This window comes from Moorena sp. SIO1G6 (assembly GCF_010672795.1).
Classification (GTDB): Bacteria; Cyanobacteriota; Cyanobacteriia; order Cyanobacteriales; family Coleofasciculaceae; genus Moorena; species Moorena producens.
In genome coordinates this window covers 57,672-173,014 of record NZ_JAAHFZ010000008.1, presented here as the reverse complement: position 1 = coordinate 173,014, position 115,343 = coordinate 57,672, and the positions used below count along the sequence as shown (strand labels likewise).

At 43.7% G+C, this 115,343-nt stretch carries 104 protein-coding genes, 2 tRNA genes and 1 pseudogene (2 of these 107 cut by a window edge); 50 read left to right on the top strand and 57 right to left on the bottom strand.

The genetic code is table 11. From position 1 onward, the window contains the following. Positions 1-231 carry the 5' end (the start) of an MFS transporter gene (locus tag F6K63_RS10065; RefSeq protein WP_044492460.1) on the bottom strand. Its footprint begins 1,470 nt before the window's first position, so only the first 231 of its 1,701 coding nucleotides appear in the window; it begins with the start codon at positions 229-231; its stop codon lies beyond the left edge, outside the window. 219 nt (positions 232-450) lie between these two features. Between F6K63_RS10065 and F6K63_RS10060 the strand changes: the two genes are divergently transcribed. From F6K63_RS10060 to F6K63_RS10045, 4 genes are all read left to right on the top strand, one after another. Beyond that, positions 451-972, top strand: coding sequence for a phosphoribosyltransferase (locus F6K63_RS10060; protein WP_008181079.1), 522 nt, complete (start codon positions 451-453; stop codon positions 970-972). 490 nt (positions 973-1,462) lie between these two features. Beyond that, positions 1,463-2,218, top strand: coding sequence for a hypothetical protein (locus F6K63_RS10055; protein ID WP_008181078.1), 756 nt, complete (start codon positions 1,463-1,465; stop codon positions 2,216-2,218). An 83-nt stretch (positions 2,219-2,301) separates the two neighbouring features. After that, positions 2,302-4,107: a hypothetical protein gene (locus F6K63_RS10050; protein ID WP_008181077.1), complete on the top strand. Its 1,806-nt coding sequence runs from the start codon at positions 2,302-2,304 to the stop codon at positions 4,105-4,107. Positions 4,108-4,349: 242 nt separating this feature from the next. Continuing rightward, positions 4,350-5,876, top strand: a complete 1,527-nt coding sequence (locus tag F6K63_RS10045) for a DUF1802 family protein (protein ID WP_287311945.1) — start codon at positions 4,350-4,352, stop codon at positions 5,874-5,876. 16 nt (positions 5,877-5,892) lie between these two features. Here the strand turns inward: F6K63_RS10045 and F6K63_RS10040 are convergent, their stop codons facing one another. Then, positions 5,893-6,168, bottom strand: coding sequence for a hypothetical protein (locus F6K63_RS10040; protein WP_008181075.1), 276 nt, complete (start codon positions 6,166-6,168; stop codon positions 5,893-5,895). Positions 6,169-6,326: 158 nt separating this feature from the next. Between F6K63_RS10040 and F6K63_RS10035 the strand changes: the two genes are divergently transcribed. The 6 genes from F6K63_RS10035 (at position 6,327) to F6K63_RS10010 (ending at position 13,343) form a co-directional block, all read left to right on the top strand. Further along, positions 6,327-6,746, top strand: a complete 420-nt coding sequence (locus F6K63_RS10035) for an element excision factor XisH family protein (RefSeq protein ID WP_008181074.1) — start codon at positions 6,327-6,329, stop codon at positions 6,744-6,746. Next, positions 6,734-7,069, top strand: a complete 336-nt coding sequence (locus F6K63_RS10030; RefSeq protein WP_008181072.1) for a XisI protein — start codon at positions 6,734-6,736, stop codon at positions 7,067-7,069. The genes F6K63_RS10035 and F6K63_RS10030 overlap by 13 nt, the downstream gene beginning before the upstream one ends. 924 nt (positions 7,070-7,993) lie before the next feature. Beyond that, positions 7,994-9,493 (top strand): AAA family ATPase, encoded by a 1,500-nt coding sequence (locus F6K63_RS10025; RefSeq protein ID WP_008181064.1) that lies wholly within the window; start codon positions 7,994-7,996, stop codon positions 9,491-9,493. Positions 9,494-9,774: 281 nt separating this feature from the next. Then, entirely contained in the window at positions 9,775-10,020 is a 246-nt protein-coding gene (psaC, locus tag F6K63_RS10020; protein WP_006616272.1) for a photosystem I iron-sulfur center protein PsaC, read from the top strand. Positions 10,021-10,160: 140 nt separating this feature from the next. Beyond that, entirely contained in the window at positions 10,161-12,083 is a 1,923-nt protein-coding gene (gene glmS / locus F6K63_RS10015; protein ID WP_287311943.1) for a glutamine--fructose-6-phosphate transaminase (isomerizing), read from the top strand. A 933-nt stretch (positions 12,084-13,016) separates the two neighbouring features. After that, positions 13,017-13,343: a hypothetical protein gene (locus F6K63_RS10010; protein WP_207554298.1), complete on the top strand. Its 327-nt coding sequence runs from the start codon at positions 13,017-13,019 to the stop codon at positions 13,341-13,343. Here the strand turns inward: F6K63_RS10010 and F6K63_RS10005 are convergent. Beyond that, entirely contained in the window at positions 13,314-13,949 is a 636-nt protein-coding gene (locus tag F6K63_RS10005; RefSeq protein ID WP_008181057.1) for a pentapeptide repeat-containing protein, read from the bottom strand. The genes F6K63_RS10010 and F6K63_RS10005 overlap by 30 nt on opposite strands. A 13-nt stretch (positions 13,950-13,962) precedes the next feature. Here F6K63_RS10005 and F6K63_RS10000 point away from each other — a divergent pair, with 13 nt between their 5' ends. Continuing rightward, a complete protein-coding gene (locus tag F6K63_RS10000) occupies positions 13,963-14,310 on the top strand; it encodes a hypothetical protein (RefSeq protein WP_287247955.1) in 348 nt (115 codons plus the stop codon). On the opposite strand, the gene F6K63_RS09995 is transcribed toward F6K63_RS10000, so the two are convergent. Genes F6K63_RS09995 through F6K63_RS09985 form a run of 3 tightly spaced genes read right to left on the bottom strand, consistent with a single transcriptional unit; the run spans position 14,238 to position 17,410 of the window. Then, on the bottom strand, positions 14,238-15,590 hold the full coding sequence (locus tag F6K63_RS09995; protein WP_287311941.1) for a DICT sensory domain-containing protein: 1,353 nt from the start codon (positions 15,588-15,590) through the stop codon (positions 14,238-14,240). The genes F6K63_RS10000 and F6K63_RS09995 overlap by 73 nt on opposite strands. A 57-nt stretch (positions 15,591-15,647) precedes the next feature. Next, complete coding sequence (locus F6K63_RS09990) at positions 15,648-17,231, bottom strand: photosystem II high light acclimation radical SAM protein (protein WP_008181051.1); 1,584 nt, start codon at positions 17,229-17,231, stop codon at positions 15,648-15,650. A 32-nt stretch (positions 17,232-17,263) separates the two neighbouring features. Beyond that, on the bottom strand, positions 17,264-17,410 hold the full coding sequence (locus F6K63_RS09985; RefSeq protein ID WP_154659707.1) for a hypothetical protein: 147 nt from the start codon (positions 17,408-17,410) through the stop codon (positions 17,264-17,266). 459 nt (positions 17,411-17,869) lie between these two features. On the opposite strand from F6K63_RS09985, the gene F6K63_RS09980 reads away from it, so the two are divergent. Then, positions 17,870-18,256, top strand: a complete 387-nt coding sequence (locus F6K63_RS09980) for a DUF1830 domain-containing protein (RefSeq protein ID WP_044492458.1) — start codon at positions 17,870-17,872, stop codon at positions 18,254-18,256. A gap of 339 nt (positions 18,257-18,595) precedes the next feature. Beyond that, positions 18,596-19,036 carry a DUF4079 domain-containing protein gene (locus F6K63_RS09975; RefSeq protein ID WP_008181048.1) on the top strand — a complete coding sequence of 147 codons (441 nt, stop codon included), beginning with the start codon at positions 18,596-18,598 and terminating at the stop codon, positions 19,034-19,036. Positions 19,037-19,136: 100 nt separating this feature from the next. On the opposite strand, the gene gcvT is transcribed toward F6K63_RS09975, so the two are convergent. Further along, on the bottom strand, positions 19,137-20,294 hold the full coding sequence (gcvT, locus tag F6K63_RS09970) for a glycine cleavage system aminomethyltransferase GcvT (RefSeq protein WP_008181046.1): 1,158 nt from the start codon (positions 20,292-20,294) through the stop codon (positions 19,137-19,139). A 288-nt stretch (positions 20,295-20,582) separates the two neighbouring features. Here gcvT and F6K63_RS09965 point away from each other — a divergent pair, with 288 nt between their 5' ends. Further along, entirely contained in the window at positions 20,583-20,813 is a 231-nt protein-coding gene (locus F6K63_RS09965) for a hypothetical protein (RefSeq protein ID WP_008181043.1), read from the top strand. A gap of 301 nt (positions 20,814-21,114) precedes the next feature. On the opposite strand, the gene F6K63_RS09960 is transcribed toward F6K63_RS09965, so the two are convergent. Both F6K63_RS09960 and F6K63_RS09955 read right to left on the bottom strand, forming a co-directional pair. Next, positions 21,115-21,882: an SDR family NAD(P)-dependent oxidoreductase gene (locus F6K63_RS09960; protein ID WP_287311939.1), complete on the bottom strand. Its 768-nt coding sequence runs from the start codon at positions 21,880-21,882 to the stop codon at positions 21,115-21,117. Between the two features lie 131 nt (positions 21,883-22,013). After that, positions 22,014-22,589 carry a Uma2 family endonuclease gene (locus F6K63_RS09955; RefSeq protein ID WP_008181039.1) on the bottom strand — a complete coding sequence of 192 codons (576 nt, stop codon included), beginning with the start codon at positions 22,587-22,589 and terminating at the stop codon, positions 22,014-22,016. On the opposite strand from F6K63_RS09955, the gene F6K63_RS09950 reads away from it, so the two are divergent. Beyond that, on the top strand, positions 22,570-22,755 hold the full coding sequence (locus tag F6K63_RS09950) for a hypothetical protein (RefSeq protein WP_287293689.1): 186 nt from the start codon (positions 22,570-22,572) through the stop codon (positions 22,753-22,755). The genes F6K63_RS09955 and F6K63_RS09950 overlap by 20 nt on opposite strands. A 117-nt stretch (positions 22,756-22,872) precedes the next feature. Here the strand turns inward: F6K63_RS09950 and F6K63_RS09945 are convergent, their stop codons facing one another. Next, positions 22,873-23,139 carry a hypothetical protein gene (locus F6K63_RS09945; RefSeq protein WP_287311937.1) on the bottom strand — a complete coding sequence of 89 codons (267 nt, stop codon included), beginning with the start codon at positions 23,137-23,139 and terminating at the stop codon, positions 22,873-22,875. A gap of 177 nt (positions 23,140-23,316) precedes the next feature. Next, on the bottom strand, positions 23,317-23,487 hold the full coding sequence (locus F6K63_RS09940) for a hypothetical protein (protein WP_287311934.1): 171 nt from the start codon (positions 23,485-23,487) through the stop codon (positions 23,317-23,319). On the opposite strand from F6K63_RS09940, the gene F6K63_RS09935 reads away from it, so the two are divergent. Then, positions 23,486-23,626 (top strand): hypothetical protein, encoded by a 141-nt coding sequence (locus F6K63_RS09935; protein WP_154659706.1) that lies wholly within the window; start codon positions 23,486-23,488, stop codon positions 23,624-23,626. The genes F6K63_RS09940 and F6K63_RS09935 overlap by 2 nt on opposite strands. Before the next feature lie 5 nt (positions 23,627-23,631). Here F6K63_RS09935 and F6K63_RS09930 read toward each other — a convergent pair whose 3' ends face one another. The 5 genes from F6K63_RS09930 to F6K63_RS09910 form a co-directional block, all read right to left on the bottom strand. Further along, complete coding sequence (locus F6K63_RS09930) at positions 23,632-24,390, bottom strand: nucleotidyltransferase domain-containing protein (RefSeq protein WP_008181036.1); 759 nt, start codon at positions 24,388-24,390, stop codon at positions 23,632-23,634. Positions 24,391-24,396: 6 nt separating this feature from the next. Then, positions 24,397-25,314, bottom strand: a complete 918-nt coding sequence (locus tag F6K63_RS09925) for a nucleotidyltransferase domain-containing protein (protein ID WP_287311931.1) — start codon at positions 25,312-25,314, stop codon at positions 24,397-24,399. 67 nt (positions 25,315-25,381) lie between these two features. After that, positions 25,382-25,849, bottom strand: coding sequence for a helix-turn-helix domain-containing protein (locus F6K63_RS09920; protein WP_287311928.1), 468 nt, complete (start codon positions 25,847-25,849; stop codon positions 25,382-25,384). A 66-nt stretch (positions 25,850-25,915) separates the two neighbouring features. Further along, positions 25,916-26,062: a hypothetical protein gene (locus F6K63_RS09915; RefSeq protein WP_287311926.1), complete on the bottom strand. Its 147-nt coding sequence runs from the start codon at positions 26,060-26,062 to the stop codon at positions 25,916-25,918. Positions 26,063-26,261: 199 nt separating this feature from the next. Beyond that, a complete protein-coding gene (locus F6K63_RS09910; protein WP_287311923.1) occupies positions 26,262-26,795 on the bottom strand; it encodes a helix-turn-helix transcriptional regulator in 534 nt (177 codons plus the stop codon). Between the two features lie 248 nt (positions 26,796-27,043). Here F6K63_RS09910 and F6K63_RS09905 point away from each other — a divergent pair, with 248 nt between their 5' ends. Both F6K63_RS09905 and F6K63_RS09900 read left to right on the top strand, forming a co-directional pair. After that, the gene (locus F6K63_RS09905) at positions 27,044-27,217 is read left to right on the top strand and encodes a hypothetical protein (protein WP_287251348.1); all 174 of its coding nucleotides are present in this window, start codon (positions 27,044-27,046) and stop codon (positions 27,215-27,217) included. A 401-nt stretch (positions 27,218-27,618) separates the two neighbouring features. Continuing rightward, complete coding sequence (locus F6K63_RS09900; protein ID WP_287311921.1) at positions 27,619-31,254, top strand: WD40 domain-containing protein; 3,636 nt, start codon at positions 27,619-27,621, stop codon at positions 31,252-31,254. Here the strand turns inward: F6K63_RS09900 and F6K63_RS09895 are convergent. The 3 genes from F6K63_RS09895 to F6K63_RS09885 form a co-directional block, all read right to left on the bottom strand. Continuing rightward, entirely contained in the window at positions 31,220-31,381 is a 162-nt protein-coding gene (locus F6K63_RS09895; protein WP_287311918.1) for a hypothetical protein, read from the bottom strand. The two genes, F6K63_RS09900 and F6K63_RS09895, sit on opposite strands and share 35 nt — an antisense overlap. Positions 31,382-31,621: 240 nt before the next feature. Then, on the bottom strand, positions 31,622-33,052 hold the full coding sequence (locus F6K63_RS09890; RefSeq protein WP_287311915.1) for a hypothetical protein: 1,431 nt from the start codon (positions 33,050-33,052) through the stop codon (positions 31,622-31,624). Positions 33,053-33,303: 251 nt separating this feature from the next. Then, the gene (locus F6K63_RS09885) at positions 33,304-33,759 is read right to left on the bottom strand and encodes a hypothetical protein (RefSeq protein ID WP_008181028.1); all 456 of its coding nucleotides are present in this window, start codon (positions 33,757-33,759) and stop codon (positions 33,304-33,306) included. A 115-nt stretch (positions 33,760-33,874) separates the two neighbouring features. Between F6K63_RS09885 and F6K63_RS09880 the strand changes: the two genes are divergently transcribed. After that, the gene (locus F6K63_RS09880) at positions 33,875-38,236 is read left to right on the top strand and encodes an nSTAND1 domain-containing NTPase (RefSeq protein ID WP_287311913.1); all 4,362 of its coding nucleotides are present in this window, start codon (positions 33,875-33,877) and stop codon (positions 38,234-38,236) included. On the opposite strand, the gene F6K63_RS09875 is transcribed toward F6K63_RS09880, so the two are convergent. The 3 genes from F6K63_RS09875 to F6K63_RS09865 all read right to left on the bottom strand — a co-directional run bounded on the left by F6K63_RS09875 (position 38,190) and on the right by F6K63_RS09865 (position 38,967). Then, positions 38,190-38,393 carry a hypothetical protein gene (locus tag F6K63_RS09875; RefSeq protein ID WP_154659704.1) on the bottom strand — a complete coding sequence of 68 codons (204 nt, stop codon included), beginning with the start codon at positions 38,391-38,393 and terminating at the stop codon, positions 38,190-38,192. The genes F6K63_RS09880 and F6K63_RS09875 overlap by 47 nt on opposite strands. A 74-nt stretch (positions 38,394-38,467) precedes the next feature. Continuing rightward, positions 38,468-38,731: a hypothetical protein gene (locus F6K63_RS09870; protein ID WP_008181023.1), complete on the bottom strand. Its 264-nt coding sequence runs from the start codon at positions 38,729-38,731 to the stop codon at positions 38,468-38,470. Beyond that, positions 38,728-38,967 (bottom strand): hypothetical protein, encoded by a 240-nt coding sequence (locus F6K63_RS09865; RefSeq protein WP_008181022.1) that lies wholly within the window; start codon positions 38,965-38,967, stop codon positions 38,728-38,730. Before F6K63_RS09865 ends, F6K63_RS09870 begins: the two co-directional genes overlap by 4 nt. An 824-nt stretch (positions 38,968-39,791) precedes the next feature. Here F6K63_RS09865 and F6K63_RS09860 point away from each other — a divergent pair. Beyond that, positions 39,792-40,100 carry a hypothetical protein gene (locus F6K63_RS09860; RefSeq protein ID WP_008181021.1) on the top strand — a complete coding sequence of 103 codons (309 nt, stop codon included), beginning with the start codon at positions 39,792-39,794 and terminating at the stop codon, positions 40,098-40,100. Further along, entirely contained in the window at positions 40,097-40,333 is a 237-nt protein-coding gene (locus F6K63_RS09855; RefSeq protein ID WP_131826953.1) for a hypothetical protein, read from the top strand. The genes F6K63_RS09860 and F6K63_RS09855 overlap by 4 nt, the downstream gene beginning before the upstream one ends. Positions 40,334-40,373: 40 nt before the next feature. On the opposite strand, the gene F6K63_RS09850 is transcribed toward F6K63_RS09855, so the two are convergent. The 3 genes from F6K63_RS09850 to ggt form a co-directional block, all read right to left on the bottom strand. Continuing rightward, the gene (locus F6K63_RS09850) at positions 40,374-41,423 is read right to left on the bottom strand and encodes a pentapeptide repeat-containing protein (RefSeq protein WP_008181020.1); all 1,050 of its coding nucleotides are present in this window, start codon (positions 41,421-41,423) and stop codon (positions 40,374-40,376) included. Then, entirely contained in the window at positions 41,416-42,159 is a 744-nt protein-coding gene (locus F6K63_RS09845) for a hypothetical protein (RefSeq protein WP_131826952.1), read from the bottom strand. Before F6K63_RS09845 ends, F6K63_RS09850 begins: the two co-directional genes overlap by 8 nt. 211 nt (positions 42,160-42,370) lie before the next feature. Further along, positions 42,371-44,113: a gamma-glutamyltransferase gene (ggt, locus tag F6K63_RS09840; protein WP_008181017.1), complete on the bottom strand. Its 1,743-nt coding sequence runs from the start codon at positions 44,111-44,113 to the stop codon at positions 42,371-42,373. Positions 44,114-44,145: 32 nt separating this feature from the next. Here ggt and F6K63_RS09835 point away from each other — a divergent pair, with 32 nt between their 5' ends. From F6K63_RS09835 to ctpB, 4 genes are all read left to right on the top strand, one after another. Continuing rightward, positions 44,146-44,388: a hypothetical protein gene (locus F6K63_RS09835; RefSeq protein WP_287311911.1), complete on the top strand. Its 243-nt coding sequence runs from the start codon at positions 44,146-44,148 to the stop codon at positions 44,386-44,388. A 152-nt stretch (positions 44,389-44,540) separates the two neighbouring features. After that, entirely contained in the window at positions 44,541-45,845 is a 1,305-nt protein-coding gene (gene thrC / locus F6K63_RS09830) for a threonine synthase (RefSeq protein WP_008181015.1), read from the top strand. Positions 45,846-46,105: 260 nt separating this feature from the next. Further along, a complete protein-coding gene (locus F6K63_RS09825) occupies positions 46,106-46,381 on the top strand; it encodes a MoaD/ThiS family protein (protein ID WP_008181013.1) in 276 nt (91 codons plus the stop codon). Positions 46,382-47,151: 770 nt separating this feature from the next. After that, positions 47,152-48,474 carry a carboxyl-terminal processing protease CtpB gene (ctpB, locus tag F6K63_RS09820; protein ID WP_008181011.1) on the top strand — a complete coding sequence of 441 codons (1,323 nt, stop codon included), beginning with the start codon at positions 47,152-47,154 and terminating at the stop codon, positions 48,472-48,474. A 93-nt stretch (positions 48,475-48,567) separates the two neighbouring features. Here the strand turns inward: ctpB and F6K63_RS09815 are convergent, their stop codons facing one another. Next, positions 48,568-49,059 carry a hypothetical protein gene (locus tag F6K63_RS09815; protein ID WP_287311909.1) on the bottom strand — a complete coding sequence of 164 codons (492 nt, stop codon included), beginning with the start codon at positions 49,057-49,059 and terminating at the stop codon, positions 48,568-48,570. A 485-nt stretch (positions 49,060-49,544) separates the two neighbouring features. Beyond that, positions 49,545-49,799 carry a hypothetical protein gene (locus F6K63_RS09810; RefSeq protein ID WP_008181007.1) on the bottom strand — a complete coding sequence of 85 codons (255 nt, stop codon included), beginning with the start codon at positions 49,797-49,799 and terminating at the stop codon, positions 49,545-49,547. A gap of 555 nt (positions 49,800-50,354) precedes the next feature. Between F6K63_RS09810 and F6K63_RS09805 the strand changes: the two genes are divergently transcribed. The 3 genes from F6K63_RS09805 (at position 50,355) to F6K63_RS09795 (ending at position 54,134) form a co-directional block, all read left to right on the top strand. Next, positions 50,355-51,068 carry an esterase/lipase family protein gene (locus F6K63_RS09805; RefSeq protein WP_229414359.1) on the top strand — a complete coding sequence of 238 codons (714 nt, stop codon included), beginning with the start codon at positions 50,355-50,357 and terminating at the stop codon, positions 51,066-51,068. 146 nt (positions 51,069-51,214) lie between these two features. Next, positions 51,215-53,656, top strand: coding sequence for a tetratricopeptide repeat protein (locus tag F6K63_RS09800; RefSeq protein ID WP_287311908.1), 2,442 nt, complete (start codon positions 51,215-51,217; stop codon positions 53,654-53,656). A 235-nt stretch (positions 53,657-53,891) separates the two neighbouring features. Beyond that, positions 53,892-54,134: a DUF4351 domain-containing protein gene (locus F6K63_RS09795; RefSeq protein WP_229414357.1), complete on the top strand. Its 243-nt coding sequence runs from the start codon at positions 53,892-53,894 to the stop codon at positions 54,132-54,134. Positions 54,135-54,386: 252 nt separating this feature from the next. Here F6K63_RS09795 and F6K63_RS09790 read toward each other — a convergent pair whose 3' ends face one another. Together F6K63_RS09790 and F6K63_RS09785 are read right to left on the bottom strand one after the other, a co-directional pair. Next, entirely contained in the window at positions 54,387-55,337 is a 951-nt protein-coding gene (locus F6K63_RS09790) for a LamG-like jellyroll fold domain-containing protein (RefSeq protein ID WP_008180999.1), read from the bottom strand. A 316-nt stretch (positions 55,338-55,653) separates the two neighbouring features. Continuing rightward, the gene (locus F6K63_RS09785) at positions 55,654-56,070 is read right to left on the bottom strand and encodes a hypothetical protein (protein ID WP_008180997.1); all 417 of its coding nucleotides are present in this window, start codon (positions 56,068-56,070) and stop codon (positions 55,654-55,656) included. Positions 56,071-56,200: 130 nt separating this feature from the next. Here F6K63_RS09785 and F6K63_RS09780 point away from each other — a divergent pair, with 130 nt between their 5' ends. From F6K63_RS09780 to F6K63_RS09760, 5 genes are all read left to right on the top strand, one after another. Beyond that, positions 56,201-57,118 (top strand): histone deacetylase family protein, encoded by a 918-nt coding sequence (locus F6K63_RS09780; RefSeq protein WP_044492412.1) that lies wholly within the window; start codon positions 56,201-56,203, stop codon positions 57,116-57,118. A gap of 135 nt (positions 57,119-57,253) precedes the next feature. Beyond that, positions 57,254-58,405 (top strand): glutamate--cysteine ligase, encoded by a 1,152-nt coding sequence (gene gshA / locus F6K63_RS09775; RefSeq protein WP_008180992.1) that lies wholly within the window; start codon positions 57,254-57,256, stop codon positions 58,403-58,405. Between the two features lie 711 nt (positions 58,406-59,116). Beyond that, complete coding sequence (gene trmL, locus F6K63_RS09770; protein WP_008180990.1) at positions 59,117-59,578, top strand: tRNA (uridine(34)/cytosine(34)/5-carboxymethylaminomethyluridine(34)-2'-O)-methyltransferase TrmL; 462 nt, start codon at positions 59,117-59,119, stop codon at positions 59,576-59,578. Positions 59,579-61,045: 1,467 nt separating this feature from the next. After that, on the top strand, positions 61,046-63,463 hold the full coding sequence (locus F6K63_RS09765) for a peptidoglycan DD-metalloendopeptidase family protein (RefSeq protein ID WP_287250411.1): 2,418 nt from the start codon (positions 61,046-61,048) through the stop codon (positions 63,461-63,463). An 857-nt stretch (positions 63,464-64,320) separates the two neighbouring features. Next, a tRNA-Met gene (locus F6K63_RS09760) sits at positions 64,321-64,393 on the top strand. A 15-nt stretch (positions 64,394-64,408) separates the two neighbouring features. Here F6K63_RS09760 and pyrE read toward each other — a convergent pair. Beyond that, on the bottom strand, positions 64,409-65,020 hold the full coding sequence (gene pyrE, locus F6K63_RS09755; RefSeq protein ID WP_008180983.1) for an orotate phosphoribosyltransferase: 612 nt from the start codon (positions 65,018-65,020) through the stop codon (positions 64,409-64,411). 410 nt (positions 65,021-65,430) lie between these two features. Here pyrE and F6K63_RS09750 point away from each other — a divergent pair, with 410 nt between their 5' ends. Next, complete coding sequence (locus F6K63_RS09750; protein ID WP_131826948.1) at positions 65,431-65,898, top strand: hypothetical protein; 468 nt, start codon at positions 65,431-65,433, stop codon at positions 65,896-65,898. A gap of 53 nt (positions 65,899-65,951) precedes the next feature. On the opposite strand, the gene F6K63_RS09745 is transcribed toward F6K63_RS09750, so the two are convergent. Beyond that, positions 65,952-66,024 (bottom strand) — tRNA-Ile (locus F6K63_RS09745). Between the two features lie 166 nt (positions 66,025-66,190). On the opposite strand from F6K63_RS09745, the gene F6K63_RS09740 reads away from it, so the two are divergent. The 5 genes from F6K63_RS09740 (at position 66,191) to F6K63_RS09720 (ending at position 70,115) form a co-directional block, all read left to right on the top strand. After that, the gene (locus F6K63_RS09740) at positions 66,191-66,913 is read left to right on the top strand and encodes a hypothetical protein (protein WP_044492411.1); all 723 of its coding nucleotides are present in this window, start codon (positions 66,191-66,193) and stop codon (positions 66,911-66,913) included. 46 nt (positions 66,914-66,959) lie between these two features. Further along, positions 66,960-67,106: a hypothetical protein gene (locus F6K63_RS09735; protein WP_008180976.1), complete on the top strand. Its 147-nt coding sequence runs from the start codon at positions 66,960-66,962 to the stop codon at positions 67,104-67,106. 126 nt (positions 67,107-67,232) lie between these two features. Beyond that, entirely contained in the window at positions 67,233-68,684 is a 1,452-nt protein-coding gene (locus F6K63_RS09730) for a hemolysin family protein (protein WP_202799164.1), read from the top strand. A gap of 52 nt (positions 68,685-68,736) precedes the next feature. Continuing rightward, on the top strand, positions 68,737-69,423 hold the full coding sequence (locus F6K63_RS09725) for a lecithin retinol acyltransferase family protein (RefSeq protein WP_008180972.1): 687 nt from the start codon (positions 68,737-68,739) through the stop codon (positions 69,421-69,423). Between the two features lie 272 nt (positions 69,424-69,695). Then, complete coding sequence (locus tag F6K63_RS09720; RefSeq protein WP_008180968.1) at positions 69,696-70,115, top strand: hypothetical protein; 420 nt, start codon at positions 69,696-69,698, stop codon at positions 70,113-70,115. 103 nt (positions 70,116-70,218) lie between these two features. Here the strand turns inward: F6K63_RS09720 and trpD are convergent, their stop codons facing one another. Further along, positions 70,219-71,259, bottom strand: coding sequence for an anthranilate phosphoribosyltransferase (gene trpD / locus F6K63_RS09715; RefSeq protein ID WP_287311905.1), 1,041 nt, complete (start codon positions 71,257-71,259; stop codon positions 70,219-70,221). Between the two features lie 67 nt (positions 71,260-71,326). After that, a complete protein-coding gene (ispF, locus tag F6K63_RS09710; protein ID WP_287311904.1) occupies positions 71,327-71,806 on the bottom strand; it encodes a 2-C-methyl-D-erythritol 2,4-cyclodiphosphate synthase in 480 nt (159 codons plus the stop codon). Between the two features lie 237 nt (positions 71,807-72,043). Between ispF and F6K63_RS09705 the strand changes: the two genes are divergently transcribed. Next, on the top strand, positions 72,044-72,547 hold the full coding sequence (locus F6K63_RS09705) for a hypothetical protein (protein ID WP_287251604.1): 504 nt from the start codon (positions 72,044-72,046) through the stop codon (positions 72,545-72,547). 258 nt (positions 72,548-72,805) lie between these two features. Here the strand turns inward: F6K63_RS09705 and F6K63_RS09700 are convergent, their stop codons facing one another. The 18 genes from F6K63_RS09700 to F6K63_RS09615 form a co-directional block, all read right to left on the bottom strand. Further along, on the bottom strand, positions 72,806-74,320 hold the full coding sequence (locus F6K63_RS09700; protein WP_287311902.1) for a glycosyltransferase family 39 protein: 1,515 nt from the start codon (positions 74,318-74,320) through the stop codon (positions 72,806-72,808). A gap of 27 nt (positions 74,321-74,347) precedes the next feature. Further along, entirely contained in the window at positions 74,348-75,919 is a 1,572-nt protein-coding gene (locus tag F6K63_RS09695) for a glycosyltransferase family 39 protein (protein WP_287311901.1), read from the bottom strand. A gap of 236 nt (positions 75,920-76,155) precedes the next feature. Further along, the gene (locus F6K63_RS09690) at positions 76,156-76,725 is read right to left on the bottom strand and encodes a metal-dependent hydrolase (RefSeq protein ID WP_287311899.1); all 570 of its coding nucleotides are present in this window, start codon (positions 76,723-76,725) and stop codon (positions 76,156-76,158) included. A gap of 250 nt (positions 76,726-76,975) precedes the next feature. Then, positions 76,976-77,941, bottom strand: a complete 966-nt coding sequence (locus tag F6K63_RS09685) for a lysylphosphatidylglycerol synthase transmembrane domain-containing protein (protein ID WP_287311896.1) — start codon at positions 77,939-77,941, stop codon at positions 76,976-76,978. An 11-nt stretch (positions 77,942-77,952) separates the two neighbouring features. Beyond that, on the bottom strand, positions 77,953-79,383 hold the full coding sequence (locus F6K63_RS09680) for a rhamnogalacturonan lyase family protein (RefSeq protein ID WP_287311895.1): 1,431 nt from the start codon (positions 79,381-79,383) through the stop codon (positions 77,953-77,955). An 82-nt stretch (positions 79,384-79,465) separates the two neighbouring features. Then, the gene (locus F6K63_RS09675; RefSeq protein WP_287254263.1) at positions 79,466-80,494 is read right to left on the bottom strand and encodes a lysylphosphatidylglycerol synthase transmembrane domain-containing protein; all 1,029 of its coding nucleotides are present in this window, start codon (positions 80,492-80,494) and stop codon (positions 79,466-79,468) included. 73 nt (positions 80,495-80,567) lie between these two features. Continuing rightward, positions 80,568-82,253 (bottom strand): glycerol-3-phosphate dehydrogenase/oxidase, encoded by a 1,686-nt coding sequence (locus F6K63_RS09670; RefSeq protein ID WP_287311892.1) that lies wholly within the window; start codon positions 82,251-82,253, stop codon positions 80,568-80,570. A gap of 99 nt (positions 82,254-82,352) precedes the next feature. Continuing rightward, on the bottom strand, positions 82,353-83,090 hold the full coding sequence (locus F6K63_RS09665) for an acyltransferase (protein WP_071103491.1): 738 nt from the start codon (positions 83,088-83,090) through the stop codon (positions 82,353-82,355). Between the two features lie 50 nt (positions 83,091-83,140). After that, a complete protein-coding gene (locus F6K63_RS09660; protein ID WP_071103490.1) occupies positions 83,141-83,797 on the bottom strand; it encodes a class I SAM-dependent methyltransferase in 657 nt (218 codons plus the stop codon). Between the two features lie 65 nt (positions 83,798-83,862). Then, a complete protein-coding gene (locus F6K63_RS09655) occupies positions 83,863-84,849 on the bottom strand; it encodes an NAD-dependent epimerase/dehydratase family protein (protein WP_287311889.1) in 987 nt (328 codons plus the stop codon). 89 nt (positions 84,850-84,938) lie between these two features. Further along, positions 84,939-85,667, bottom strand: a complete 729-nt coding sequence (locus tag F6K63_RS09650) for a class I SAM-dependent methyltransferase (protein WP_287311887.1) — start codon at positions 85,665-85,667, stop codon at positions 84,939-84,941. Between the two features lie 30 nt (positions 85,668-85,697). Next, the gene (locus F6K63_RS09645; RefSeq protein ID WP_287311885.1) at positions 85,698-86,543 is read right to left on the bottom strand and encodes a hypothetical protein; all 846 of its coding nucleotides are present in this window, start codon (positions 86,541-86,543) and stop codon (positions 85,698-85,700) included. Between the two features lie 80 nt (positions 86,544-86,623). Beyond that, complete coding sequence (locus tag F6K63_RS09640) at positions 86,624-88,405, bottom strand: glycerol-3-phosphate dehydrogenase/oxidase (protein ID WP_071103486.1); 1,782 nt, start codon at positions 88,403-88,405, stop codon at positions 86,624-86,626. Positions 88,406-88,416: 11 nt separating this feature from the next. After that, complete coding sequence (locus tag F6K63_RS09635; protein WP_202970533.1) at positions 88,417-89,028, bottom strand: glycosyltransferase family 4 protein; 612 nt, start codon at positions 89,026-89,028, stop codon at positions 88,417-88,419. Positions 89,029-89,287: 259 nt separating this feature from the next. Further along, a complete protein-coding gene (locus F6K63_RS09630; RefSeq protein WP_229419857.1) occupies positions 89,288-89,911 on the bottom strand; it encodes a glycosyltransferase family 4 protein in 624 nt (207 codons plus the stop codon). Positions 89,912-90,747: 836 nt separating this feature from the next. After that, positions 90,748-91,770: a glycosyltransferase family 2 protein gene (locus tag F6K63_RS09625; protein ID WP_287311881.1), complete on the bottom strand. Its 1,023-nt coding sequence runs from the start codon at positions 91,768-91,770 to the stop codon at positions 90,748-90,750. Between the two features lie 354 nt (positions 91,771-92,124). Further along, positions 92,125-93,207 carry a hypothetical protein gene (locus F6K63_RS09620; RefSeq protein WP_287311879.1) on the bottom strand — a complete coding sequence of 361 codons (1,083 nt, stop codon included), beginning with the start codon at positions 93,205-93,207 and terminating at the stop codon, positions 92,125-92,127. A 904-nt stretch (positions 93,208-94,111) separates the two neighbouring features. After that, positions 94,112-95,827 (bottom strand): hypothetical protein, encoded by a 1,716-nt coding sequence (locus F6K63_RS09615; protein WP_008189495.1) that lies wholly within the window; start codon positions 95,825-95,827, stop codon positions 94,112-94,114. 222 nt (positions 95,828-96,049) lie between these two features. Between F6K63_RS09615 and F6K63_RS09610 the strand changes: the two genes are divergently transcribed. After that, the gene (locus F6K63_RS09610; RefSeq protein ID WP_287311876.1) at positions 96,050-97,705 is read left to right on the top strand and encodes a glycosyltransferase family 39 protein; all 1,656 of its coding nucleotides are present in this window, start codon (positions 96,050-96,052) and stop codon (positions 97,703-97,705) included. Positions 97,706-97,773: 68 nt separating this feature from the next. On the opposite strand, the gene F6K63_RS09605 is transcribed toward F6K63_RS09610, so the two are convergent. Then, complete coding sequence (locus tag F6K63_RS09605) at positions 97,774-99,378, bottom strand: glycosyltransferase family 39 protein (protein ID WP_071106466.1); 1,605 nt, start codon at positions 99,376-99,378, stop codon at positions 97,774-97,776. 434 nt (positions 99,379-99,812) lie between these two features. Between F6K63_RS09605 and F6K63_RS09600 the strand changes: the two genes are divergently transcribed. Then, positions 99,813-100,148 (top strand): DUF4870 domain-containing protein, encoded by a 336-nt coding sequence (locus F6K63_RS09600; RefSeq protein WP_071106467.1) that lies wholly within the window; start codon positions 99,813-99,815, stop codon positions 100,146-100,148. Positions 100,149-100,243: 95 nt separating this feature from the next. Next, a complete protein-coding gene (locus tag F6K63_RS09595; RefSeq protein WP_287311872.1) occupies positions 100,244-102,244 on the top strand; it encodes an FAD-dependent oxidoreductase in 2,001 nt (666 codons plus the stop codon). Positions 102,245-102,691: 447 nt separating this feature from the next. Here F6K63_RS09595 and tatC read toward each other — a convergent pair whose 3' ends face one another. Continuing rightward, a complete protein-coding gene (gene tatC / locus F6K63_RS09590) occupies positions 102,692-103,474 on the bottom strand; it encodes a twin-arginine translocase subunit TatC (RefSeq protein ID WP_287312104.1) in 783 nt (260 codons plus the stop codon). A 72-nt stretch (positions 103,475-103,546) separates the two neighbouring features. Beyond that, positions 103,547-105,136: a glycoside hydrolase family 57 protein gene (locus F6K63_RS09585; RefSeq protein ID WP_287311870.1), complete on the bottom strand. Its 1,590-nt coding sequence runs from the start codon at positions 105,134-105,136 to the stop codon at positions 103,547-103,549. Between the two features lie 227 nt (positions 105,137-105,363). On the opposite strand from F6K63_RS09585, the gene F6K63_RS09580 reads away from it, so the two are divergent. Further along, positions 105,364-106,581 (top strand): histidine kinase, encoded by a 1,218-nt coding sequence (locus F6K63_RS09580; protein ID WP_438941762.1) that lies wholly within the window; start codon positions 105,364-105,366, stop codon positions 106,579-106,581. Positions 106,582-106,722: 141 nt separating this feature from the next. Here F6K63_RS09580 and mutT read toward each other — a convergent pair. The 3 genes and pseudogenes from mutT to F6K63_RS09565 form a co-directional block, all read right to left on the bottom strand. Further along, positions 106,723-107,247 (bottom strand): annotated as a pseudogene (gene mutT, locus F6K63_RS09575) (8-oxo-dGTP diphosphatase MutT); the annotation flags it as partial. Positions 107,248-107,352: 105 nt separating this feature from the next. Further along, complete coding sequence (locus tag F6K63_RS09570; protein WP_287311867.1) at positions 107,353-107,700, bottom strand: DUF760 domain-containing protein; 348 nt, start codon at positions 107,698-107,700, stop codon at positions 107,353-107,355. A 253-nt stretch (positions 107,701-107,953) separates the two neighbouring features. Then, on the bottom strand, positions 107,954-108,913 hold the full coding sequence (locus F6K63_RS09565; RefSeq protein WP_008189520.1) for an RNA polymerase sigma factor, RpoD/SigA family: 960 nt from the start codon (positions 108,911-108,913) through the stop codon (positions 107,954-107,956). A gap of 159 nt (positions 108,914-109,072) precedes the next feature. Between F6K63_RS09565 and F6K63_RS09560 the strand changes: the two genes are divergently transcribed. From F6K63_RS09560 to F6K63_RS09535, 6 genes are all read left to right on the top strand, one after another. Then, positions 109,073-109,711 carry a histidine phosphatase family protein gene (locus F6K63_RS09560; RefSeq protein WP_008189522.1) on the top strand — a complete coding sequence of 213 codons (639 nt, stop codon included), beginning with the start codon at positions 109,073-109,075 and terminating at the stop codon, positions 109,709-109,711. 623 nt (positions 109,712-110,334) lie between these two features. Then, positions 110,335-112,578, top strand: coding sequence for a sensor histidine kinase (locus F6K63_RS09555; RefSeq protein WP_287311865.1), 2,244 nt, complete (start codon positions 110,335-110,337; stop codon positions 112,576-112,578). Next, positions 112,578-114,317 carry an EAL domain-containing response regulator gene (locus F6K63_RS09550; protein WP_353736731.1) on the top strand — a complete coding sequence of 580 codons (1,740 nt, stop codon included), beginning with the start codon at positions 112,578-112,580 and terminating at the stop codon, positions 114,315-114,317. Before F6K63_RS09555 ends, F6K63_RS09550 begins: the two co-directional genes overlap by 1 nt. Before the next feature lie 24 nt (positions 114,318-114,341). Then, the gene (locus F6K63_RS09545; RefSeq protein WP_229419073.1) at positions 114,342-114,485 is read left to right on the top strand and encodes a response regulator; all 144 of its coding nucleotides are present in this window, start codon (positions 114,342-114,344) and stop codon (positions 114,483-114,485) included. A gap of 22 nt (positions 114,486-114,507) precedes the next feature. Further along, positions 114,508-114,705: a response regulator gene (locus F6K63_RS09540; RefSeq protein WP_008189532.1), complete on the top strand. Its 198-nt coding sequence runs from the start codon at positions 114,508-114,510 to the stop codon at positions 114,703-114,705. Between the two features lie 324 nt (positions 114,706-115,029). Further along, a protein-coding gene (locus tag F6K63_RS09535) for a sensor histidine kinase (RefSeq protein WP_287311862.1) crosses the window boundary here: on the top strand, positions 115,030-115,343 show its 5' portion. It continues 112 nt past the right edge of the window; only the first 314 of its 426 coding nucleotides appear in the window; the start codon lies at positions 115,030-115,032; the stop codon falls past the right edge of the window.

Genomic DNA, 115,343 nt, shown 5'->3' with positions numbered 1-115,343 from the left:
ATTGATGGCATCGGAAACTTTGCCAATCATCAGAATACTCCCTGCCAAACCGGCTGGTAAACCAGCCACATTGGTTAAAAATGGCAGGAGGTAAAAGACTAAGAGATTGGCGGTCATGGCTGGACCCATATCTCCAGCACCATAAGCTAGTTTGGTGGTAAAGTTAAGCTTTTCGAGTCCACCGGAGACTTGGGGACGATTACTGGCATCAGAACTAGAAACATCAGTCATAACCGATAAGATAATTGAGCTAGGCAATGTGGTGATAGGAATTTTTTTAGCAAAACGAATCACTCATAAGCCATTTCTAACATTAGACTTCTTGTAGAAGTAGGGAAATTCCGAACTTGGGAAATTCGGAACAACCGCTGGTAATGGTCGAATAGTTTTCGACTTTTGCTAATGGTCGATTCCCTCACCAATACCTAACCAATATCAATTGCGCGAACTATGTCAGAACTTTACGTCTCCTGGTCAGAGTACTATGAAAAAATCGAACGGCTAGCTGTCAAAGTCTATCAAGCCGATTGGGATTTCAACCAGATTGTCTGTATTGCTAAGGGAGGATTACGGGTTGGTGATATCCTCTGCCGCATTTACAATCAGCCCTTAGGGATTATGTCTGCTGCTTCCTATACCGGACCAGACAATCGGATCCGAAGACCGATTACGTTTTCGAGCCACCTGGCGATGACGACGGCAAAATTAGGTACTCGGATCCTGTTGGTGGATGATTTAGTGGATTCTGGTATTAGTCTACGAGAGGGGATTAAATGGCTTTATAGTCATTATGGTACAGAAATTGAGGAGATTCGTACTGCTGTGATCTGGTATAAAGGCTGTTCTGGGATTGCTCCTGATTACTATGTGGATTATTTGCCAGATAATCCTTGGATTCATCAGCCTTTTGAACCGTATGAGTCCATGAGTCCAGCTGATTTGGCTCAAACCTATTTAATTAGAGAAGTGTGATCCTATCAGCACAGAGGGAGCAGAGGAACCAGAGGGGGCACAGAAATAATAGTTGAAAGTAACCTAGGACTGAACAGAAGTGATATAATATCGAGACTCGACTACCTTGCTCTACTCAAGCTAGCAGAATTGGAGATTTTCCCAGTAAATGCGATCGCTTTCTGGGGGGAAAGACTGGATAGTTTGGAAATTATGATCCTAGAGGCAAGAGAGTACGATTTCGCTTTTCGCAGCACCCCAAGGGGCAATCCCATGGGGAATTGTGATTGACTTAGCTATGACTCATAGCCCTCAAAATGCAATTTTAGGGCTATACAAAGGCAGACGCTTAATTTGGCTGGCCTGAGGCTAGGCTAGCCATAAAAATTTATGGCTTCTGACTCAATCGTGCCGAATTGGCATCATACTATTGGTTAGGCTATCACTGGATAGAGAGGTGACAAGCCATAATCTGATCTACGTAAATACTAGAACAAAATACCTAGAACAAATGGAAATGTCAACAGTAGAACAAACAGAACAAACGGAAATGTCAACAAACCCTGAACCCGAAAATAAGAAAGAAAATAAGAAAGGGTTACGAGGGACCCCAGCCCAAGCTACAACTCGCCTCCTGTTACACTTGTGGAATCTAGGAGGATCAAAGCAAGAAGTCAAAAGAAAAGACTTAAGTGATACAGTGAAACTGAATAATGAGAGGTCTGGTGATTATACTGACATCTTTAAAACATTGGAAACAGATGGGACGATCAAGAAAACAAAAAAAGCCCGAATCGAGTATGTGTTTTTGACAGAGCAAGGCTTGCACGTGCTAGACGCTGGCATCAAAAGCGCTGATTTTGAGTTTGACGGTAGTCTGGTCAGAGCCAAGGATGTCAAGGCTGTTCTAAATTGGATTCGAGAAAGAAGCTCAGTGGCTAAGGTCGTTGACCCAGGCGCTGATGCTGAGAAAACTGGGGAAAATGCGATCGCTTCTTATGAAACCTTTGAGTCGGTGGTCTTGGAGGTTTACGACAAGCTAAATCAGGACTATAACCTTGATGATCTCGTACCGATTTATCGGATTAGACGGGAAATTGGGGATAGTGTCAGTCGTTCCCAGTTTAATGAGTGGTTGTTGGAAATGCAGGCTAAGGATATTTTGCAACTCCAAGGCGGTAGCTTACCGGATAGCGATCCATCCCAAATCGAAGATTCCATCACCACAGAACTGAGTGGATTACGCTGCTATGCTAAGCGGCTATAATCCTAGGCTGGCCTGGTTATTGTAATAAATCTCTGTTGACTGTTTGTAGCGTTTCCTCACACTAACATGACTAACAGTTTATCATGACTAATAGTTCATCTCCCCTTGAACAACTCCAGAATGCCATCAAAAAACAAAACCCTTTTAACAGAGAGTTGGTTGTCAAGAAGCAAAATGTATGGAAAAAAGAATTCCCTCACGTTCCTTCTATAAATGCTCATGCCTCCGACGCGGTTTTTAAGGCAATTGAAGAAGTTCGTGGCGGGGAGCGTCACGTTATTGGCATTACCATCAAGGCTGAACCAGGGTTAGGCAAAACTCATTTGCTCAGTAGGGTTCGCCATCAACTTCAATCTGATGGCGGTGCTTGGTTTGTCTATATGACTGATTACAATGACCTTAACCGGATCAAGCCGGAATTTTTTAAGACCCTGGCATTAAGTCTCAAGGAGGTTGGTAGCCAGGGGGTGAGTCAGTGGCAAGATTTAGGGACTGCTTTAGCCAATGAGGCGATGAAAAGAAGTTACACATCTCAGCAGTTAGTCAATGTATTTCCCAATGCCTTGGCTAAAAATCCCAAGCTAATTGATCAACTGACTGATAAAGTTCTTGAAATCAAGACAGACATCGACAATCCGGATCTGATCAGAGCGATTTTATGGACATTATCAAAGCAGCATGCCCCTTATGCTATTAAATGGCTGTCTGGCCAAAGTTTAGCCCAGAAAAAAGCTGACGAGATGGAGTTACCCAACAATTCGGAAGATGACAAAGACGCTTTCGATATAACTTGTCAGATTTTAGACCTAATTAGTGATTACAATCCCTTGGTGGTGTGTTTTGATCAATTAGATAGTACAGAATGTGATGATGGAGGGTTTACCAGAGCACAAGTTATTGCCAGCTTAGCAACAGATTTATACAATAGCATTAAACGGGGTGTGCTGCTGACCGCTATGTATCCTGACACTTGGACACATCAAATCAGAGCATTAGATTTAAATGAGGCAGTTGTTGACAGAATAGGCGAGCGAGAAGTTGAGTTAAATCCTCTAAATTCTGAGCAGATAATTGATCTAGTGTCCCTACGGTTAAAAGCGTTTTATAATCAGAATAAACTAACTCCTCCTCAGCGGGTTTATCCCTTTACCGAAGAAAAACTGAAAGAATTTGGGAAACAACGACCAACAGCAAGAGATGTTCTTAAATGGTGTCAAACTAACTGGGGATTACCTAATGGTCAGCAAGTTTCATCCCATAGACCTGCTATAAATCCGGTTAGTTCTGCTTATAATAACGAGATCAAAAATATTGACAATGAAGAGTATATGGAGGATGACCCTCAGCTCACTAACGCTATCAAGTTTGGCCTCAACCAACTCATAGGACAGATAGTGTCAGGAGTCACAATCGAAAAAATTGAAGCTCCAGTTAAACCTAAAAATAAATACTTAGGGCTCAAGATAGTTGGTAAAGAAGACGGGAATACGGTCAAAATCGGACTAGCGGTGATCCAAGCCTCTGTTGGAAATACTGTAACGGCTGGGTTATCTCATCTTGGGAATTATAAAAAATATGATCTGACCCGTGGTTGTTTAGTCCGCTCTAAACCCATAAGTCAAAGTGCTAAGAAGGCTCAAGAGTGTTTGAATAACCTGAAGGCTCAAGAAGGAAAATGGGTAGTGTTGAAAACAGAGGAGGTTAAACCCTTAATTGCGATTCGCTCTGTTTATGAGAGTCGTGAAGACTATGAGTTGAGTGAAGAGCAGATTAAGGATTTTATCTCTAACACAAAGCTAGCCATAGATAACCGATTACTGCGAAAAATTTTGAGTGCTCCATCGGGACAAATTCCTGAAGAGGCAGTGGATGAAGAGTCGGAAAGTTAAAGGATGAGTAAGTCAATGAATCTATAGCATTTTCCTTTGATTTGTGAACATACTCCCTTAAGGAAAGGCAAGAGGCAAGAGGCAAGAGGCAAGAGTTAAGAAAATATATAGGGATTTTTGGTAATATCAAAAAAGTAACTTTCTTTGGTATAATTGATTTATAAATGCTAGAGTTGACAGGAGTTACATAGTTGACGCTAGGGATGAGATTGATTGATAGTAAGTGATCTAGATATCTACTAATGAGTCAGCAAGATTTAATTTCAATAGCCCTACTTTTACCGGCACCAGATATCGAAGCCTTAATTCAAGGGCGAATGATTGCTGCTATACCTCAGCTATTTATCAATCCAGGGCGAAAATTTGTCCTATATCCGTCTAAGATATTAACTAATAAGATATCAAGGAATAATCCATCAAGTCATTGCCTGTATCCTGAGCAATATTATCGCTCTAGTTTTCTAGAAATAGCCAAAAAAAGTCTAACAGCAGTGAATTCTGAGGAAACTGTTTTGATTAAGGCTTGGGCTAGGTGTGAACTTTGCCAACACCTGAAGAAAACTGAATCCTTGGAAAGCTTATCACCGTTAACGGTATGGACAGCAGCCGGATTACAAGCAAGACTTGAGAAACAGCAGGGTATTTTCCTGGCTTACTTGCGGGTTTATCAGTTGCCTAAAGTTCTTGAAGTACCTAGACATGATAGTATTAGTAATATTAGAAATACTACTAGTCAGCCCCTTGGAAAGTTTGTTAGTTTAGGTGATAATATTAGGGTTACTGACGATTGGCCAGTATTAAGCGATCGCATTTTCAGCCAACGGCGACACCAGCTAGAAAATCGACTCCCGCCACTGTATCCGGAATTGGAAGAATTACAGAGTCAAATCGCTAACCTGGCAATTACTAACCCAGCTGCTAAAGCCCTTGACGAAGAGATCAAAAAATTTATAGGCTGGAGTAGCAACAAGCAGTTAACCTCATCTAATCCAGATTTAGCTTGGATAAATACCATCGCAGCATTGGGAAATCGCAGCAAAGAGTTGGATCAAGGTAAAACTAATTATCAAGCTGGTACAGATTTTGAAAATATTGTTCGTGATAGCCTTAAGTTTCTAGGATTTACCATCGACCATGCTCACAAAGGTGGTGCTGGTGGCTTAGATTTATTCTGCTCAAAACCTTATCCCTTGGTGGGTGAGTGCAAGGCTGGGAAAAAAATTCCTAACGATACGGCAGTACAACTGTTGAATTTAGGAACATTACGTTTAAACAATCAAGAACTACTTAATAAAACGGCTAAGTTAATCATTGGCCCTGGTGAGCCGACTAAACAACTTATGGATGCAGCTATTGTACATGGTATGGCAATTATTAATCCTGAAACTCTTCAGAAGCTGGTGAAACTTCAAAGCCAGTATCCCAATTCCGTTGATTTAATTATACTAAAGGATTACTTGATACCTGGTCAAGCTGATCAGGAAGTTGAGAAATATATTAATCATGTTTCTGAAAAACTGAAATTGCGATCGCATATTGTCCAGCTGGTGAAAAAGCTGATTGACGATAGAGATAATCACACCGTGGGAGTAGAGATGATCTATGGAGCCTATAACTTCTCCAATCCACCCCAGTCCTTGACTCAGGCAGAACTACACGAAATATTGATTGAGCTTTCTTCTCCCTTAACTGGCTACTTGGGGAGAATCAAGGAAACGGATAGTAAAAGTGATTGCTTTTACTTCCTGCGGGACTTGCCCATGGATTAATTAGCACTTGTTCAGTCTAGTATTTTTCAATTTGGTGAGGTACTTTTTTTGAGGGAGCAGGGAGCAGGGAGCAGGGAGCAGGGAACAGGGAGCAGGGAGCAGGGAGCAGGGAGCAGGGAATAGGCAAGAGGCAAGAGGAACCCACCCCTAACCCCTCCCAGGAGGGGAAGGCAAGAGGCAAGAGGCAAGAGGCAAGAGGCAAGAGGAACCCACCCCTAACCCCTCCCAGGAGGGGAAGGCAAGAGGCAAGAGGCAAGAGGCAAGAGGCAAGAGGCAAGAGGTAAACAATCATGTGTACCTCATTAGGATATAAAGCGCTATAGTCAAAATCTGCCGGTTTGTGTAACGTTTTATTTCAAGATTCCAAATTTATGCTTGTGACCAATACCTAAAGCGTGATCAAGCTACCATGGAGATAGCCTTGAGCATCCCAAGAATGAGCTACTTTTAATGGCAAAGGATATCTACCACGAAACCGTGAAAACGGCTCTGATCAAAGACGGATGGATGATTACTAACGATCCCCTAGCATTAGCTGTTGGAGAGCGAACCGTTTACGTAGATATGGGCTCCGAGAAACTTTTTGCAGCAGAAAAAGATTGGCGACGTATTGCAGTTGAGGTAAAAAGTTTTATTCGTCCTTCTCCTGTACAAGACCTAGAAAATGCCCTTGGTCAATATGTGCTTTATAGAAGTTTGTTAAAAGAATCGATTATCCATCGAGAACGAACATTATATCTAGCGATTCGCAATGCAGTTTACTTAGATTTTTTTCAAGATAAAATTGCTCGAATTGCTATTGAGAGCAATCAGTTAAATTTGCTAATTTTTGAGGCCAACGGCGAGGAAATAGTGCAATGGATAGATTAGATGAGTATTCCAGATTAATTCGAGAAATTCTAGAGCGTTACGCTCGGATTAGTTACAGTCACGGAGATATCCAAAGTTATGCGATTGCCGATACTCTAAACAATCATTTTATGCTCATGGTTGTTGGCTGGGATGGCAAACGTCGAGTCCACGGCTGCATTACCCATGTTCAAATTATTGATGGAAAAATCTGGATTCAACGGGATGGTATCGAAGATGGCATCACCGAAGAACTAGTAGCTGCAGGGGTTCCCAAATCAGATATTGTGCTAGGGTTTCACCCACCAGAAGTTCGTCCCCATACTGGTTATGCGATCGCGTAGCGTGACCAAAGGTCAATCCCTTAACTCGCAACAGCTATATTGCTTTTTAAGCCAAGGCGTTCGCTTAGCGTGGCCATAGGCCAATCGCTTTTTTCACTGGTTATCAGCCAGGGGGTATTTCCAACTCTCATATCAATCCCGCTTCGTCTTATTTCAAGCCAAACTTTGCCCTCCCTGTAACCCATTGCCCTATCCTTAAAACAGATGAAGGGATTGAAATTTTACGTAAGGATTCAGCGGTCAGCCGTCAGCTGACGTAACAGAAATTAAACCAATGCTTACCTGTTTTATTCAAAAGCACCTCAAGTAGCACCATCTGTAGCGCATGAGCTGAGAGCTGAGAGCTGAGAGCACCTCAAGTAGCACCATCTGTAGCGCATAAGCTGAGAGCTGATAGCTGAGAGCTGATAGCTGAATGCTTACAATTTTACTAGTTGACAATTTAATAAAAAAAATGGTATAATCAAGGAAAATTAAATACATTTAATATCTATATAATTGCCAAATAGCTAATGAAAAATACTGCTAATTTTTCATAGCTAAACGCTATATAGTAATCAGATTTATGAAAAACTGAAATGGCGATTGGTCTACGGCCACGCTACGGTAACGCATTAGCTCATTGCTCAATGATAGTACATTTGTATTAAAATGTTGCTCCCTAGCTCCTGTTTTCTAATCACCATCCATTTTTGGTCTCAAAATTTTTAGCCAGTCAATTTTTAGGCATTACTCTTGGGTTAGTAAGTTGTAAGGTAATGTCAACCATCTGCGCCCAAACTTAAGTCAATACCAAGCCATCGGCAATTTCGAGAGTCTGCATCTTGACCCAAAGTTGCCCCTCAAGACTAAAATCATCTTGAGCGATTGACTTTTTGGCTCCTTGCCCCAATGGTGAAATTGTGAACCCCTTGATGAAGAGCAATGAGTGAATCTGAAAACCCCAATAACCTTCCCCTTCCTGAGTCTACTACCGAAATGGATAACCAGGATACTAAGAAGCAAGATCAGCAGCAGACCGACCATAACCCAAAAATGCTCAGCTTCGCACCAGTACCTGATGATTTCACGATAGTATCTGATGATATAGATAATCTTATTGAACAGTCAATACTAGAACAGACTATAGAATCACTCCTTACCACCATGGCATCATCAGTTACAGAAACGGATACTGATGGCACTGATGATACTGATACCACTGATATTGACACTGAGATAGCTGATGTTTCTGAGGAACAGTTAGCCAAGGATGGTGAATGGTTTGCCTTAGCCCAAAAACTGAGCTTGGACAATCATCGCTTAAAGCAGCAAGTGACTCAGCTGCAGCAAGCACTCCAGGAAAAACAGCAGGAGTTAAACGGACAAGCTAAGCAATTGCGAGAGTACGACAAACTCCTGTCCACAAAAGATCTGGAACTCAATACAGTTCAAGACCAATTAACCCGTTTGTTCCACACTCTAGAATCATCCCATCAATCCGGTCAACGCCAGCAAATTTTGGTCGAAACCTTATCAGAACAGTTACAAAGCTCTCAGGATCAAGTTGCCAGACTCGAACAGGACTATTCCCAAACCCAGCAGCGCTACAACGAACAATCTCATCAGCTGGTGCAATTGAAAGATACCTGTCGAGAACTTAGAACCCGTCTATACCGACAACAACAGCAAACCTTGCAATTTAAGGTAGCCTTAGAAAAGTGTCTGGAAATGCCTGCCTCTGAGAGTTCTGTGGTACAACAGCAAGAGAGTCGGAGCATCATTGCTCAGCAATCTCTGCTACAAAAAGCCCAGCCCATTAGACCCTGGTCTGCTGACCCAGAGTTATTTGCAGAAGAATTTATTTTCAGCAGTACTGGTAATTCTCCTGCCCAGTCTGAATCTACCACAGAAGCATTATCGGTTGACAGCAGCCAACCTAACCAAACTGATCCTATATCCCCAGCAGATGCCTTAGGTCCAGGGCAAACTCAGGTAATCTCCCCTGAAAATGTGACAGCCAAAGAGTTAGAAGTAGCACAACAGTTAATTGAACAAATGTCTGCCCTGGCAGAGGAATTTGGGTTGTCCGAGTTGCCATCAGAGTGGGCTGATACCAAAGTCGATGGCACATCAGAACTAGAAACCACACTAGAAACCGCTAACTTAGATGAATCTGACCAAACCGTTGAATTGACTAGTGACCTTGAGGAAACCAGTAGGTCAGAGCATACTCAGACCTTGGAGCCTGAAGCCAATCCACCGAGTGAGGAATTGCCAGAAGATATCATAGAGGCTGAGTCAAAGTCAAATCAAACCAATGACGTATTTCCGTCTCACGGTAAGTCGCCATCACCAGTACTCTATCCCCTACGTCCCTCCAAAGGGCGCAAATCCTTAGCGTCTATTGAATTACCAAGGTTTCCCCGTTATCGTTCTTCCTGAGGTTGACCCATAGATTAGGTTCGATGACACAATAGTTTCACATACTGATATATTAAAGAATTTAAAGTTCTGTAACCTCTGGCGCAAGACTATCAAAACCCTGCGGTAAACTAGCCCTTGATCCTTAAAATTCCCTGTCGTTTGCCTCAAACGCCGACAATACGAACCTAGGCAAAGATAATCCTGGTGGAATCATCGGGAATATCCCCAATTTTCCCAAGGAGACAGGTAAGCGGTTTTTCCGCAATGTCCGATAAAAAAATGTAGGAGTTCTTAAATCAATGTCTCATAGCGTTAAAATTTACGATACCTGTATTGGTTGCACCCAATGTGTTCGGGCTTGCCCTCTAGATGTATTGGAGATGGTTCCCTGGGATGGCTGTAAAGCTGGTCAGATTGCCTCTTCTCCTCGTACAGAAGACTGTATTGGTTGCAAGCGGTGCGAAACTGCTTGTCCTACTGACTTCTTGAGCGTCCGGGTTTACCTGGGAGCTGAAACAACTCGCAGCATGGGCTTGGCTTACTAAGCATTAACAAGCGCAATCTATCCGATGTTGACGGTTGACTGTTGATGGTCAACCGTTGACGGTCAACCGTCAACATAGGACACTCCACTGTTAGCATGGCTATAGTTTGAGTATTATGCTTACTTACTAAACTCAACACTATGTGTGGAATTGTCGGCTATATCGGTCCGCAAATCGCTACAGAAATTTTAATGGCAGGATTAGAGAAACTCGAGTATCGGGGCTATGATTCTGCTGGGATTGCTACAGTGTGGGAAGGGGAGGTTCATTGTGTACGTGCTAAGGGAAAATTGCACAATTTGCGCGAAAAACTGGTACAAATCGAAAACCAGGCGCGGATTGGCATTGGACACACGCGCTGGGCAACCCATGGTAAACCGGAAGAGTATAATGCTCACCCCCACATGGACATGGCAATGCGGGTGGCAGTGGTACAAAATGGCATTGTTGAAAACTACCGGGAATTGCGGGAGGAATTGATCCAGCGGGGACATGAATTCCGCTCCGATACCGATACAGAAGTTATTCCCCATCTAATTGCTGAGTGTTTACAGCAAAATTCTGCTTCTTCCTCTTCGTTCTTTTCTCCTTTCCTAGAAGCAGTGCGGCAAACAGTGAATCGATTAGAGGGAGCTTTTGCCCTAGCTATCCTTTGTGCTGACTATCCTGATGAATTGATTGGAGTGCGGCAACAGGCTCCTTTGATTATTGGGTTTGGTCAAGGGGAATTTTTCTTTGGCTCAGATACCCCAGCATTGTTACCCCATACCAGGGCAGTATTGAACTTAGACAATGGGGAAATCGCACGGTTAACTCCCCTAGGGGCAGAAGTTTACGACTTTGAGGGTCGTCGCTTGAATAAGTTCCCCCGTACCCTCAGTTGGAATCCCTTTCAAGTGGAAAAGCAAGGATTCCGACACTTTATGCTTAAGGAAATTTATGAGCAACCAGGGGTAGTGCGCAACTGTTTCGAGCGGTATCTCAATAGTCATTGGCATGCTAATCCTACAGAGGCAGAGGCAGAGGCAGACCTGGCTAATTCCCCAGTTCAGTTAGGCATACCAGAGTCACTGTACGGGGATGTAGAACAGATTCAGATTCTGGCGTGTGGGACCAGTTGGCACGCTAGTTTGGTGGGTAAATATTTGTTGGAGCAGTTGGCAGGAATTCCCACCATGGTGCAGTATGCATCTGAGTTTCGTTATGCACCAGGTCCGTTAACTAAGAATACCCTAACCATTGGGGTAACTCAGTCTGGGGAAACTGCTGATACCTTAGCAGCACTGGAGATGGAAAAACACCGTCGCAGTGGATTAGACCCTCTCTATCAGCCCCGACTCCTGGGAATTACGAATCGACCAGAAAGTTCTTTGGCTCAGTTGGTGCCTGATGTGATTGATACCCAGGCAGGTATTGAAATTGGGGTGGCGGCCACTAAAACCTTTGTGACCCAGTTAGTGGCCTTTTATTGTCTAGCGCTAGAGTTAGCTTACCGACGTAATACTCTCGCCCCTGAAAAAATTCAAGCAATTATGGCAGACTTACGGCAATTGCCTACTCAGATTGAGCAAGTGCTGGAAAGTCAAGAAAAGTATATTGAAGAATTAGCCCATGAGTTTGCGGAAACCCAAGACTTTATCTTTGTAGGACGCGGGATTAATTTTCCGATTGCTTTAGAAGGGGCGCTGAAACTTAAGGAAATTAGCTATATTCATGCTGAAGGCTACCCAGCTGGGGAAATGAAGCATGGTCCGATTGCTCTGCTGGATGCTAAGGTGCCTGTGGTTGCGATCGCAATGCCTGGTGCTGTCTATGAGAAGGTAATTTCTAATGCTCAGGAAGCTAAGGCTCGGGATGCTCGGTTGATTGGGGTGACACCGAGCAATGGCAAAGAGGCGATGGATATCTTTGATGATTTGTTACCTGTACCAGAAGTCGAGGAGTTGCTTTCACCAATTCTGGCAGTGATTCCGTTGCAGTTGTTAGCCTATCACATTGCGGCAAGGCGAGGGTTGGATGTGGATCAGCCCAGGAATTTGGCGAAGTCGGTGACTGTGGAATAGATTTTTTGTTGACTGCTGAAGGGTGTTCGCCTAGCCTGGCCTTTTGGCCAAGGTTATTTAGGGCTGGCTGCATGAATGCAGAAGGCATACCCGACAAGGCTTTCAAGCCTTTTTTCCCAAAACAAGTGCAAGGAATAGGCATCTTGTCGCTCAAAAACCTGGTACTTTTGTCGGAAATCCCTGGGTTTTCTTGGGAAACCAAGGGGTGAAACTCAGATTTCTCAAGCTGTGTAGCCTCTAAAGTCGCTTTGTAGACTTATTCAGCAAGCCCTATTTAGTTGAAGGTTATTTGGTTGAAGATTGAAGGTTGAATGTGAACGCGTGGCCAAAGGCCAAGGTTATAGGGTTGAACGCGCACCCGTGGCCTTTTGGCTAAGGTTACAGGACTTACGCAGTAACACTACCTTTAGGGTGCATTACCTCTAGTGGCGTGGCACAGCTAAAATAGTGCAATAGTTTTTTCTGCTAAACCCTTGTTAAAAGTAGATTATGGTATTTTTCTAAAGCAACATTTAAGGTATGCCACGCCACTAGGGTGAATTAATAACGTACCCTACTAAACTAATTTGTTCTAGGATTAAACTTACCGACTGGTTAGCATTGGTAAAGTTGAGCAAAAACCATGACCGTTACCAAAATTATTGGGTTTAAAGCCCCGTCCTTATAGGACGGCTTTTCTTTTAGACTTCGTATTGAAAGTTTACACTAGATGTGCTATTCTAAAATTATAAGCAATAGACTTTTGTACCAGCTAGATACTATCTAAACATAAGTAGGCAACGTAAAAAATATGTAGAGCGTACATATTGCGTAATTGGGTCTAACGACTTAAATGTCTATGAAGAATTTAGATAAAAAAGTATCTAGTTAAATAGATAAACATAAAGGTACGGTGGGGCACACCGAAACCTAGGTCAAAGACCAAATACGCTTGTGGAGAGGAGACCTCTATTTTTCCTGGCTCCGGCCTGGTTAAACAAGTCACCCCGTGGAAGCAAGAATCCCCGTCCTTCCAGGGCGGTGAGTGTCAATATACCCATCAAAGCTATCCAACTCACACCCGGTAGTGTCATTACTATAGATAACCTTAAATGGCAAGACTTTGAAACAATTCTTGAGGAAATTGGGGAAAAGCGACAAGTGCGGCTGACCTACTATCAAGGAAATTTAGAAATCATGTCCCCCCTTGCCATTCACGAAAGACCCCAATCGATTACCCACTATTGCCAATTATTTCTCAGGCACACAGGTTCCCACTAAACAAGCTCGATCCAAATTAACACCACTCAAAGAAGCCCCATCCATCTCAGCACAAAGCAAATTCGCCCCACTGAGATTACTACCAGATAGATTAGCTCCACGGAGATCGGCCTCTTCCAGATTTGCTTCACTTAAGGTTGCCCCTTGTAAATCTGCCTGAGACAAATCGGCTCCCTTCAAATTGGCACTATTAAGATTAGCTCCTCGCAAATCTGCCCCTCGCAAATCTACCCCTTGCAAATTCACCCCCATCAAATTGGCACCACTTAAAAAAGCACCGGTAAAGGAAGCCTGACTCAACTTAGCCCCCATCAAATTAGCGCCTCGGAGATTACCACCCCGCAAGTCCGCACCACTCAAATCCGCCTGCATCAAATTAGCTCCTAGCAAATTCCCCCGCAAGTCAGCAGATTCGAGTTTGGCACCAATTAAGTTAGCACCATCGAGACGAGCACCATTCAAATTAGAGCCAGAGAAATTTACCCCCACAAGTGTTGCACCAGCAAGATTAATTTTTTCCAATTGGCTACCGGAAAGATCCTCATCTTCCAAATCTGCTCCTGGCAGTTGCTTTACTTTCCCCGCCCGAATTGCTTCAATTTCCATCAACCAGATAACCTTGGCCAAAAGGCCACGCTACGCGTTCAACTGTTCATCCTTCACCCTACCCTACACCGGACCCCTGGGCAAGAACAACCTTGGCCAAAAGGCCACGCTACGCGAACAACCCAATAACCTTCAACCCAATAACCTTCAACCCTCAACCTTGGCCAAAAGGCCACGCTACGCGAACAACCTTCAACCTTCAACCTTCAACCTTCAACCTTGGCCAAAAGGCCACGCTACGCGAACAACCTTCAACCTTCAACCATATAACCTTCAACTTTTCTTCCTTCATCCTTCAACCGTTACTCTTTCCTCAGATAAGGAATCAAGCAACCACATTCCTGAAGCAATTTTAGGCTGATTAGCCTGCAAACTCATACCCTGCTGCATTCCCATCACTATCAGTCCCAGGGTTTCCACCAGTTTAGGGTCAAACGCTTCCCCTGACAATGCCTGACAGCTTCTTAGGGCAATAGACAGAGCATCCTCCTCAGATTCATGGGTATTGAGTTGCTGCTGAAAATAGGCCATCAGCCTCAAAATCCTCGATTCCAAGGGAATATTATCGTAAGCTAAGCCATCCGGTTGTCCTGAACCATCCCAGGATTCGGTTTGATGGGTAATAATGTTAGCGACAGCCTGTAATCGAGGCATAATCCGTAACACCGATCCCCTCGGAAGAGATTCCTGCTTCTCGATTACGTCTTTCTGAGCAGCTGACTTAGGGGGTAGTTCTATGTTAACCCCCTGCAAGGGGGATAGACGGTGCAAGAGTGCTGCCAGACTTAAACGTTTCAGTTGCCATGCTGGTAAATCCAGCAACTGCCCGATAGTCTCACACAAGGTTTTTACCTCAGCGCCAGCATTGGGATTGACAGCATCCGCTTGGTCAATTAGCTGGGCCATACGCAAGAAAGCCTGCATTTCATTAGAAACCAGGTTATCGTCTAACACCTGAACATGGCTAGGGGAGGTATGGGAAGGTAACTCTTGTTGACCCTTCTGAAGATAGTTCACGACCCGATTCACCACTGCCCCAATATAGTCTCGTGGCTTGGTGCTTTCGATAATCTGTTGAAGTTGTGCAGTTAAGCTGGCTTGCAAGTCTGGGTTATAGTTACCAATGTGAGCGATCGCAAACTCCACTGTCTCCCTGACCAAGTCTGGCTCAAATGTCCAGAATCCGTAGAATTTGCGCTCTCGGTCTTGCTCTGGCAGTCCTTGAGTGCCATAATCCGACTCAGATAATTCTTGACATAACACCATTGCTGTGTATGTCTCGGAAATAATAATCAAGTGCCACTCTTGAGCTACAGGATCGGAGGAATCTAAACTAACTAGGGCAACATTCGACCGCTGGCTGGTGGGATGTTCAGCAAAGCCAGTATCTGGTGCTGCTAGGATTACCACCTGAGATGATTTTACCGCTATATCGCCGTAGCGTTCAGCTTCCTCAAGATACCATTGGCCCCGCTGGAAGGCCGTAATCATTAGTGGAGCACTGTCGGACTCTAGGATAAAGTCTTCTAGGGCATGGCACAGCGATACTAAGGTATTTTTGTAATAAACTCCAAAGCTTAAAGGTTTTTTGGTGCCGCGATGGGCTTGTTCTAGTTTTTGTAATATCGAACCTGAGCGCATGGTTACTAAAAAATTGTTAATTAAATTTTGTTAATTAAATTTTGCCATTTCACCTTTCTATTTACTTAAACTGACCAGTTGTTTTTCTTGGCGTTTATTTGCTACTATTGGGGCAGTGAGGGCTGCTTCTAATGGAGCGACTCCTAGTCTTTCTTCAAGGATTTTCATCACTTCACGGCCAAAATCATTGGAATTTTGCCGCCAAGCTTCCAGACAAACTTCACCAAAGAAAGACCCTAGGGGTTCGGGATTCCATAGGAGTTTCTTAGCTGTCCAGGGCATCAGACTCATGGGATCATAGTCCCGATTGAGCATAGTTTTGTCAAAGGCGTACTGTTCTAAATGGGTATGGGGTTGTAGACCAATGAAGAAAATGGCTGGTTCGACTTTATCCCTACCAAATATTTGCTCTAGTTCCCGGTGATAGGCAATAGTCTGGCGAATGGTGTCAAAGGTTTCATCGATTACATTGAAAGAATAGTTGACGGAAACTAGGTCATTGAAGCCCGCTGCTTTTAAATCACGACAGTTTTGCAGTACGGTGCGTAGGTTATAGCCCATGCGCATTTTCCGCACCAGTTCCTGAGAACCACTGGTAATCCCGATTTCAAAGTAATTCATCCCGGTTTTTACCATCAGGTCGCATAATTCTGGGGTGAGATTGTCTGCCCGAATGTATGCTGCCCAGTTAATGTCGCTCATTCCAGCATCAAGGATTTTCTGCAACAGTTCAACGGCATCACCAATGAATTTTTTGGCAGGAATGAACTGGGCATCAGTGAACCAGAACTTGCGGATGCCTCGGTCATAGAGTTGGCGCATTTCTGCGACCACTTCATCTGCCGGGTTAATCCTTACCTGTTTGCCTTCTACAACGGTATAGATACAGTAGCAGCAGTTATGGGGACACCCACGCTTGGTTTGAACTCCAATGTAAAAGTCGTTCTGTTGGAAGTAATAATCAAAGCTGGGCCAGATGCTTTGAATATAGTCGTAGTTGCAAGCAATTTTTTCAATGGGAGTGGGAGACTCATGGATCATGCGATCGCGTGGTTTAGCTTCCCCTACCACATAACAGCGCTGATCATCGAAGTTCTGACCCAGGAGAATTTTCGTGAGTAAGGTTTCCCCTTCTCCAACGGAAACGATGGTTCCAGTTGGCAGTTTATTTTCCAACTGCTCATAGAATACACTAACTGCTCCACCCCCCACAATCAAGCGAGCGTCTGGGTTATATCGTTTAGCCCGTTTGAGTCCTTGTTTGATTAACCCCAAGTTCCCCCACAGTTCGCCATAGTAAGACGCCGCTAAACGCAGACCCCCCAACGCTCCCCGTAATTTCACCAAGGGATTGCGAGCATAGTAAAACTCAAAGGCATTTTGGAGCGGGTTACCACCCCTACCACCCACTGGAGCATAAATTTGAATGTCGCGCCAGGAAAATACCAACAGGGTTGGTTTAAATTGGTCTATCTCAGTATCCAAGGCGCTGGCAAAGTCTAGAGGAGGTACAGTTCCCAAGTCAAAAATGCGCTGTTCTACACCCGGGAACTGTTTATGAACATGGTCAGCTAAATAAACCACCCCGATCGGAAAGATTGGATTACACGGAAGGCGAACATATAGTATTTTCTGTTCCATTGGTAACTGTTTATAGTAATGTTTTTTTGTTATTATAAGTTTTTTTTATCAGTAAGGTTAGTTTGGGTTATTCTTGACCAATTCCGATCGCCTTTGGCGCGGGCAAAGCCCATCGCGTAGCGTGGCCGTTCGCGTAGCGTGGCCGTTCGCGTAGCGTGGCCGAAAGGCCAAAAGGCCAATTAAGCTCAAGATTTCAAGCCAGATCTATACCCAGAGTTATAGACAGATTTATCTACCGCCATTTTCTCTACTTTGAGACTACGGCGGGCAGAAGCTACCAAGGGTGGGCAACAATTATGAAATTGGTTTTTACATATCTTAACTTTACCAAAATTAGGGATTTACCTCAACCTTATGGTAGTTTTGTCTATAGGGATCAAAAATCAGCATCAAGTCATCTAATAGAGTAAAGTACTATAATAGGCTTTATAGAATGAGCATTAGACCTGATTTATACTGAATATCGCTAAAAAAAGCAAATAATCCTAAATAATACCAATAATTAGCATACTGACGCGGTTTTGTCGGTGATAGGCTGAGGTAGACTTCAATAATTAGTAGCCATGTTTACAGCTCGCCGGGATCATAAATGCTACCTTGGTGTTTGTAATAAATTAACCTTTAGAGAATTAATAGATATGACACAAATTTTTGATCCTATTCCTTCAGATAGCCAAGATTCCGTTCTGTGCTGCTATGTGAACGCCACTAGCCAGATCCAGATTGCTAGAATAACGAATATACCTAACTGGTACTTTGAAAGAGTTGTTTTCCCAGGGCAGCGCTTAGTTTTTGAAGCACCGCCACAGGCTCTTCTAGAAATACATACAGGGATGATGGCAAGTGCCATTCTCTCAGATACTATCCCTTGTGACCGCTTATTGGTTAGCCAAAGTGGTAATGCTTATGGCTATCCTGTTTCCGCCGAATCAGCCCAACCTGCCGATATCAAGCCACATCCAGAAACAGTTGATAGTCAAAGAGTGTTCACTGAAAAATTGCCTACCCTGGTTAGCGCGGTCTAGTTACTATCTCTATACGTTGGGGTTGCTTACAACAGGAGCAACCCCTTTTTCATTGGTTGAAGGTTGTTTGGTTGAAGGTTGTTTGGTTGAAGGTTGAAGGTTGTTTGGTTGAAGGTTGAAGGTTGTTTGGTTGAAGGTTGAAGGTTGAAGGTTGTTCTTGCCCAGGCGTCCCTTGTCAGGTAGGTTGAGAGTTCAAGCTAAATAGGCTATAGTGCTAGACTTGTAACTTGTCACTTGGTCTGTAACCATAGCAAGGGTAATTCAAAAGTGAACAAGAACAGATCTTGAGATTCTGTTCCATCACCCCATCACCCCATCACCCCATCACTCCATCACCCTGTGAATCTGCCTTCTTTTCTCTGGCTCTGGAAAATTGCTGCTTGGTCTATGGGTTTATCCCTCTTTGCCTATGTACTCCTGGCAATCACCGGCAGCATTGTGTTTTCTCAACGTCACTCTGGACGTCCACGACCGACTTGGTTACGCCCTCTGCACTACATCATTGGTTGGATCATGGTCGCTCTAGTCTTGGTTCTGCTGGGGATTGGTTTAGTAGGTACCATCGGCCATTACGGTCATCTAGGCCATTCAGCCCACTTAATAGCTGGATGGTCTGTGGTAGCACTGGTATTACTCTCAGCCTTTAGTGCTACCCAAATTAGCCCTCAAGAACCCTTAGCAAGGGCTGTTCACGTTGCTACTAACATTGCTTTGCTAGTGGGATTTACCTGGGTTTCCCTTACTGGTTGGGAAGTTGTGCAGAAATATATTAGGCATTAGTCATTTGTTAATTGTTAGTTTCGATTTTAAATTTATCGAAAGTTTAAAGTTTAAAGTTAAAAGTTTAAACTTTAAAGTTATCTGTCAGGGATGGATAGCTTTACTTTGCCGATGGACGATTTTGAGAGCGATAAAAAGGCTTTTTGACCACAACGGCGGGATAGGATTTACCCCGGATTTCTACTTCCAGCTGCTGTCCAACTTTGCCCAACTTTCTGGGAACATAGGCTAGTGCGATCGCATTTCCTAAGGTTGGTGCTAATGTACCACTAGTAACAACTCCTACCACCTCACCATCAGCTAGGACTGGGTAACCATGGCGAGCAATCTGCCTTCCTTGCATCTGGATCCCAACTAGCTTGCGCTCGATCCCCGTTGCTTTTTGTTGCTCTAGCACCGAGCGTCCGATGAAGTCTCCTTTGCTATCAAGATGCACTAGCCAACCTAACCCAGCTTCTAAGGGTGTCGTGGTATCATCAATATCTTGTCCGTAGAGTGCCATAGCCGCTTCTAGGCGCAAGGTATCTCTGGCACCTAAACCACAGGGAGTGACACCAGACTCTAAAAGTTTGTGCCACAGCTCTATGCCGACATCTGGGTCTAGCATCAGCTCAAATCCGTCTTCCCCTGTGTAACCGGTTCTAGCAATAAATGCCGGTTTCCCCAACACCGTTGCCTCTAGATGTCCAAATGCTTTGACTGGTGCTAAGGCTTCTTTGACAAATGGCTGAAGATGTGATATTGCCAATGGTCCCTGTACTGCAATCAAGACTTTTGATGTTGAGAGGTCTTGTAAGGTAACTGAGTCAGCATCCAGGTGAGCTAACAACCAGTCTTTGTCTTTGGTGCAGGTTGCTCCATTAACAATCATCATCCCCCGCTGCTCCCCAGACTCCTCCTCACCTTGGTAGTAGAAGATAATGTCATCAATGATTCCACCATTCGGATTTAACAACACCGTGTATTGAGCTTGACCCGGTTGCAAGCGGGTTAAATCCGAAGGCACTAGAGACTGCAATTGCTCCCGTAGTTGCTTACCATTAAAAGCAAACTTACCCATATGGGAGATGTCGAAAATTCCGACAGCAGTTCGTACTGCAGCATGTTCTTTTTTCAATCCGCTAAATTGTACTGGCATTTCCCAACCCGCAAAAGCTGTCAAGCGGGCATTTTGTGCTACCACCTGGTCAAAGAGGGGAGTGCGAGCCAGTTTAGGGGTTTCGGATTGGGACTCTGGAGATCCTGGGGAATTGGCCACGGGTTTTAATAATGGTGTTCAGTTATCAGGTTAGTGTACCATCTATCTGCTATTATCAGATGCGTTCCCGTAGCCTGTGCGTAGCACAATGTGGAATGGGCATCTTGCCCGTTTAGCACAATGTAGAATGGGCATCTTGGCCGTGTAGCACAATGTGGAATGGGCATCTTGCCCGTTACAATTTCGCGTTTTTTTAACAACAGTTGCTAAACAGTTAGTAAATACGCCCCTTTTAAATTTATCACTGTTAAGGTACTATATTATCTTGGTAAAGACTATCCCACTAATATGAACAAGAAAGTAATTTGGTATATCAAATCTCAAGTTGGAGTTCTGCTTTTTCCCTTAGGTTTATGCTTATTTGGAGAAGCCGTTTCTAAAAGAATTGAAGGAGAGCCTTGGTTTTGGTTAGGAACCTTAAGCTTAGTTGTGATTAATGCCGGGATTGGTTTGATGATTGAAAGCGGATTGATATCCGGTTTTCCCAGAGATAAGGTGGCCAAAGACGACTCAAACTAGTCAGTTATCAAGACTGAATTAAGTTTTTATGTAAGCATATGCGCTACTTGAGGTGCGGTCAGCGGTCAGCGGTCAGCGGTCAGTGGTCAGTGGTCAGCTTAAAATCAACCTTTTTCCTCAGATTAAACTAATCCTTACCTGTTTTATTCAAAAGACTTTCGTGACTATTAAACTAATCCTTACCTGTTTTATTCAAAAGCTGATAACTGATAGCTCATAGCTGATAGCTCATAGCTGATAACTGATAGCTCATAGCTGATAGCTCATAGCTGATAGCTCATAGCTGATAGCTTACAGTAGTTTACCAAGGTAACTCGCTTCCATCCCAGGAGAAAAACTGTCCACTATCCCCTTTATCCAGCTTTTCGATTACCCCCAGTAGTTGAGTAACAGTACGCTCTACTGGGAATAACTTATCAGCAGGTACATTTTTTTGAAAGGGTTTAGAAAGGCGCGTATTGGTTGTACCAGGATGCAAGGTAACAACGATAGTTTGAGGACTTTTTCTACTGTATTCAATTGCCACTGTTCGCATAAACATATTTAAGGCTGCTTTCGATGCTCGATAGCCATACCATCCTCCCAGTTGGTTATCACCAATACTGCCAATTTTGGCAGAAATGCTAGCAAAAATACTGCGATCGCTATGACGGAATAATGGTAATAAATGTTTAGCCAGCAGCACTGCTCCAATACTGTTCACCTGGAAGTAACGGATCAAGTGTTCTGAATTAATCTGTTTCAGGCTTTTTTCTGGTTGTAAGCTGCCGTCATGAAGCAATCCAACACAATTAATCACTAAGTGGAGTTTGTCTATCTCTACACTAATTTGTTTGACAGCTTCAGATACTTGCAACTCGTCGGTAATATCCATCGATATACAAACTAATCGATTAGGATAGTTGCTTTTAAGCCCAATTAATTCCGAACTAGAATCACGGTTACGATAACTGCCATAAATCTTGGTAAACGTTTCATCTTGCAGCAATTGTTTGACAAAAGCCAGACCAATACCTCCACTGGAACCGATAATTAAGGCATTAGCGTTGTTAATTCCATCTATAGACATTTATTAGGGCTCCGCGCAGGGAGTAGACAGTAGGGAGTAGGAGAAGTTTGGGAAGTTTAGGGACATAGGAGAGATTTTTATTAAGAGTAATTATCCGGAGATAATTTTAAGGTTTATCTTAACAAACAACATTAGCTCAAAATTTGTGATAAATCTAGCACGAATCCAGACAACACATCCTCTCCTGACAAGCTGCTCGGGGATTCCAAAACCTCCCTATCCTGCCCAGGGCGATAAATTGCTACCTGTTGATTTTGAGGGTCAATTAACCAACCTAGACGTACACCACAGTCCATGTACTCTTGCATCTTTTCCCGCAACGTCTTCAGGTTGTCATTAACAGAGCGGAGTTCCGCCACAAAATCAGGAGCCATTGGTAATAATTTATCAGGATCCCGATTAAGTGCTTCTAATCTTTCTACCCTTACCCAGGAGGCATCAGGAGAACGATTGGCACCATTAGAAAGCGTAAAGCCCGTTGAAGAATCAAACACTAATCCGGTTCCATCACTATCAGCCCAATTACCCAAACGTTGCGTCAGTCGGCTATTCCGGTTTCCGCTTTTCCATCCCGTTGGTGCCATGATAATTAGTTCTCCCTTGCTGGTACTCTCAAGACGTAAATCTTTATTGTCCTGACAGAGTTGGAAGAACTGTTCATCTGTTAGTTTAATCGTGGGAGCTAAGTTGAGAATAAGAGCAGTCATAATTGATAATTATAGCAATTTCGGGGAGATAGGGAATCGGGAATCGGGAATCGGGAATCGGGAATCGGGAATCGGGAATCGGGAATCGGGAATCGGGAATCGGGAATCGGGAATCGGGAATCGTAGTAAAGAGCTGGGAGTATTTTTTGATATTATACTAAATTAGCGTAAGCTATCAGCTATCAGCTATCAGCTATCAGCTATCAGCTATCAGCTATCAGCTATCAGCCAAAGGCCAACGGCTGACCACTGACCACTGAACACTGACCGCTGAATGCTTACCTTAGGGTTTAAAAGTACCCACTGAAATATCAACACTAACTGGGTCTTCATTATCCACTAAACCATCGCCATTATCATCCCAAACAGAGGTCGCGAAAAAACCGCATATAATATCGATTTCCTGCTCAGAAACTCTCAAAAATAGAGACCCCTGTTTAGTCGCGCATTTAAATTCTGCTTTCTGGACTAGCTCTGGAGCCTTTGTTCGTAATTGAGGCAATACTTTCTGGCACTGTTGGTCAGAAGTAGAGCAAACTAATGGCTTCACAAACGTAGAATCATTGGCTACTAAGGGCAAAACCCCTAACCATGTACCAGTGCGACTGCCATTTCCTATAGGTTTATCCCAACAAAAAAAACTGACTCGCTGGGGTTGTCCTTGATTCTGAAAAACCTTTAAATTTAAATATTTGCTATCACTACACTCCCTTTCCCATTCAGCTATTTATTCAGGAAAACTATCCCCAAGGTCAGCAAAAACCTCCTGACATTGACGTTCGCTACAATCCCCTGCTACCTTCCGAGGCTGGGTTTTATCTGCTGGAGTTTCACTAGCACAACTAAGCACAAGCAGAGCAACCATAACACTAGGAATTGCTAATCCTTTTAATCTCATGTCACAATTGCGAATAGTTATTATAGAGTTTCCTATAAATTTTATTCCCTGCTCCCTACTCCCTACTCCCTACTCCCTGTTCCCTGTTCCCTGTTCCCTGTTTCCTGTTCCCAGATCCGATGTTCCCTTTGCTATATAGCAATTTCAATTTAAATTTGCCATCCTCAATCTACAGAGCAAATCATTCAAAGCATCCTTAGCTGATGGTGCTTTTGGTAACCAACTAGACTCAGAAGCTTCCTCTAATTGACTCTGTAGACGACTATATTCTCCCTCATGAAATTCAATATTTGTATCTTCCAATACAGACTTTTCTGCTCCTGCTAGCTTTCGAGCAATTAAATCTGGAATATAAGGTAACTGGAACACCTGATTGAGCTTAACCAAGTTAGCTTCTATTTCGCCAGTTTTCATTAAATGGATACCAGTCAACAGCGCCCGATAGACATAAAGCAAAGGTTTGACCCGACATGGACTCATCTTTTGAAACAGTTTCCATTGAGTTCGGGAAAATCCTAGATAGTGATGGGCATGGTAGCAAGTAATGCATTGTTTTGCGATCGCTTTTAATTCCTCATGCTCCGGTGTAGTATGAATCACTAGGGGTGAGTACAGCTGCTCTAAGACATAACCATTCTTTTTCAGCAGCATCTCAAAGAACTTTTTGATATCGTGAGTGACTAGATCCAGTTCTATGGAATCCCGAATTTCCGAAACTTCAATCGTTTCCGGTCCCGGCTCTAGTCCTATAACTTTCTGTACTGGCAGAATGTGACTACCACGCAAATCATAATCAGAATCTGGTGAAGGGAAACCATACAAATGCGCTCCACTGAGGGTAGCGAATAACAGTGGATGGGGTTGAGTATAAATTACAGATAGTAGTTTTTGGTTTAAATTCATATATAACTAAACCATACTTTGACGTGCTTTAATCAAAAACCCATTAGCTGCTTCATAATCCGGACGTTCTGGCAAATTGGTGTTAGCAAAAGCAGCATCAAACTCTTGATGTAAACTCAATCGCCAAGCCGTAACCTCCTCCCATGGCATTTCATCCCGACGGATGGCTAGGAGTTGTTGCCGATACTCCTCAACTTTCACTGGTACAAACCCCTCTTTCAAGACTGTGATCCCTGAGAGCAATAAACGGATTAAGTGCATAGCATGTTTTAATCGAACTGCTCCTTTAGTCCGAAAATCTTGCTCCATTTTTTTAAATTGGGACATCACATACCCATTATAGGTTTGGTAAACCAACTTAGACAGAAAAATATCTCGAATAGCTAGCAATTCCTCTGCTATAGGAGTGGCTGTTTCCACTAGTGGTGTGTAGAGACATTCCAACACATTTGGATTAGCCTTCAGTGCCAAAATGATAAACTTTTGAAGCTCCCAGTAGCACTCCTGAGTCTCGTGCTTTTCTAACTGTTCCGGAATCCCATACAGTGACCAGTGAACCACAGCTGGTGGCAGGTAAATACCTCGTCTGTCTATATCAGAGTTTTCATCATCGAGACCAAATGCTCTCGACCCTACTACACAGCGGTAGATAACATGATCATATAAATTTAACTCTGTGAGTAAGTCTTCCGAGAGCTGTAACCCTTCTTTTTGGAAGTGTTTACGAATACTAAATTCATGGCGACGTAGGGTAACCTCCCTATCATTAGGCAAACGCACCCGATACCCATGGGAATTATCTGTTGGTGCCTTGACTATTACACCGACTGCTCCTTGTACACATAATGTTTCACCCGCAGAGTTTTTAGCAGCCACACGAGTTACAACTTGGGTACCGACTGGCAAGATTAGGTGAGGATTCATTTGTTATAAGTTTTTTGTATAAACCCTAATATTAAAATATTATAGCATTCTTAAGTAAGATGTAAAACTAGGCTTGATTGTAAATACGATTCAGTATTTTATCCAATAAATCTGGATCTTTATAAGGATTATTTTTTTTTGATTCTTCCCAACTCATCCTGGCTTCAGAAAGTAATTTATAATAGCTAGTTGGGGATTTAAAAACTACATTATATTCTTCAAGTAAATAACCCTCTAATTGCTCAAAGTTACATCTATATCGTTTTTTTATCCAAGTGATAACTTCTTTTTTTTCTTGTTTATTTAAATAGCCTTTACCCCCTTTGTAAGATAATTTTAATCCTTCTACACCCGCTGAATTAAATTTTTTTTTCCACTTACTAATGAAGCTCTTTGATACATTTAATGATTCGGATATTGCTTGATAGTTCCAGCCTTGTATGGCAAATTTTACAGCTAGCGCTCTTTTTAATTCTCTTGAATCTGGATTACTATTAATCCACTTATCCAACTTTCGGTTTTCTTGATTTGACATAGAGTTTTTATCCCATATTTTTTAAATTATTAATTTTTTTAAGTAAACTTATAGCAATTATCATAGCTATGAGGTACAAAATTTCGGGATTTTAGGGAACAGGGAACAGGGAACAGGGAACAGGGAACAGGGAACAGGGAACAGGGAACAGGGAACAGGGAACAGGGAACAGGGAAGAGAGAACAGGGAATAGGGAATAGGAATGCGCTGCATCAAAACAGGGAATCAACGTCAAAAAAGACTGTACCTCATCACTGCAATCAACGCTATATAGTCATAACTTTATTCGTTGAATTATAAATTAAAAACCTGAACAAATTTAAATTTATTTTCTACCAATACCTACTCCATAAAACCAATTAATAAAGTACATCAAAAAAGTCTTGCTATATAATAATGGTGATGCCTATCATTATTTTTGTTTAGCGTAAATGTTTTTTAGGTGCTTCTTAACCGTATTGATGCTGATAAATAGCTGCTGGGCAATTTCTCGGTAAGTAAAGTTGGCTTTTTTAAGTGACCATATTTGCTCTTCCCGGGGCGTTAAGCCATATTTTAGAGCATCAGTGCTAGCGGAAATTTGATAAGATTGATTTTGATCTTCTAGGGTTACTAAGAGGTAAGGTTCTGGAGATAACTCTAACGTTAACCATCTAACCCTAACCCGAAAGTTAACTGACTTATCCACTTGAATTTCAGCTTCGATAATTAGTTTGCGATCGCAAAACCAGTCACGACTATCAATTAATGATTCGCAAACTCGCCAAATTGGGTCAGGGATAGAATTTATCTGTGACCTACCTTGAGTGATTTTAGAACACATTCGACGTCCACACTCATTGGCATGAAACCAATCTTGGTTAGTAGTTAGAATCAGCACCCCATCCACAAACCCCTCAAGGATTGCTTGGATCAGTAATGGGGGTTCTGACCTTGTTTGTGCCATGACTACTTAAACCTGAATTACACATTATCCAGAATTCCGGATTTGCCCAGGCTGTGCTAGACACAGTTTTGGATCAGGTTTGGATCACCTCGTGATCACAACAGATGATCCAAAATTGGCACTTGACAATTTGTATAATAAAGTATAATAATTTTGAGCTCTCAGCTGGCTCTAATTTGAATTATTAAAACATCAAGTAGCAAAGCATTGTGAACAGGATTGTGAAGAGGTTTCCTGAGGTGCTACCAGTGGCGAATTTAATTCTTAATGGGTCTTGCGCACCTAAGTGTTGGTGGGATATTGTGACTGACTTTGGCAGTATGTCTACTGACAGAGGCTCCGATTGCACAAGCGCGGAAGCTGAGGCCGTAGGCCACGCGGAAGCGAACGCTTCATCGCCTAGGGTGCCCGTAGCGCATTAAGATTCTCTGGGTCGCGAGGATGTTTGAGAAGTACCAAATGTTGGGAATAAGCCATCATAATCCCAAATCTTAGGGACTTTGTACTAACTTACCCCCTTGCTTTGGGGGGTTAGGGGGGCCTTTCGAGTCGGATCCAACATCTTTAAAATACCCTCTTAGACCTGGAATATGCCTAAGGGTGTTTGCCAGAGTTGACCTGCGATTCCCTTGAGCTTAGGTTTTGCTTCGATTTGAATATAGCATTTTTATTTGAGATGTAAACAGCGGACCCGTCGAAACAGGTAACTTCGGCTCAGGGAACAGGGAACAGTAGGAAAGAGCTCCAAAGAGTTTTTGATGTTATGAGAAATCATCAAGATTGTTCATGACCTATTTGTAAATCCTATAGCTGAGGTGAGATTTTGCCATCTTTACAAGCGTCTCGACAGGGAAGACTAACAATTAAACAGTATCGAAACCGAAAGGGATGGACGATAGAGGATCACAGATGGCTGGTCGAGGCGAGTAAGATCTTAAATCCAGATATCGACTGGGCATCCTCCGAGTATGGGTTGCAAGAAATCTATGCTCCTGGTGTCTCCCTAGCTACTTGGAAACGCTTCTTGCAAGGAAAGCCGATTAATGCCCAAGTTTTCCAGGTATTTTGCCAAGTTTTAGGACTTAACTGGGAATATGTGATTGAGAACAGCCTCCCTAAGTCCTCAATCCAGAAGACAACCACTAAAATCCCCTCAAATCGAGTAGATTGGTCAGCAGCGCCGGATGTGCCAGTTTTCTTTGGACGTACCGAAGAATTGGCTACCTTAGTGCAATGGATTCTCCAGGATCGTTGCCGAGTGGTGGCAATTTTAGGAATGGGTGGAATTGGCAAAACTGGACTCTCTTTGAAGCTAGGTAAGGGTGGAATTGGCAAAACTGATCAGTCCCTCAAGCTAGATCATGGCATTCAGGATGAGTTTGAGTACGTCATTTGGCGTACGCTACTTAATGCTCCTCCCATTATAAAAATTCTCGAAGAGCTGATCAAATTTCTCTCCAACCAGGTAGAAAGCAATTTACCAGACACCATAGATGCTCAACTATCACGACTACTTCACTATTTGCGTGAGCATCGCTGTTTGCTAATCCTGGATAATGTAGAGTCAATTATACAAGGTGGTGACAAGGCTGGGCAATATCGAGAAGGATATGAGGAGTATGAGCAACTGTTCCGAAAAATTGGAGAAGTCTCCCATCAAAGCTGCTTGTTGATCACCAGCCGAGAGAAGCCCCACGCCATTGCCAGACTTGAAGGCAAAACACGACCGGTTCGTTGCCTGGAATTAAGCGGTTTTGATGTGGTAAATGGCAAGAAAATCTTTAATTCCATTGCCTCGTTCTCTGGTTCAGATCAGCAATGGCAAGAACTGATTGAATTTTACAACGGTAATCCTTTATCCCTAGAAATTGTTGCCAAGCATATTGATGAAGTATTTTTGGGTAATATTGGCGACTTTTTAACAGAAGGAAAACCAGTCTTCGATGACTTTCGTGAAGTGTTAACCTGGCACTTTGAGCACTTGTCAGACCACGAACAGGAAATTCTGTACTGGTTGGCAATTAATCGGGAAGCTGTTTCCCTTGCCCAACTCCGAGAGGATATCCTCTCACCAGTGGCTAAACAACATTTACCAGTAACACTGCAATCCCTGCAAAGACGTTTACCTTTGGAAAAAAGTTCAGCAGGCTTTACCCTGCAACCTGTGCTGATCGAGTACATGACTGAGAAAGTCATTGACAAGGTTAGTCAGGAAATACTCACCGATAAAATAGCTCTGTTTAATTCTCATTGTTTGCTGAAGGCTTTGGCAAAACAGTACATTCGGGAAAGTCAATACCGTCTGCTCCTCAAACCATTAATCGCTCAGCTAATCGATAGTTTGAGTAGTCAAAGTTGTCTTGAGGAAACTCTAAATAATAGTCTTTCGAAAATAAGAGAAAACTTGGTGCCAAGGGTAGGCTATGCAGCCGGTAATATCCTTAATCTGCTCTGCCAACTTAAAACTGATTTAAGGGGTTATGATTTTTCTAATCTCACTATTTTGCAAGCTTACCTTCAGGGGGTAGAGTTGCTAGATGTAAACTTCGCTAATGCTACCATCGCTAAATCAGTTTTTACTCAACCTTTTGGTAGTATTTTGTCAGTATCATTTAGCCCCGATGGCCAGCTTTTGGCTGCAGGTGATAGCATGGGCAAGATTCATCTGTGGCAAATTGCTGATAGTCAATACCGTTTAACCTTGAAGGGACACACCAGTTGGGTATGGTCTTTGGCCTTTACTAGGCTAGATGATGGTAACAGTGAAGAGACTCAGATTTTGGCTAGTAGCTCTGAAGATCAAACCGTCAGGCTCTGGGATATTACTACCAGTCAATGCCTCCACACCTTGCGAGGACATAGGAGTAGAATATGGTCAGTTGCTGTCAGTGGAGATGGCACAATTGTTGCTAGTGGCAGTGGCGATAAAACCGTTAGAATCTGGGATGTTAGTACCGGTGAATGCTTGAACATCTTGCCAGAGCACTCCCAAACCGTAAGAGCCGTAGCTTGTAGTCCCGATGGTGCCATTCTCGCCAGTGGCTGTGAAGATAAAACTATCAAACTCTGGGACTCTGATACAGGTGAATGCCTCAGCACCTTACAAGGACACTCTCATCAGATCAGGTCAGTGGCTTTCAGCCCCGATGGAACTACCCTCGCTAGTAGTAGTGATGACAAAACCGTAAGGCTATGGAATCTTAGCACCGGTAAATGCGTTAAGATGCTGCGGGGACATACAAAAAGCATACGGTCAATTGGCTTTAGTAAAGATGGAACCACTCTCGCCAGTAGTAGTGATGATAAAACCGTAAGGCTATGGAATTTTAGCACTGGTGAATGCCTCAATAAGTTGTACGGACATACTAATGGTGTATGGTCTATTGCTTTGAGTCCAGATGGCGTAACTTTAGCAAGTGGTAGTGATGACCAAACCGTAAGGCTATGGAATATTAACACTGGTCAATGCCTCAACACGTTTCGAGGATATACCAATGGCGTATGGTCTATTGCTTTCAGTCCAGATGGGACAACCCTCGCCAGTGGCAGTGAAGACCAAACCGTAAGACTTTGGGATGTTGGTACCGGTGAATGCCTCGATACCTTACGAGGACATACCAATTTGATATTTTCTGTTGCCTTCAGTCGAGATGGTGCAATCTTAGTTAGTGGCTCTAAAGACCAAACCCTCAGACTCTGGGATATTAGCACTGGTGAATGTCTCAACACCTTCCACGGACCCAAGTGGGTACTTTCAGTCGCCTTTAGTCCCAATGGAGAAATCTTAGCCAGTGGTCATAATGACGATAGGGTAAGACTCTGGGATATTAGCACCGGTGAGTGTTTCCAGACCTTATTAGGACACACGAGTTTGGTCTGGTCAGTGGCTTTCAGTCCAGATGGCACAACCCTCGCTAGTGGCTGTGAAGACCAAACCGTTAAACTCTGGGATGTTGGCACCGGTGACTGTTTAAGTACTTTGCAGGGACACCGGAATATCATCAAGTCCGTTGTCTTTAGTGGAGATGGCAGAATTCTCGCTAGTGGCTGTGAAGACCACACTGTTAGGGTCTGGGATGTTGGCACTGGTGAGTGTCTCAACACTTTGCGTGGACACACCCATCGATTACGCTCAGTGGCGTTCAACCCTAATGGTAAACTGATCGCTAGTGGTAGTTATGATAAAACCTGTAAGCTCTGGGATGTTCAGACAGGTGAATGTTTAAAAACTCTCCATGGACATACTAATGTGGTATGGTCTGTTGCTTTTAGTCGAGATGGTTTAATGCTAGCCAGTAGCAGCAACGATGGCACAATTAAGTTTTGGGATATCGAGAAGGGTCAATGTATCAAAACCCTGAGAGTGCCTAGACCCTATGAGGGGATGAATATCGCCGGTGTTACTGGTTTAACAAAAGCAACTATTACCTCCCTGAAAGCCTTGGGAGCAGTTGATTAGACTTGTTGCAGAAGTCGGGAGTTGGGAGTCGGGAGTCGGGAATCGGGAGTCGGGGGCGTTGCTTAATAATGGAGTCGGGAACAGTAGGGAACAGATGTAGGGTGGGCAGTGCATCCGTTAGATTCACTGACTAGCCATAGCATTGCTAAGCACTGCCCACCAAAAGTCGGGAATTCATGTAGGGTGGGCAGTGCATCCGTTAGATTCACTGACTAGCCATAGCATTGGGTTTGCACTGCCCACCAAAAGTCGGGAACTGCCATCTGGCTTCTGGCTTCTGCCATCTGGCTTCTGCCTTCTGCCATCTGGCTTCTGGCTTCTGCCATCTGGCTTCTGCCTTCTGCCTTCTGCCTTCCAAGAGCTCAGTTCAACCCAACCTACTACCTGATAAGATTTTTTTGAAGCACAAGGCAATTACTCCAAATATCAGGATTAGCCCAACTGGTACTATCACACTATTGATCCAAGGGTTGTCACAGCTCTTTTTGAAGGGTGGGATCAGCGTGGATAAAGTATCACACTGCTTAGCGTCAAAATCCATTAAAGCCGTGACAGCTGTCCCCGCACCAACTACCGTTACTAGAGTCTGAAAAGTGCGATCGCGTTCTGCTTTTTCCAGCTCAATTTGACTACGGATGGCATTGAGCCTGGTCTCTAGCAGCCGTAATGCCATCTCCATTATATCATAGTCTTTAGTAACCTGCAATAGGTAATTTTCCTTTACCTCTTTACTAAACGTTTCTAAAAACTCTAGGTTATTATCGGCACCTAATTTTTGGCATTTTTGGTTGATGATTTCTAAACGGGTTTGATAATTGAATAAATTAATCTCGATAATTTGGTTTTGAAAATTTAGTTTAGGCAAATCCAGGGTATAATTCCCTAAATAATTTTGAATGTCATCGAGTTTTGCGGCGATGGTTTGGTCTCTAAAACTAGAAGCGTTTTCGTCACTGATAAGTCTCTGATTGGCTTCAACCTGCTTATAGTAAGCTACCAAGGTTTTTTTGATTAAGCGACTTTGGCTGTAAGCCCATAAAATTTTGTTTCTATAACTAAACAGACCCATCCAATCCGTATACAATTCCGCTGCTTTTTCCATACTTTCTTGGTCAGAAAAGAGCATAATGATTACATGGCAGTTGACCTGATTCAGGGGTTGATATCGCCACAGCTCAAAAACTTCACCACCAAATAAGCTGCCTTTTCCATGTAAATCTTGTGACCAATTCGCCCCTTTATCGAAAAGCTTAGCACCTTGTGTAATTTCTTTTTCCTGTTTTTTAGAACTTTCGGGGGGTGATAATAATTGTAAATCTTGTGACCAATTCGCCGCTGTCTGGAAAACATGATAACAGGATTTAGCAATATATTCGTAGCTTTTGCTCGACGTTTTCGGTAACCATCCAGAAAGCATCCAAGTTTGCCCTAGGGTCGCCCTTTCCCCTTGTAATCTCCATTCAATTTCTGCTCGCAGTCTGGCAAAACAGTCAGGGGTTTGGGGGTCGGTTTGATTGTTAATGGAACAATCAATTTGCAAGCCATAGGTATCATTTAAGCGGACAGGATAGTAGTACCCTTCTAGGGTATCGTTTGCTGTGGTAAAGTCATAATACTTTTGTTTAGGGAGTAGTTCTAAATATTTGGTTTCTAGATCAGGATCGAAGAATTTACTATCTGCTGGGAGTTTAGCTTGAAACTTAGCTTGCTTTTCTTGCTTCTCAGCTTCAGTGAGGTTGAGAGCATCTCGTAAGTCATATAAAAATAAATCGAGAGTTGGAAAGATTATATCGCTCACTATAGCATTTTTATTTTAGTTGTGAACATACTACCTTATGGAAAGGCAACAGGCAACAGGCAACAGGCAACAGGCAAGAGTTAATCAACTCTATAAGGATTTAAGGATTTTTGGTAGCGACTTCATCGCTTTTGCAATTAGGCAAAAATTATCATAAAATTCCCACAGTTATCTTTTTTTTTACAAATATCAAATGCACCCTTCAATTTTATTACCCCGACTCCCGACTCCCGACTCCCGAATTGGGTAATTTACTTTTTAGAAGCCCCTAAAAACCCTTTAAGTTTTTCCAAGGGTAATTTTTGGACAACTTCTTGTGGCTGTTCTGAACGACTGACGACAATCACAATATTATTAATTTGTTGGTCATAGCCTGTAGGTGATGACTTAGGTTTATGTCCTCTCATGATCGAGGTACGGCTAGGTGTATTGACTGGCTGGATTTCGGCTTCTGTGGGGAGATAGTCTGGAGGAATATCGACCGTAGTGTCAAGTTGGTTGTAATAGGTTTGGTAACGTTGATTTAACTCAGGATTGGCGGCAATCATCTCTAGCAGCTTGGGTTTGGTATACTTCTCCCAGGCCAGAGGTTGGGCATCAAGTTGATCGCCAATTTCTTTGATGCTCTTATTCTCAGGTTGACTCAAGGGTGTGTCTAAATCGGTCAGAGCAAGTAAAAAAGCTAATAGGGTTTTGTTGGTATTCATCAGCCACTGTCACTACTTCGATCACTATCTACTATCTTTATACATGAAGGATCAGCCGAGTGCTCGAAATTGCGATATTATGTTATGCTAATAAAAATTTCACAACCTCGCTCCAATGACACCGGAATGGGAAGCCCTAATCGTTGGGATTAACCGTTATCCAGAATACACCAACTTTAACGACCTGACCGTTGCTGTTAAAGACGGGGAAAATGTCGCTCAACGATTACAACAGTATGGCTATGAACCGTTCCGGATTCAGGACTTACCCCTTGGGTTGACCCAAAAAGGACCAGGGGGACTATCGAGCACAGGACTAGTAAAATTAGAGGAATTAAGGGAAGCAGTTGCTAATCTGTTTAATCCTCCTGCTCCTAACCAAGCTCCAGAAACCGCCCTATTCTTCTTTTCAGGCCATGGCTGTAGACAAGAGGTGGATGGCATTGAAGAGGTTTTCTTAGTGACTAGTGATGCCTTTCCGGATGTGGGAATTTATGGCTATCCTCTGCAGGAATTGGGTCAGCAAATCGCAACTAGCCCAGTGAAACAGGTAGTGATTTGGTTAGATTGTTGCTACAGTGGCGAGTTACTGAAATTTATCCCAACTGATAAAGCTTACTGCTTGATTACTGCTACTCGTTCCTACGAGCCGGGAGTAGAGATTAGCCATGAACAAGGAGTATTTACCAAGGAGTTACTGGCAGGATTGAATCCGGAAAATTACCCGGATGGTATTGTTAATAGTCATAATTTGGCCTTGTTTATTGAGCAGCGGATGTCAATGACTCAGCAACGTCCTTTAATCGCTAACTCACAACAAGCCATTATACTGACTACTCAGTTTCCGAAACTGAGCTTTCAGGATAAGTGCCCCTACCGGTCTCTGTCTTATTTTACCGCATTACCAGAAGATGCTCTGGTGTTTCACGGTCGTTCTCAGTTGACCGAGCAGTTAATTGAGCGAGTTAAAACTAAACACCGTCTGCTGGTAGTGTTAGGGGCTTCCGGCAGTGGCAAGTCTTCCTTACTCAGAGCAGGATTATTGTATCAGCTGAAGTTAGGTCAGGCAATTGTTGGAAGCGATCGCTGGCATTATCTAGAACCTTTCACTCCAGGTGTTGCACCAAAGCAAAGGTTACAGGAGGTCCTGGAAAAGGGGGAGCTTTTAGAGAAGCAGGGAGAGGGTGTGGCTGATTCTGGGGAACAAAACTTTCAAAGTCCCCCAAAGTTGGGGGATTTAGGGGGCATTCCCATCAGCAACGCCCAGCCAGAGAATTTTAGTAAAACTCCGATGGTCATGATTATTGACCAGTTTGAAGAGTGCTTCACTATGATTCAACCTGACCAACGCCAGGAATTCTTTAACGGTTTAATTGAATTAATCGAGAATACAGACAATTTAATTGTTTTAATTGCCATGCGCTCTGACTTTCGGGGGCGGTTGCGAGAGTATCCTAAATTAGTAGAGAAGATTAATAGACCATTAATTAATGTTGACCACTTGAACCATGAGGAAATTGAAGAAGCGATCGCTAAACCAGCTGAATTAGTAGGATTAGGGATTGAGGGGAGATTAAAACAGCAACTGATTAACGATGTCGAAGATTATCCAGGTAGCCTTCCCCTGCTCCAATATACTCTGACGGAATTATGGAAACAGTCAAGACAGCAGCAGGAAACGTTTTTACGGTTAGAAACCTATCAACAGTTAGGGGGAATTGAGGGAACTCTGGAAAAGAAGGCAAATCAGGTATTTGATAGTCTCTCCCAGGTAGAACAAACTGTGGCTAGGCGTTTGTTGTTGGAATTAACTCAAGTGGGAGAGACTCTCGATACCCGTAGACGAGTACGCCTGGGGGAGTTAGTCAATTCTCATCACAGTTTAGAACTGCTCGATGCTGTTAGCCAGACCTTAGCCAGTTCAGACAACCGCTTGATTACTAGAAGTCATCAAGAAAATTCCCAGGATGTGGTTTTGGATGTAGTTCATGAAGCCTTAATTCGCCACTGGGGAAGGTTGGTGGAGTGGAAGCAGACTTACACAGAAGCGATGGTGATCGAAAGCAAGCTGGAAGCGGCGGCGCTTGAATGGCAAGAGAAGGGAAAGAAGCGTGATGATGCCGGTTTACTGTTGCTTGGGGGGAGGTTAATAGAAGCCCAGGAGTATTTAAGAAAGTATGGTGAATTGGGGATGTTGAATGGGCTGGCGGAGGAGTATATTGAGGTCAGCCGTCACAAGCACAAGCAAATGACCCGTAACCGCTGGTTAGGGGTGGCAGGGTTTATTGCTGTGTTGGTATTGGGGACAGTTGTTTCAACGGTTTTTGGATTGGAGTCTAGTAAACAGGCGAGAAAGGCAGAAGAAAGTGAAATTAAAGCCCTGAGTCAATCTTCAGAACTCTTGTTTAGCTCAAAGCAACCCTTTGATGCTCTAAAAGAGAGTTTAAGGCCAGTAGGAAAACTCCAAAAGACAAAAAGGGTAAAAGGTGATACTAGAATACAAGTGATCGCTAAGTTGCAGCAATCTCTCTATGGCGTCAACCAGTATAATAGCCTGGATAAACATACTGATACTGTCACTAGCGTGGCCTTTAGCCGAGATGGCATGACTATCGCTTCTGCTAGTTGGGACAACACCGTGAAACTATGGAATCTACAAGGCAAACACCTGCACACCCTCACTGGACATAGCGAACCTGTCAATAGCCTCGTCTTTAGCCCAGATGGCATGACTATCGCTTCTGCTAGTTTGGACAAGACGGTGAAACTATGGAATCTACAAGGCAAACACCTGCATACCCTCACTGGACATAGCGAACCTGTCACTAGCCTCGTCTTTAGCCCAGATGGCATGACTATCGCTTCTGCTAGTTTTGACAACACCGTGAAACTGTGGAATCTCAAAGGCAAACCCCTGCACACCCTGACTGGACATAGCGAACCTGTCACTAGCGTGGCCTTTAGCCCAGATGGCATGACTATCGCTACTGCTAGTTGGGACAAGACTGTGAAACTGTGGAATCTCAAAGGCAAACCCCTGCACACCCTGACTGGACATAGCGAACCTGTCACTAGCGTGGCCTTTAGCCCAGACGGCCAAACTATCGCTTCTGCTAGTTGGGACAACACCGTGAAACTGTGGAATCGAGAAGGCAAAGACCTGCATACCCTCACTGGACATAGCGCAGATGTCACTAGTCTCGCCTTTAGCCCAGATGGCATGACTATCGCTACTGCTAGTTTGGACAACACCGTGAAACTGTGGAATCTGCAAGGCAAAGTACTGCAAACCCTCACCGGACATAGCCAATATCTCATAACCGTCGCCTTTAGCCCAGACGGCCAAACTATCGCTTCTGCTAGTTGGGACAACACCGTGAAACTGTGGAATCTCAAAGGCAAACCCCTGCACACCCTGACTGGACATAGCGAACCTGTCACTAGCGTGGCCTTTAGCCGAGATGGCATGACTATCGCTTCTGCTAGTTTGGACAACACCGTGAAACTGTGGAATCTCAAAGGCAAAGACCTGCACATCCTCACTGGACATAGCGCAGATGTCACTAGCGTGGCCTTTAGCCGAGATGACCAGACTATTGCTACTGCTAGTTGGGACAAGACGGTGAAACTATGGAATCACCAAGGCAAACACCTGCACACCCTCACCGGACATAGCGATTGGGTGAATAGCGTCGTCTTTAGCCCAGATGGCATGACTATCGCTACTGCTAGTGATGACAACACGGTGAAACTGTGGAATCTCAAAGGCAAACCCCTGCACACCCTCACTGGACATAGCGATTGGGTGAATAGCGTCGTCTTTAGCCCAGATGGCATGACTATCGCTACTGCTAGTGATGACAACACGGTGAAACTGTGGAATCTCAAAGGCAAACACCTGCACACCCTCACTGGACATAGCGAACCTGTCAATAGCGTCGCCTTTAGCCGAGATGGCATGACTATCGCTTCTGCTAGTTGGGACAAGACTGTGAAACTGTGGAATCACCAAGGCAAACCCCTCCACACCCTCACCGAACACAACGCAAATGTCACTAGCGTGGCCTTTAGCCCAGATGGCATGACTATCGCTACTGCTAGTTGGGACAAGACGGTGAAACTATGGAATCACCAAGGCAAACACCTGCACACCCTCACCGGACATAGCGATTGGGTCAATAACGTGGCCTTTAGCCCAGATGGCATGACTCTTGCTTCTGCTAGTTGGGACAAGACGGTGAAACTATGGAATCACCAAGGCAAAGACCTGCACACCCTCACCGGACATAGCGATTGGGTCAATAGCGTGGTCTTTAGCCGAGATGGCAAGACTCTTGCTTCTGCTAGTGCAGACAATACTGTAATTTTATGGAATTTAGATCTAGAGGATTTAGTGGAACAGAGTTGTGATTGGCTCCATGATTACCTTGTCACTCATCAAGACGAAGAAGAATTAAGGGAAATTTGTGGTATGTAGGGGAGTCGGGAGTCGGGAGTCGGGAGTCGGGAATCGGGAAATAGGGAGCAGGGAGCAGGAAGTAGGGAGATAGGGAGATAGGGAAATGGGTATAATTATTTAGATAAATATTATATTGTAGCTTATTTTTATAGCTTATTTTAATAAATCTTTTCAAGAGTTTTTAAGTCTCCCCACACTTCCCACACTTCCCACACTTCCCACACTTCCCCCTCTCCCCACACTCCCCCTCTAGTCGTGATTCAACACTTCGGGTAATTTCCAAGACCGCCCTTGACAGTAAACATAACCATTATTAATGTATATCCCGGAAAGTGCCCTAGCTAATACCAAGAATTCCTGCTGTTCTTCCGCAGTCATATAATTTTCATTGTGTAGACTCCCTGAGGCTCGGTTTGGATCTCCTCCGGAGTCCAGATATCGCTGACGGGCCAGAGTGGAGAGTTCTACCATTCGTTGATATTGCTGTTGTTGTAATTCACTTAAGGGCTTCATAATTCGGCTAGAGGTGTAATCGGGGTAATTTCACCATTTGGTAAAAGCATAGCAAAGGGCAGAAGAAGGCTGGCAGTGCTGATGTACCAAATGCCATTGTCTTGGTCATAAACAGTATTTTCTAGTAATCCTAAGGTATCCAAAGCATTGAGAATTAGATATTGTGCTTCTGTTGGTTCCATCGCACCCGACCGAACTAATAGGGATGTTGGTGATTTTACTCCCAAAGTAAGCATTCAGCAGTCAGCTGTCAGCCATCAGCCATCAGCTATAGCGCTACGCTTAGCGTCAGAAGTTAGAAGTCAGAAGTCAAAGGTGCGCTTTCCGTAGGCGAATTAAATTCGCCACGGGTCGCACCTAAAAGTAAGCGATTACTTACGTTTCGGAGTTTAGGAATGTCCTAATCTAAATGCGTAGTGCTATATAAGTGATTAGTGATTAGTGATTAGTGATCAGCTTTTGAATAAAAGAGGTAAGCATTAGTTTAATCTGAGTCAAGTGAGAGCGTCGTTCGCACAGCGTGGCCATTCGCGTAGCGTGGCCGAAAGGCCAAGGCCAAAGCCTGTGCTAGGAACGAGGTTTATTTTAAACTGACTGCTGACTGCTGACTGCTGACTGCTGACTGCTTACCTTTCAGGTTTTGAATAAAACAAGTAAGCATTCGTTTAATAGGGAGATGGGAACTGTGGGAAGTATGGGAAGTGTGGGAAGTGTGGGAAGTGTGGGAAGTGTGGGTAGATCGGGAAATTTTTATTAGAGTAATTATACAGACATCCTATAATCCCTGCTTAGTAAGCTAGGAAAAAGTAGTTTTCCATGGTTAAGAGTATATTTAACTACATTTTTGCTCATTTTCATACTATGTCCTGATCTGTTGACAATAACCATAGCTGGTAGAATTTTATGGCTGGATTAAACACATTTTGGTAAAATAGTCAACAGTTAAGATGATCAGTGGGAATGAAATGTTAATAAACATAAACTCCCGTTACCACAGCGGTAAATTGGGGCTACTATAGTAACTTAAGTAATCATATAAACATAATCCCGGAAGGTAAACATGATACAAGCTGCTGTCAAAATGCTAATTCCTTTCGAGTCTATTATCGAAGCAATCACTACTCTGGAAATAGAAGACAAAATTAAGCTGAATCAAATCCTCGAAGAAGATATTGCTGAAGTCAAACCGCAAATTGTATTAGAAAAATTGTTACAGGAACCAGTGTCCGAAATGCACTTTGAGCAATTTGAGGAACCTTTCCAAGCACCCGAGCCTGCCAAGACTGAAACCTCAAACGTGTCTCTGATTCCCCTGTGTCCCCTGCTGCCTCTAATTCCCTTAGGTACCTCAGGGGATAACGTTGCTTGAAAAAATGCGATCGCTATCATCTCGGTGCGTTAGCTTTGCCTAACGCACCCTACTCGCTACTGCATCAAGACGAATTGCTAAAACCTTTATATAAAAAGTTTTTTCATAACTTTTTACCGATTCCCGATTCCCGATTCCTGATTCCCGTTCCCCTCCTGGGAGGGGTTAGGGGTGGGTTCCGATTCCCGATTCCCGATTCCCGATTCCCTGCCCCCAGCGCTAGAATCTCCTGAAAGATACTCCCTAACTTAACGAGGAATAATCACCCTAGAGCTATTCATCTTCAAAAATTGCCCCTAACCGCATCAAAACCCCTCTCATCTGATTAGAAATACCTCTATTTTTAGCGAACCTAGCCCCTTTCACTCTTGCCCCCCTAATGTCAGCATGACTAAAATCAGCTCCTCTGAGATTGGCACCATCTAACTCAGTAAGATTCATCTTCGCACTTCTGAGATTAGCACTCCTAAGGTCAGCATTTTCAAGGATAGCCAAACTCAAGTCAGCTCCCTGAAGATCAACTCTCCTGAGATCACTATTACTTAAGTCGCTACGAATCAGCTCGGCTTTGCGTAGGTTGGCACGAATCAGATGGACATAATTCAAATTAGCACGAATCAGGCAGACTTGGGTCATGTCTGCTAAACTTAAATCAGCACCTTTAAGATTACTTCTCCTCAGTTTCGCACCTTTGAGATTAGCTTCACTAAGCTGAGCACGGCTCAAGTTAGCATCAGATAAATCAACACACCTCAAGTCAGCCCCCCCCAGGTGGGCACGGATGAGGTTAGTGCCCTGAAGGTTAGCTCTGCTCAAAATCGCACTACCCAGATTAGCCCCCCTGAGTTTAGCCCCCTGGAGGTAAGCACCTCCCAATTTAGCCTCGCTAAGATTAACACCAGTGAGGTCAGTTTTCCTGACGTCAGCTCCCCTCAAGTCAGCACCACTGAGGTCACCATCCCTGACATTAGCACCATCTAATCGTATCCCCCTCAAGTCAGCACCACCAAGGCTTACCCCCTGGAGATTAGCATTCCTGAAGTGGCTCATGCTTAGATTCGCACGACTGAAATCAGCCCCCCTCAAGTCAGCATTACATAAGTTGGCACCTTGGAGGTTAGCCCCCCGGAAATCCGTTCCTCTGAAATCCGCTTCCATCAACCTAGCTTGGCTGAGGTCAGTGTAACTTAAGTCAGCTGCAGTGAAGTCCTCAGCCAGATTCAGCCCAACCATTGCGGTCAACTGCTCAAGATTGTCTGTTTCTGCCACTAAAACCCGCTTGATCAGGCTTAGCAGAATCGGTTGAGATTTTTCCTCACCCATATTGCAATTCCATGAGAGACAGATAGGGCTTAAGTCTAGTTACCAACAAATGTTCCACAATCAGTCTGTTTAGCACAACGGTTTTATTGCGGGTAAGGTTTGAGGACCACAACCCCTCAACTTCAGTTAGACAAATATCTCGCTGGGATACTTCAAAGATTGCTTGGATACGACAGGGTAAAGCAGTGACATTGACAGTTGCTAGCTTTACCCGATTCAGGGAACCAAATAAAACACCATTCCCCTTCTGTTCTTCAAAAATCCAGGCAGGATTTTCTGCCGAAACTTGATTGGTAATGTGGCACCAGGAAACTTGGTCAGTCTCGTGGGATGTCTTGCAGGATTCTGGTTGATATTCTAGTTGGGATGTCTCGTGGGATTGCGATTGGGTAGCTTCTGGAGTAACATTACCTCCCCCTCTTTCCCTGTTGCCATTAGGGTCTGTTGGACGGTGGTTTAGATCACAACTAGGCCCTTGTTGCTGTTGATTACCTACTGTTGCCAGTTGAATATAACCACCAAGCTCACGGAATTCATAGGGGATATTACCATGTTGGAGATGAAGACGCAGTACTCCACCTTTGAGTCCAAATTTAACACGACCTTCGAGCAACTCTTCCCACTGCTGGTTAAATTGGATGGTTAGGTATAAATTAATCTGCGGCATTTTAGAGGGTTTTTGCCAAAACTTACGTTTTTGTTTGTTTGGCGGAATCAGCATTCCTTCCAATTTCATCCCTAAGCAATCTAGGCATTTATTCTTAGGCTCAGGTGGAGGCATGTAATAGCAAAGGGAGTAGGGAGTAGGGAGTAGGGAGTAGGGAGTAGGGAGTAGGGAGCGGTGCGACCCCGCGCTTTTTAAAAGCTAAGGGTGAACGCGCACCGTAGGGAACTTACGATCAAAAACTCCCACAATTCCTACACGGATTGCTAAAGTAAATGCTATGTTAATAACCTAAGGTTAAGGCACCAGGTTTGCGAGGATCAGATGCACCTTCAAATGAATTGTTAATGTACATGATACTCTGGGTACTCCCCATAGCATTACGCACCGAAATCTTATATCCTTTATACTTCAATAACTGGATTGTATCACCATTTAAATCCTGTTCTACAAAAAGTTGATCCGGTAACCATTGATGATGTACCCGAATGGCATTAGTAGCTGTAGCAATATTGAGCTGGTGATCAATTACATTCATAATCAATTGCAAAACGGTGGTAATAATCCTACTCCCCCCTGGACTGCCAGTGACCAGATACGACTTACCATCTTTGAGCACAATTGTTGGAGTCATAGAACTCAGCATCCTTTTTTCCGGTGCTATTGCATTGAATTCTGCTCCAGTTAATCCATAAGCATTGGGTACCCCTGGCTTAGCTGAAAAATCATCCATTTCATTGTTGAGGAGAATACCCGTTCCCGGTACTGTAATTTTACTGCCATAGCTAAAGTTTAAAGTATAGGTATTAGCAACAGCATTGCCATACTTATCCATCACTGAATAATGGGTGGTATCATTGCTTTCTACCCGTTGAGTAGGATTACCAGGGGCAATTTCTGAACTGGGAGTTGCTCGATAGGGATTAATCCGTTGACGGATTCGTTCAGCATAGGTTTTAGAGGTTAATTCAGCAACAGGAACGGGAACAAAGTCAGGATCTCCTAGAAATTTAGAACGGTCAGCATAGGCTAACTTCATACTTTCCGCCATTAAATGAATGGTTTGGGCAGTATTATGTCCCAGTTTCCGAATCGGAAAGGCTTCTAAAGTATTCAACATCTGCACCAGATGGATACCCCCAGAGCTTGGAGGTGGCATAGAATAAATCTCATAGCCCCGATAAGTGCCTCGAATCGGCTCTCGAATCACGGGCTTGTAGGTAGCTAAATCCTCTTTGGTAATCAGACCACCATTGGCTTCCATGTCTGCTACGATAGCCGATGCGATCGCACCTTCATAAAAGGCTTTAGCCCCATGTTTAGCAATTAGCTTTAAACTACGGGCTAAATCGTTTTGTACTAAGATTTCCCCTACCTGATAAAGGACACCTCCTGGCTTATAAAAAATAGCCATACTCGCCTCATAAGACTGCATTCGTTTCTTAACGTCTCTCAGAGAGCGGAACAAATCTTCAGAAACTGGGAACCCTTTTTCTGCTAATTCTATAGCTGGTTGTAATGCCCGTTCTAAGGAAATAGTGCCGTATTTTTCCAGTGCCATGGTTAACCCAGCTACGGTACCAGGAACACCAACAGATAAATAACTGTATCGAGACTTTTCTGGGTCAACCTCACCATTATTGTCCAGAAACATATCACGAGTAGCAGCTAGTGGTGCTTTCTCCCGATAATCAATAGCAATGGTTTGGTTATCCTTGGCCAGATGTAAGAGCATAAAGCCACCGCCACCGAGATTCCCAGCTCGCGGTAAGGTTACCGCTAGGGTAAACCCAATGGTTACCGCAGCATCAACAGCATTGCCACCTTCTTTTAAAACCGCTAAACCAGCTTGTGAGGCATAGCGTTCTTGAGAGGAAACCATACCGTTGTTAGCAATAACGGGATGAAAGATATCTTTTCTGCTAAAGATAACTGTGTCTTGAGCAGAGGCACTGCCAGCACTAATGAAAATTAGAGTAGTGAGGCAAATGATGATGAATTTATATTTTCTGGCGATCTTGCCCATAGGATAGTTGATCGAATAGTGAGAGATTGGAAATGATTTTCCGCTTTCGGAAAGATACTATAACGGTTTCCACCAGCGCTACTAGGGAGTCGGGAGCGGTGCGACCCGTGGCGAATTTAATTCGCCTACGGAAAGCGCACCGAGGGAATCGGGGGGATTACTTTTGCCTCTTGCCTCTTGCCTCTTGCCTCTTGCCTCTTGCCTCTTGCCTATTTCCTGTTCCCTACACACAGCCGTGTATCACTAATCGAACCAAACGTTTGTATCTCAATTGACAGTAATTTTGACTGGTTAATGGTTAATCTTTAACCCCTGCAATTAATCCCGACTAAAAAAGTCGGGTATGTTTGACGGACATTTTGAGGTATGTTACTTTTGATCAAGTCTTGACTGAACGTAATTAGAGAGCGTAATTAGAGATATACCCATGAGCCAAGCCACAATTACTCCCAAAACCCAGACATCTACCGCATTTACCAAGTTGAAGTGTAAAGAGTGTGGTGCGGAGTATGAGCCCAAGGCAATGCACGTTTGTGAGGAATGCTTTGGTCCGTTGGAAGTAAAATATGACTACGATATCCTTAGACGCCATGTAACCCGGCAGAGCATTGAGGCAGGTCCGAAATCCATCTGGCGCTATCGTTCTTTCTTACCCCTTGCCACTGATAACTATATTGATGTTGGTACGGGAATGACTCCGTTAGTGAAATCGACTCGCTTGGCTAGACGCTTAGGGTTAAAAAATCTCTACATTAAAAATGATGCGGTCAACATGCCCACCCTGAGCTTCAAAGACCGGGTGGTATCAGTAGCTCTAAGTAGAGCACGGGAGTTAGGCTTCTCAACGGTATCCTGTGCTAGTACTGGAAACTTAGCGAATTCTACTGCTGCGATCGCAGCCCATGCGGGACTCGACTGCTGCGTGTTTATCCCTGCTGACCTGGAAGCGGGTAAAGTGATGGGCACTCTGATTTACAACCCCACATTAATGGCAGTCAAAGGCAACTACGACCAAGTCAACCGCCTCTGTTGTGAAGTAGCTAACAGCCACGGTTGGGGATTTGTGAACATTAACCTACGTCCCTACTATTCAGAAGGTTCTAAAACTCTGGGCTTTGAAGTGGCTGAACAACTAGGTTGGCAACTACCGGACCATGTTGTTGCTCCCTTGGCATCAGGTTCCCTATACACCAAAATCTACAAAGGCTTCCAAGAATTCGTCAAAGTCGGTCTAGTGGATGATAAATCAGTGCGCTTCAGTGGTGCTCAAGCAGAAGGTTGCTCCCCAATCGCTCAAGCTTTCAAAGAAGGACGGGACTTTATTACTCCAGTCAAGCCCAACACCATTGCTAAATCCATTGCGATTGGAAACCCAGCCGACGGCATCTATGCTCTAGAAATAGCTCATAAAACTAACGGAAACATTGAATCCGTCACTGATGCAGAAGTTATCGAAGGGATGAAGTTGCTGGCAGAAACTGAAGGAATTTTCACCGAAACCGCAGGAGGTACTACAATTGCTGTACTCAAGAAGCTGGTAGAAGCTGGTAAAATTGACCCCGATGAAACTACAGTAGCCTACATCACTGGTAATGGCTTGAAGACCCAAGAAGCAGTTCAAGGCTATGTGGGTGAACCTTTGGTAATTGAACCAAAACTAGACAATTTTGAGCAAGCATTAGAGCGGGCTAACACCCTAGACCGTCTGGAATGGCAACAAGTTTTAGTTTAAGCAGTCAGCAGTCAGCAGTCAGCAGTCAGCGGTCAGTGGTCAGCCTATTTTACTCAAAAGCACCGATCTAGTAGCGTGGTGGCACAGGCTTCTAGCCTGTGATAACCCATAAGCTGATAACTGATAGCTGATAGCTGAATGCTGATAGCTGAATGCTGATAACTGATAGCTGAATGCTGATAACTGATACGCGACACGCTGATAGCTGATGGTTTACCATTAAACCTTGAAAATTGAGAATTCAAAGCAAGATATTGATTATGGCTGTAAAAGTTTTAATTCCTACTCCTCTGCAAAAATATACCCAAGAGCAAGCAACAGTAGAATGTCAGGGAACGAATGTTTCTGAACTGATCGAATCTCTGGAAAGTAATTGTCCTGGAATTAAACAACGGCTGTGCGATGAGCAGGGTAAACCCCGTCGATTCTTGAATCTCTACGTGAACGGGGAAGATATCCGGTTGTTGGAAAATACAGAAACAAAACTCAACGATGGGGATGAAGTGAGTATTGTCACAGCTGTTGCTGGTGGTTAGACAGATACTCAGCAGTCAGCAGTCAGCGATCAGTAGTTGACCATTCGCCTTGGCCTTTTGGTTACGCTACGGGAATGGCTGATAGCTGACTGCTTACAAGATAGAGCAATTCTCAGCAACCTTTGAGCAATATTGCTTATCCTTTTAAGGCAATAGGCATGCTAGCAATAGGCAATAGCGATGCAGTCGCTCATGGGAGTAACCCCCTTAGGTTTGCGCTGCATCCCGATTCCCGATTCCCGATTCCCGACTCCCGACTCCCGACTCCCGACTCGTGATCGGGTAACCTGAGCTGGCAGATAAGTTAGTGATTATTTTGCGATCGCTAGGTCAGTCTGTGTACCCAGAACAGTTCAGTTTTGGAACTGGCACAACGGCAGTATGCCATAGTTGCTGAATTTCAGTATATTATAATTAGACTATTCAATCGTATATTAAAAACTTTAGCCTCTCTTGTAACTTAGTGACTAAAACTTAGTGACTAAAACTTGGTGACTAAAACTTAGTGACTAAAACTTAGTGACTGGAACTTGGTGACTAAGTTTGCGGCATCAGCCGACATTAGGAATATCTTTTTAGTATATCAGATCAGAAACTAAAACTAGAAAATAATTTTTTTTCGTTATTATCATCAGTAGGATTGGTAGTCACACCTAAGTAGTATCAGTAGCTCATAGCCATGGGCAATCCTAGAGTTGGCCAACAAAAACATCAATAATTATAAAAAACTAAATAAATTAAGTAATTAAGTAATTTGCCGCCTTATATCCATGAGACAATCCCTGACAAACTTCCCCCGACTCAAACGTGTTCTCTTCACTGGAGCGATCGCAACCACAGCAGTTTGGTCTTGGGCGACACCGATTAATGGTAGCTCTGTGGTTGTAGCATTTCAGGATAGCCCTAAAACGATTGTTGATGAAGTTTGGCAAACTGTCAATCGGGAATATGTCGATAACACCTTTAACCAAGTTGACTGGCAAGCGACTAGACATGAACTCCTGAGCAGAAACTACGCTTCAAAAGAAGAAGCCTACAAAGCGATTAGGAAAGCCCTAGAAACCTTAGAAGACCCCTACACCCGCTTTTTAGTGCCAGAACAGTTCCAAGCCTTGACAAACCAAACTGTTGGTGAACTGTCTGGTGTGGGTATTCGCATGGAAATAGAAAAGCAGACGGAGACCCCGTTAATCATTGAACCGATTGAAAATTCCCCAGCCTTTAAGGGAGGTCTTCAAGCTGGGGATAGGATTTTAGCGGTAGATAGCAAACCTACCAAAGGGTTAAGTCTCGAAGATGCCTCGAATCTAATCCGGGGTAAAGTGGGGTCATCAGTGACTCTGCGGATTGCCCGACCAGGACAGGGCATCTTTGAAATAGAACTAACTCGAGCTCAGATAGAAATCCCCTCTGTTCGTTACAGCGTCAAGCAGGAAGGGAATCTGCGAGTGGGTTATATCAGTTTAAATGAATTTAGTTCCCATGCAGCTGAACAAATGCAACGGGCAATTAGGAACCTCAATCAGCAGAAGGTGAATGCTTATGTCCTAGATCTGCGGGGGAATCCAGGCGGATTGCTTTTTTCCAGTATTGAAATTGCCCGGATGTGGATGCAAGAGGGGGAAATTGTTAGCACTATAGACCGGATCGGTGGCAAACAGGCATACACGGCTAATCGAACGGCCTTGACCAATCTGCCCTTAGCAATTCTAGTGGATGGTAACTCCGCTAGTGCTAGTGAGATTCTAACTGGTGCTCTGAAAGATAACAAACGCGCTACTGTTATCGGTTCTCGCACCTTTGGTAAAGCCGCTGTCCAGTCTGTCCATGCCTTATCCGATGGTTCGGGTTTAACGGTGACCGTCTCTCGTTACTACCTACCCAGTGGTGAAGATATTAGTTTGAAAGGAATTGTGCCCGATATTCGCCAAGAGTTGACCCTTGAGCAACGGCAACTGCTATCTAGTCAACCGGGATGGCGTGGCACTAGTAAGGATCCTCAATACGGAAGAGCGATCGCAGTTTTAAAATCCACTACTGCCTCTGGGCCTGGAACCCTCAGTCAACCTATAAACTCAGGTAGGGTTTGGTAAGCTGCGCTGGGAATCGGGAATCGGGAATCGGGAATCGGGAATCGGGAATCGGGAATCGGAAGGAGATGTAGGGTGGGCAGTGCCACAGAAAGATTAATTTGCTTGGGTACACCTAGGTATGCACTGCCCACCAACGGATGAATCACAATAGAACAGATGTAGGGTGGGCAGTGCCACAGAAAGATTAATTTGCTTGGGTACACCTAGGTATGCACTGCCCACCAACGGATGAATCACAATAGAACAGATGTAGGGTGGGCAGTGAAGATGTAGGGTGGGCAGTGCCACAGAAAGATTAATTTGCTTGGGTACACCTAGGTATGCACTGCCCACCAACGGATGAATCACAATAGAACAGATGTAGGGTGGGCAGTGCCACAGAAAGATTAATTTGTTTGGGTACACCCAGGTATGCACTGCCCACCAAGGATCAATCACGAATCCTGGGCAAATCGTGAAATGGGAAAATCGGGAAATAGCGCAGATTTTTATTAACGCTAATCTTCGGATAATAACCTTAAACCTTCTAACCTTAAACCTTCTAACCTTAAACCTTCTAACCTTAAACCTTGGCCAATAGGCCACGCTACGCGAACAACCTTCAACCTTTTAACCTTAAACCTGATAACCTTCTAACCTTAGGGTGCATCTCCTAAAAGCTGTTTGACACGGTGGTGCGTTACGGGGCGGGCTATCCAAAGCCTGGCTACGAGGCGGAAAATGAGGCCCCCCCTAACGCACCCTACGCAACTAACCTTCTAACCTTCAACCTTCTAACCTTCAACTTTCTAACCTTAAACCTTCTAACCTTCTAACTTTCTAACCTTCTAACCTTAAACCTTCTAACCTTCAACCTTTTAACCTTCTAACCTTGGCCTTTGGCCACGCTACGCGAACAACCTCAAAAAAAAATAGCCGCAGAAATACCTTCCACGGCTAGGAATTTTTAGCTATGCCTCAACTTTCGAAACCAATCCAGAAATGATCCCATAGGATTGACCAAAGGTCACGCTACGCGAACAAACCTGATACTTTGGCCAGGGGGGTTCCCCCCCCTATAACTTAATAGTTTAACCCAAATTTAAATACTTGGTCATCATCGTGATGAATTCGCCAGGAATTCCAGTCGGCTGAAGGGGGCTCCACTCCGATATTTCGGCGTAACCCCGTGCATAAAGGGTATGCATAGTGTTGTTTATTGCCCGGCGGGACCCCTTCAGAATGTGCTTAATGGGGTATTTTTTTTGGGAACGTTCCTGAGGAGTATTACTAGGAGTGATATCCTCAGGATTGTTTTGTGGATCTGGGCGAAAGTTGTCAGACATAGTTCAAAATTACTTTTGAATTTAACATTTATAATCATAACGATTATAAATGTATTTGTCAAGGGTTTTTAGATTTTTTTTTGGAGGGGTAATGGAAGAAAATTAATAATTAAGAATGTAGAATTTAGAATTAAGAATGTAGAATTAATAATTTAGTGCGTAGGGTGCGTTAGGGGCGGGCTCGCCCTAATTTTATACTTCGTAGCCAGTATTGGGATAGCCCGCCCCGTAACGCACCACCAAGTATAAGTTAGAAGTTAGAAGTTAGAAGTTAGAAGTTAGAATCGCAAACAGGGCACATAGTAAAAATGTTAGCGTTTGTTTTTTTTTGATTTAATTTACTGATAGCCTTGGAAACAGAAAAAAAAATAAACTATATCCGATAAGTTATTATAGGTATATAAAATAAATTGTGATAACTTTTTCCATTACTACCTAATCCCTGCTCCCTACTCCCTGCTCCCTACTCCCTGGATTTTTTTGTATTAGAATAAATAAAAATAGGATTTTCTGCATCTACTGGTTAAAGCTATAGAGTTAACTGGAGGCTAATTGGTGAGCGATTCGAGTAGATTGATAAAAATCTCAGGGTGGGAGGGCTCAGAAGCCAGTATGGATGTGGTGTTTGTTCACGGACTTGGAGGTGATCCCAGAGGCACGTGGCATCACCAGCATGGAATAAATGATGATAATTTTTGGCCAGTTTGGTTAGGAAAAGAGCAGCTAGGTCTTAACATCTGGTCTTTTGGATATGACGCGAAAGCAACAAAGTGGCAAAGCAATGGCAGTATGCCCCTTTTCGATCAAGCCAGTAATTTATTAGATTGGTTAAACAGCTGCGATCTCGGCAAGCGTCCATTAGTATTTATTACTCATAGTATGGGCGGGCTTTTAGTCAAAAAGATGCTTAGTAGTGCTAATAATTTTGATAACTATAAAGGGATTATTGAGCAGACTAAAGGCATAGTATTTCTGGCTACTCCCCACACTGGTGCTCATCTAGCTAATTTAATTGATAATATTGGTGTTTTCGCACGAACCACCGTAAGTGTCGAGGAACTAAAAGCTCATGACTCTCAGTTACGGGAATTAAATGAGTGGTATAGAGAAAACGTTCGGAGTCTAGAAATTGCCACCAAAGTCTATTATGAAACCCAGCCTGTAAAAGGGATTTTAGTTGTAGACGAAGATAGTGCCAACCCAGGCATTGAAGGAGTGAAGCCGGTTGCCATACCAAAGCACCATATTGACCTATGTAAACCAGGGTAAGCGCAAGAAAAAATTGCCCATAATGTGCATTGGCTGGATATCGGTTGATCGTGGCTCGAAACCCCTATAATCTCGTAGAACTTGATTCTCAATAGAGTTTAATAGTTGATAATGAACCCAGTTTTTTCTCAATAAGCTACAGCTTATTGATTCTTGCGCTTACCCTGCTATGTAAACCAGATTCTCAAAACAGTTTGGTCTATCTTGGTGTCAAGAAATTTATTGAGGAATGCCTCAAAAAAAAACAAATAACCTTAAATTCCCCGACTAACATTAGTATCAATAGTGGCACTCCCTACTTTGTCGGTAGAGACACTCAACTTGAGCAGCTCCATGAGGAACTTCAAAAGACCGATAGATTAGCCATTTGCGCCATTGCCGGAATGGGCGGTATTGGCAAAACCGAGTTAGCTTTACAATATGCTCTGAGATATCAGGATAACTACCCTGGTGGTAGGTGCTGGTTTCCAGTGCGCGGGCTAGATCTGGGGATTCAAGTTGTTAGTTTTGGGCGTACGGAATTAGGATTAACCATTCCAGATGAACTAGATTTCAACGAGCAGGTAAGATACTGCTGGAGAAATTGGCCAGAGGGAACAGCATTGATCGTGCTGGATGATGTGGCTTCTTTCAGCAATGACTACAAACAAAGAATTAAACCCTATTTACCTCCAGCTGAATCCCGCTTCAAAGTACTGGTCACCAGTCGTCAGCGTCCAGGGGCTTCTTACCGACGAATTGACTTGGATGTACTATCCCCAGAGGCAGCATTAGAATTATTGCGTTCGCGTAGCGTGGCCTACGGCCAATCGCTTGTTGGAAAAGAGCGCATTGATAAAGAACTAACCGAAGCAGAAGCCTTATGTGAATGGTTGGGTTATTTGCCTTTGGGTTTAGAGTTAGTGGGACGATATTTAGATCTACATCCGACCTTAACTATTGCTAAAGTTCAGAAACGTTTAGAGAAAAAGAAATTAGCAGCTAAGGCATTACTTGACCCCACAGAAGAAGGGGAAATGACAGCCCAGTTGGGAGTAGCAGCAGCCTTTGAGTTATCCTGGGAAGATTTGAAAGATTGTCCAGAAGTCCAGCAGTTGGGATGTCGTCTGAGTCTGTTTGCTCCTGCTCCTTTTGAGTGGTCCCTGGTAGAGAAGTGTGTTATCGAAACTGAAGATGACCGGGAAGAAGAACAAGAAGAGTTGGAGGAATTACGCGATCGCGTAGCGTGGCCTACGGCCAATCGCAGTTTACTGAAACTGAACCTGTTGCAACTGACTGAACAGCAAACCTATCAACTCCATCCACTAATTCGAGAATTTTTCCTGACCAAGCTGGCTCAATTACCAGAGGCCGATAGCTACAAGCAAAGCTTTTGTAAGACAATGGTGGCTGTTGCCAAAACAATTCCCCAGACACCAACTCGCGATCAGATTGCAGTAGTTACCCCCGCCATCCCTCATTTAGACGAAGTTGCCACAGTCCTAACTGACTGGCTCAGGGATGAAGATTTAATATTGCCTTTTGTTGGCTTAGGAATATTCTATCAAGGTCGAGGTACCTATGACCAGGCTGAACCTTGGTATGAGAAATGTTTAGACATCACCAAAAGCCGCATGGGAGAAGACCATCCCGATGTAGCAACTAGTCGAGGCTACCTGGCATTACTCTACCAAGTTCAGGGGCGTTACCATGAAGCGGAACCCCTGTTTGTCCAGGCTTTGGACATGACAAAGCAGCTGCTGGGTGAGAAGCATCCCCATGTAGCCAGTAGTCTTAACAACCTGGCATTACTCTACCAAGTTCAGGGGCGTTACCATCAAGCAGAACCCCTGTTTGTCCAGGCTTTGGACATGACAAAGCAGCTGCTGGGTCATGACCATCCCGATGTCGTCAGTAGTCTCAACAACCTGGCAGATCTCTACAAAGCTCAGGGGCGTTACCATGAAGCAGAACCCCTGTTTGTCCAGGCTTTGGACATGACAAAGCAGCTGCTGGGTCATGACCATCCCCATGTAGCCAGTATTCTCAACAATCTGGCAGATCTCTACAAAGCTCAGGGGCGTTACCATGAAGCAGAACCCCTGTTTGTCCAGGCTTTGGACATGACAAAGCAGCTGCTGGGTCATGACCATCCCCATGTAGCCAGTATTCTCAACAATCTGGCAGATCTCTACCAAGCTCAGGGGCGTTACCATGAAGCAGAACCCCTGTATGTCCAGGCTTTGGACATGAGAAAGCAGCTGCTGGGTCAAGAACATCCCGATGTAGCCAGTAGTCTCAACAACCTGGCATTACTCTACCAAGTTCAGGGGCGTTACGATGAAGCGGAACCCCTGTATGTCCAGGCTTTGGACATGAGAAAGCAGCTGCTGGGTCAAGAACATCCCGATGTAGCCAGTAGTCTCAACAACCTGGGATTACTCTACTATGCTCAGGGGCGTTACCATGAAGCGGAACCCCTGTATGTCCAGGCTTTGGATATTGCAGAACGGAAGTTAGGATCAAATCATCCTAATACTGTTACCTACCGTAATAATCTAGAAAGATTGCGGGATGATTTGTCACAGCGATCAGTATATAGAATGTAGAATTAAGAATTAAGAATTAAGAATTAAGAATTAAGAATGAACAAGGTACAATGCAAAATTTCTAAGATAGAAGGTAAAACATCTAAGATAGAAGGTATATCAGTATAAGTAAAGCTTAACACATAATATTTCTGCTCCCTTTCAAGGAAAATACTTTGTCTTAAACTATACTTCAGTTGCTATAAACTCTTCATTCTAAATTCTTCATTTAATTCAAGCTTATTTTCGGGAGGATATGATGCAAGAGTCAGTAGTTTATCAACGAATTATTCGCCAAGGATTAGAACAAGGAAAGCGCAATGAGGTTAAGTTAATTATCCGTCTACTAAACCGTCGATTAGGTCAGATAAATCCCCAATTACAAAATCAAATTGAGGAATTATCCTTTGACCAGTTGGAGGATTTAGGAGAAGCGTTGTTAGATTTTGAAACTGAGGTGGATTTGACCAATTGGTTGCACCAGTTTAGGGATAAGTAAAATTCCGTTAGGGGTGGCACTCAAAAGCAATGCCATGGGGAGCTGCTAGAGTGTGTAATGCAAAATTTAGAATGTAGAATTTAGAATGTAGAATTTAGAATTGGGAATTGGGAATTGGGAATTCAAAATAATTTAGAATGGGCAAAGGTATAATTTTTAATTCTTAATTCTTCATTCTTCATTCTTCATTCCTCATTCTTAATTCTTCATTCTTCATTCTTCATTCTAAATTCTACATTCTTCTGACCCCAATTAAGTAGACTTCAACAGCCATAGACTAAGTAAGCCCAGTCTGAAGATTTCTTTCCCTAATGGTGCTTGATCTGAACAGATGTCATGCCTGTAGTCAGCTTGAATCTGTTCCTGAGTCAAAGCCCGACTGTAAATTCGTACACCAGCCAAAAGTCCGGAGTACTGATAGTCAAGATTGCCTTGAATATCACGGAATTGCCCCAGCCGTAGGGGTCTACCAGGGGAAGGCGCTATCGGGTTGTCAGTCTGATTGGGAATCCGACGGATGTTGCCGTTAAAGTCTTGAACTTCTTCGATGTGGCTTTGGATGCCATTGATGTAGGTCTGCATGATAAACCTACCGGGAGCAACTTCACCAAAGGTTGCAGCCATATGGGTCCATTGACCACCATGGACGATATCCTCACTGACTACACCACCACTGCCGCTAGTTTCGTCTGCTTCCTTCGGTAATCCTTGGGTGACATTGTTAGGGATGATAGTCAGAATCAGATTGCGATCGGTTTGTAGAGTACTCAGAAAAAGATACCAGGAAAATGCTTTGCATATGGGCTGTGGGCAGGCTCCAAAACCAACTTCTCCATCAGGGTAAGTACCCTGGGGAGGATCGGTAAAGGCTGGGTTTGCTTTGATGTAATCAACCTTAACCCAAGTTTCCACGGTCAGGTTAGCCAGATCTGGGAAATTGGGAACCTCAACGTATTGTGCAAAGGACATTTGCGGTGATTCGCCGCTATCTGATAAGCGTCTGAGAACGTTATAGTTCAGGGATGCTGAACCAACAAACCCTGGCGGGACATCCGCTGAGGGAGCCAGAGGATGGGCATCGGGATCGTGCTGGATCATACCGTCAAAGGTTCCAGGATTAGCTGTGTTCCTGATCACTCCGTTTTCAGTTGGAGTTTCAAATAAATACTCAGCTACCAAATCTGTGGGATCGGGGGTAAACATTTCTGTTTTTCTTCTGCTTAGACTTTGGAGAAAATTTGATGTTTTCCCTTTTGTTTCTACTCAAAACAATGGGCTAACAAATCTATTGTCTCGGCTCCCTTAGATAGTGACAGTACCCTTTGAGGGTACTATTTTGTCAAAAGTCCAATATTAGTAGCAGAATTAGCGATTGTTTCTAAAAAAACCTGAGACTATAGTGCAGGCAAGATTTCCCCACTGCAATAATTTTCGGAATTATAGTGGATTGCTATAGTATTCGTTGATGCTTTTGATGCTTTACCGTAGCAGCTCTTTGGTTAGCATCGCGTTTTTAATCCTAATAACGCCAGTAAGGACGACCTTTCCAAAATACCCCTAGGATTACTCCAATCAAAGAATTCATGGAAAACCCAACTAGCCCAGGAGGGATTGGAAGTTGGGACTTGAGCAATAGACCGACGATAAGGCACAACACTAAAGCCCAGAGACTAGAGGTATTCAGGAGTAGCTGGGACTGCCAACGTTCACAAATATAAACTCCTAACACCCCAACTCCTATAGTCGCAGCGAAAAACCAGATTATTACTAGGGGTCGAGAAAATAGTAGCACCGAGACGGGACGGAAAATTTCTGATTGAGTCAAGACCCATATCAACAGGTTCTCTAGAGCAACTACCAGCACAGTGGTGAAGGCAGCTACTTTCGACAGAGCTAGCCAAGGCTGTTGCTTAAAATTATGCCAAGGGTTATTCATGTTATGCTTCCTTTGACTTGGTTGAGGATTTTAAAAAAAGCGATGCAGCGCGGTCTTGGGGGTTTCCCCCATGAGCGACTGCATCAAGAAGTGTAGCGAGCTGGAAAACCTTGTCTGGGATTGTCTGATCATGAACTTGCCAATCGTCTATCACCAGGACTATGTCGCACCTCTGCCAGACGGGCATCGCTTTCCCATGCCTAAATTTGGGAAACTCTACCAACTACTGCTACAAGAAGACATTGCCACTCCTAAACAATTCCACACTCCAGACCTTCCCCCACTAGAGTGGCTCCACCTGGTTCACACCCCCGCCTATGTTCAAGCTTACTATGAAGGTACTCTTGACCCGAAAGCTGTGCGACGCATTGGCTTACCTTGGAGTCCAGCATTAGTAAAGCGTACCTGTACTGCCGTAGGTGGCACCATTCTTACGGCTAAACTCGCCCTAAGCCAAGGGTTAGCCTGCAATACTGCTGGTGGTACCCATCATGCTTTTCCCAATTATGGTTCAGGGTTTTGTATCTTTAATGATTTAGCGATCGCATCCCGTGTTCTCCAACAACTGGGACTAGTTCAGAAAATTTTAATTGTTGACCTAGATGTCCACCAAGGAGACGGTACCGCCTTTATCTTCCAAAACGAGCACAGTGTCTTCACCTTTTCCATGCACTGTGAAGTCAATTTCCCTAGCAAGAAACAAAAAAGCGACTTAGACATTCCCCTACCAGAGGGGATGGATGATGATGCCTATCTACAAACCCTAGCCAAGTATCTTCCGGACTTACTCTCAGGATTCAAACCCAATTTAGTGCTCTACGATGCTGGAGTTGACCCCCATGTAGAAGACCACTTGGGGAAATTAGCCCTGACCGACACAGGAATCTACCGTCGGGATATGCAAGTGTTGAGTACCTGTGTAGCAGCTGGCATCCCAGTGGCTAGTGTGATTGGTGGTGGCTACGGTAATGATTTCGATGCCCTGATCTATCGCCACTCTTTACTCCACCGTGCTGCTCTTCAGGTCTATCGCCAGTGTAAGCTTTGATGGCAAACTAAAGAAGGAGGAATTATTTGGTCGTTATTGATAGGATTGATAGCTAGATAAGGTAGATACATTCCCTAGAGCTACGACCAACGCTACACCCCACTCCCAATTTACCATTCCCCATTAGAAAAAACTGTGCTGCTATCCAAAGGCTTTGAAGTAGAAATGTATACCGGCACTCCCAAAGGGGATATTGTCGGTTTTTCCGATCAGATTGTTGCATCCCTCGACGGATTTGTCCGAGAGCCAGATCAGCGCAATGTAGAATACACCACTGCTCCTTTATGTTGCTATGACCGTCTCTTATGTGCTTTAGTGCGTCCCCGACAACAGCTGCGACAGTATTTAAAAAGCTTGGGTAACTATACACTAATTCCCGGCAGTACCCTGTCCTTAGGTAAAAGCGATCGCTTTTACCGTTCTGACCCCAATAATCCTTACCATTCCTACATTGAGACCACCTACGGCACTAAGGTTGTTACTGCCAGCATCCATATCAATGTGGGCATCTCTGACCCAGAAATCCTGATGCGAGCTTGTCGTCTGGTGCGAATGGAAGCTCCACTATACCTAGCCCTGAGTGCATCTTCCCCCTTTCTGGACGGTAAAACCACTGGCTATCACTCCACCCGCTGGGGAATGTTTCCCAAAACTCCCTCTGATGTTCCTTTATTTGAAAGCCATCGTCACTTTATCCAGTGGAATGAAGAGCAACTCGTTGCTGGTACCATGTTTAATGTCCGTCATCTGTGGACCTCTGTGCGCCCCAATGGCAACCGACGGCCCTATGATCTCAACCGCCTAGAGCTGAGAATCTGTGATTTAATGGTCGATCCCATTGCCCTGTTAGCGGTTATGGCACTATTGGAAGCACGCCTGATACAACTGATTCATGATCCCAGTCTTGACCCCCTGGAGATAAGTAAAATACCTGCCAACAACCGTTCAGCTGACTTGATTGGCCTCACCGATGCCAATGAAATCGCTGCGGCTGAATCCAGTTTGGATGCGCAACTGAGGCATTGGGAGGATGGCAGACTAATTCTGGCCAGAGATTGGATTGAGGAACTTTATCAAGAGGTGTGGCCGGTAGCGAAAAAACACGGTTTTAGTTGCTTCCTCTCACCGATTAAGAAAATTCTACGGGAAGGAAACACCGCTGGCCAGTGGTTACAACTTCATTCAGTGGGTGTTGATCCTCGCCAAGTGATGATTCAAGCCATTCAATCCATGGCTGAGCAAGAGTCGCAACTAGAAGATCAATTGTGTCAGTCCCTGGTAGCCTAACTGACTAACAGCTTTGTTATTCAACTACAATTAAATAGCTAAAGTTGTCATCGCAATTTTAGGTTAGGGGGAATCCGGATTCCCCCTAACCTCGCGATGGCATTTTTTATGAATTTTTTTTAATTTTTTAGAGTTTTTGTAAAGACAACCGCCTCAATTGAATAATTTTTTTGCCAAGTGAAATGCTGTGAAATATAAGAATATCTAATATATGCTTCAACGAAAACTAATATAAGAAAAACATATATGATCTATATCACTAGGTAGAGGTTATCTGAAATACAGACAAAAATATTGACCTTAGGTATGCCTATAGTACTATGACCTAAGATATATATCCAATGCTCCTCGAACCTGAATCCCTTGAACTCATTCAAATAAATCTTTTAGGTGCCCTTGACACCCGTTCGCCCACACCCGTTCGCCCACACCCCACACCCAGTATAGCTTTAAAGCTACTTGTTACCACTTCAAATACCAATAGGCGATCGCCCATTTGTTTTCTAATCAGGGGTTTTAGACCCAGATTTGGTATGAATATAGATTAGGGTCAGACGTGTTATATCATGTCAGGATAATTACCCTTAATAAAAATCTCCCTATCTCCCGTTTATCCCTATCTCCCCATCTCCCCACACCGACCTTTCTCCCCACCCTCCCCACCCTCTCTTTAATTATGGGTATTAAACCAGACTTGATATTAAGGGTTTCATGGTAAAAGTTGTCTTAATCAACCCGCAAATTCCACCGAATACCGGCAATATTGCCCGAACTTGCGCCGCCACCACTACTCAATTGCACTTAGTGGGTCCGTTGGGTTTTGAAATTAGCGATCGCTACTTGAAACGAGCAGGACTAGATTATTGGCCCTATGTAGATCTTAAATATCATGATTCCTTTGATGCATTTGTCAGCTATCACCAGAAGCAAGAGGGGCGATGGATTGGCTTTACCAAGAGAGGAACATACAACTATATTAAGTTTCAGTTTCAGCCCAAGGACTGGTTATTGTTTGGCTGCGAAACCACAGGTTTGCCTCCCCATGTGTTAGAGGCTTGTCAGGCTAAAGTCTTTATCCCCATGACCCAGCCAGGAGTGCGCAGCTTAAATCTCTCCGTCAGTGCTGCCCTTGGCTTATTTGAGGCCAGGCGTCAGTTGGGTTACTTGGAATAGGTGTTTTCTGTGTTAATAATTAGGACTTACTAAGTTGACTTGGTTTCGGTATTGTATAATTTGTATAAATTTTTGATATAGATTTCTTTTGTATAGATTTACTTGTATAGATTTTTCTTATAGATTTAGTTGTATCGATTTAGTTGTATCGATTTAGGTTTAAGCCTTAACCGTTTGAGTTTTAATTTGACCTTAAACCTAGATTATATCACTAATAAAATCAGCTGTCAATAGAAATATCGAAAGCGACTTTAGTCGCTGTTTGCCTTCTCCTACTCTTGCCGGACTACGATAGAAAAATTACATGGGGAGCAGCTGATCACCCCACTCAAAAAATACTTATCCCCCTTCAGGGGTTTAAACACTATAGCTAGAGTTCAAATACCTAATTTACCCTCTACTGATGGTGTAAATAGGAAATGTCTGTAGAAATGTGTAATTTTTGTGAAAAACAATCCCTCTGCTGGGAATTCCCTAGGTGATCAATCAATAGACATCTCCAAAAATTAACCTCAAACCCTTGCACTGCCTGGGTCAAAACCGAGTTTCTGGAGATGTCTAATAACTAGATTTTTAGATTTGGTTAAACTGTGTAAAAACGTTTTGTCGCACAAGTCGGTTTTAATCAGGGAAAGACGTCAAAACAAGCATCTTTGGGTAGAATCAAGGACTGTCAGCCTACAGCTGACCGGACGCACCTTGGTTGAATGAGTTAGTGTGTGTAGAATTACTCACCAAAAATTCAGCTATCTAGAAGACTGAAATTACTTAAGACATATAAGAAATTTCTATCATAAACAGTAGGATTACCGAGAAATCACCGATAGATTTTGCTGATATCAAATGGGGAGTGATCAGTATACCAAACCAACTATCAGTAGAGAAAAGGAGGATTTGAAGGATTTTGTGAGCACACCATCAACTAGCAACCCACCAGGATTAAGATCCGGGTTGATACAGGATTATACGGTTGTTGTCTTACCCAAAATTCGCGTAGAGTTCAGCTGTAACCAGTCAGTTGCTTCGAGATTACCATCGCTGTTTTTATGGCGCTCAAACAGAATAATCAGCAAATATGCTCGATTTTATTGGGTTACTGAGGGTGGTTTCCCGGAGAAGGCCTGATTAGCCAGTTACTTTATATGCATATATATGCAGCATATGCAGCAATCCTTAACGGCAGCCGTGGTCAATCCCGACAAGATCTCTGCTATGGGATGTTGTCCACCTAGTTGTCTAAGGATAATTACTTATCAATGGCTTCAAGGTGTATCTAGCTATTGCCGTCAAGGAATAAATTTTTTAGTAGTCATGTGAGCTTGTCTAAATCAAAGAAGCACGGTAATCTTTGCTAAGTCTGCCAAATAGATGTGATTTGGATCACACTTTAGAAGTGAGTCACATCATTGACTGGTAAAAAATAAATCAGGAACTGTTAAGCGCTCGTCAAACACCAGGAGGACGTTTTTGAAAGGAACACTTACTGATAAGGTCAATCATGTTCCGACCTGTGCAGCAGAGTCATCGGATTCGTCATCGAAACTACCTGCAAGTAATCATGCGGTCGGTGCAGTAATTCCCCTTGAGGTGAACCGTAAGGCTCGTACCTCAGCAGCCATGATTGGATTGGCGATTTCCATGGGGGCATCTGGGTTACTATTACCTCAACAGGGTGATGAAGCAATGGCATTCGAGCCAGTTGCTCCTGAGCCAAGTGGGACGAATCTACCAGCAGCCGAATTTAAGGTTACCGCTGTTTCAAGCCCCTCATTGCTAAACCAGGCTAAGGAGGGACAAGGGGGTGTGGCATCAAAGCCAGCCTCACCCCCAGAACTTGCGATTCGGCAAAGCCGTTCGCGTTCGCGCAGCGTCGCCTACGGCGAAAGCGTGGCCTACGGCCTCCGCTACGGGAACGGGAATTTTAACAAGCTCAAAACCGATGACACTCTCCCAGTAGCCAGGAAGTCTACCATTGGTGAGGTTAAGGGTACTGATGTCAAAGCCTCATCTAAGTCTGAGGGTGTAGAGCCAAAACAGTTGCTAGCATCTGCACCAGTATCAAAATCGGGTAACCTGTCAACGGATGCATCACAAGCTGTTTCCGACAAGACCAATAATCTTTTAAAAGCTAGACAAGACCTAGCCCTCAAGCGCCTCCAAAAACATCGAAACCGTCTGAGCAAAAGTCTGGTTCAGTTGAGGTCCGAGGAGTTTAACAAGTCTTATGAACTGGCATCAGCGACCCTTGGTTCTAGCCCACACACTTTACCCCCTGCAGTGCTAAAACCTGAGGGTTCAGTAACACAAACATCGCAGCCCATTGTTACGGTACCTACAGCTCCGGCGACGCTCCCACAGCCAAGGCCGAAAGTTGCTGTATCACCAGCCTTAACCCAATCAACTAGATCTGAGCCACTACCGGTGGTCATTCCAGTACCGACTCCAGAAACAACTGTCATATCGGCAGTCAAACCATCAGTTTTCAAGGTCAGTACTCCAAGAATTGCATCGGCTACAACCAAGGTAACTACAGAGCAACTAAATGTACCACAGCCAGTGGTGGTGGGAACTAGGCTGTCATCTACTGGTAACTCTTTTCACCAGGTCAAAGCTGGTGAAACCCTCGATTCTATTGCCCGTAGTTATGGTTTATCCCGCTCAGAGCTAGTCTTAGCCAATCAGCTAGATAATCCTCACCTAATTGAAATTAATCAACAGCTGAAAATTCCTCAAGTTGGGACATTCGATCAGCAACAGTCGTCAGTAACTTTGCTATCTAGCAACAGCCCGAAATCTGAACCTTGGAAGCCAGCAATAGGGCGACCATTGGATTTAGAAACAACTATCTCTGTTAAGACTTCTACTAGTCGAGATCAAGTCACATCCGTATCTATAGAGGAAAAACCTAAAGTAAAACCGGTAACTGAGACCATTCTGGCTCAATCGACCTCAGACAGTGGTCTGCTAGCTCAAGCTACTTCCTCGATTGAAAATCAGCCTCTAGAGTCTATTAACTCTCAGCGCAACTCCTATGTTGAAAAATTAAGGGCTGATATTCTCAAGATGCGAGAAGAAATCCGGGACAATAAAACCAGCCCAGAGGAAAGCAAACCAATCAACCTAGGAACTCCTACTAACGAGCCAGTTGCTGATCCCTCAGACAAGGAGTCTAAATCTGTCGAGATCACTCCCCAGTGGAATCCTGAGAATAATCAAGCAACCGGTGCGAAAGAGTCGGAATTATTATTACCGCAGCCACCGAAAGCTCCACAGGTTCCTATTGCTATTCCAAGACCTCAGCCACCCCGGAAAACTCGACGCAGTTCTATTGCCATTCCTGTGCCTCCACCTGAGGTATCACAACCCCGAAGAATAGCTGTAGCTCCTGCCCCACCGCAACGATTTAACCCAATGATCCGCATACCGGTAGGAAAACCTGTTTCGCCAGGAGTGCCACCTCTGTCTACACCAGATATGTACTTGCCAGATAGCCCTAACCGCTTTAACGGATATATCTGGCCAAGTAATGGTGTGATTACCTCAGGTTATGGTCGGCGTTGGGGACGGATGCACAAGGGCATTGATATTGCAGCTCCGATTGGGACACCAATTATGGCAGCAGCCCCTGGTGTTGTAGTCAGTGCTGGTTGGAATTCAGGTGGCTACGGTAAATTGGTGGAAATCAAGCATCCTGATGGTAGTCTGACCCTTTATGCCCACAACAGCCGAATTTTTGTGCGTCGTGGACAACAGGTTGGCCAAGGTCAACGAATTGCCGCTATGGGTAGCACAGGTTATAGCACTGGTCCTCACTTACACTTTGAGGTACATCCCAGAGGTCGGGGAGCTGCAAATCCGATCGCCTATTTGCCTAGAAGACGGTAATAGAGTGATTTCAAGGGAAGTATCCCAATCAGGCAAAATTACTAGGTTGAAGGAGGAGACAGAGGAAAAGGGTAAGGTAAGCAACAGGGAAGTTTCCTACTCTTCCTCAACTTCTCTGACAATATTTATGAGAAATCCCAACACTGAAAACTCCGCCACAAAGCGAGCCCAGATCAAAGTGACTAGCGCGCTTTTAGCCTAAAAAAACACAAGAGCAAAAAGTTGACACTTATCTAGCGCTATAGTATAGTTTAAGTATAGGGTACAGGCTGAAAAACTGAACGCGCCCCGCGTGGCCTTTGGCCTTGGCGCAACCGGAAGAGAGATCCGCCACTGCATGACCTAAAAGTAGTAATGCCCAGAGGGCTTGAAGTTACCGTAAGTAGAGGGTCGCCTTTATAGTCGGTAGGTTATGCAGCATAGGGAAAAGGTTTTGTAGTAAGGCGACCCTCTACTAAGGTTTCGTCTCTGGGAAAGTCCTCTTTAAAAACCCAATCGTCAATTAGACGTTGGCGTGTGAACCCAGGAAAATCACAACTTGAGAAAAAATACGGTACGGTGGGGCACACCGAAACCAGGTGAAAAGGAAGGAAACGGACTTTTATCGGCACTTCCTGACAAGTAGCCAAACGCGATCGCGAGAATTGCCCGCTGGGTCTACTGTGAACTAAACTAAATTCTTGGTCTTGACGGGTTTTTGGTTTAGGTACTGCCTACTTTTTGGCGGCGTCAAAGATTAGGACACAGTGGTTTAAGGCAGCTCATTGATCTGGGAATCGCCGTTCTTTCAAGACGGCGAGTGTCAATAAAGAAATTATTGGCATTGATATGTTATAGTAGATAAGGATTGAAGAAAAGGCTCAGTAGCTCAGTGGTTAGAGCAAGGGACTCATAAGCCCGAGGTCGCAGGTTCAAATCCCGCCTGAGCCATAACTAATTAATTAGTCAACTGGATTGATCAAGAGAACCCTGGTAGTGTTCTCGGATTTCATTAATCGAAAACAAAGCTTGAAACATTAGGCCAGCGGACTTATAAAGCTCGGCTCCGCCTTGGAGCCGGTCAACCAGGGCTATTACCAGCTCTACCTGGTAACCGGCTTCCTTAAGGCGATCCACGGCTTTCATGGCTGATTGCCCAGTAGTCACCACATCTTCTAATACCACTACTTTGGCTCCTGTGGGCAAACTAGGACCTTCAATGTATGCCCTGGTTCCATGACCTTTTGGCTGTTTGCGGATAATTAGACCAGGGATAGGGCAGTTTTCTAAGGCAGAAACAATGCTAACCGCACTCACGATGGGATCTGCACCCAGAGTTAAGCCAGCAACAGCTTGAGTATCAGCAGGTAGCATTGAGAATAGCAAACGTCCTATTGCCAATGCTCCTTGAGGATGAAGGGTGACCTGTTTACCATTGATGTAATAAGAGCTACGCTGCCCCGACGAAAGCACAAAATCACCCTCTTGGTAAGCCAGTTTACAAAACAAATCCAGCAGAAAAGGTCGCAGGAGAGGTAAATCCTTTGGGGTAGACAGGGCTTGGAATTGGTTGTTCATGAAACTTACTACTACTAGTGGCGGTTGATTTGGATTATGCGGTATTCTTTCACAGTCAGCCGTCAGCCGTCAGCCGTCAGCTAAAAGCTCACGCTACTTGAGGTGCCGTCAGCTTATTTTATTCAAAAGCTGTTCGGTGTAGCGTGGGCTATGGGCATAAACTGTTCGGTGTACAGTGGCACAGGCTTCGAGGCTGGGACCCATAAGCTGATAGCTGATAGCTCATAGCTGATAGCTGATAGCTGATAGCTGATAGCTGATAGCTGATAGCTGATAGCTCATAGCTGATAGCTGATAGCTCATAGCTGATAGCTGATAGCTCATAGCTCATAGCTGACAGCTAAATGCTTACTTTTCACCGACTGGGGTACTTTACCCTTAATATCGGATACTATTGAGGAAAACTACGGGTGATTGCGATGCAAATGCGTTGGGAAAAGCTGTTTAGCGTTTTAGTTATAGCAGCCACTGCTAGTCTAGGAGCAGGTGGTGCCATAGCAGAAACTAATTCGGAGGACTTGGAGCTAATTCCTCTATTAACATTACCTGAGGCTTTTGAAAACGCTTTTTTTGATGACTCTGGGAACTTTTTTGAAAACAGGAGCATCAAGAGTCAAATCGATACAATTTTCGGCTCTGGATGGCCACCTGCGTTTCCAGAACTGGCACTTGAGCGCGATGCTCAGCGTGTGAGTAATCTTTATCGGGATTTACTAAAGCAGCAGGTAGAGAGTGGCCCTGTTATTCGTACTCTGGATTTACCAAACCCCTACAATACTTCCCTACGGTTGCTAGAGCAATCGAGTGATATACCAATCCAAGTGGAAAACCAAGAATTTTTCTTGGCACCGCAGCCCATACTACAGCTGCGCAGATGAGTATGGGGCAGATCAGTATGGGGTGATAGTAGTAGCTGACCGCAAGTGTTAAATCCAGGGTGCAGGAGTTGAACCTGCCTAGGGCAAATTATGAGTTTGCTGCCTCAACCGCTCGGCCAACCCTGGGTTATCCTTTTCTATTATGGTAGCCTGAATCGGGTTATTGCAACACCACTAACTAGAAATTCCCGATTTATCCGATAATTCACAGAACATAAGATAATCTAGCTGTATAGCAGGACTATAATACAGCACGGAACCAGCGGTAATTCGGAATAACGTTAATCACGCTATGAAATTCAACACAACTGTAGCGCTAACCATAGTTCTACTGACAATGATGTTAGGTGCAGGTGTCGTGAGTGCCTTTTGGGGATTCTCTATCGGTCACGAAGCCCTCAAAGGAGTTACTCAACCGGATACTAACCCTAAGAAAAAGTTGACAGGGAATAAGGGGTCTTCTTCTGGGAAAGAAGGGGTCTTGATTGTGAGCGAGAAGGATATCTTGGTTAACGTTCACGCCCACATACACAATAAGGGTAAAAATCCTCCGGCTAAGAAAAACAGCCAGAAAACTAAGCAAATTAGTTGGTCTAAGCCAGCTCAGAAGGAGTCATCGTCTGGTGTATTGACTAAAGAGGCATCCTTCACTCGGAAAAACCCTAAGCTAAATTTGCCGGTTAAAAGTCAGGATAAGGGAGTCACCCTAGCGGTAAATTCTGCCAGTGTGCAGGAGGGTTCTTTAATGTTGGATGTCAGCTTGAAGAATCAGAGTTCTAATCCAGTCAGGTTTCTGTACAGCTTTTTGAATGTTACCGATGATCGCGGTCGTGCCTTAAGCGCAATTACGGAAGGCTTACCAGGAGAATTACCGGCTAATGGCAAGGAATTTTCTGGAACAGTGAGCATACCGACAGCTTTACTAGAGAACTCCGAAAAGCTTTCCCTGACACTGACCGATTATCCCGATCAAAAACTACAGTTGAAAATGTCTCAGATTCCTGTAGTTAGATAACGAAGCAAGTCGAGGGAATGGTTGTTAAGGATAAAACGTTGACGCTATGCTAAAAGCCTATGTTGAGAGCAAGCAACTAAGCCAGTTTCGCCAGCCAGTATCAGAAATTCCCTTGACTGGCACTCTTGAACTAGCTCAAGGAAATGCTAGTCATACAACTGAAAACCCCATAATACAACTGATAAGTTTTTGATGGTAAGCGATAAATCGATACCAAGCTGCCCTAGGTCTAGGAAGATACATCAGAAGGCAACCGTAACCAGCAAAAAATGAAAATTATTTGCTTTTACCTTTCACCTTTTCTATGGTTGCCAACCTAATGGTTTTTCTAACAGTGGATGCTTCTATTAGCCTCTCTGAGGGAGAGGTTTTGCTGGGATTGTTATCAGTGCTACTACTGATAGCGATCAATGCTTTTTTTGTTACGGCTGAGTTTTCCATGGTGGCCGTGCGGCGATCGCGGATTAGCCAATTAGTAGATGCGGGTGACGTGCAAGCAAAGACCGTTCAGGCTTTGCAACAGAGCATTGACCGATTACTATCTACAACTCAGTTAGGGATTACCCTCTCGAGCCTTGCTCTGGGATGGATTGGGGAGACTACCATGGCAACCTTGGTAGCAGCTGGGATAGCCAAGCTACCAATAACGCCAGCTCTAACTCCAGTTATTACCCATTCCCTAGCAATCCTGGTGGCATTTTTCCTGATTGCGTATCTACAAATTGTTTTGGGGGAACTTTGCCCCAAATCCCTGGCTTTACTTTACTCAGAACAACTAGCACGGTTTCTTGGACCACCCAGTCTGGTAATTGCCAGGTTTTTTAATCCTTTTATCCAGATTTTGAACCAATCTACCCGCTGGCTCCTGAGGCTGGTGGGTGTTCAATATTCTGGTCAAGGTTGGTATAGCCGTGTAACACCGGAAGAGTTGCAGCTGATTATTACCACTGAACGGGAGTCTATCGGACTGGAAGCAGAAGAGAGAAAACTACTGAAAAATGTGTTTGAGTTTGGGGAGGTAACAGCCGCAGAGGTAATGGTTCCCCGCACCAGTCTTGTGGCTATTTCCCATGCAGCAACCTTCGATATTTTGTTAGAGGAAGTTGCTAAGACTAGTCACTCTCGCTATCCTGTGATTGGGGCATCCCTAGATGACATTCGTGGCATTATCGACTTCAAAAAAATGGCTAAACCTTTATCTAAAGGGAAGCTAGGACTTCAGACACCGATTAAATCCTGGATTTGTCCAGCTAAGTTTGTCCCAGAAACTACCCCATTGAGTGAATTACTGCCGATGATGCAGCGATCGCATTTGGCAATGGTGATGGTGGTGGATGAGTTTGGAGGTACGGCTGGATTAGTCACCCTCAAGGATTTAATTGCTGAAATTATTGGTGATGGACCTGAATCTGACATAAGCGAGGACTTGACTGTACAAATTCTCGACGAGTATACCTTCCTGGTGCAAGCTCAGATGAATATGGAAGAAGTCAACGAACTTTTGGATTTAAACCTACCAGTAATTGATGACTATCATACTTTGGGAGGTTTTTTGCTGGACAAGTTTCAGAAAATTCCTGTACCCGGTGAAACCTTAAATTATGACAATCTAGAATTGACCGTTGTGTCTGCTTCTGGACCGCGCCTAAACCAAATTCGCATAAGCCGCCAGCAGCCACAAGGTAAGAATTCAGTAGATGTTTCCGATTCTGAACAAATGCCGATAATTCCCAGAAAGGATGATGTTTCCTTTGACAATGGAGGGCTTTGATAGTTTTGGTGAATTTTATTTGATTAGCTCTGGATAAAACCAATAGAAAAGAATGGCGCGAGGAGATCAAATTTACGTATTCCAAAAGTTTCTTAACCTTGAGGGGGTTTACCAACATCATGGTATTGACTGTGGAGATGGTAGTGTTATCCACTACCGCAAAAATACTGAAACAATTGAGCGTACTTCTCTGGCTACCTTTGCTCTAGGTGAAACAAAAATTTATGTCAGGCAGTACTCAGTTTGTTTAATTCCAGATGTTGTGATTCGTCGAGCAGAAAGTCGATTAGGGGAAAGACAATATAATCTAATTTTTAATAACTGTGAACACTTTGCTAATTGGTGCAAGACTGGCAAAAGTGAGAGCCAGCAAGTCAAGGATTTTATTCCGGTAATTAGTAATATGAAAATCGAGGGTTTGTACGAAGCTATAAAACAAGCACTTCAGGGAGCAAAGCAAGACGATACAACCCAGTTACTTAACCAAGCATTATCTGATCTCAGGGTGGTTTGGGATGAGATTCAACCTAAGTATAAACAGGAACTTAAAGAAATCAATGTCTGGCAGCAAGTGGCAATTCAAGCTCTTAAAAACAATAGAGAAGACTTAGCCCGTGCGGCTTTGATGCGGAAGCGGAACTATGAGAAAAGCGCGACGGACAAGAAAGCTAAATTAGACCAGTTAGCGAAGATGACAGAAACATTGATTCGCAACCGTATGAACTGGCAACAAACCTAGTGGGTTGGTTAAGTAATCAGAAAGCTACTTTGAGCGGTCAGCTATCAGCTATCAGCTATCAGCTAATAGCTATCAGCTATCAGCTCTCAGTAATCAGCTTTTGAATAAAATAAACTCACGGCTGACGGCTGACGGCTGACCACTGACGGCTGACGGCTGACGGCTGACGGCTGACGGCTGAATGCTTACGTATAGATGATGGGAGGATAGGCAGATATAACTATATATTTGCTTATATACTTACTTTTAGTTGTAAAGATCCAAAAAACTGAATGGAACGTGGTTTACTATGGTTACCTCTGCTAGCAGCATTTTGCTGGCTTGCCTGGTCAGGCTGGAATGAATACCAAAAGATTGAAGCTTATCGCCGCTGGGCTGAACAGTTTGAACGGGCAAAGTATGATATATATGCGGTGCTTGGTCAAAACGGCAGTGACCTGACTTGGGGTAAACCCACTAGAAATAAACCAGTAAATCTAGAAACCTTTTCCCTCAAAGACGTTAAATCAATCAACTTGCTAGTTGATAATCAAGTGGTTGACTTAGAGCAACCACCGGATAAAGGTCGTGCGATCGCATTAGAATTTCAATTCCTCAAACCCATAGATCCAGTCAAAATTCCCTTTACAGAAATTCCTTTGGCAGTGGAGTGGGGAAAATATCTCCAGTCATTCACGCTTAGCGCTGGGTGAAGGCAATAGAGAATAGGCAACTTCGGCTGCTGGACATTGGGTAGCACCCTCCGCCATTGATCCCAGGTTACCCTTACAGGTTAGACCTGGGGATTCTCGTCAGTCAAGCTAAAAACTGCACCAACTGCTCTAACTTCAACCAAGGGGCACCGCTAGCCATAACATCCTTTGCCAGAGCAATCCCTGCTGTGTAGTCTTCGAGAGGTATAACACCAGCGACTTGAAGGGCTAATGAGGCATTTAACGCCACCACATCCTGCTGGGCTGGTGTTCCTTTACCTTGCAAAACATTCCGTAAAATTGCCCCATTTTCCGCTACATCACCGCCTCGTAGGGACTCAGTAGGGGCAGGAGTTAGACCGAGATGTTCCGGATTCAGACTCAAAAGTCGCACCTCACCCCCCGATAGCAGTGCCAAGTCAGTTTGATCGGCTAATCCCGCCTCATCTAATTTTTCCCTACCATGGAGAACTATTGCGTTGGGAGTACCCATCAAACACAACGATCGCGCTAGAGTCTCTACAAACTTGGGAGCATAAACACCGATTACCTGACCGGTGGGACGCAGGGGATTGACCAATGGTCCTAACAAGTTAAACACTGTCCGTACTTTTAGGGTTTGCCGTAACGGTGCCACTGCTTTCATGGCTGGATGCCAACCCCGAGCAAACAGAAAGGTTACCCCTACCTCATCCAGGGCTGCCTGAATCTTGTCTGGTGCTGCTGATAAATTTACTCCTAGGGCTTCGAGTACATCAGCCGAACCCACCTTACTGGAGGTCGAACGATTACCATGCTTAGCCACCAGCACTCCAGCCGCCGCCACCACAAAGGCTACTGCGGTAGAGATATTAAAGGTAGACGCGCCATCCCCACCGGTACCACAGGTATCAATGACGGGTTGGTTGTGTTCAATGGTTGTCTTCTGCAAAGACTGGGATTGTAGCACCTGAGCCATCCCTGCCAATTCGGTAGCCGACACCCCTTTAGCCTGGATAGCTGCCAAAAGTGCGCCAGATAACACAGTGGGAATTTCTTCATTCAACCATCCCTGCATCAGTTGTGATGCCTGGTCACTGGATAACGATTGCCCATCCAACAACTGTTGCAACAAACTGGGCCAGTTAGAAGAGGTTTTAACCATTATTTATAGAAGCAGAGTATTTTATCTAGAAATGCGATCGCAATCACTATTCAATCACTATTTCCGATCAATCTCTAACTAACAACGCTACAGCATAAGCGGCAATTCCCTCTTCACGTCCCACCGGACCCAACTTTTCATTAGTGGTTGCCTTAATGCCAATTTGGTCAGGCTTCAGGTCTAGGACTACACTTAAGCGATCGCGCATGGTCTTAATATGAGGCTTAAGCTTAGGACGCTCCGCCACCACCACCGAATCAATATTGCCAATCCGCCAGCCATGGGATTGGATCAACTGATTCACCTGACTCAACAATACCAAACTATCCGCACCCGCCCATTTTTCGTCAGTTGGGGGGAAATAATGACCAATATCGCCCAAACTCAAGGCTCCCAGCATGGCGTCCATGATGGCGTGAGTCAGGACATCGGCATCACTATGACCGACTAATCCCAATTCATGAGGAATGTCTACACCTCCGATAATCAGACGGCGACCTTTGCCCAATTGATGGATATCGTAACCGTTGCCAATCCGAATAGTCATTTTTTCCACTGAATCCCACGTTAACAGAGCAAGCGATCGAATTTTACCTGCTATCTAAGGCTGCTGCCAAATTCTCTAAATTAGTGAGAATATACCGAGGTTTTTGGTCTGGTTTACCTATATCTTTTCGTCCTCTTAATATTAAGTTTTATTTCGAGATTGGAAATTTATGGAACCTACAGTGTATTTACGGATATCTAGAGAACAAATATCCCAAATATATTACGAGGTTCAACAATGAAAAAAATCGGTTCTACTACTCTACTCATGTTCGCTACACTCTCGGGACTTCTGTTGTTTCCTTCTGAAGTGAAAGCGGATGAGATCAGATACTGTTACAGTGTCCCTCGTTACTACGTTGAGCAGGATGCAGCTAACCATCGTGAAGCTTACGATGATGGTTATCAGGAGGGGCGACGTGATGCCAGCAGGGGTATAGCTTATGAAGAGCGCACCGCAGGGGGCGAGTTTAGTCGTGGCTATCGTCATGGATATTACGGTCGCCGCTACAGAGGTCAACGGCGTCGGGTTCCAGACCGCCGTAAGTACTACAACACCAGGGAGTGTCGTACCTACAACTATAACGATAAGGAGAATATGAAAGATGTTTTGGGCAGGATTTTGCAGCAATTTGAAAGGGATATACGTGCGGATATGAACTGGGACAACAACTCTCAAAGGTACGAGCAAAGGTACGAAGAGAGAAGCCAGGACAGATACTATCAAAGATATCAAAGATAGTTGTTCATGCAACTATTTCCATAACCCAGTCACTATGGTGCTACTACTACCTTATGAAAGCTTTGGGGAGTTGGTTGTGGTACACAATACGTGATTTTCGCTCCCGTTAGCTTTACCAGACCGTAGCCAAACCACTACATCTTTACCACTACCCATTCTTGATTTAATTGCGCTTTGAGTTATTTCAGGAAATTGCGATCGCTAAAAACCGGCAATAACTAGTTCTAGGCTTAGTTCAATAGACAACTGCGGCGAAGTCTACTCCTGAGACGTTTTATCAGCAGAACGTGGTTTAAGCAGAAATATTTCTATCCCATCAATGGGTTTCTCTCGGGTTTTAATCTGAAATTGCTCTTTAACAACAGACCGAAATAGCTTCGACGACTTGACATAAACTAGCCATAAACGAGATTGGGTTGAAGGTAAACTGCTAATCCAACCTTCTATCGCTTGCTGATCGTTTTTTCTAACCGATGGCGGGAGTACATCCTTAATCTCAATACTTGCAGAGCCATGATAGTAATGATTCAATGCCACAGGTATTCTCTGACCAATGGACCAAACAATCACATCACCCGGTTGTTCTTTGGTCGCAATGGTTTCTACTAAACCACGCCAATTTTCTCGATCGAGCACGGTATAGTAACGCTTTAGCCCACCACCAACAGCAATGGCATAGATCAGCGCTATCACCAAGGCACCAATACGCCATCGATGCCAAATGCCGATCCCAGCGGCTGCTAAAAGAATAAATAGGTATGGAGCTGCTAAGAGTAGGTAACGATTGACCCAAAGAGAACGAGAGACTTGGGACACTGAAAAGAACAGAACTAAGGGTAAAAACGCCCAAGCCGCAATCCAACCCAGCTTAGCTGAGCGTGGTTTGTTGAATAGCACAACACCCAGCAAGCAGGTCAACATGACAGAGTAGGCATTGTAAAACCAGTAGATGGCATTGGAATTGGCTCGACCAAAGGGCCAAGCTGTCAAGCGACCTGGCTGCATGATCACATCCAGTACACCAGGACTAGTGCGTCCACCGAGATCACGAACTGATGTACCGGGTACTTTTACACCTCCCATAAATTTGGCGCTCTTAGTTACTAGTGGAAACACCCATGGCAGCCATAAAATACCAATCAGTAACAGTCCGACCCCGAAACGGAACAAAACACGAGGTTGATTGCGATACTTCCAGCCAAACACAACGATGTCTGGGAGCAGCAGCGCTACGTTAAGGGGTGTGCTGATAATTGCCAAGAATCGCAGAGCAGCCCATCCTAATAGTAAGGGAGTAGTTGGACGTTCTAGGGCGTGGGTTAAGATCAGTGTGCCAGCAACACCAAAGAATGTACTCGGTGCGTACATCCGGACTTCTTGGGCATGATGGATAAACAGGGGTGAGAGGGCAACGATTAGGGCAGCAATTAAGCCAGTGGACTCTCCCATTAAGCGCCGACCAAGCCGATAGGTAACAAAAACAGTACCAATACTAAACACAACGCACAATACCCGCAGCCAAGTATCACTACTGCTAACTATCATCCAGACTTGTAGGAGGATGTGATAGAGGGGGCGTGTATCACTAAAGACTCGGTCTAGGTGCTTGGCACGATGAATACTAATGAGTTCATCAACCCATAGGCTTTCTGTACCAAGTTGATAGAGGTACAATCCAGTCGCTAATAGTAAGATTAAGGTAATGGGCATCCATTGTCGGAACCAATTTCCTCCCTCTAGGAGCGCTGCTGTTTTGTGGTTGTTGGCGTTCATGCTCTCTAATAATCAAAGCCCTAGAGCTTAGACTGATGTTGATTCGTTTTTGATATCAGTAGGATTTGAAGAATCAGTAGAATTGAGAGAATTGGGTATGACCAGAAATAGATGCATTAAATCATTCTGTCTATAAAAGTTCTCGTTAGTAAATTCTTGGTGTGTTTCCAGCTGGAAATGTTCTTTGAAAACAGTGCGAAACTTTTGTTCGTCAAAACCTGTGCCGCATAGTAGCCAGAGCCGCGAGGGAATAGGTGGCAAGTTATTAAGTGCTTCCTCTACGACTGGCTTTTTGACTCGATCAGAAGGACAAAGTTTCCTGAGGGAATAGATCGGGGCATCTCCACTATAGTAATGACCCAGCGCTGAGGTCATTTTTCGCGAACCTATGGATAACACGATGGTATCACCAGGTTTTTCACCAATGCTAATCGTTTGCGCTACATTTCGCCAATCTTGGCGATCCTGCACGGTGTAATAGCGTATTAGCCCACTGCTAACGGTAATGGTATAGATAATTGCTACTGCGATCGCAAAAATCCGTTTCCAACGCCACAATCCCATCAAGCCAGCGGCCAGAATAATCAAAATGTATGGGGATAAAAACAGTATGTAACGGTCTATCCATAATCGCTTAGAAACTAAAAAAATCATCCCTGATGGTATAAACGCCCAAGCAGCAATCAAACACAGGCGTGGTTTGTGGTTTTTGTGGATTAAGGCAATACCGACCAAGCCAGCTAATAGTATACTGTAGGCTTGATAAAACAAGCTACTCAGCTTCGATGTGGAAGGAAACGGAAAGGCAGTAAAGTTCTTTAACTTACGTAAAACATCCACAAAACTGGGAAATGAGTGTCGAGTAGCCGATGGATCAATTTTGGCGATCAGATTAAGGGCATTGCTTAGGAAGGGAAGGGTTGCAGAAACTAGGGTGAACAAAGACGGTAACCACAACAGGATCACCAGCAACAGCCATTTGCCGAAAGCTAATAATGTAGCCCGTTGCTTGCGAAACCGAAACCATACCAACCAGATGTCAGCGAAGAGCAGGGTGGCATTGAGTGGCGCAGTTAGGGTTACCAACAGTCGTAGGCTAGCCCACCAAGCCATTGAGGTGGTAGTAGGATTCTCAAGAGCATTCACTAGCGCTATGGTACCACCTAGACCGAGACAAGTGCCTAGGGTGTACATACGAACCATTTGGGCAAAATTGATGAACAGGGGCGATAGAGCCAAGAGGAGGGCAGCAATCAAGCCCGTTGGCTTTCCCCCTACACGACGACCAAGCTGGTAAGTTAGAAATACACTGCCCAATCCAAACAAGACAGACAACCCCCGCAACCAAGCATCGCTGGTGCCAAACTGCATCCACAGCCACAGGAGGATGTAATACACTGGGCGCATTAGACCCAGATGGCCTGGTAAGCCTTTGGCATCATTAACACTGTAGAGTTCATCCACCCACAGGCTCTCTGTGCCGAGTTGATAGAAATACAACCCAGCCGCCAATAGCAAAATTAAGGCGATGGGAATCGATTGCCAAAGCCAATCTGCTTGGATTGAGGTTTCTGTCGAATTAAGTTTTTCTGCTTTCATGCACCTGACCAACCTTATCTAGAATCAGTAATTAAGAACCACCGTGATCAGACCAGGGTTCATCATGGCTGGGGAAAGATGGTTTATCGCCATCAACAAAGAACAATTAACCTCTTGCCAAACTAAATTGGAACACACGGCCATGTTACTTATCAGCCTTTTTTGAGACATTTATGAAAAAGATCTATTATTGTCTCCATCACCTGATCACCTGATCACCCCATCACCCTTGGCCTCTATCTTGCCAATGGTTTTCTGCCGTCAGTTTTCCCAAACCCATACCATGCAAGTCCTAGCAAGGGTGTAAGTACTACGATTTCCCAAAGTATTCCCAAGACGTTGGTAATACTCAGGATGGTGCGCACCATACCCAATTCTGGATTAAAATAATCAAATCGGGCAAAGATGGTAATGGGTGAAATAAAATACTCTAGGGAAAAAGGCCAGAGTGCCTGGACTCCGAAAGGTGCTGTTGGGTCAGCTACTAGCATATCCAAGATGATATGGCTGCCATAAACTAGAGCTGCCCAAATTCCCCACCGGAGCCGATTTAACCTCCAACGCCCCACTAGCCAAGCAACGAAGATGCCAATTACGGCGGCTACTATCAAGCTGTGGGTGGCCTGACGGTGAAAAGCTCCTGGATTTCCCAGCAGCAGCAATCCAGGCAGAATGTCTATGTCTGGCAAATTCGTTAGCAATACTGAACCTAACAACAGCCGAGTTTCCTGATGCCAAGCTATATGAGGGCGTGCCAGAACAAATCCACAAATACCGGCAAATGTGTGTCCTACTGGTGATGGCATTTGATTAATTGGTAATTGGTAATTGGTAATTGGTAATTGGTAATTTATATTTGGTAATTGGTAATTTATATTTGGTAATTGGTAATTGGTAATTTATATTTGGTAATTGGTAATTTATATTTGGTAATTGGTAATTTATATTTGGTAATTGGTAATTACTATGACTATTGTTTATTGATCACCATTACAGCTGATTACCTGATCATCCGATTACCTGATCACGACCTTACCTGAGCTGAGTTAATCGCCTTTACTTGCGCAAAGCATACACAATTCCCCCCAGCAGCCCCTGAATGATCACGATTCCGTAAGCCAGCCAAGCAAAGGCAATGGCTTCGGGTCTGGCAAGATTATAGTCGTAAGCCCCAAAAAAGAAGACAAACGCATTTTCACGGATACCAATGGCGTTGATCGATACAGGCAACACCATGATCAAGGAGACTAGGGGAATGATGACAAAGAAACTAAGAAGGGGAACCGGTAAATCCAGGGCCTTTGCAATTAGGTAATAATGACCGATGACACTGATTTGCACCATCAGTGATAACCCCATAGACATAGCCAAGGCATGTTTGCGGTTACCAAAGGCAAGGAAAGCTTTAATAATATTCAATACCTTGTTTTTTATGGGGTGCCAAAAGGGTAGTTTTATCTTGCTAATAAAGCTTGAAATCTTCTGAGAGGGTATGAAAATCATCGAGAGTATCAGCATAATTACTGCCGTACCTAGCATCACCCACAGGTTAAGTAATGGTAACTGGGCGATCAATGTCTGAGAGAAAAACAGCGCCCCGAGGCCAAACAGCATCAAACCCAGTAAACCGAGGAAACGATCCAAAAACACAGTGGCTAGTGCGACTGACTTGCTCGTTCCCAACCGCCAGGCATCATAAGCCCTAACAGCATCCCCACCAATGGTGGAGGGCAAAAAATTACTGAAGAATATGCTGACCATGTAGGACTTATACAAGTAAGGGATGGTAGCTTTCACATTCTGAGCTAAAAGCAGTACTCGCCACCGATGAGCTCTGATGTAGTAACTGGCTAAGTAGACCACAAACGCTGCCATTAACAGAGGAATGTTGGCAGAACTCACAGCTAGGAAAATGTCGGGCAGATTGGTCTTGCGCAACGCCCAAGACAGTAGCGCTATGGAAACGCCGCATTTAATGATCGTAAGAATCAATTTTTTCCTAGCAGCTAACTTTTTTTCCATGGTTTTTAAGTTTATGGACTGTAGTAGTTCCAAGTCATCTTACTGCGGCGGTAGTGGTTTTGAATCCATAGCCGTGGGCGATCAAGATTGGGATTTGGTTCGGGGTTGCTGTAGATGTCCAGCTGATTCCCATTGAGAACCATCAATTCTTCCCGCCAATCCCCAGACACATCAGCAACGTAAAGTCGATCTGCCTGTTCTTTGAACCGATGGAGAAATTTCCCACTCAGGCCATCAAAAATCCCGACGTCTCCTGATTTATGGCGCTCTTTGACAGCCACTAATTGCCTCGACTCTCCTGTCCAATCAATCGGGAAGATCACCTCTACACCTTTGTCTGTCCATCCCTTGGGAGCAACATCATCCATTTGATAGTCAGCAATCAGTTGACCTTGGGCATCAAAGACAAAGGGTTTCTGGTGTTTCGGGTAACGGCTGCGGCACCACACTTCTAATCCCGGTCGTTGGGGGTCAAAATCACCAATGGCAGCATTTTGTGGTTCTTGATGCTTGTAGTGGGTTTTCCAAATGACGCGATCGCGGTTATAAAGGAAAACCCGATTGCCACCGTTCTCTTCCAGAGCTACTACCTCTAATCCTGGGATGTCTGGACGCACATCAGCCACAAACAGGGAGTCAATATGACCTTTTACTGGAATTCGCACCAGTAGCTCTCCTAATGGTGATATTATTGTCCCACCCAAAACCTCATCTTTGCCATCTCCGTCGAGATCTGCCACCCGTGCCCCATTGTGAGCATTGGCAAGGAAATCATCTCGAGTCCACAAAGGTTCAAGGTTTTCACCTTTGAGTAGGTTGTCTAGGGGATAGGCTGCTAGATAACGACCCCTACGGTATCCTTCAGCATTAGTGGCCTGAAGTAGTAAATCGCGATCGCCTTTACCCCGGAAATTGGCTACTACTAAGTGCTCCCAACGTTCTGTACCTGGTGGAGATTCTATTGTTATACTTCCCTTGCTCTGTCCGTTGTCACCTTGGATAATATGAATAGTATTGTCTTTGGTTAAAAACAAGACCTCCGTCTTCTGATCCCCATCCACGTCAGCTGCTTGGACACCCGACCCATGCAATCCAGGTAGTCCCTGGTACTCAGATTTTCCAGTTACCTGGAGGTTGATCTCCCTACCCCAGAGCTTTTGCCCAGAATGACTGTAAACTGCGATCTGACCGGGCTTGGTAATAATAAAGTCTTTCTTGCCATCATCATCTACATCCGCCGTAATCAAACCACCTGATCTATCGTCTTCAGCAGGTAAATCTAATTGGATAGTCTGAGGATTGATGGTGGAATAGGGTAAATCAACGCCCTTGCTATTCCATTTTGCTGCACATCCCCAGTTGAATGCACTACAAACGCTCAAAAACAAGGCTATTTTAGAGGTAACATGCTGGAAACCCATTTTGGGCGATTGCTTTGACATTTCCCTATTTTATCAAACTATTCTCTCTCAAACTATTCTCAAAGTAGCCATCAAACGTAGCCATCAAAAAGACTATTTATAACTAATCTTTAGACTGTTTACTGTAACTCCTCTCAATCTCCTTAGATAATTCTCTTGCTGTTGAATTTTCGAACCTGACTAAGGGATAAAGCAAACCACCAATCCCAGCATCAATAAATGTCTTTAATCGCATCAACAAGGTTGTCGAAATTGCTACAGCAGGGTTGACACCAAAAAGACCGAGAGTAAAAGTATAGGCAAATTCCGTTAAGCCAATACCACCAATAGAAAATGGTAGATTCATGATGAACATGATCACAGGAACCGCCACTAGGGTGCTTATAAAGTTAATTTCAGCATTAAATGTCAAGGCGCTAACCCAGACATTGATTACAGACAAAAAATAAAAAATTAACGAGTTGACTAACGCCCATACAAGCGCTCCTGAATCATCCTTGTAAAGCAGTACAGCATTGCGAAATTTTTCAATCTTACTAAATATTTTTTTGAAAATAGGCAGTCGTTCTCCAAAAATTTTCTGGGAGAGATTGAAGGGACGATCATCAACAATTAACCAGCATATAAAGCCTAATCCAAGGATACCAATACTAAGGGAAATTGTGAGCCAAGGGATATTAAAGACCTGCAAGTTAACGATTACTGCAATTAGTGCCAGCATCACTAGGGTCGCTAAACCGCTGAAACGTTCTACAAATACGACAGCTGCAGCATCAGCATAACGTCCTGTGTAACGCCCTAGCTCATGTATTCTAATCACATCTCCGCCGATGCTGCTGGGTAGGATTAGACTAAAGAACTTACCAATTACGTAGTAAGCATAGAGCCGCCATAGACCGACTGAAAGTCCACAAGAGCGAGAGAGAAAGTACCACTTGACTGAGCTGGCAAAATCAAGTATCGGTAAGATCACAATTGATGCCAACAGAAAATTCAGTTTGGTATGGGCAAAGGTATCAAATAAGTTCCGCCATCCTTGAAGCGTTAACAATCCTGCTTTGTGAAAAACATAAACTAGCAGAGCGGTTGTTACCGCAATTCTCAAGAAGCGAAGTATCGAGCTTTTTCCCATTTAACCCTCATTTGTTCTATCAATCTTTCTACCCTCTGACCAGCATCTAGTTAAGACTTAACTAAGACTATAATTAAGGTTGGCATACCACTTCTGTCTTGGGACGGATAATGTAGGAATCTACCACGTTGCGCAGCTCAGCTTCTGTGTAGGCTTCATTCCAGCCAAGTTCACGAGCCATCAGTTGAGCACATAGGCGAAGGGGCTCGTCACCTAGATAGCCTGCAGAGCCGAGATCAGTCCGCCGAAAAACAACATCGACCAATTTCTCAGCCATCTCTTCACGAACCCCGTGTATAACTTCCGCTTGGATGACATCGCTGTTTGGTAGTACTTGTGCCCATGCCGGATTTTCGTCTAAGTAACGTAATATGTGCTGATAAGCTGAACCGTACTTTCGCACAAGATTGCGCACTACCTCAGGACTCAACTGATCTGACTCTTGCTCAATGGCCTGATTCATGAACAAATCAAGATATTCAATATCTCCACCCCACAAAGGAGTATTCTTTGTACGTGGTAATGGTGATACTTGTCCGAGCTTCCGAAAGACCAGATCTATTGTTTTTTGAGCCACATCACGGGAGGTTGTGTATTTGACACCAACCACACTAACAAGACCTTCAAGACCATCTTCCGTGGCATGATCCAAAATGCGGTAATGCTTCATAGGTGCCGCTGAACCTTCTCGATCCGCTGGTATGATACCCCACAACACATGATGTACATCTTCACGGCGCAGCTTTCCTTCGGGATAACCCTCGTTAATCAGCTCAATATAGGTTTGAATTTCTTCCTCAGAGATTGAAACACGTTCGGGATCATCCTCGCAGGGCAAGTGCAAAGACCCCACCAATGAATAACCACGCCACGGAATTGCAAAGGCAAGACTTGACTTTTTATTGACTATAGCCTGGGGATCGCGGTACATCGGTTTGATGGGGAATACTACCGCATGATCTTTAGTAAGCGGACGTGTAATGAAACTAAAGGCTTTGGAAGCATGAAGATCGTAGTCCTTGAATTGTTCTCTAGAAAGATTCAAGGTTTTTACAATCCACGGACCGCAAGCGTTTAATACTGTTTTTGCACGAACTTTAATTGTTTGTCCACTAATTAAATCTTTAGCTTCGACACCGACAACAACATTGTCAGATTGAATAAATTCCACAACTTCGACATAATTAGCTATTTCTGCACCGCGCTCAGAGGCAGATAAAAGATACGACAGCAATAATCGCTCAGTATTGTGGATTTGTCCTTCATACCAAATCGCACCACCGGTAAGCTGATCGGGATCTAAGCTGGACCACATCTTCAAGACTTCTTGCTTGGAAAGAATTTGGCAGTTGGGTATGCATCGAGCTGAATCCTTAACCCGCCTTTGATCCCTACTCAATAGATCATAGATGGCAAAATACAGGGTCATGGTTTCTAATCCTTTGATGCCGTGCCCGTAAATTGGCAAGAGGTAAGGCTGCACATCTATCAAGTGGGGGGCGATCTGCATGAGTGTAGCACGTTCGCTAATGGATTCTCTCATCCGCTTAAAGTCAGCGTGCTGTAAATATCTAACCCCACTGTGAGCAATTTTGGCACTATTAGAAGAAGTAGCTCCTCCAAAATCCGCCCGTTCCAGGAGGGCAACTTTAAGACCACGAAGCGTAGCGTCCCAGGCAGATGCAGCGCCGTTGATTCCACCACCAACAATCAGGAGGTCGTATTCTTGTTGTGCTAATTTTTGAATGTTTCGCTTCATGTTAAACCTTAAAATATAGTGATTTTAATAAAAAATAGTTACTTCAAGTTCTGTTGGTTAATGGATCAGGTCTGAAGCTATCTAAAAGACAACAAACTTTTATGAGCAAACTTGTTCTCTTACTTTGGCAGGAACACCCATGGCCACTACACCAGCGGGAAGATCCTTAGTCACTACTGCTCCTGCCCCTACTACAGTGCGATCGCCAATGGATAGACCATCCAAAACCACAGCTTTAGTACCCAACCAACAGCCCTCCCCAATTAAGGTTGGTCCGTTCGTATAGCTACTTTGCTCTGCTAAGGGGACTTCGGACTTGTAATCATATCTACCGCCGCTCAAGATACAGTTGTATGCTGCTATCATTGTCCCTTTGCCAATTTTCACTAGACATTTGGAGTAGATTTGGCAATTGGCTCCAATATTGACCTGAGGTTGGATTTCAATATCCCCATCTTTGCAATAGATAATGGAATTGCGACCAACAAACACCCCATCCCCAAGGGAAATGCCTGAATTCGACTGCCCTTTGGCATCCAATACGCAGTTGTCGTCAATAATCACATTCTCACCAATCCGAATTTTGTGGGGATGACGGAGGGTTACCCCCCGTCCAAAGACCACCTTCGACCCCACCTCTCCCAAAATCAGGGGATAAAACTTGCTCCGCAGATAGAGCCCTAATGCTCCAGGCAAGTTCATCAAAAAGAAGGTAATTATTTCATACTTTAGGAAGCTCAGCAGTTCGGTCTTCCCCACGACCAATGCTGCATACTGTTGCCAGCGGGGAATTTTACCCTTACTGACTTCCTTAACCTTGAAATTACCCTGTTCCATCTCAATGAAATCCTGATTTTTAGCAACAACTGATTACAGCAAAATACTCTTTATTTACTACATTCGAGTAGCATCAAACCAGTAAACACTTTGTTATGATCCATAAATTTATTAACGGTCGTGATTTCACCAACAAGTTGTAATTCAGCTTCTGCTACCAGAGCCTTCATTTCTTTAGTGGTATAGTATTTAACGTGGCTTTTTTCAAAGTATCGCCGCCCCCGGTCTTGCAGCCAGATGGGAAAGGAGACATCTCTGGCTGAATCTAAAATTACAATCGAACCATCGTCTTTCAGAACTCGCTTCATCTCTGATAAAGCACGGACGGGGTTTTGATAATGATGAATAGAAAAGGTACAGATAATCGAGCTAAAGGATTGATCTTGATAGGGTATTTCCTCAGAATTAGCAACCTGGAACTCTATAGTTTGATTTTGCCCATTCCGAGTTTGAGCTAGGGCATTCTCGATCATCTTTGGAGAGATGTCGATGCCACAGGCTTTACCTGATTTGAGCTGTTTGGCAGCTTCCCTAACAGCCCAACCAGTACCGCAACCTACGTCCAAAAAGCTATCTCTTTCTGGAAGTTTTAGCTTGGACATGGCCATGGATTGGTAAAATGTGAACCAAGAGGAAATCCGGTCTTCACTGTATGAATTCGCCCACTCATCAAAACGGGCTGCTGCCTGCTGGCTATGACTGTTCATGTTTAATTTCTCTTTAATTTGTCCAAATTTGGTAAGTTACGCACACTGAAAGGTTTCTGCTACTTTCAAATGATGCCCTTTTCCCGATACCATTTAGCTGTTCGTACTAATCCGGTTGGAAGATCTACTTTAGGTTGGTAACCGAGATCCTGCTTAGCCTTTTCAATACTGAAGGCACGATTCTGCCGGAACCAATCGACCCGTCGCCGAAACAGAGGGGGATCGACTCCTGGGAAAGGCTTGTACACCATCTCGGTGGCAAAGGCAACTGTCCAAAGGGGCCAGAAGGGCAGATGGATCAGGTTTAGTTTAAGGTCAAGGGCTTTTGCGATCGCAGTAACCAAGTCATTGAGACTATGGTAGTTTTCATCAGCGATCAGGTATACCTCCCCGTTGCCTTTATCTGAATCCGCAGCCAGTTCAAAAGCATCGACTAGATTATCGATATACAAGGGGTGGTAATGAGACAGACCATCGCCAAACATTAAGAAGCGTCCCTTATTCACCCGCTTGAACAGGATTGAAAACCGTTCCGGATCCCCGGGTCCGTAGATAGCGGCAGGTCTAAGGCTTACCACCTTTAACCCCTTCTCTACGAATTCAGGAATGATTTTTTCCCCTTCATATTTGGTGTATTGATAGTAATCCGCAGGGGCAATGGGCGCATCTTCACCAGCCGGTGTTTGCTTCACATCTCCGTGAACCCCACAGGTGCTACAGTATACAAACTTCTGCACCCCATACTTTAGAGCAGCCTCCAATAGGTAGCGTGTTCCCTCCACATTCACATTCCAGTACACTGACTGGGGAAGGTTTACCTGGCGAAATGCTGCTGCTAAGTGGTGAACCACATCACAACCTTGGGTCACCTTGTCTACAATATCGCGGTCAGCAACGCTACCCAGGTGAATTTCTGCTCCTAGTTCCTTGAGTTGATCAAAAAACAGACCTGGTTTATTGTCAAGGACAACAAGATCATGACCTTTTTGTATTAGGCGGCGTGTCAGATGGCTACCTGTAAAACCTGTGCCCCCTGTTACTAATATTCTCACGGTGTTCCTCCAATCAATCTACTTTAAAATGGTCAATTGTTAGTTTGGTGTGGGTATTTCCTTTTTATCGCTCATTTTGCGAATGCTCATCAGGTTTTATTGAGCTTCAAAATCACTGGTGATCCAAATACATAGGTTAGTCCTGATAGTTTTAATAATTGTTCCATAACTGATGACAGTAATGGAGATTTTAAAGCCCGATGAAGTACCATAGGCACAAAGAATTGGGGATAGCGCTCAGCTTTGCTCAGACCAATAGATTTTAAAAATTCTAGAAGTTCATGTTCCTTATAACAGACAAACTCTCGTGTATTTCCTTCCAACCCTTTCTTGAACTTAAATAGATAGGGGGCAATAGCATTTACGCTCCTCACTGTAGGATAGTCTAGGATGACGGCTTGCTTTGCTACTCGATTTAGTTCTGTTAAAAAAGACTGCCATTGAGTGACATGAGCCAGGAATCGATAGCTGATCACAACATCAAAAGCTCCGTCTGGGTAAGGCAGATCCAAAACATTGCCCACCTTGAAGGAACAAAGATTAGCATCAAGAAAATTCTGAATCCTCCCTTTACAGACATCTGCACTACCAAGCACAGTGAGTTGATAACCATTTTGAATCAGAGCCCCGGTGAGTTGACCATGTCCTCCTCCCACATCAAGGATGGTGGCTTTAGGATAAGGAGTCAGCATTTTCAAGGTTGCGTCTTCCTGGACTTTCAGTAGCCAAGCCCCAATTTCTCCGGCAAAACGGGAGGCATAATCATCAGAAGATGTTTCGATATCGGCTGTTTCGGTAAAATCACCTGTAGAAACCACTGTTAAATTCCTTTAGTCATTTGTTTATTTTTAATTGCTATTTTTTCTAGACCGAATTGCTAATTGGTTACGAATAAATCGCCAGGGGTTTTCTAGAGAACCATACCCCTGAATAGGTGTCAGGGGATTGAGTAGCATTTCCTTGATATCTTTTCCTGGTTCTTCATTACTCAAGGAACCCTGGATAGTAAATCCAAAACTTCCAGGACGACAAGATTCAGAAGCCAAAGGAAGTGGATCGCTTCCTGGTAATATCCGCCATCCTTTTTTCTCTGCTTGTTTGAACAAAACTGGTCGTGACCAGAATACAGGACGTCCACCATTGTCTCCTAGAAAAAGCTTGGGAAAATTATTGTCTTCCAAGAGCTTATTTAATAGTTTTCCCCGATTTCCGAGCCATTTACCAACTCCCCAGGGAAGTATAGGGATTCCCCCAGCGGCAAGGATTGCTTTAATGGTTACGTCTAAGGGTAAACCATCTTCAAGGTTTTGGTCAGTGATCAACGCTAATACTTCCAGGTTTTCCGCTGTCACAATTTGGCGACCAGCAATTAAGAACATTCCTTGCCCTAAGGCGTTACAGGTATATAAGGATAAATCTTCCTGGGTACGGTGGAACATCCAAGGTTTTCCCTGGCTTACCCTAGACTGATTATTGTTTTGAGCTAAATCAGCTAACTTTTTATACCATTTTTGATGCTCTATTTCTGTCAACAATAATACAGCCTGAAAATTTTCTCTATCACCTGCTTGACCAGAAAATCGCTGAAAATTTACCCAAGCTGAGGTCAGCAGTTGATCGATATCAAAACAGTCATGAAGGTGAACGTGACCATCAATCAGGATTAATTGATGCTTTTGAGCGGTAGCTACCATGGATTTCTCTTAGAACTTCCCTGATTTCCATAAACTGGTGCTGTTTCAAGCGGATTCAGCTAAAATCTTGCACTAAAACCTCAAAGGATCTTCTGGGCTAAACTCACTGGACCGTTAAGGGTGTCAATTCCAATACTTTTCTCCTGACTTAATACACCTCCAACATTAAAAATGTGATTAACCTTGTCTAACTCTAGCTCTATTTGTGACTGACTCCATCCTAATTCTGCCCCCATCACCTCAGCACAGGTTCTGAGCGCCTCGTTTCCGGGATGACCAGCACTACCCAGTTCTGTCCGCCGGAACACCACATCACCTAATGTTTGAGCCATTTCCTCAACAACCCCATACAAGACTTCAGCTTTGAATACAGCTAAATCATCAGTAGGTGTACAGGAGTGATCTGATCCTCGCTCCAAATATAGCAGTACATCTTGATAGGCACTACCGTAGTTATACACGAGGCGGCGCATTACCTCCTGCCCCAGTCCATAGGGTTGCTTAAGGATTTCCGTCTGCAAAAACACTTCAAATTGTTCGATGTGTCCACCGTAAATTGGTGTAACTGATGACAGGGAGTTGGGAGGCTTTTGGCCCCATGACCGAAATACCTGGTCAACGACTTTCTCAGCCACATCTCTGGCAGTGGTATATTTCACCCCAACCACTGAGATCAATCCTGGCAATTCTTCTTTGACATGATCGAAGAGTTGATAGTGTTTAGCCAGTTGTGGCTCTCCGGTCTCAGTAATGCCAGTTCTAGGAAGCAAGCCACCATGGACGAAAGCTACATCTGCTTGGTTGAGTTTAACCGATGGCCATGCTTGGTTGATGTCATCGAGTAGCTGTTGAATATCCTGTTCAGTAATATTGAGGTTATCCGGGTCTTGATCCCAAACAGCATATGATGTTCCTACCAGGGATTTACCACGCCAGGGCGCAATAAATAGTAAGCGAGACCCCTTGTTAACTATGGCATCGGAGTCACGATAGGGGTTATGAGTGGAAATACCCACAGCATAGGTTTGGCAGAGGGGACGGCGAATCACCAGGTTCATGGCTTTGGCCAGGGGAACTCTGGGTTGCGGCTGGGGTTGCGGCTGGGGTTGCGGCTGGGGTTGCGGCTGGGGTTGGTTTAGTAAACTTAACACCCGATTTATCCATGGTCCGCTGGTGTTGACCACAGTCTTGGCGCAGATGTCGAATTGATTCCCACTTAACACATCTTGCCCCTGAATACCCGTGACCCGATTTCCAGCTTGAAGAAATCCAGTCACTTCGACGTAGTTAGCCACCACTGCGCCAGCTTGCTCAGCTGAGCGTAGAAAAGAGAGGGTCAACCGTTCAGAGTTGTAGACCTGAGCATCATAAAAGACTGCTGCTCCAGTTAGCCCCTGGTGGGGAATTCCTGGAAGCAGCTGCTGACACTCTTGCTTAGAGATGACCCGACCATTGGATATGTGTTTTTGGGGATCGAGTTGGCGATTGCGATCGCAACTGATCAGGTCATTGATAGCAAGTGCCACAGATAGCACTTCTTTTCCCTTCATCCCATGGCCGTAGGTGGGAATCAACACTGGTAATGGATGAACTAAGTGAGGCGCAATCCGCATTAAACTGGTGCGTTCATGAATGGATTCACGCATCCGTTTAAGGTCAGCATGCTGGAGATACCGTAATCCCCCGTGGATGGTCTTCAAACTGTTAGCAGAGGTAGCCCCACCGAAATCAGCTTTTTCCACCAACGCCACTGACAATCCCCTGAGGCTTGCTTCCCAAGCTACGCAAGCTCCATAGATCCCACCACCGATCACTACTAGGTCGTAAGAGTTTCTGGCTAACTCTACTAGGTTCCTTCTCATCAGTTGTCTGGTTACGCTATATGCTCTACTAACTCGTGATGTAGCCAATCATAAAGACTGTTTAATTTTTCCCGAAAAGCCGCATAAGTATGCCTTTTCTCAATCAATTTATTGCCAGCACTGCCAAGCCTCAGTCGTAGCTTTTCATCAGTGATCAGATCAAGCATTCCCTCTGCGAAAGCTTTGGCATCTGGGCTTCTCAGCAGAGCAACGTGATTGTCTAGCAACTGGGTATGGGTTGCTAAATCTGTGGCTAACAAGACTTTGCCACTATCGAGATAGGAGTAGAGTTTCATCGGGGTATTTTTACCCTTAATTCTCGGAGAGACTAAAATATCAGCTTGCTCCAGATAGATAGCCAGATGCTCAACTGGTTTCGGTCCTAAAAAATGGACATGTTGTTGCATCCCAAGACAGTGAGCCTTATTCGTGTATTTCCGAATGTCGTCCGCTTCTCCACCGATAATGACTAAGTTAGCCTGATCAGTCTGCTCAAGGGTCAACGCGAAGCTGTCTAGAAGTAGGTCAATCCCCTGATAAGTCTCCAGATTGCCCACATACATCAGGAGGACATTATGGATTCCTAGCTCACGTCTGAGATTACTATACATAGTACTATACATAGTTACACCAATGTTGAATCTTGAAGTTGAATCTTGAAGTTGAATCTTGAAACTGTTGAATATTTCAGCAAAATTTTACACAAACCTGCACATTTTTACTCTAATTATCTTTCCTTACAAAATAAAACGTATTATTAGGGCATCACAACAATATGTTCTGTTCATTATTAACAATAATTCTTAAATCTATTTAACTAAAATTATAAAGTCTGTAGGTTTTAAATAGTTATTCTAACTTTAAAGACTTTTTAGGAATTTGTTAAAGATTAGAGTTAAGCAACGATATATCTGGAATAACTACAGTTTTTCTGGGCTTGTACTTTTGAATATCTGCTGCCAAAGCATCGCAAACTGAAACCACAACTTTGGCATTCTTCACAGCCAGTCCTTCAAAAAAGTTGAATAGTGACGAAAAAATCTGTAGCAAAGGATACTTTTCAATCATTTGTTGGGCTAGAGATGAATCCATGTCATAGATATAGGGAATCTTACACAGGATTTTGAGCCCTAAACCGATAAAGACTGATTCCTCTCCAGCATGAACCAAATCGTAGCGTTTCTTAGTCACTAGGCGAATTACAGCAAGCAACATGAAAAAATCACAGACGATTTTCTTCCAGGAGAAGCCTGGTCGTATATTGCGAACCCAAGGAAGCTTAGGGGTTCGGTATACCGTGATATTTTCATACTTGATGTCACGCCCTTCAGGATAAGTCACGACATCAACTTGGTCTCCCCGTTCAGAAAGCACCTTCAAAACCAGGTTGACTGCGATGGGTGTGCCACGATTCTGATAAAACGGATGAGGAGCGAGTAATAGAATGTTCATCCTACTGACATTTCGTTCATCATAGGAGACTGGTTGATTCTCCCAGACAGTCAATTCATCCCTCCTGCTTTTGACCTCAAGCCGATCAGTTTTGCTCTTTAAATACACGTTGATCTCCCCCTATCTTCAAAGCACCCTGAGCCAGAGCGCACCATTTATAAGCCACATTGATTGAAACTTCACTATTGCTCAGTAATTTTCCGGTAGAGCTTAAAAGAATTTTACAATAACCAGTGGTTAATTTCAGCTATGACTAACAGCCTTCACTGAGCTAGAATGTATGACTCAATGGTAAACACCGATACAAATGGATTAAATAATGCTTTAACTAGAAACTAAAACTGCTCCTAATTTATTCCCTGAGTATGAACCCTACTGCCCAACTAAGTGTTATGCAGAACTGGTTTAAAGGGATAAAAATCTATTTTAATTAGAACCTAAATAAATTCTCCAAATCAACTAGTAATCTGGAGCTTAATGAAATCTTGATGAGAAACTTCATATAATCTTTACAAATTTCAAATCTTCAAGAAATCGCCTTGGTTGGTGGCTAAGCTAATATGCATTTAAATTTGAGTAGGAGCCACTTGTGCAAAAGCTGGTCTAGCATCTGAGCATCTGAGCATCTCCCCAGGGTGCATCTCAATGCATGCAATTAGGCAAAAATTCGGGCGAAAATTCCCACACTTCCCACACTTCCCGCGCCCGAGCCCCACACTCCCGACACTCCCCACACTTTCCTTGTTTTTTACAAATATGAGATGCACCCTCTCCCCATCTCCCCATCTCCCTATCTCCCCAAAGCACCCCCATTCACAATTTAAATGGGTGAATGGGGGCTGATGATACTTTGGTTAGCCACTAACCAACTTGATTTCCAATTGATATCACTAAGGTTGTTCAACATTAGAGGACACCACTTCTCTGACCCGATAAATCGGTCTTCCCTGAGATTCGTGGTAAGTACGCATCAGTAGTTCTCCGAGTAGACCAAGACTAAACAGTTGTACACCAGTCGAGATCAAGAGTACTGCCAAGATTAGTAAAGGCCGATCCCCGATATCTTCATTCAGACCTAGCTTGAGAATGGTCAGATAAGCCCCAATGATTATGCCCGTGCCTAGGGAACTCAGACCTAGTAATCCAAATACATGCATGGGTCGGGTGAGGAATTTCTTCATAAAGAAGATGGTCAACAAATCCATTAGCACCCGGAAAGTTCGCCCCAGACCATACTTGCTACTACCATAGCGACGAGCATGGTGACGCACGGGTAACTCGGTAATTCTTGCCCCCTCAATAAATGCCAAGGCTGGTAAAAACCGATGTAACTCACCGTACAGGTTCATGTCTGCTACCAATTCCGAGCGATAAGCTTTCAGAGAACAGCCATAGTCATGGAGTTTAACCCCAGTGGTGCGTCCAATCAGCCAGTTGGCAATTTTGGATGGCAGTAAACGAGTCACAGCCGCATCCTGCCGTTTTTTACGCCAGCCACTAACCAAGTCATATCCTTCCTCAAGTTTGGCAAGCAGCATGGGAATGTCGGCTGGATCATTTTGTAGGTCACCATCTAAGGTAACAATGGCACGACCCCGAGCATAATTAAACCCAGCTGCCATCGCAGCAGTTTGACCATAGTTGCGACGCAAAATTACCCCTCGCAAATCAGGGCGGGAGAGGACTTGTTCCTTGAGCAGTTGGGTTGAACCATCTGTGGACCCATCATCGACACAAATAAGCTCATAGGTGAGCTTAGTATCGGTTAAGGTGGATGCGATCGCATGAATCAGGTGGGGCAAACTCTCCACCTCATTGTAGATTGGTACCACCACTGACACGTCTGGTGTTATATCAGTGCCAGACCAGTTCTGGGCATTTAATTGCCCTTGTTTAATTAAGGAAATTTCCATAGGATGCCCCAGGTTGAGTAATATCCAATCCGGTTTAAACTATAAGCACATATTATTGATGGTCTAATCTAACTTGTGGCGATATGTCAAGGCATTGGGCACATTTATAGACCAAATTGATCAATCTTTTAAGGTTTAAGGTTGAACGCGATGGAAGAAGTCCCGCTTTCAGCGATCGCGTGGCCTTTAGGCCAAGGTTGAAGGTAAGCATTCAGCTATCAGCTATCAGTAATCAGTAATCAGCTATTAGCCATTGGCCGTAGGCCACCCTAAGGGAACGCTTTTGAATAAAATAAGCTGACCCCTGACCCCTGACCCCTGACCCCTGACAGCTTACTGTTGACTGCTGACCGCTTACGATTCAACTGACTTTAAAATCCCATCTTCTAACTGATAAATTGCTGTCATAATCCCAGTTTCAGGATTGTTCAACAAAGATTTTTTAACCTGTTTTAAGTATCCTAATATATTGCTGCGTAAAATAGGTTTCTCGACTTTAAGGGTGTGGCGGTAATCCCAAACATCCCAAATTAATAAACCGATACCAGCCAGGGGATCAATTATACTTGCTCCTAACTCCGTTGCCACTAAACCACCAGTTTTTGCTGCCATTTTACTGGCGGCTTTTCCAGCTAGTTTGCTGCTAACTTTACTGGCTACTTTTCCTCCCATGGAAACCAGGATAGGTTTAGCGACCAAGTAACCACTACCACCAATTAACAATTTCAGGGAAATATTGGATAGGTTACCTTCTGTATCATTAATTGTCGTCGAAATTTCGTTAATATATCTATCCCACTGACCTTGAGGAATTTGATATTGGCTTTGGATGTCACTAAGATTGTTGCCCAACTCAGCCATATATAATTCAATCGTATCATTCGTGATTAGTTCCATCCTCATTTGAGCATTTTGAGGAACCAGTACTCGTTTAGAAAATTCTTTTTGGAACGTCTCGGTAAGTTTGGCGTCAATCGCTTCCTTGCCAGAGGGTAGGTTGGGATTGATTTGATGCATGATAGCAGACTTTCCCCACATAAAAGGAACTGAAAGCTCCATCTTTTTCTGATTGAAATAATCAAAATACCAATCCAAAAAACTATCCACACGGGGGATTAACTCTGCTTCCCAAACATCTAACTCCTGGGCCGCAAACCCTTCAGCACTGGCGTGAGATGCTTTAACGGCATCAGCAACCGCTTGATTAACTTTACTAAAGTCGGGACGAGGTTCAATAACAACTGTTGATTCAGTCGAGGGTGGAATCTGAGCAGGATTGGTCGAATGGGGGATTATAAGTTTGCTGACTAAGGGAATGAATACAATAATAATTACTACAGTCCAAATCAGTGGAGCCACTGACTTAATCAGTTGGGTAAAGGCTTGGATGCGCTCTGTCTTTTGGGTATAAGTTACTTCCTCTTCCTGTTGAATCATAGTGATTTCTCCACTGATTTAGGACTAGTATATTTTATACTATTTTAATCAATTTTTTGGTAAGCTATCAGCTATCAGCTATCAGCTATCAGCTATCAGCTATCAGCTATCAGCTATCAGCTATCAGCTATCAGCTATCAGCTATCAGCTATCAGCTATCAGCTATCAGCTATCAGCTATCAGCTATCANGGATTTGCGACTTGTTAGATTTGGGTTCGTGGGTGTATCAAAGCTTTTAACCATTGGATTGGATACCTTGATGGTGACATCGGTTCCTTTAGCATATTATGAGTTCATTTTTCTTGCGCTTACCCTGGGGGGTAGAGGGGGAGGAAGATGATTTTGTTTGGTTATTTTGTCTTTCTTCCAAGTCCACCTTGTCTTCCTTGTCTTCCTTTTCCTGTATTAGATACAGAGCAATGGTTTAGCCCTGGGATAGGTAGGGTTTTGATGGCTGAATTTGGTAATGCCTGCTACAATAGAAGAATTGACTTTAACAACAATTTAGGGCATCTAATTAAAATCTTGAACCCAGTCGTTTCAGATAAGTTGAGGGGTTTGACCCCCTAATTGATTGAGTTTTGTTATTTGGGTTAGCTTGATTGGGTGAAAAAGGGGATGCGATCGCGTAGCGGCTCTGTAAGAGCATCGCTTTTTAAAGTGATGATGAAAATCAAGAGTTAGTGTCATACCAAGTAGCGTTCAGGGCTGGGATCACATGAATTACTAGGGTTTCCCAAATTACCCATTTAGTAGGTAGGCATGATTAAACCGACTAATGGAACTAAATGATGTCAAGTTTTGTAAAACATCTAGAAATTCAATCTATGCCCTTGAGCCAGCATGTTTAGATAGATTTGTTTATATATAGTTACATAGCTGTATTGATTTGGGCTTACCTATTTAACTGTTACTAGTTATCGCTATACATTCGGTATCCAAAACCACAACCTTCTCTGTCTCGAAAACAGAACAGGAATCGATTACGTTAACAATTGCCGGAACAATGGCTTGTTTGAGTCGAGCTTGAGCTTCTGCTGCTACTGGTTGATACTGCATAATCCAGCGATTTTCAGCTATATATTGGGGATTAAATGCTTTCTTATCTAACAACCAAAAATCAATTTTGTACTGCCTAATAAACTGTTTAACTTCAGCTAAGTTTGGACTGTACTGGGCTTGAATTAAATCAATCGCTCTGTTGCGAAATTGGTTGTAATAGTTAGTATGATAGGGAATACCGTATTCTCTACTGACTAAGATTGACCGTCCAGAAAAGGTTGGCAAGAAATCGGCTTCCTTTGATAGTGAGGCAATTAGGATATCCTTTGATTGTTTAGCAAAGAATTCATAGAGGCCATGTTGCCTCCCAAGCTCATAGTTGGTTTTGGGGAAATTATGGAAACCAAGAGGAGACAAGATTAGAGCCATTCCCACGAGTGTAACGATCGCTCGTCCCAACACTGGTTTCCCTGGAATTAGAGGGAAGGCTACCGTCTGGCAAGCTTGAATAATAGCATCAAGTAATAGAGTTATAGCGATCGCAGCAGCTAAGACTAGCACAATTCGCAGACTATGCTTACTGTAACGGCTGGGTAGATGCAGTCGGAAAAGGACACCATGAGCCATAACGAACATGCCAACGGATACTAGAGCCAGTTGAGTCAGGAGTACCGTTTCCCCTTTGACTTTCTTCACTAACGGTAGCCATGAGGGAAATCGTAACAGGATAGGCAATAGTAAACCAGCACAGACAGCTATAGGTAAACGCTTTCTTCGGGGAAATAGACCACTGCGAGCATCTTCCAACCAGAAATGCCATGGGTTGTGATCGAAAAAGGCAACTCGCCCTCCTGGTTGGAATTCTGGCATTGTTTTGGCTTGCTGTGCGCTGATAATTGGACCATAGTCAGAAGTGGTCAAAGCATAGGGCAACAGGACGATGAATGCCACACCTAACCCAGCTGCACAAAACCAATAGTCATTCTTCTGGGAGGATAGTCTGATTTTACCCTCTCGCCAACGCAACAGTTTCAGCACCAGGACGCCACAACACAGGAAAACGCACTGAGGATAAAATAAACCCTGGAGGGTGATCACTACTAGACAGGGGATCAATGAGCGCCGTGATAGGTAGTATAAAAATGCTAGCAGCAGGGGATAAATGAACGCCCTAGGGGTTGCTGATACTAAATCATCGAGCATCCATAGGGTTTGATTTAGGAGCAAAGACGCAATAAATCCTGCGGCTGGGATGGGCAGCATTTGTAGACAAAGCCCGAAACAGTAACTAGTGGTAATCAACCCTAGCACCATCGGTAGTAGTTTATTCAATAAGAGGGGATTAATCCCAACAAATGCTATCAGCCGATAGAGGGTAGTATAGCCAGCAGGTGCTACAGATTGGAAGTAATTGGCAATCAGATCATCGGGAAATAAGCTGGGATCAAAAAACCGTTGCATCCAAAATACATGCTGTCTGGCATCATCTTGTACAATGTATTGATTACTAAAGGCTTCTTCGAGGGCAATCAGGCTGTAAACCATAGCAAATGCTAGGCTCAAGCTAAACCAAAATATTACTTGGTTTTTAGGGGGATTCGAGGCTGGGGGATTCATACTTTTTTGTGTTTGGGTAGAGATACTTAAAATGGGATAATGGAGTGACGATTATCGGTAATTTTCTAGATTAAGTATTATTGTTAACAGTGAAATATTATCGTTAACAGTAATCAGGAAACGGTCAATAAAAAGCGATCAAGTACAATATCCAAATTAAACGAATACGAATCAATTACCTTTGTACTTTCCTGTATACTTTTCGGTGTACTTTTTTGTGTGATGGAAACCAAAAGATTAAAGCTAGGGAAATTACCTCAACCTCCCTTGCGACTATTATGCATTACCCTACTGCTCTTAGGTATAGTCTTTCGCTTAGCCAATCTCGACAGCAAAGTCTACTGGGGGGATGAAACTTTCAGCTCCTCTAGAATTGCTGGCTATTCAGCGGAAGAAATTATCGGGGATATCTACACAGGTCAAGTGATTAGCGCTACAGAATTACAAAAATACCAGACCCCTAATTCTGAGCGTAGCCTCGCCAATACCTTACGAATTATAGGGGAAGAAGCGCCACAACACCCGCCAGTTTACTATATTTTAGCCCGATTCTGGGAACAATGGCTTGGTAATTCCCTAGCACTCAAGCGCACTTTACCTGCTTTGATTAGCTTGCTGGGATTACCCTGCCTCTACTGGTTGTGCATAGAACTATTTGGGGCATCCTTGACCCCATGGCTTGCCGTGTCCCTATTCGCTGTTTCACCGATCCATATTTTGTATGCCCAGGAAGTTAGGGAATATAGTCTGTGGACTGTGAGTATCTTGCTATCGAGTGCTTCCCTGTTAAGAGCGATGCGAGTCAACACTAGGGTGAGTTGGTGCATTTATGCACTTTCTGTAGCGCTATCCTTCTACTCTCATTTATTTTCAGCACCGATTATCCTAGGTCACGGCATTTATGTCCTGATCATCGCAGGTTGGCAAGGGCGTCAACGGGTAATTGCTTACATCTGTGCGGTCACAGCAGCACTGTTGATATTTTCACCTTGGTTAGCTGTTTTCTTGGAAAACGAACCTAGAGCTAGCAAGGAATGGGGATGGGTCATTAAAGAATTACCCCCCCTGGATCTGGGTCGATATTGGCTGAAGAATCTACTCTACGGCTTTTTTGATGTACCCCTAGGCAAGGAGTACCCCTTTGACCTAACCTTTAGCTACACCCAGCCTAGAACTTACCTAGTGCTACCAATTGTGGGGCTAGTGATTTATGGGCTATATTTTCTCTGTCGCTATACTCCAAAACAAGTTTGGCTATTTGTTTTGCTCCTGATGGGATTTACTAGTCTACCCCTAGTGCTACCAGATGTGATTTCAGGAGGCATGCGCTCAACGATTGCTCGATATCAACTCCCAACCTACATCGGGATTCAACTCACTATTTCCTATTTACTCTCCACCAAAATAACTAAGTTTTCTATTAGTATTTGGCAAAAACGTTTATGGCGATTGACTACAGTTATCTTAGTCTCTTGTGGTGTACTATCTGGTGTGCTGATTGTCCAAGCTGAAACTTGGTGGACGAAGTACAGTGATTACTATAATGCAGAAGTTGCTAATATTATTAATCAGTCTCCTGCTCCCCTTGTACTGAGCGATAGTACTCACAATCGAATTCTATCCATGAGCCATAAGCTTGACCCTAAGGTTCAATTACAACTCATCAAAAAAATCAAAAACGTTTCAGAAATACCTGAAGAAAAATTACCAAAAGTATCAGCTGAATTTACTGATGTTTTTGTATTGGAAAATATTCCATCACCATCATTGCTACGCCCCAGTATGGAAAAACATAATAACTATAAGTTCAATCTGATATACGAAGGAAATATTGGCTTTAAAAAACGTAAAGTTCTGTTGTGGAAAAAAAATGATTAGATTGATTAGTCATTAGTCATGATTGATGGCTCATTGGTCAAGTTGGTTTGACCTTTTGACTTTTGGTTTCACCGCACTAGCTTCCAGAGATGCTTGCGTTTATGAGCTGGTTTAACATCATAGGGTGACTCCTGTTCAAATTTTTGTCGCAGTTTCGGAGAAGGTCTATATAAGAAGACGTCACTGAAACTGGAAAAAACTGTAGGATAATCCTTAGTTTTGATTAACTGTAAGGTCACGTTTGGCTCAAGTAAATAACTCAGAGACACTAATCGCATGATATCACTACTAATCACCAATGGACGATTGGCTTCATTAATAATATGAGCTTCCTCAGGAGTGTAATAGTTACTGTATTTATGCCACCACGTTTCTGCTTGAGAACTAATGGCACAAGACAGCACACCTGCTGAAATAACTGTAATAGCAACTAATCGCCATAGTTGTTGTCGTTTTATTGTATTAGCATTTAGGGGATTAATTTTTTTAGCAAGGAGGTAAGCAACAGCAAGTTCTATACCCAAGTAACAAGGAATAAAATAGCGAGCCATGCTGGAACGCTGTCCTCCTAAAATTAAATCTTGAGCAATGGGAAACATCGCGACAACTGCGATCATGGTCAAGATAAATAACCAAACCCGTTGCTGACTATTACGACACATAAAATAAATAGAATAGCCGACGATAATTAAAATTAGGATATCGAAATAAATCAGTAAATGGTCGTAGTTAAATTTTAGGTCTCGACCTGATCGCACATCAAATAAGGGATTGTTATAGCCAATCTGGATATCGAAAAACACAGAACTAAGATTGATAAGCCAGCGGGTGATTAGTTTACCGCATGGAGTCTGTTTATCCGCCCAATCCCCCAATTCAATACCGTTTTTAATTACCAATCTTAACCAAGGAATAAAAGCAATAATTCCGAAAAGCGAAGCTAATCCATACCTAACGACTTGTTTACTAAAACGAAATTTTTCTATACAAAAAACATAGATACCATGTCCAATAAAAACTAATCCAGAAAGCAAATAGCTGTAGAGATTTAGAGAAACGGTTATGGCATAGATTACCCAACTGATCAGTGTGCTAAGACGCATCGCCCTCAGCAAGGCTATGCTGGAAAACAATGTAGTCAATGTCCACAAGCTATATTGTCGAGCTTCCTGGGCATACAACACATGGAATGGGGAGACACAGAGCAATGCGATCGCAATCCATCCCGTTAGGGGAGACTCGAACAACTCCAAACAAAGCCAATAAATGCACGGCAAAGTCAACAGACTAATCAAGGCTGGTAAACTTCTCATCACCGTTACAGAATAACCGAACAACTTTGCCCAAAAGTGAGCCATGACAAAATATAACGGTGAATGCTGTGGTTCATGTAACGCTAACCCTTGGATCGTGTCACTTACATCTTTGTTATCATTAGGACGCTGATAGTACTGTAAATCTTTAACATTAATTTGACGACCATCAATTTCTTGGATAATTTCTGCTTTGGTATAGCCAGAAATTCGCAAGGATGTATAGGCTTCATCAATCCAATAGACTTTTTTGTCAATATTGACTAATCGAAAAACTATCCCCAGGAGTAAGATAATAATAATTAAATACTTAGACCATTGACCAGATGTAGGTCGATGAAATTTTAGATGATTTCCCATGACTTATCGGGGTAGGGGTTATTAATTGGTGGCCTTTGAGCAGAGGTTAAGGATTGGATAAGCGTTGGGAAAATTAAGTTAGCCGTTTCAGGCAACACCAAATGGTAAAGCTTACCCCTAACGAGCAGTATGGCAAGACTAAATTCATCGCCAGCACTTTCAAACCGTAGCCGAATCGTGATTTAAGACTGAAACTAGGAATTTAGGGAAGGGAGCAGTGAAGGCAATACCAAAGGCCGGATATGACGACTGTTAGTTCTGCCTTAGTTAGAAAGATTATCAGCCGACCACACCGGATTAGCCATCGTATTTATCAATCATTTACATATCTTTACATAAATCAGTTCCGTTCAATGAATTCTAGCAACTTACCTGTATTATGGAAAATAAAATCCATAAAAGTAACCCTGGGGAAGCATGGGAGGATTTATCGGATGAATGATATGGATCAACGAAAGCTTTTATCACTGTTATGTCATGGCTCAATATTTTTTAGCTCTCTGGTCGTCTCTATTGCCATCCCGATAGTCATTTTTTTGGTCACCGAAGACTCAGTGGTCAAAGAAAATGCCAAAGAAGCTCTGAATTTTCACATTTGCCTTTATATATATGGGGTGATTTGTCTGATACTGACTGTGGTGATTATTGGGATTCCGCTGCTAATTATATTAGGGCTTGTCAGTCTAATTATGTCCATAATTGCCTTAGTCAAGGTGCTGGAAAATCCTAATCAGCCCTATCGCTATCCGTTTATTTTTCGGGTGCTTTGACATGCCATGGCATAATTGATACAACGTTTGGGAGATGACAGTATTGATAAGTTAGGGTAATTTATCGTCAAAGATTTTACTGACTATCTCGAATCATGAAGCGATCGCTTGTCCCTATTTCCCTATTCATATCATTACTAGGGTTTACTCCATCTCCTGGTATAGCAGCTCCCCCTAGAACTCCAGACCAAACCGAAGCCTGTGAAATCTTAGTGATTGGAGGTGGATTGGCTGGTGCTGCGGCTGCCTATGAAGGCTTATTGGCAGGGCAAACGGTGTGCTTGACTGAGATTACTGACTGGGTAGGGGGACAAATTTCTGCCCAGGGAACCTCTGCTCTGGATGAACGACCCACTCAGCGATCGCGTTTATTCTATCCTAAGGGCTATCTAGAATTACGCGATCGCATCAAACGCTACTACCGTCAACTCAATCCTGGGGACTGCTGGGTAAGTGAATCCTGTTTTCTACCCCGTGATGCTCACCAAATCCTGTTTAATATTTTACGAAAGGCGGCCAAACGGGGAAAAGGGAGATTAAAATGGTTTCCCTCTACTGTAGTTAAGGAACTAGAGATTAGCGCCGATGGCAAAACCATTGACAGTGTGATTGCTATTCAACACAAAAGTACTGCTGATGCTCCTCCCCTGAACACCTTTCCCCTATCTCAAACCATTGAAGATTGGTATAGCTACCAGAATTCCTCCCGCTTTGAGAAAAGCATTTTGCGCATTGTCCCCCAACAGAGCCAAGACAATAGTTCTAATTGGTACATTATCGACGCAACAGAAACTGGTGAAATTATTGCCCTAGCTGACGTTCCCTACCGGTTGGGGATTGACTCCCGCTCCTACCTAAACCCCTCCGCATCTAGTGCTACTGACGACCTCTATTGCACCCAAGGCTTTACCTACACCTTTGCCATGGAGCAAACCAAGGAGGCTCAAACCCAAGAAATGCCCTCGTTTTACCCGCAATACCAACCCTACTACAGCTATGAATTACAGCGCCTAGCTGACTTTGAAGGAGTATTCACCTATCGGCGAATTTGGAGTTCTAAGCGGGGTAAACGGATCCGATGGGGGGTTACTGCTCCCACTCCAGGGGACATTTCAATGCAAAACTGGACATGGGGTAATGATTATCGTCCTGGCACTTCTGAAGATAATCTAGTGTACACCCGTCGCCAATTACGAACCAGTGGTCAACTGGCTTCCGGTGGCTGGATGGGAGGCTTGCGTACGGAAAGTCTACGGAAAGGAGAAGAAAACGCTCTCGGTTATTACTATTGGCTAGTGGCAGGGACTACCGACTCCCAGCTTGGGGATGGGGTAAAAGAACCTCATCCCAATCACCGCTATCTAACCGGGTTAGATTCTCCGATGGGGACAATGCATGGGTTGTCTAAGTATCCCTATATCAGGGAAGGGAGGCGGATTATTGGACGCCCTTCCTTTGGCTATCCTCAAGGCTTTACTATATCAGAAGTGGATATTTCCCGCCGTGACTACCAGGATGAGTATTATCGGCAGACTCTCTCACCAGACGAATATCGCCGCTTGTGGGCAGTATTGGCTGGATTAGAAGCACCCTCTGTGATTCAAGGTAAAATCCAGCCAGATCAAGTCAGCCAACGCAGTCGCTCTACTATCTATCCTGATTCTGTGGGTATTGGTCACTATGCCATCGACTTTCATCCTTGTATGACCCTAAGTCCAGCAGAAACCCCAGGAAACACCGAGCGTCAAGGGGAACGGCGGGGAGCAGGTCAAGCCTATCCGTTCCAAATTCCCCTGCGAGCAATAATTCCTCAGAAAATTGACAACTTGTTAGTAGCAGGTAAAAGTATTGCTACCAGTCACATTGCTGCTGCTGCTTATCGCGTGCATTCCTTTGAATGGTCATCCGGTGCTGCTGCTGGTACAACCGCTGCTTTTTCCTTAGAAACTGGGATAGCACCTTACCAGCTTGTACAAGAACCCCTCTTCCAACAAACCCAACTCCAAGCTCTACGCCAGCAGTTAGAAAAAAACGGTAATCCCACCGCTTTCCCAGACACGTCCATTTTTAATCAAAATTGGGAGGATTGGCGTTAAAGGGACACAGTTTACTAATAGTAATTATCTTTAGTAGGCTACGTTTTTACATACATTGATAATGGCTCTTCCATAGATATTATGCTAAATAACCGCCCAAATCAATTATCGCCTTACTGGGCAATTATTTGACTTTATAAACAGTTTTTTTAACTGTTAAAGTAATTCCCAGTAAAGCTTTCAGCATAAGGGAAATTAAAATTAGCATCAACTTGTAACAAAGAGCATTTATTATCTGTTTCTCAATAGTAATAAGTCATGATTGTGCCATGACTTATTACTATGATGAATTAGCGACAATAATGCTAAAGATAGTTAGTTAGTTAGTAATTGGTCATTGGTAATTAGACTACTATTCCCTATTCCCTATTCCCAGAAGGTATTTGTAGCCAACATTCAATAGCCCGATGGTAGTTTTGATAGCGGGTTGATTAACCTGACTTAATATTATTTGCCGACCAACTTCACCATTCCAATCCCACCAAAATATAGACCAAGTACAGCACCCCCCAGTAAACTTTGAGTGAGAGGATCTGTCGAAGGAGTCAGCACTGCTCCCAAGATAGCTGCTCCTAGGACAACCGTGCGCCAACCAGAAAGCATTTGCTTGGAAGAAACAATTCCAAAAAATCCCAGTAACATTTGAATAACTGGGATTTGAAATGCCAAGCCAGTACTAAACATCAACAGTAAGACAAATTCAAAATACTTATCAATTGACCACAACTGCTCTACTACATCTGCTCCGTAACTGATAAAGAAATTCAGAGCAGCAGGAATTAGAGCAATGTAGGCAAATACCAAGCCTAGGAAAAACAGAACCGTTGAGCCTAAAACCACAGGTCCAATGAAGCGTCGCTCCCGGCGAGTCAACCCTGGTAAAACAAATAGAAGGATTTGGTAAAGAATAAAAGGACTAGCCACCAGTAAGCCACTATAGCCAGCCACTTTCAAGGACACAAAAAAGTATTCCCCTGGAGCCAGTTGCAGAAACTTGACCCCCCTAGCTGGAATTTCCAGCAACTGAACAATCGGCTTAACTGCGACAAAGCAGCCAGCCATGGACAAAAATACAGCAATCAGCGAGTAAAAAATCCGCTTTCGCAACTCCTCTAAATGGTCGAACAGAGACATCTCGACATCATTAGGTATCTCGTCGAGATAGGTCTCAGGGTCTTTGAGAGTATCCAAACTTTCCTGGGGAGGAGTATCTAACTCAGAAGGCGTCATGGATTTTGATTGGCTTAGGGAACGTTCACTATTGTATCTTCTTGTATCTTCCAACGATTGTGTGGGGATAATTCAAACTCGACGATAAACGCGATAGTTAATCTTGGGAAAGATATTGTCAATCTCCTCGACCTTCTCCAGCCAGCCTGCATCAATCTTGCCCAGCTTGATATCATCGTAAAGCTTATTAAACCGCATCAAATGCGATCGCGTTCGTCTAACTGCATAAGGAACCATTGTCTCGGTGCGCATAATAAATGCCCAGTCTGACGATTGCGCTAGTAGTAACTCTCGCGCTGCTTGATTTAATGCCTTCCACTCCAACTCGTCTGTAGCTTCCAACTTTGACAGCTCAATCATCCGTTCTGTGGCTTTGTGCAGATGAGGGTAAATCCAGGTATTGGTTTCATTGAGCCAGTATTCATGGAACCCCTGATACCCCCAGCTAGATTGAGAAGGCTTACAGACTTGTTGGATCGGATGATTCCGCAAATAATCTGCCAAATGAGTCATTTCATAGGTGTTCTGGTCATACCACGACTTACGGAGCAAGACATCCAGAAACCAAAGACCTTCGTACCACCAGTGACCAAATAACTCTGCGTCATAGGGAGACACCACAATTGGAGAACGCTCTATTATTGCTGCTAGATGTTTAACCTGCTGCTGGCGATTAAACATGAAATTTCCAGCATGTTCCGCAGCTTTGTCTTTTGCCCAATACGGATCATACAGTTGCTTTTCCCCTAATCCTGTACCACGGTCTGTAATTTTGTGATACTTTATACCCGTATTCTTCCGCTTTCCATGGGGCATAATATAAGGTTTAATGTAATTATAATCTGCTTCCCAGCCTAAATCCTTGTAAAATTCCCGATATACTGGATCCCCTGGATACCCGACTTCCGAGGACCACACCTGCTGGGATGACTCATGGTCACGACCAAATGCAGCAACTCCTGTCTCAGTATAAATGGGGGCATAGGTACCAAAACGTGGTCGGGGACGAGCGTAGAGAATACCATGACTATCCATCATAAAATAGCGCAAACCAGCATCTGCTAGCATCTCCTCCATCCCTTCGTAGTAAGCGCATTCCGGTAACCAGATGCCCTTGGGCGGACAGCCAAAGTTTTGCTCATAATGTTCACAAGCCACCCGAATTTGAGCCCAAACTGCTTGGGGATACATCTTCATCAGAGGAAAATAGCCATGGGTAGCACCGCAGGTGATAATTTCCAGGTTATTACTGTCTAAAAATTTTTTAAATCCCTTGACTAAATCCCTTTCATAGTGTATCCATGTTTGGCGAATAGTGCTGAACTCTTGAACATAATGTTGGGCTAGGTAACGGATATGACCATTATGCTGATTATGCTCAACCTCCTTCTTGGCTAGTTCTTCGAGCAGTGACAGATGGCGCTCATAACGTTCTTGTAGTAGTGGATCCCGTAGCATTGACACTAAAGTTGGTGTCATACTCATGGTTATTTTGAAGTCAATCCCATCCCGCTTTAATCCCTCAAAAACATGTAGTAGGGGAATATAGGTTTCAGTAATGGCTTCAAATAGCCACTCTTCTTCTAGAACATAATCACTTTCTGGATGCCTAACAAACGGTAAATGGGCGTGAAGGACAAGAGCAACGTAGCCAATAGCCATGATCAAGTAGCAGCCGTGGATAGGTTTTTAAAGGAGAACTGACGCAATCCGCGATAATGTTACATTATTTTAAGATTTTAGTCTCAAATAGACCGGGAAAGTGGCAGAAAAGGGCTGGTTAGTACCGAGACTATAAAATAATAAAATAGATATTAAATTGTAAGGAAGCACACATCACCAACAAAAAATAACAAATCTTAGTCTTATTCCAGCCTTATTGGTTAAGAGTGCTAACACCAAATTGCATGCAGGCAGCTACACAAACACACACGAACTCCCCAACCTTTCTACAACTGCTGCTGTTTGTCGATGAACGTCCCGGTTCCCGTAAACAGCTCCAGTCTATCCACCATTATCTGGAAACTCTCAAGACAGAGTATCCCTTTGAACTAAAGGTTGTGGATGTTGGGGAACAACCCTATCTAGCTGAACATTTTAAGCTAGTAGCAACCCCAGCACTGATTAAGATTAATCCGAAACCCAAACAAACCCTTGCAGGTAGTAATCTAGTTGCCCAGCTGAAGAGCTGGTGGCCCCGCTGGCAACGCTCTATAGAAGAAAACCAAACCCAACTTACCCAAGGATTCCCTTTACAACCAACTGTTCGCTCATCTAACTCCTCGGCTGAGACATCACCAGAGACAGCTGGTTCCCTAGCTTGTGCCTTGGAACTGATTCGACTATCCGACGAACTATTTCGCCTGAAGAAAGATAGAGAAGAATTGCTTGAGCAGCTGCAATTTAAAGACCAAGTCATATCGATGTTAGCTCACGACTTGCGTAGTCCTTTGACAGCAGTATCCATTGCGTTGGACACCCTACAGCTAGAGCAACCAGTAGCCCAGAATGTTAGAAAACCTGGGCTGACGCCACAGCTAAAGGAACGGCTATTTGAGCAAGCTCGTAATCAATTGCGCACTATCAACCGGATGGTGGTGGATCTGCTGCAAGCTAGGAAGGGAAGTAATGCTGAATTCAACATCCGACCTCATAAACTGAATTTGGGCAGACTTTGCCAAGACGTTCTAGTTCAGATGCACGAACAGTTTCAGCTCAAAGCTCAACTTGTGCAAACCGACATCCCGCAAGACTTGCCTCCTGTCTACGGCGATGAAGAATTGGTGCGTCAGGTGCTAATTAACCTGCTGGATAATGCCATTAAGTATACTCCCAAAGGGGGGAAAATTGCTGTCTCTACCATCCACCGTACTACCCAGAAAGTTCAAGTCAGCGTTTGCGATGATGGTCCTGGTATACCACAAGAAAATCGCGATCGCATTTTTGAAGACCACTTCCGCCTTAAACGAGACGAAGCTATAGAAGGCTATGGGTTGGGCTTAGCCCTATGTCAAAAGATTATCCGTGCCCACTATGGTCGCATTTGGGTTGATTCACCTATCAAGGGTGGCAGCTGTTTTAACTTCACCTTACCGATTTATCGATAGCAAATGGGGTTGAAGGTTGAAGTTTGTTCCCGTAGCGTGGCCTATTGGCCAAGTTTGAAGTTTGTTCCCGTAGCGTGGCCTATTGGCCAAGGTTGAAGGTTGAAAGCGCTTTAGCAGTTGAACCGATCAGGTAATCGCTGTTCAGTCTTGAGAGCGCAAAGCCGCAATAATTTGAGTATTGGCTTTGGGGAAGGGGAACTGATCTACTTCATCTAAGGTGACCCAGCGAATCTCATCACATTCAATGGGTTGCGGAACACCACTGAGATGGCGACAGTGGTGTACACTTAGCACAACACGAAAGTGGCTGTAGGCGTGATTGATTGTGATCAGGTGTTCACCAACCTCAATCTCAATGCCCAATTCTTCCTGAATTTCGCGTTTAATACATTCCGGAACAGTTTCACCAAGCTCAATTTTGCCACCAGGAAACTCCCAAAGACCACCCAATAAGCCTTTTGCAGGTCGGCGGTCGATTAGAATTTGTCCCTGGTCGTTCCAGATTACAGCAACACCGATATTTTTTGTGGGTAGGGGAGAAGATGGTTCTCGCATAGGTATTTCAGATTGAATACCATGATTGTAAGCCTGACAGTAAGATTTCCAGGGACAATCAGGGCAATTGGGAGTTTTCCGAGTACAGATAGTTGCTCCCAAATCCATTATTCCTCAATAATGGAAACCGACAGACTCAGGTGATGTCTGCCGATATTCGATTGGGCATTTTATCTCAAAAATCTATAGATTCAGCCCTTTTAGGCCAAGGTTTGACTAATTTTCCTCCACAGATTGAGATTCAGCTATTTGCAAAGACTTCTCAAAAACCATACGTTGTTCAGCGTTCCTAAGGAAATAGCCGCTAACCATGGCTGAAGCCAAAAGGCGACCTAGATTCTCACGGCTAGTACTGATAGTTACGCCAAAGTCTTGGGAAGGCAAGTTTCCCAACATTCCCATAATATTGTTTTCCATCACCTGATAGACTTCCGAAGACGTTGGTCTAGACAGCTGGGTAATGGTTTCTGGACTCATCGATTGAACATACTGCCAGAGTAAATTATTGTCAGAATCTTTATCAAAGAACTCAGGAACATGATTGGGATTGGATGCGTTATTCACCGTTTTACCTCCTAGCGATGGCTAATTCCGGTTTTTCTACTAGAGTCGGCAGCCAATGATGATGTTTATCTGTTTAGCTCTACTGCTTCGTATTTCTAATTACTTTAACAGGCAAATGACCATGGCAAAGTGGGTGGAACCGAACCATCTAGGATCTGATTTTCTCACCTATTGGTCATTAGTCATTGGTGATTGTGAGTCATGAGTCATGACTCATGACTCATGACTCATGACTAAACCGACTCAGCACAAATTAACTAGCTGGGATATATTCCCGCATATCCCCTTGACGCTTACGAAGTTTAGCGATCGCTTCTCGTTCGATTTGTCGCACTCGTTCACGGCTGATGTTGAGGTGTTGACCAATTTTGGCTAATGTCATCGGTTCGACCTCTGCCAAGCCATAACGGAGTCTCAACACCTGCCTCTGCTGCGGTGTCAAATCATCCATGAATTTCTCTAAGTCTAGCTGCATTAACGATTGATTCACAAAGTCTTCTGGTCCAGGACCGGTGTCTTCGAGCAACTCAACCAATTCTGTATCTTTGTTATCCCCCACTCGCAACTCCAAAGAGAGGGGTTGACGTGCTTGCTCGAAGTACTCTCGCAATTGATCAGGTGTGAGGTTCAACTCAATTGCCAATTCTGAGATAGTAGCTGTTCGTCCCAGCTTTTGGGAAAGTTGGCGCTGGGCTTTTTTGATTTTGTTTAACTTCTCAGTAATATGGATAGGAAGGCGAATCGTGCGCCCTTTTTCTGCGATCGCACGAGTAATTGCCTGCCTTATCCACCAGTAGGCGTAGGTAGAAAAACGATAGCCTTTGGTAGGGTCAAATTTTTCTACACCCCGCTGCAAGCCGATGGTTCCCTCTTGAATCAAGTCCAGCAACTCGAGATTACGCTTAATGTATTTCTTTGCCACTGCCACCACCAATCGCAAATTGGCTTCCACCATCTTGCGTTTAGCGGATTCACCAACAGCGATGCTAGACTTTAACTGAGAATCCGTTAGGCAAGATGCTGTTGCCCACTCAGAAAACGTAGGTTCACGACCCAGCTGTTGGACAAGGGACTCTTTGACTTCCTTTAAGGTTGTTAACTGCTTAACCTTTTTCCCGTAAGAAATTTCCTGCTCATGGGTCAGTAATGGTACACGACCAATTTCCTTTAAATAGGTACGAACTAAATCTGTAGAGTCCTGAGCGGTTTTCATTGAATTCGATGGCGTTATCAGTGAGATTTAAATTAAGAAAATTAAAGCAGACCCTGCTGGTTTTCCAAACCAGATGATAAGCTTTGTGGGATTCCAGTTAAATCATTTTCATAAAATTAACATAACTTAACTAAATTCCCGAAGAGGGTGTAAGGTAACATGACCCAAACTGTTTGGATTGCCAGACACGGAAACCGCCTTGACTTTGTTAACCCCGAATGGTTCAACAAGGCAGAGCGACCCTATGATCCACCCCTTTCAATAGATGGTGAACTGCAAGCAGCGCAACTGGGTCAACGCCTTGTAGGAAAAGGAATTCGGCATATATTCGCCTCACCGTTTTTACGAACTGTCCAAACGGCTAACCAAGTCGCAGAAATTCTGGATTTACCCATTAAGCTAGAGTTGGGTTTAAGTGAATGGCTCAATCCTGAGTGGATGGCAACTGAACCAGAAAGACTGCCTAATGAAGTATTGCACAAGCAGTTTCAGCGAATTGACACCAGTTATACTTCCTGTGTAATCCCTGAATATCCAGAAACAAGTGTTGCTTTACTGAAACGAACAGGTGAAACTGCACAACGTATCACCGCTCAATTTTCAGAAGACTTACTACTGGTTGGTCACGGACCATCAGTAGTTGGAACCACTCAGGGACTAGTCGGTGCCACACAAGACATTAAAGCATCCTTGTGCTGTTTAGTTAAACTAGTGCGCCAAGAAAAACAGTGGGTGATGGAACTGAATGGAGATACCTCTCACCTGAGTAAGACAGAAGATGTCATCCGGTTTAATTGAAGGGTATAAGCTTCCATAACATACGAAGGTTTTTTTGTCAATAGTCTACAGCCATAGTCTCCTTTGACTCATCATCTCACACTTCCCTTCGCCCAAGGGGCGACAGTGGCGCGAACGGGTAAGACCTAGGGCTAATTTAGCTGAGGGACGCTAATGACCCATAACTAATCACCAAAGACCAATGATACACTAACTGTTCGTGAATTTACAGGTGTCAAGATAGACAAACTAGCTAAGACACCGTAGTTTCCACGAGGGCTAGAAATTAAGACTGTGCAACAATTTAGGCATCTAGTGGTGGTATAACATCTTACCATCACCTAAGGTTGGGCGGCGAGTGTTGCCCCTATTTTCTTGGTATGGGCATGAATCGACGCCTTGCAATGGTCAGTGGTCAATGGTCAGTTGCATGCATGTAATTAGCACTTAGCCCATAGCTAAAAGCTAGTAGGTGCAAAACAACTGACAATGGACAACTGACCTCAAATCCCCGGGATTGGTGGGGATGGGCTGAAAATTATCGTACAGCGTGGAGTTGATGGCGGTTGAATCTATGTCCAGTCTAGGCTAGACAGTTCCGCTCTTAGCTAATTTTATTGGTTATGTTACCTGAGCATACACCCATGGAATCGAGCACTGGACATCAAAGAGTGGACTATCACCTCTTGAAAGTCCAAGCGGAAATGATTAACCAGATTGCCCAGGTTACAAGGGGGACGTTAGTCCTCAATGAATTGCTACCCACCATAGCTAATCAATTACATCAAATCTTGCAAGTGAGTGGCTGTTTAATGTTTCCCACTCACCACCCTCCAGCTATGGCAACTCATCAAGTTAGCTTTCCCATTACCCAATCAGTGGAGAGTACAGGCGAGCCATGTCTGATCGAGGTATTTCGCCACCTCTTTCAGAGTTATCACTCCTGGCTAGCTCAGGGCAAACCGTTGATTATTCCTGAATCCCAGGGAAAACTCCCACCAGAACTGAAGGAATTAACCTATCCATGTGACCTCCGTACCATCATGATGGTGCCACTGCTGCATGGGCAGTCTTGTCTAGGTAGTATCACCTTGTATCAGTGCGATCACGAACGAGAATGGACAGTCCAAGAAATTGCCTTTATCCGAGGGATCGCCGATCATTTTGCCATTGCCCTAACCCACCAAGAACTTGAGCAACTCTATCAAAAACAAAGCCAAGAACTTAAACAAAAAGAGTCTGCACTAAAAGTAAGCGAGGCTAGAAACCGAGCCCTCTTAGAAGCGATACCAGATGTAATCTTTCGTGTCAATCGGGATGGCTTTTACTTGGATTGGAAAGCGGCCATTGAAAACCCTGTGCTGTTTCTCACCAATAACTGTATTGGGAAACATTTACATAACTGTTTACCCACTGAGGTAGCAGGATTAATTTGGGAGCATGTGGAAATAGCCCTAGAAAGTGATGAGATCCAAGTTATTGAGTCCCCAATCAGACAAGATGGTAAACTCCGCTACTTTGAGGCTCGTATTGTTAAAAGTGGGTTAGATGAAGTTGCTGTTATTGTCCAGGATATCACTGAGCGTATTGAAGCACGACTCACCCTAGCACAAGTCAATGATGCTTTGGAAGTCAGAGTTCAACAACGTACCGCTGCTCTGAGGAAAGCGAACCAAGCACTCAAGGGGGAGATTATTGAGCGCCAGAAGGCAGAAGAGCAGTTGCGGCAGAGTGAAGAGCGGTTTCGTAATGTTGTAGAAATTAGTAGCAATTGGATGTGGGAGATGGATGAAAATGCTGTCTATACCTACGCTAGTCCCAAAGTCTGGGACTTACTCGGTTATGAACCATCAGAAGTAGTTGGCAAAACTCCCTTTGACTTAATGTCACAGGAAGAGGCAAAACGTGTGATGGAAATTTTGGCTTCCTTTACCGTTTTAAAACACCCCTTTAGCAACTTGGAAAATACCAGAATTCACAAAAATCGTCAGTTAGTGGTTCTGGAAACCAGTGGTGTACCAATTTTTGATCGTATTGGCAAGTTTTGTGGTTATCGAGGGGTTGATAGAGATATCACTAAACGGAAAGAAACGGAAGTAGAAATTATAAATGCACTGGCTAAAGAGAAACAACTTGGGGAGCTAAAATCCCGGTTTATTACCATGACATCTCACGAATTTCGTACCCCTCTAACCACGATTTATTCATCAGCAGAGTTACTGGAACATTACGGAACAAAATGGTCAGAATATAAAATAAATAATCACCTACATCGCATTCAAAACATGGTTCAACATATGACCAGACTTTTGAATGATATATTGCTGATTGGCCAGGTAGAATCTGGTAAAATAGAGTTAAAATTAACCCCGATAGACTTGGAAAGTTTTTGCACCGATTTAATTTATCAAATCCAGCTTAATGACCGAAATTATCACACAATAAAATTTACTTATAGCTTAGAAAAGTTTGAAAATAAATTAGGTAGTAATCATGGAAGAAATAATGCGGCTAGTTCGTTCTCATCCGCCCGACCGTATATGGATGAAAAATTGCTTAGGCAAATTTTGGAGAATTTGCTGAGTAATGCACTGAAGTATTCTCCCAAAGGTAGCACGGTTGAGATTAAACTCACTTGCTCTGCCAATCAGGCTATCTTTAAAATCAGCGATCAAGGTATTGGTATTCCTGAAGAAGACCAAGGACTACTCTTTGAGACCTTCTATCGAGGTACGAATGTCGGTACAATTACCGGCACTGGCTTAGGACTGGCAATTGTCAAAAAGTGTCTCGATATCTACCAAGGTCAAATTGATCTAGAAAGTGAGGTAACTGTCGGTACAACGTTTACTGTAACCCTGCCAATATATTACGTGCTATCAAATTAATGATGAGAAAAATATTAGTTATTGAAGATGAAGAGTTTGTCCGGGAAAACATTATAGAACTCCTGGACGCTGAAGGGTTTGATGTCATTGGAGCAGAAAATGGTCGTGTTGGTGTTAATTTAGCTAAAGGAACTATCCCAGATTTAATTATCTGTGATGTCATGATGCCGGAAATGGACGGTTACAGTGTCTTAACATCCCTGCGTCAAGACTCAATGATGGCAACAGTTCCCTTTATTTTTTTAACCGCAAAGGCGGCTAAAAATGATTTTCGTCAGGGTATGGAACTAGGGGCAGACGACTATATTACCAAACCCTTTACCAGAGCAGAGCTCCTAGGGTCAATTGCCAGTAGACTCAAAAAAAAAGCTGCTGTTCATAAGCATTACAATACTGAACTTCAGGAAGCTAAAAATAAACTCAATTACTTGATCCACCATGACAGCTTGACAAACCTACCTAATCGCCTGTCGTTGCGAGAACGGTTTAAGCAAGTAAAACAACACATCGACGATAATCAAAAACTGGTTACCTTTCTGTGTTTGGGTTTAGATCGGTTTAATCAAGTTAACAATAATCTGGGTCATTTTTGGGGAGATTACTTACTAAAATTTGTGGCTGAAAGCCTCACTAATTGTGTGGATATTCAGGGTACAGTTGCTCGTTTAAATGGCGATAAATTTGCCGTTATTATAGCCACAGCTCAACACAAAAAAGATGTCATAAATGTTGTCAAAAGCATTCTTGAGAGCCTCTATCAAACCATCGTTCTGGATGATCAAGAAGTTTTTATAACCGCCAGTATTGGTATTGCAATTTATCCCCGTGATGGTGAAGACGTTGAACAATTACTCAATCATGCCAACCAGGCGATGCTTCAGGCAAAGCGTCACGGTGGTGATCAATATCAGTTTTACACCAGTGCCTTGAATGTCAATTCTTCAAATCATCTTACCTTGCAGAGTAGCTTACGCTATGCTTTGGAACGGGAAGAATTCCAGGTTTACTATCAACCCCAAATCAGTCTCGAGACAGGAAAAATTGTTGGTGCTGAAGCTCTATTACGTTGGCATCATCCAGAACTTGGTTTGATTCCACCAGCAAAATTTATTCCGATTGCGGAAGAAACGGGTCTAATTCTATCCATTGGAGAATGGATATTACAGCAGGCTTGTCAGCAAGCTAAAGTCTGGCAAAATGATGGATATACCTCTTTTCGTATAGCAGTAAATATATCAGGTCGTCAATTTAATAAACCGGAATTTTACCATAATTTAGTCAAGATTTTGCAGTCAACTGAGTTAACCTATCGAACTCTAGAACTAGAACTAACTGAAAGTATACTAGTAAAAAACACTGAGACGGCTATTCGTCAGTTAAATGATCTAAAAAACCTAGGCTTAGAAATTGCAATTGATGATTTTGGTACCGGATATTCTTCATTAAGCTATTTACAACAATTTCCCTTTGACGTTCTCAAAATTGATCAGTGCTTTGTCCGTAATATTGTGCAGAAACCTAACCAGGCTGCTATTACTAAGGCTATTATACAAATGGCAAAAAGTTTAAATCTACAACTGATTGCTGAAGGAGTAGAAACTCAAGAAGAATTGGATTTTATTTATTCTCATAAATGTGATCGAGTTCAGGGTCATTTGATTAGTAGGGCTTTACCAGCGTCGGAATTTAAACGTTTACTCAATAGCGGTATTGGCTTCCCACTACCTCAAGTCAATTAGATTAGTTTCACAAAGCGCAAAAAAATGGTAAGAACAAAAATTATGTTAATTGAAGATGAACCTTCAGTACGAGAAAATATACTGGAGTTACTGGAAGCTAAATATTTTGAGGAGATTGCTGGTAGGAATGGTCGGATTAGTATCGAGTTAGACCATTATAAACGCTAAATTTATTATTTAAGATGTTATAATGCCAAAAATTGATGGCTATAAGGTATTGCATGCGTTGCGCAAACATCCTGCTACGGCAACCATTCCTTTTATGTTTCTCACAGCTAGAGCTGAAAAAACTGATCAGCGCCAAGGAATGGAATTAGGAGCAGATGATTATCTGACCAAGCCATTTACTAGAGTAGAACTACTAGGAGCAATTACTACTCGATTGTAAAAGCAAGCTGCCCTTGAGTTGCAAAAAGATAAAAAACTGGATGATTTGCGCAGCCATATTAAACTGTCTTTGCTCTATGAAATGGATAAACCCCTAAATCGGATTCTGGATATTTCCAAACTAATCATGGAGAAATGGTAGAGTTTGGAACGATATCAAATTAAGACTATGGCAGAAGATATCCATCAGTCTGCTGAACGGTTATTAAGGTTAATTCAGAACTTTTGACTTTATGCAGAGCTTGAAATGAACGCTACAGATTCCAAAAAATAATAAAATCTGCGAAAGACTACCAGTAAATTACCTAATCCGGTTCTGGCTAATTTGATTCAGAATATTGCTCAAAAAACAGGACGGGTTGCGGATTTGCAATTAGATTGGGAAGAGGCTACTATTGCTATGTCGCCAAACCGACTTAATAAAATGTTGGAAGAGTTAATTAATAATGCCTTTAAATTCTCACAAGAGGGAACACCTGTTTGGGTCAATAGCTATTCAGAAAAGAATACGTTGATCTTGTCAGTCCACGACAAGGGACAAGGAATATCTGAAGCTGAAATGGCAGAATTGGAAGCTGACTTACAGTTTAAAGGTAACCTTTACGAACAACAAGGCTCAGGGTTGGGGCTGCTGATTGC

What these genes read in the sequence shown, in the direction of transcription:
- F6K63_RS10060 (WP_008181079.1), top strand. Translation starts at nt 451, where the DNA reads ATGTCAGAACTTTACGTCTCCTGGTCAGAGTACTATGAAAAAATCGAA.
- F6K63_RS10055 (WP_008181078.1), top strand. Translation starts at nt 1,463, where the DNA reads ATGGAAATGTCAACAGTAGAACAAACAGAACAAACGGAAATGTCAACA.
- F6K63_RS10050 (WP_008181077.1), top strand. Translation starts at nt 2,302, where the DNA reads ATGACTAATAGTTCATCTCCCCTTGAACAACTCCAGAATGCCATCAAA.
- F6K63_RS10045 (WP_287311945.1), top strand. Translation starts at nt 4,350, where the DNA reads ATGAGTCAGCAAGATTTAATTTCAATAGCCCTACTTTTACCGGCACCA.
- F6K63_RS10040 (WP_008181075.1), bottom strand. Translation starts at nt 6,168, where the DNA reads ATGATTGTTTACCTCTTGCCTCTTGCCTCTTGCCTCTTGCCTCTTGCC.
- F6K63_RS10035 (WP_008181074.1), top strand. Translation starts at nt 6,327, where the DNA reads ATGGCAAAGGATATCTACCACGAAACCGTGAAAACGGCTCTGATCAAA.
- F6K63_RS10030 (WP_008181072.1), top strand. Translation starts at nt 6,734, where the DNA reads ATGGATAGATTAGATGAGTATTCCAGATTAATTCGAGAAATTCTAGAG.
- F6K63_RS10025 (WP_008181064.1), top strand. Translation starts at nt 7,994, where the DNA reads ATGAGTGAATCTGAAAACCCCAATAACCTTCCCCTTCCTGAGTCTACT.
- psaC (WP_006616272.1), top strand. Translation starts at nt 9,775, where the DNA reads ATGTCTCATAGCGTTAAAATTTACGATACCTGTATTGGTTGCACCCAA.
- glmS (WP_287311943.1), top strand. Translation starts at nt 10,161, where the DNA reads ATGTGTGGAATTGTCGGCTATATCGGTCCGCAAATCGCTACAGAAATT.
- F6K63_RS10005 (WP_008181057.1), bottom strand. Translation starts at nt 13,949, where the DNA reads ATGGAAATTGAAGCAATTCGGGCGGGGAAAGTAAAGCAACTGCCAGGA.
- F6K63_RS09995 (WP_287311941.1), bottom strand. Translation starts at nt 15,590, where the DNA reads ATGCGCTCAGGTTCGATATTACAAAAACTAGAACAAGCCCATCGCGGC.
- F6K63_RS09990 (WP_008181051.1), bottom strand. Translation starts at nt 17,231, where the DNA reads ATGGAACAGAAAATACTATATGTTCGCCTTCCGTGTAATCCAATCTTT.
- F6K63_RS09980 (WP_044492458.1), top strand. Translation starts at nt 17,870, where the DNA reads ATGACACAAATTTTTGATCCTATTCCTTCAGATAGCCAAGATTCCGTT.
- F6K63_RS09965 (WP_008181043.1), top strand. Translation starts at nt 20,583, where the DNA reads ATGAACAAGAAAGTAATTTGGTATATCAAATCTCAAGTTGGAGTTCTG.
- F6K63_RS09960 (WP_287311939.1), bottom strand. Translation starts at nt 21,882, where the DNA reads ATGTCTATAGATGGAATTAACAACGCTAATGCCTTAATTATCGGTTCC.
- F6K63_RS09955 (WP_008181039.1), bottom strand. Translation starts at nt 22,589, where the DNA reads ATGACTGCTCTTATTCTCAACTTAGCTCCCACGATTAAACTAACAGAT.
- F6K63_RS09935 (WP_154659706.1), top strand. Translation starts at nt 23,486, where the DNA reads ATGTCACAATTGCGAATAGTTATTATAGAGTTTCCTATAAATTTTATT.
- F6K63_RS09940 (WP_287311934.1), bottom strand. Translation starts at nt 23,487, where the DNA reads ATGAGATTAAAAGGATTAGCAATTCCTAGTGTTATGGTTGCTCTGCTT.
- F6K63_RS09930 (WP_008181036.1), bottom strand. Translation starts at nt 24,390, where the DNA reads ATGAATTTAAACCAAAAACTACTATCTGTAATTTATACTCAACCCCAT.
- F6K63_RS09925 (WP_287311931.1), bottom strand. Translation starts at nt 25,314, where the DNA reads ATGAATCCTCACCTAATCTTGCCAGTCGGTACCCAAGTTGTAACTCGT.
- F6K63_RS09920 (WP_287311928.1), bottom strand. Translation starts at nt 25,849, where the DNA reads ATGTCAAATCAAGAAAACCGAAAGTTGGATAAGTGGATTAATAGTAAT.
- F6K63_RS09915 (WP_287311926.1), bottom strand. Translation starts at nt 26,062, where the DNA reads ATGCAGCGCATTCCTATTCCCTATTCCCTGTTCTCTCTTCCCTGTTCC.
- F6K63_RS09910 (WP_287311923.1), bottom strand. Translation starts at nt 26,795, where the DNA reads ATGGCACAAACAAGGTCAGAACCCCCATTACTGATCCAAGCAATCCTT.
- F6K63_RS09885 (WP_008181028.1), bottom strand. Translation starts at nt 33,759, where the DNA reads ATGAATACCAACAAAACCCTATTAGCTTTTTTACTTGCTCTGACCGAT.
- F6K63_RS09880 (WP_287311913.1), top strand. Translation starts at nt 33,875, where the DNA reads ATGACACCGGAATGGGAAGCCCTAATCGTTGGGATTAACCGTTATCCA.
- F6K63_RS09870 (WP_008181023.1), bottom strand. Translation starts at nt 38,731, where the DNA reads ATGAAGCCCTTAAGTGAATTACAACAACAGCAATATCAACGAATGGTA.
- F6K63_RS09865 (WP_008181022.1), bottom strand. Translation starts at nt 38,967, where the DNA reads ATGCTTACTTTGGGAGTAAAATCACCAACATCCCTATTAGTTCGGTCG.
- F6K63_RS09860 (WP_008181021.1), top strand. Translation starts at nt 39,792, where the DNA reads ATGATACAAGCTGCTGTCAAAATGCTAATTCCTTTCGAGTCTATTATC.
- F6K63_RS09850 (WP_008181020.1), bottom strand. Translation starts at nt 41,423, where the DNA reads ATGGGTGAGGAAAAATCTCAACCGATTCTGCTAAGCCTGATCAAGCGG.
- F6K63_RS09845 (WP_131826952.1), bottom strand. Translation starts at nt 42,159, where the DNA reads ATGAAATTGGAAGGAATGCTGATTCCGCCAAACAAACAAAAACGTAAG.
- ggt (WP_008181017.1), bottom strand. Translation starts at nt 44,113, where the DNA reads ATGGGCAAGATCGCCAGAAAATATAAATTCATCATCATTTGCCTCACT.
- F6K63_RS09835 (WP_287311911.1), top strand. Translation starts at nt 44,146, where the DNA reads ATGATTTTCCGCTTTCGGAAAGATACTATAACGGTTTCCACCAGCGCT.
- thrC (WP_008181015.1), top strand. Translation starts at nt 44,541, where the DNA reads ATGAGCCAAGCCACAATTACTCCCAAAACCCAGACATCTACCGCATTT.
- F6K63_RS09825 (WP_008181013.1), top strand. Translation starts at nt 46,106, where the DNA reads ATGGCTGTAAAAGTTTTAATTCCTACTCCTCTGCAAAAATATACCCAA.
- ctpB (WP_008181011.1), top strand. Translation starts at nt 47,152, where the DNA reads ATGAGACAATCCCTGACAAACTTCCCCCGACTCAAACGTGTTCTCTTC.
- F6K63_RS09810 (WP_008181007.1), bottom strand. Translation starts at nt 49,799, where the DNA reads ATGTCTGACAACTTTCGCCCAGATCCACAAAACAATCCTGAGGATATC.
- F6K63_RS09795 (WP_229414357.1), top strand. Translation starts at nt 53,892, where the DNA reads ATGATGCAAGAGTCAGTAGTTTATCAACGAATTATTCGCCAAGGATTA.
- F6K63_RS09790 (WP_008180999.1), bottom strand. Translation starts at nt 55,337, where the DNA reads ATGTTTACCCCCGATCCCACAGATTTGGTAGCTGAGTATTTATTTGAA.
- F6K63_RS09785 (WP_008180997.1), bottom strand. Translation starts at nt 56,070, where the DNA reads ATGAATAACCCTTGGCATAATTTTAAGCAACAGCCTTGGCTAGCTCTG.
- F6K63_RS09780 (WP_044492412.1), top strand. Translation starts at nt 56,201, where the DNA reads ATGAACTTGCCAATCGTCTATCACCAGGACTATGTCGCACCTCTGCCA.
- trmL (WP_008180990.1), top strand. Translation starts at nt 59,117, where the DNA reads ATGGTAAAAGTTGTCTTAATCAACCCGCAAATTCCACCGAATACCGGC.
- pyrE (WP_008180983.1), bottom strand. Translation starts at nt 65,020, where the DNA reads ATGAACAACCAATTCCAAGCCCTGTCTACCCCAAAGGATTTACCTCTC.
- F6K63_RS09740 (WP_044492411.1), top strand. Translation starts at nt 66,191, where the DNA reads ATGAAATTCAACACAACTGTAGCGCTAACCATAGTTCTACTGACAATG.
- F6K63_RS09735 (WP_008180976.1), top strand. Translation starts at nt 66,960, where the DNA reads ATGCTAAAAGCCTATGTTGAGAGCAAGCAACTAAGCCAGTTTCGCCAG.
- F6K63_RS09730 (WP_202799164.1), top strand. Translation starts at nt 67,233, where the DNA reads ATGGTTTTTCTAACAGTGGATGCTTCTATTAGCCTCTCTGAGGGAGAG.
- F6K63_RS09725 (WP_008180972.1), top strand. Translation starts at nt 68,737, where the DNA reads ATGGCGCGAGGAGATCAAATTTACGTATTCCAAAAGTTTCTTAACCTT.
- F6K63_RS09720 (WP_008180968.1), top strand. Translation starts at nt 69,696, where the DNA reads ATGGAACGTGGTTTACTATGGTTACCTCTGCTAGCAGCATTTTGCTGG.
- trpD (WP_287311905.1), bottom strand. Translation starts at nt 71,259, where the DNA reads ATGGTTAAAACCTCTTCTAACTGGCCCAGTTTGTTGCAACAGTTGTTG.
- ispF (WP_287311904.1), bottom strand. Translation starts at nt 71,806, where the DNA reads ATGACTATTCGGATTGGCAACGGTTACGATATCCATCAATTGGGCAAA.
- F6K63_RS09705 (WP_287251604.1), top strand. Translation starts at nt 72,044, where the DNA reads ATGAAAAAAATCGGTTCTACTACTCTACTCATGTTCGCTACACTCTCG.
- F6K63_RS09700 (WP_287311902.1), bottom strand. Translation starts at nt 74,320, where the DNA reads ATGAACGCCAACAACCACAAAACAGCAGCGCTCCTAGAGGGAGGAAAT.
- F6K63_RS09695 (WP_287311901.1), bottom strand. Translation starts at nt 75,919, where the DNA reads ATGAAAGCAGAAAAACTTAATTCGACAGAAACCTCAATCCAAGCAGAT.
- F6K63_RS09690 (WP_287311899.1), bottom strand. Translation starts at nt 76,725, where the DNA reads ATGCCATCACCAGTAGGACACACATTTGCCGGTATTTGTGGATTTGTT.
- F6K63_RS09685 (WP_287311896.1), bottom strand. Translation starts at nt 77,941, where the DNA reads ATGGAAAAAAAGTTAGCTGCTAGGAAAAAATTGATTCTTACGATCATT.
- F6K63_RS09680 (WP_287311895.1), bottom strand. Translation starts at nt 79,383, where the DNA reads ATGTCAAAGCAATCGCCCAAAATGGGTTTCCAGCATGTTACCTCTAAA.
- F6K63_RS09675 (WP_287254263.1), bottom strand. Translation starts at nt 80,494, where the DNA reads ATGGGAAAAAGCTCGATACTTCGCTTCTTGAGAATTGCGGTAACAACC.
- F6K63_RS09670 (WP_287311892.1), bottom strand. Translation starts at nt 82,253, where the DNA reads ATGAAGCGAAACATTCAAAAATTAGCACAACAAGAATACGACCTCCTG.
- F6K63_RS09665 (WP_071103491.1), bottom strand. Translation starts at nt 83,090, where the DNA reads ATGGAACAGGGTAATTTCAAGGTTAAGGAAGTCAGTAAGGGTAAAATT.
- F6K63_RS09660 (WP_071103490.1), bottom strand. Translation starts at nt 83,797, where the DNA reads ATGAACAGTCATAGCCAGCAGGCAGCAGCCCGTTTTGATGAGTGGGCG.
- F6K63_RS09645 (WP_287311885.1), bottom strand. Translation starts at nt 86,543, where the DNA reads ATGGTAGCTACCGCTCAAAAGCATCAATTAATCCTGATTGATGGTCAC.
- F6K63_RS09640 (WP_071103486.1), bottom strand. Translation starts at nt 88,405, where the DNA reads ATGAGAAGGAACCTAGTAGAGTTAGCCAGAAACTCTTACGACCTAGTA.
- F6K63_RS09635 (WP_202970533.1), bottom strand. Translation starts at nt 89,028, where the DNA reads ATGTATAGTACTATGTATAGTAATCTCAGACGTGAGCTAGGAATCCAT.
- F6K63_RS09625 (WP_287311881.1), bottom strand. Translation starts at nt 91,770, where the DNA reads ATGGAAATTTCCTTAATTAAACAAGGGCAATTAAATGCCCAGAACTGG.
- F6K63_RS09620 (WP_287311879.1), bottom strand. Translation starts at nt 93,207, where the DNA reads ATGATTCAACAGGAAGAGGAAGTAACTTATACCCAAAAGACAGAGCGC.
- F6K63_RS09615 (WP_008189495.1), bottom strand. Translation starts at nt 95,827, where the DNA reads ATGAATCCCCCAGCCTCGAATCCCCCTAAAAACCAAGTAATATTTTGG.
- F6K63_RS09610 (WP_287311876.1), top strand. Translation starts at nt 96,050, where the DNA reads ATGGAAACCAAAAGATTAAAGCTAGGGAAATTACCTCAACCTCCCTTG.
- F6K63_RS09605 (WP_071106466.1), bottom strand. Translation starts at nt 99,378, where the DNA reads ATGGGAAATCATCTAAAATTTCATCGACCTACATCTGGTCAATGGTCT.
- F6K63_RS09600 (WP_071106467.1), top strand. Translation starts at nt 99,813, where the DNA reads ATGAATGATATGGATCAACGAAAGCTTTTATCACTGTTATGTCATGGC.
- F6K63_RS09595 (WP_287311872.1), top strand. Translation starts at nt 100,244, where the DNA reads ATGAAGCGATCGCTTGTCCCTATTTCCCTATTCATATCATTACTAGGG.
- tatC (WP_287312104.1), bottom strand. Translation starts at nt 103,474, where the DNA reads ATGACGCCTTCTGAGTTAGATACTCCTCCCCAGGAAAGTTTGGATACT.
- F6K63_RS09585 (WP_287311870.1), bottom strand. Translation starts at nt 105,136, where the DNA reads ATGGCTATTGGCTACGTTGCTCTTGTCCTTCACGCCCATTTACCGTTT.
- F6K63_RS09565 (WP_008189520.1), bottom strand. Translation starts at nt 108,913, where the DNA reads ATGAAAACCGCTCAGGACTCTACAGATTTAGTTCGTACCTATTTAAAG.
- F6K63_RS09560 (WP_008189522.1), top strand. Translation starts at nt 109,073, where the DNA reads ATGACCCAAACTGTTTGGATTGCCAGACACGGAAACCGCCTTGACTTT.
- F6K63_RS09555 (WP_287311865.1), top strand. Translation starts at nt 110,335, where the DNA reads ATGGAATCGAGCACTGGACATCAAAGAGTGGACTATCACCTCTTGAAA.
- F6K63_RS09550 (WP_353736731.1), top strand. Translation starts at nt 112,578, where the DNA reads ATGATGAGAAAAATATTAGTTATTGAAGATGAAGAGTTTGTCCGGGAA.
- F6K63_RS09545 (WP_229419073.1), top strand. Translation starts at nt 114,342, where the DNA reads ATGGTAAGAACAAAAATTATGTTAATTGAAGATGAACCTTCAGTACGA.
- F6K63_RS09540 (WP_008189532.1), top strand. Translation starts at nt 114,508, where the DNA reads ATGCCAAAAATTGATGGCTATAAGGTATTGCATGCGTTGCGCAAACAT.